Origin of the sequence: Enterococcus sp. AZ011, assembly GCF_050548355.1 — a bacterium.
GTDB classification, from domain to species: domain Bacteria; phylum Bacillota; class Bacilli; order Lactobacillales; family Enterococcaceae; genus Enterococcus; species Enterococcus faecalis.
In genome coordinates this window covers 2,450,343-2,565,685 of the sequence record NZ_CP172959.1, presented here as the reverse complement: position 1 = coordinate 2,565,685, position 115,343 = coordinate 2,450,343, and the positions used below count along the sequence as shown (strand labels likewise).

The 115,343-nt window shown below is 38.3% G+C and carries 103 protein-coding genes, 1 pseudogene and 1 other annotated feature (2 of these 105 cut by a window edge); of the genes and pseudogenes, 83 read left to right on the top strand and 21 right to left on the bottom strand.

The features are described from left to right. From opp2A to IGL36_RS12330, 7 genes are all read left to right on the top strand, one after another. Positions 1-1,132, top strand: the 3' portion of a protein-coding gene (opp2A, locus tag IGL36_RS12360) for an oligopeptide ABC transporter substrate-binding protein Opp2A (RefSeq protein ID WP_002354945.1). 647 nt of this gene lie to the left of the window's left edge; only the last 1,132 of its 1,779 coding nucleotides appear in the window; its start codon lies beyond the left edge, outside the window; its stop codon occupies positions 1,130-1,132. Positions 1,133-1,461: 329 nt separating this feature from the next. Continuing rightward, positions 1,462-2,154: a ribonuclease III gene (gene rnc / locus IGL36_RS12355; RefSeq protein ID WP_002354946.1), complete on the top strand. Its 693-nt coding sequence runs from the start codon at positions 1,462-1,464 to the stop codon at positions 2,152-2,154. Between the two features lie 20 nt (positions 2,155-2,174). After that, complete coding sequence (gene smc / locus IGL36_RS12350; RefSeq protein WP_002405286.1) at positions 2,175-5,753, top strand: chromosome segregation protein SMC; 3,579 nt, start codon at positions 2,175-2,177, stop codon at positions 5,751-5,753. A 24-nt stretch (positions 5,754-5,777) separates the two neighbouring features. After that, positions 5,778-6,605 carry a Cof-type HAD-IIB family hydrolase gene (locus tag IGL36_RS12345; RefSeq protein WP_002359053.1) on the top strand — a complete coding sequence of 276 codons (828 nt, stop codon included), beginning with the start codon at positions 5,778-5,780 and terminating at the stop codon, positions 6,603-6,605. Between the two features lie 2 nt (positions 6,606-6,607). Beyond that, positions 6,608-7,936 carry a signal recognition particle-docking protein FtsY gene (gene ftsY, locus IGL36_RS12340; protein WP_002398162.1) on the top strand — a complete coding sequence of 443 codons (1,329 nt, stop codon included), beginning with the start codon at positions 6,608-6,610 and terminating at the stop codon, positions 7,934-7,936. Between the two features lie 159 nt (positions 7,937-8,095). Then, entirely contained in the window at positions 8,096-8,581 is a 486-nt protein-coding gene (locus tag IGL36_RS12335; RefSeq protein WP_002381091.1) for a cupin domain-containing protein, read from the top strand. 119 nt (positions 8,582-8,700) lie between these two features. Then, positions 8,701-9,099, top strand: a complete 399-nt coding sequence (locus IGL36_RS12330) for a VOC family protein (protein ID WP_002354951.1) — start codon at positions 8,701-8,703, stop codon at positions 9,097-9,099. Between the two features lie 50 nt (positions 9,100-9,149). Here the strand turns inward: IGL36_RS12330 and IGL36_RS12325 are convergent, their stop codons facing one another. Beyond that, positions 9,150-10,046 carry a YitT family protein gene (locus IGL36_RS12325; RefSeq protein WP_002354953.1) on the bottom strand — a complete coding sequence of 299 codons (897 nt, stop codon included), beginning with the start codon at positions 10,044-10,046 and terminating at the stop codon, positions 9,150-9,152. A 302-nt stretch (positions 10,047-10,348) separates the two neighbouring features. Continuing rightward, a complete protein-coding gene (locus IGL36_RS12320; protein ID WP_002365352.1) occupies positions 10,349-10,849 on the bottom strand; it encodes a cysteine hydrolase family protein in 501 nt (166 codons plus the stop codon). Positions 10,850-11,019: 170 nt separating this feature from the next. Here IGL36_RS12320 and gshAB point away from each other — a divergent pair, with 170 nt between their 5' ends. The 3 genes from gshAB (at position 11,020) to IGL36_RS12305 (ending at position 14,014) form a co-directional block, all read left to right on the top strand. Then, positions 11,020-13,290, top strand: coding sequence for a bifunctional glutamate--cysteine ligase/glutathione synthetase (gshAB, locus tag IGL36_RS12315; RefSeq protein ID WP_002398160.1), 2,271 nt, complete (start codon positions 11,020-11,022; stop codon positions 13,288-13,290). A gap of 189 nt (positions 13,291-13,479) precedes the next feature. Then, on the top strand, positions 13,480-13,581 hold the full coding sequence (locus tag IGL36_RS12310) for a putative holin-like toxin (protein ID WP_075551663.1): 102 nt from the start codon (positions 13,480-13,482) through the stop codon (positions 13,579-13,581). Positions 13,582-13,912: 331 nt separating this feature from the next. Further along, the gene (locus IGL36_RS12305) at positions 13,913-14,014 is read left to right on the top strand and encodes a putative holin-like toxin (protein ID WP_075551663.1); all 102 of its coding nucleotides are present in this window, start codon (positions 13,913-13,915) and stop codon (positions 14,012-14,014) included. A 184-nt stretch (positions 14,015-14,198) separates the two neighbouring features. Here the strand turns inward: IGL36_RS12305 and IGL36_RS12300 are convergent, their stop codons facing one another. After that, positions 14,199-14,651, bottom strand: coding sequence for a YueI family protein (locus tag IGL36_RS12300; protein WP_002354958.1), 453 nt, complete (start codon positions 14,649-14,651; stop codon positions 14,199-14,201). A gap of 184 nt (positions 14,652-14,835) precedes the next feature. Between IGL36_RS12300 and IGL36_RS12295 the strand changes: the two genes are divergently transcribed. From IGL36_RS12295 to IGL36_RS12245, 11 genes are all read left to right on the top strand, one after another. After that, positions 14,836-15,783, top strand: coding sequence for an ABC transporter permease (locus IGL36_RS12295; protein WP_010716775.1), 948 nt, complete (start codon positions 14,836-14,838; stop codon positions 15,781-15,783). Beyond that, entirely contained in the window at positions 15,780-16,745 is a 966-nt protein-coding gene (locus IGL36_RS12290) for an iron chelate uptake ABC transporter family permease subunit (RefSeq protein ID WP_002371665.1), read from the top strand. Before IGL36_RS12295 ends, IGL36_RS12290 begins: the two co-directional genes overlap by 4 nt. Further along, positions 16,742-17,497: an ABC transporter ATP-binding protein gene (locus IGL36_RS12285; RefSeq protein WP_002354962.1), complete on the top strand. Its 756-nt coding sequence runs from the start codon at positions 16,742-16,744 to the stop codon at positions 17,495-17,497. The genes IGL36_RS12290 and IGL36_RS12285 overlap by 4 nt, the downstream gene beginning before the upstream one ends. Positions 17,498-17,535: 38 nt before the next feature. Continuing rightward, complete coding sequence (locus tag IGL36_RS12280) at positions 17,536-18,489, top strand: siderophore ABC transporter substrate-binding protein (RefSeq protein WP_002375576.1); 954 nt, start codon at positions 17,536-17,538, stop codon at positions 18,487-18,489. Positions 18,490-18,636: 147 nt separating this feature from the next. Next, positions 18,637-18,882: a binding site (T-box leader), on the top strand. Between the two features lie 49 nt (positions 18,883-18,931). Next, positions 18,932-20,575 (top strand): peptide ABC transporter substrate-binding protein, encoded by a 1,644-nt coding sequence (locus IGL36_RS12275; RefSeq protein ID WP_002359061.1) that lies wholly within the window; start codon positions 18,932-18,934, stop codon positions 20,573-20,575. A 21-nt stretch (positions 20,576-20,596) separates the two neighbouring features. After that, entirely contained in the window at positions 20,597-21,817 is a 1,221-nt protein-coding gene (gene pepT, locus IGL36_RS12270; RefSeq protein ID WP_002398159.1) for a peptidase T, read from the top strand. 85 nt (positions 21,818-21,902) lie between these two features. Next, positions 21,903-22,460, top strand: a complete 558-nt coding sequence (locus IGL36_RS12265; protein ID WP_002398158.1) for a GNAT family N-acetyltransferase — start codon at positions 21,903-21,905, stop codon at positions 22,458-22,460. A 34-nt stretch (positions 22,461-22,494) separates the two neighbouring features. Next, positions 22,495-23,106 (top strand): YktB family protein, encoded by a 612-nt coding sequence (locus IGL36_RS12260; RefSeq protein WP_002398156.1) that lies wholly within the window; start codon positions 22,495-22,497, stop codon positions 23,104-23,106. Positions 23,107-23,463: 357 nt separating this feature from the next. Beyond that, a complete protein-coding gene (locus IGL36_RS12255; RefSeq protein WP_010716776.1) occupies positions 23,464-23,826 on the top strand; it encodes an LPXTG cell wall anchor domain-containing protein in 363 nt (120 codons plus the stop codon). Next, entirely contained in the window at positions 23,813-24,589 is a 777-nt protein-coding gene (locus IGL36_RS12250; RefSeq protein WP_010818043.1) for a hypothetical protein, read from the top strand. The genes IGL36_RS12255 and IGL36_RS12250 overlap by 14 nt, the downstream gene beginning before the upstream one ends. After that, positions 24,586-28,113, top strand: coding sequence for a WxL domain-containing protein (locus tag IGL36_RS12245; protein ID WP_010716778.1), 3,528 nt, complete (start codon positions 24,586-24,588; stop codon positions 28,111-28,113). Before IGL36_RS12250 ends, IGL36_RS12245 begins: the two co-directional genes overlap by 4 nt. Positions 28,114-28,181: 68 nt before the next feature. Here the strand turns inward: IGL36_RS12245 and lepB are convergent, their stop codons facing one another. The 3 genes from lepB to rpsD form a co-directional block, all read right to left on the bottom strand. Beyond that, a complete protein-coding gene (gene lepB / locus IGL36_RS12240; RefSeq protein WP_002385230.1) occupies positions 28,182-28,718 on the bottom strand; it encodes a signal peptidase I in 537 nt (178 codons plus the stop codon). Between the two features lie 61 nt (positions 28,719-28,779). Beyond that, entirely contained in the window at positions 28,780-29,328 is a 549-nt protein-coding gene (locus IGL36_RS12235; protein WP_002354975.1) for a biotin transporter BioY, read from the bottom strand. Between the two features lie 159 nt (positions 29,329-29,487). Next, the gene (gene rpsD / locus IGL36_RS12230) at positions 29,488-30,099 is read right to left on the bottom strand and encodes a 30S ribosomal protein S4 (RefSeq protein ID WP_002365342.1); all 612 of its coding nucleotides are present in this window, start codon (positions 30,097-30,099) and stop codon (positions 29,488-29,490) included. A 323-nt stretch (positions 30,100-30,422) separates the two neighbouring features. On the opposite strand from rpsD, the gene IGL36_RS12225 reads away from it, so the two are divergent. From IGL36_RS12225 to IGL36_RS12215, 3 genes are all read left to right on the top strand, one after another. Next, on the top strand, positions 30,423-31,226 hold the full coding sequence (locus tag IGL36_RS12225) for a formate/nitrite transporter family protein (RefSeq protein WP_002365340.1): 804 nt from the start codon (positions 30,423-30,425) through the stop codon (positions 31,224-31,226). Between the two features lie 71 nt (positions 31,227-31,297). Continuing rightward, positions 31,298-31,951 carry a DNA alkylation repair protein gene (locus IGL36_RS12220; RefSeq protein WP_002354978.1) on the top strand — a complete coding sequence of 218 codons (654 nt, stop codon included), beginning with the start codon at positions 31,298-31,300 and terminating at the stop codon, positions 31,949-31,951. 9 nt (positions 31,952-31,960) lie between these two features. Further along, positions 31,961-32,737, top strand: a complete 777-nt coding sequence (locus IGL36_RS12215) for an HAD family hydrolase (protein WP_129238681.1) — start codon at positions 31,961-31,963, stop codon at positions 32,735-32,737. Positions 32,738-32,783: 46 nt separating this feature from the next. On the opposite strand, the gene def is transcribed toward IGL36_RS12215, so the two are convergent. Further along, positions 32,784-33,347 carry a peptide deformylase gene (gene def / locus IGL36_RS12210; protein ID WP_002354981.1) on the bottom strand — a complete coding sequence of 188 codons (564 nt, stop codon included), beginning with the start codon at positions 33,345-33,347 and terminating at the stop codon, positions 32,784-32,786. A gap of 279 nt (positions 33,348-33,626) precedes the next feature. On the opposite strand from def, the gene rpsO reads away from it, so the two are divergent. The 8 genes from rpsO to IGL36_RS12170 all read left to right on the top strand — a co-directional run bounded on the left by rpsO (position 33,627) and on the right by IGL36_RS12170 (position 41,075). Beyond that, entirely contained in the window at positions 33,627-33,896 is a 270-nt protein-coding gene (gene rpsO, locus IGL36_RS12205) for a 30S ribosomal protein S15 (protein ID WP_002354983.1), read from the top strand. Between the two features lie 186 nt (positions 33,897-34,082). Then, positions 34,083-36,197: a polyribonucleotide nucleotidyltransferase gene (gene pnp / locus IGL36_RS12200; RefSeq protein ID WP_002367402.1), complete on the top strand. Its 2,115-nt coding sequence runs from the start codon at positions 34,083-34,085 to the stop codon at positions 36,195-36,197. Positions 36,198-36,378: 181 nt separating this feature from the next. Further along, positions 36,379-37,239, top strand: coding sequence for a rod shape-determining protein MreC (gene mreC / locus IGL36_RS12195; protein WP_002383273.1), 861 nt, complete (start codon positions 36,379-36,381; stop codon positions 37,237-37,239). Next, the gene (gene mreD / locus IGL36_RS12190) at positions 37,236-37,745 is read left to right on the top strand and encodes a rod shape-determining protein MreD (RefSeq protein WP_002354987.1); all 510 of its coding nucleotides are present in this window, start codon (positions 37,236-37,238) and stop codon (positions 37,743-37,745) included. The genes mreC and mreD overlap by 4 nt, the downstream gene beginning before the upstream one ends. A 331-nt stretch (positions 37,746-38,076) precedes the next feature. Continuing rightward, entirely contained in the window at positions 38,077-39,498 is a 1,422-nt protein-coding gene (locus tag IGL36_RS12185; RefSeq protein ID WP_002394023.1) for a CHAP domain-containing protein, read from the top strand. A 177-nt stretch (positions 39,499-39,675) separates the two neighbouring features. Further along, positions 39,676-40,245 carry a TetR/AcrR family transcriptional regulator gene (locus IGL36_RS12180; protein WP_002398151.1) on the top strand — a complete coding sequence of 190 codons (570 nt, stop codon included), beginning with the start codon at positions 39,676-39,678 and terminating at the stop codon, positions 40,243-40,245. Positions 40,246-40,285: 40 nt separating this feature from the next. Then, positions 40,286-40,756, top strand: coding sequence for a low molecular weight protein-tyrosine-phosphatase (locus tag IGL36_RS12175; RefSeq protein ID WP_002387365.1), 471 nt, complete (start codon positions 40,286-40,288; stop codon positions 40,754-40,756). Between the two features lie 88 nt (positions 40,757-40,844). Beyond that, the gene (locus IGL36_RS12170; protein WP_002383277.1) at positions 40,845-41,075 is read left to right on the top strand and encodes a hypothetical protein; all 231 of its coding nucleotides are present in this window, start codon (positions 40,845-40,847) and stop codon (positions 41,073-41,075) included. 47 nt (positions 41,076-41,122) lie between these two features. On the opposite strand, the gene IGL36_RS12165 is transcribed toward IGL36_RS12170, so the two are convergent. Then, a complete protein-coding gene (locus tag IGL36_RS12165) occupies positions 41,123-41,857 on the bottom strand; it encodes a class A sortase (protein WP_430608817.1) in 735 nt (244 codons plus the stop codon). A 233-nt stretch (positions 41,858-42,090) separates the two neighbouring features. Here IGL36_RS12165 and IGL36_RS12160 point away from each other — a divergent pair, with 233 nt between their 5' ends. The 3 genes from IGL36_RS12160 to thiT all read left to right on the top strand — a co-directional run bounded on the left by IGL36_RS12160 (position 42,091) and on the right by thiT (position 44,345). Further along, positions 42,091-42,876, top strand: a complete 786-nt coding sequence (locus tag IGL36_RS12160; protein ID WP_002354996.1) for a hypothetical protein — start codon at positions 42,091-42,093, stop codon at positions 42,874-42,876. Positions 42,877-42,952: 76 nt separating this feature from the next. Next, positions 42,953-43,606: a PepSY domain-containing protein gene (locus IGL36_RS12155; RefSeq protein ID WP_002398150.1), complete on the top strand. Its 654-nt coding sequence runs from the start codon at positions 42,953-42,955 to the stop codon at positions 43,604-43,606. Between the two features lie 163 nt (positions 43,607-43,769). Continuing rightward, complete coding sequence (thiT, locus tag IGL36_RS12150) at positions 43,770-44,345, top strand: energy-coupled thiamine transporter ThiT (RefSeq protein ID WP_002354998.1); 576 nt, start codon at positions 43,770-43,772, stop codon at positions 44,343-44,345. Positions 44,346-44,464: 119 nt separating this feature from the next. Here thiT and IGL36_RS12145 read toward each other — a convergent pair whose 3' ends face one another. Further along, a complete protein-coding gene (locus IGL36_RS12145) occupies positions 44,465-44,827 on the bottom strand; it encodes a hypothetical protein (protein WP_002354999.1) in 363 nt (120 codons plus the stop codon). Positions 44,828-45,043: 216 nt separating this feature from the next. Here IGL36_RS12145 and IGL36_RS12140 point away from each other — a divergent pair, with 216 nt between their 5' ends. Both IGL36_RS12140 and IGL36_RS12135 read left to right on the top strand, forming a co-directional pair. Continuing rightward, the gene (locus tag IGL36_RS12140; protein WP_002398149.1) at positions 45,044-45,820 is read left to right on the top strand and encodes a peptidase C39 family protein; all 777 of its coding nucleotides are present in this window, start codon (positions 45,044-45,046) and stop codon (positions 45,818-45,820) included. 76 nt (positions 45,821-45,896) lie between these two features. After that, entirely contained in the window at positions 45,897-46,448 is a 552-nt protein-coding gene (locus IGL36_RS12135) for a DNA-3-methyladenine glycosylase I (protein ID WP_002398148.1), read from the top strand. Positions 46,449-46,485: 37 nt separating this feature from the next. On the opposite strand, the gene IGL36_RS12130 is transcribed toward IGL36_RS12135, so the two are convergent. Further along, positions 46,486-48,141, bottom strand: a complete 1,656-nt coding sequence (locus IGL36_RS12130) for a peptide ABC transporter substrate-binding protein (RefSeq protein WP_002368408.1) — start codon at positions 48,139-48,141, stop codon at positions 46,486-46,488. Between the two features lie 318 nt (positions 48,142-48,459). Then, entirely contained in the window at positions 48,460-48,801 is a 342-nt protein-coding gene (locus IGL36_RS12125) for a PepSY domain-containing protein (RefSeq protein ID WP_002355012.1), read from the bottom strand. A 306-nt stretch (positions 48,802-49,107) separates the two neighbouring features. On the opposite strand from IGL36_RS12125, the gene pepA reads away from it, so the two are divergent. The 4 genes from pepA to ytpR all read left to right on the top strand — a co-directional run bounded on the left by pepA (position 49,108) and on the right by ytpR (position 51,944). Continuing rightward, positions 49,108-50,184 carry a glutamyl aminopeptidase gene (gene pepA, locus IGL36_RS12120; protein WP_002355013.1) on the top strand — a complete coding sequence of 359 codons (1,077 nt, stop codon included), beginning with the start codon at positions 49,108-49,110 and terminating at the stop codon, positions 50,182-50,184. A gap of 11 nt (positions 50,185-50,195) precedes the next feature. Then, positions 50,196-50,510, top strand: a complete 315-nt coding sequence (locus tag IGL36_RS12115) for a thioredoxin family protein (RefSeq protein ID WP_002355015.1) — start codon at positions 50,196-50,198, stop codon at positions 50,508-50,510. Positions 50,511-50,657: 147 nt separating this feature from the next. Continuing rightward, a complete protein-coding gene (locus tag IGL36_RS12110) occupies positions 50,658-51,113 on the top strand; it encodes a universal stress protein (protein ID WP_002385249.1) in 456 nt (151 codons plus the stop codon). Between the two features lie 210 nt (positions 51,114-51,323). Further along, positions 51,324-51,944, top strand: a complete 621-nt coding sequence (gene ytpR, locus IGL36_RS12105) for a YtpR family tRNA-binding protein (RefSeq protein WP_002361057.1) — start codon at positions 51,324-51,326, stop codon at positions 51,942-51,944. Positions 51,945-51,990: 46 nt separating this feature from the next. Here the strand turns inward: ytpR and IGL36_RS12100 are convergent, their stop codons facing one another. Then, complete coding sequence (locus tag IGL36_RS12100) at positions 51,991-53,289, bottom strand: S1C family serine protease (protein WP_010716781.1); 1,299 nt, start codon at positions 53,287-53,289, stop codon at positions 51,991-51,993. Positions 53,290-53,418: 129 nt separating this feature from the next. Here IGL36_RS12100 and IGL36_RS12095 point away from each other — a divergent pair, with 129 nt between their 5' ends. The 3 genes from IGL36_RS12095 to IGL36_RS12085 all read left to right on the top strand — a co-directional run bounded on the left by IGL36_RS12095 (position 53,419) and on the right by IGL36_RS12085 (position 58,870). Then, positions 53,419-53,544 (top strand): hypothetical protein, encoded by a 126-nt coding sequence (locus IGL36_RS12095; protein ID WP_002392302.1) that lies wholly within the window; start codon positions 53,419-53,421, stop codon positions 53,542-53,544. Positions 53,545-53,689: 145 nt separating this feature from the next. Beyond that, positions 53,690-54,169, top strand: a complete 480-nt coding sequence (rlmH, locus tag IGL36_RS12090) for a 23S rRNA (pseudouridine(1915)-N(3))-methyltransferase RlmH (protein WP_002355021.1) — start codon at positions 53,690-53,692, stop codon at positions 54,167-54,169. Positions 54,170-54,751: 582 nt separating this feature from the next. Then, the gene (locus tag IGL36_RS12085) at positions 54,752-58,870 is read left to right on the top strand and encodes an EF3023 family LPXTG-anchored polysaccharide lyase (protein WP_202504657.1); all 4,119 of its coding nucleotides are present in this window, start codon (positions 54,752-54,754) and stop codon (positions 58,868-58,870) included. Positions 58,871-58,940: 70 nt separating this feature from the next. On the opposite strand, the gene IGL36_RS12080 is transcribed toward IGL36_RS12085, so the two are convergent. Further along, positions 58,941-60,344, bottom strand: a complete 1,404-nt coding sequence (locus tag IGL36_RS12080) for a dicarboxylate/amino acid:cation symporter (RefSeq protein WP_002397573.1) — start codon at positions 60,342-60,344, stop codon at positions 58,941-58,943. Between the two features lie 281 nt (positions 60,345-60,625). Between IGL36_RS12080 and IGL36_RS12075 the strand changes: the two genes are divergently transcribed. The 9 genes from IGL36_RS12075 to IGL36_RS12035 all read left to right on the top strand — a co-directional run bounded on the left by IGL36_RS12075 (position 60,626) and on the right by IGL36_RS12035 (position 70,879). After that, positions 60,626-61,432, top strand: coding sequence for a DUF5677 domain-containing protein (locus tag IGL36_RS12075; protein ID WP_002397575.1), 807 nt, complete (start codon positions 60,626-60,628; stop codon positions 61,430-61,432). Positions 61,433-61,474: 42 nt separating this feature from the next. Continuing rightward, positions 61,475-61,984, top strand: a complete 510-nt coding sequence (gene gst / locus IGL36_RS12070) for a DinB family glutathione transferase (protein ID WP_002397576.1) — start codon at positions 61,475-61,477, stop codon at positions 61,982-61,984. 137 nt (positions 61,985-62,121) lie between these two features. After that, positions 62,122-62,586, top strand: a complete 465-nt coding sequence (locus tag IGL36_RS12065; protein WP_002383292.1) for an RNA polymerase sigma factor — start codon at positions 62,122-62,124, stop codon at positions 62,584-62,586. 2 nt (positions 62,587-62,588) lie between these two features. Next, a complete protein-coding gene (locus tag IGL36_RS12060) occupies positions 62,589-63,515 on the top strand; it encodes an anti-sigma factor (protein WP_002397577.1) in 927 nt (308 codons plus the stop codon). A 151-nt stretch (positions 63,516-63,666) separates the two neighbouring features. Next, positions 63,667-65,448 (top strand): hypothetical protein, encoded by a 1,782-nt coding sequence (locus IGL36_RS12055; RefSeq protein ID WP_002386294.1) that lies wholly within the window; start codon positions 63,667-63,669, stop codon positions 65,446-65,448. 111 nt (positions 65,449-65,559) lie between these two features. Then, positions 65,560-66,300, top strand: a complete 741-nt coding sequence (gene truA / locus IGL36_RS12050; RefSeq protein WP_002355033.1) for a tRNA pseudouridine(38-40) synthase TruA — start codon at positions 65,560-65,562, stop codon at positions 66,298-66,300. A 102-nt stretch (positions 66,301-66,402) separates the two neighbouring features. Further along, positions 66,403-66,786, top strand: a complete 384-nt coding sequence (locus IGL36_RS12045) for a potassium channel family protein (RefSeq protein ID WP_002355036.1) — start codon at positions 66,403-66,405, stop codon at positions 66,784-66,786. Between the two features lie 128 nt (positions 66,787-66,914). After that, positions 66,915-68,177 carry a serine/threonine transporter SstT gene (sstT, locus tag IGL36_RS12040; RefSeq protein WP_002355037.1) on the top strand — a complete coding sequence of 421 codons (1,263 nt, stop codon included), beginning with the start codon at positions 66,915-66,917 and terminating at the stop codon, positions 68,175-68,177. A 149-nt stretch (positions 68,178-68,326) separates the two neighbouring features. Then, positions 68,327-70,879, top strand: a complete 2,553-nt coding sequence (locus tag IGL36_RS12035; RefSeq protein WP_002397578.1) for a cation-transporting P-type ATPase — start codon at positions 68,327-68,329, stop codon at positions 70,877-70,879. Between the two features lie 5 nt (positions 70,880-70,884). Here IGL36_RS12035 and IGL36_RS12030 read toward each other — a convergent pair whose 3' ends face one another. The 3 genes and pseudogenes from IGL36_RS12030 to IGL36_RS12020 all read right to left on the bottom strand — a co-directional run. Beyond that, on the bottom strand, positions 70,885-72,324 hold the full coding sequence (locus tag IGL36_RS12030; RefSeq protein ID WP_002397579.1) for a helix-turn-helix domain-containing protein: 1,440 nt from the start codon (positions 72,322-72,324) through the stop codon (positions 70,885-70,887). Positions 72,325-72,424: 100 nt separating this feature from the next. After that, positions 72,425-73,606: a hypothetical protein gene (locus tag IGL36_RS12025; protein WP_002355042.1), complete on the bottom strand. Its 1,182-nt coding sequence runs from the start codon at positions 73,604-73,606 to the stop codon at positions 72,425-72,427. A gap of 42 nt (positions 73,607-73,648) precedes the next feature. Further along, a pseudogene (locus IGL36_RS12020) lies at positions 73,649-74,809 on the bottom strand (DUF1116 domain-containing protein); the annotation flags it as partial. 36 nt (positions 74,810-74,845) lie between these two features. Here IGL36_RS12020 and IGL36_RS12015 point away from each other — a divergent pair. The 4 genes from IGL36_RS12015 to IGL36_RS12000 all read left to right on the top strand — a co-directional run bounded on the left by IGL36_RS12015 (position 74,846) and on the right by IGL36_RS12000 (position 81,405). Beyond that, positions 74,846-75,283, top strand: a complete 438-nt coding sequence (locus tag IGL36_RS12015) for a hypothetical protein (protein ID WP_010716786.1) — start codon at positions 74,846-74,848, stop codon at positions 75,281-75,283. 12 nt (positions 75,284-75,295) lie between these two features. After that, positions 75,296-77,833, top strand: coding sequence for a BREX-1 system phosphatase PglZ type A (gene pglZ / locus IGL36_RS12010; protein WP_002397591.1), 2,538 nt, complete (start codon positions 75,296-75,298; stop codon positions 77,831-77,833). Between the two features lie 11 nt (positions 77,834-77,844). Next, positions 77,845-79,878: a protease Lon-related BREX system protein BrxL gene (gene brxL / locus IGL36_RS12005; protein WP_129238683.1), complete on the top strand. Its 2,034-nt coding sequence runs from the start codon at positions 77,845-77,847 to the stop codon at positions 79,876-79,878. A 318-nt stretch (positions 79,879-80,196) separates the two neighbouring features. After that, positions 80,197-81,405 carry a chloride ion channel protein gene (locus IGL36_RS12000; RefSeq protein ID WP_002368371.1) on the top strand — a complete coding sequence of 403 codons (1,209 nt, stop codon included), beginning with the start codon at positions 80,197-80,199 and terminating at the stop codon, positions 81,403-81,405. A gap of 46 nt (positions 81,406-81,451) precedes the next feature. Here the strand turns inward: IGL36_RS12000 and IGL36_RS11995 are convergent, their stop codons facing one another. Further along, positions 81,452-82,204, bottom strand: a complete 753-nt coding sequence (locus IGL36_RS11995; protein ID WP_010713754.1) for a MerR family transcriptional regulator — start codon at positions 82,202-82,204, stop codon at positions 81,452-81,454. 111 nt (positions 82,205-82,315) lie between these two features. Here IGL36_RS11995 and IGL36_RS11990 point away from each other — a divergent pair, with 111 nt between their 5' ends. Together IGL36_RS11990 and IGL36_RS11985 are read left to right on the top strand one after the other, a co-directional pair. Further along, entirely contained in the window at positions 82,316-83,617 is a 1,302-nt protein-coding gene (locus tag IGL36_RS11990) for a PTS sugar transporter subunit IIC (protein WP_002397595.1), read from the top strand. Then, positions 83,610-85,022, top strand: a complete 1,413-nt coding sequence (locus IGL36_RS11985; protein WP_002397596.1) for a glycoside hydrolase family 1 protein — start codon at positions 83,610-83,612, stop codon at positions 85,020-85,022. The genes IGL36_RS11990 and IGL36_RS11985 overlap by 8 nt, the downstream gene beginning before the upstream one ends. Positions 85,023-85,125: 103 nt before the next feature. Here the strand turns inward: IGL36_RS11985 and IGL36_RS11980 are convergent, their stop codons facing one another. Further along, the gene (locus tag IGL36_RS11980; protein ID WP_002367364.1) at positions 85,126-86,193 is read right to left on the bottom strand and encodes a choloylglycine hydrolase family protein; all 1,068 of its coding nucleotides are present in this window, start codon (positions 86,191-86,193) and stop codon (positions 85,126-85,128) included. Positions 86,194-86,369: 176 nt separating this feature from the next. Between IGL36_RS11980 and IGL36_RS11975 the strand changes: the two genes are divergently transcribed. Beyond that, positions 86,370-88,031, top strand: a complete 1,662-nt coding sequence (locus IGL36_RS11975) for a SulP family inorganic anion transporter (RefSeq protein WP_002397597.1) — start codon at positions 86,370-86,372, stop codon at positions 88,029-88,031. A 164-nt stretch (positions 88,032-88,195) separates the two neighbouring features. On the opposite strand, the gene IGL36_RS11970 is transcribed toward IGL36_RS11975, so the two are convergent. Continuing rightward, positions 88,196-88,888 (bottom strand): hypothetical protein, encoded by a 693-nt coding sequence (locus IGL36_RS11970; protein WP_002370054.1) that lies wholly within the window; start codon positions 88,886-88,888, stop codon positions 88,196-88,198. Positions 88,889-89,080: 192 nt separating this feature from the next. Between IGL36_RS11970 and sylA the strand changes: the two genes are divergently transcribed. From sylA to allE, 6 genes are all read left to right on the top strand, one after another. Then, the gene (gene sylA, locus IGL36_RS11965) at positions 89,081-89,533 is read left to right on the top strand and encodes a transcriptional regulator SylA (RefSeq protein WP_002397599.1); all 453 of its coding nucleotides are present in this window, start codon (positions 89,081-89,083) and stop codon (positions 89,531-89,533) included. An 18-nt stretch (positions 89,534-89,551) separates the two neighbouring features. Next, complete coding sequence (locus IGL36_RS11960; RefSeq protein WP_002384774.1) at positions 89,552-90,064, top strand: GNAT family N-acetyltransferase; 513 nt, start codon at positions 89,552-89,554, stop codon at positions 90,062-90,064. Between the two features lie 594 nt (positions 90,065-90,658). Next, entirely contained in the window at positions 90,659-92,155 is a 1,497-nt protein-coding gene (gene allW / locus IGL36_RS11955) for an allantoin permease (protein WP_002397601.1), read from the top strand. Next, positions 92,156-93,520, top strand: a complete 1,365-nt coding sequence (gene allB, locus IGL36_RS11950; protein ID WP_430608815.1) for an allantoinase AllB — start codon at positions 92,156-92,158, stop codon at positions 93,518-93,520. 181 nt (positions 93,521-93,701) lie between these two features. Continuing rightward, the gene (allC, locus tag IGL36_RS11945; RefSeq protein ID WP_127341752.1) at positions 93,702-94,925 is read left to right on the top strand and encodes an allantoate deiminase; all 1,224 of its coding nucleotides are present in this window, start codon (positions 93,702-93,704) and stop codon (positions 94,923-94,925) included. Positions 94,926-94,946: 21 nt separating this feature from the next. Further along, a complete protein-coding gene (allE, locus tag IGL36_RS11940) occupies positions 94,947-95,732 on the top strand; it encodes a (S)-ureidoglycine aminohydrolase (protein WP_002391368.1) in 786 nt (261 codons plus the stop codon). 117 nt (positions 95,733-95,849) lie between these two features. On the opposite strand, the gene IGL36_RS11935 is transcribed toward allE, so the two are convergent. After that, positions 95,850-97,475, bottom strand: a complete 1,626-nt coding sequence (locus IGL36_RS11935; protein ID WP_002397604.1) for a PucR family transcriptional regulator — start codon at positions 97,473-97,475, stop codon at positions 95,850-95,852. A 171-nt stretch (positions 97,476-97,646) separates the two neighbouring features. Between IGL36_RS11935 and IGL36_RS11930 the strand changes: the two genes are divergently transcribed. Next, positions 97,647-98,855: a pyridoxal-phosphate-dependent aminotransferase family protein gene (locus tag IGL36_RS11930; protein ID WP_002355061.1), complete on the top strand. Its 1,209-nt coding sequence runs from the start codon at positions 97,647-97,649 to the stop codon at positions 98,853-98,855. A gap of 97 nt (positions 98,856-98,952) precedes the next feature. After that, on the top strand, positions 98,953-100,212 hold the full coding sequence (locus IGL36_RS11925; protein WP_002368361.1) for an MFS transporter: 1,260 nt from the start codon (positions 98,953-98,955) through the stop codon (positions 100,210-100,212). 45 nt (positions 100,213-100,257) lie between these two features. Here the strand turns inward: IGL36_RS11925 and IGL36_RS11920 are convergent, their stop codons facing one another. Next, complete coding sequence (locus tag IGL36_RS11920) at positions 100,258-100,518, bottom strand: metal-sensitive transcriptional regulator (protein ID WP_002355063.1); 261 nt, start codon at positions 100,516-100,518, stop codon at positions 100,258-100,260. Positions 100,519-100,686: 168 nt separating this feature from the next. Here IGL36_RS11920 and IGL36_RS11915 point away from each other — a divergent pair, with 168 nt between their 5' ends. The 15 genes from IGL36_RS11915 to IGL36_RS11845 all read left to right on the top strand — a co-directional run. Beyond that, the gene (locus IGL36_RS11915; RefSeq protein WP_002384782.1) at positions 100,687-101,001 is read left to right on the top strand and encodes a rhodanese-like domain-containing protein; all 315 of its coding nucleotides are present in this window, start codon (positions 100,687-100,689) and stop codon (positions 100,999-101,001) included. After that, on the top strand, positions 101,002-102,651 hold the full coding sequence (locus IGL36_RS11910) for an FAD-dependent oxidoreductase (RefSeq protein WP_002405082.1): 1,650 nt from the start codon (positions 101,002-101,004) through the stop codon (positions 102,649-102,651). Beyond that, positions 102,644-102,943, top strand: a complete 300-nt coding sequence (locus tag IGL36_RS11905) for a rhodanese-like domain-containing protein (RefSeq protein WP_002355066.1) — start codon at positions 102,644-102,646, stop codon at positions 102,941-102,943. Before IGL36_RS11910 ends, IGL36_RS11905 begins: the two co-directional genes overlap by 8 nt. Positions 102,944-103,114: 171 nt before the next feature. Further along, on the top strand, positions 103,115-104,281 hold the full coding sequence (locus IGL36_RS11900) for an efflux RND transporter periplasmic adaptor subunit (RefSeq protein ID WP_002359132.1): 1,167 nt from the start codon (positions 103,115-103,117) through the stop codon (positions 104,279-104,281). Beyond that, positions 104,274-104,948, top strand: coding sequence for an ABC transporter ATP-binding protein (locus IGL36_RS11895; RefSeq protein WP_002367351.1), 675 nt, complete (start codon positions 104,274-104,276; stop codon positions 104,946-104,948). The genes IGL36_RS11900 and IGL36_RS11895 overlap by 8 nt, the downstream gene beginning before the upstream one ends. Next, positions 104,945-106,153, top strand: coding sequence for an ABC transporter permease (locus IGL36_RS11890; protein ID WP_002359134.1), 1,209 nt, complete (start codon positions 104,945-104,947; stop codon positions 106,151-106,153). Before IGL36_RS11895 ends, IGL36_RS11890 begins: the two co-directional genes overlap by 4 nt. A 380-nt stretch (positions 106,154-106,533) precedes the next feature. Further along, complete coding sequence (locus IGL36_RS11885; protein ID WP_289861595.1) at positions 106,534-107,199, top strand: helix-turn-helix domain-containing protein; 666 nt, start codon at positions 106,534-106,536, stop codon at positions 107,197-107,199. Between the two features lie 96 nt (positions 107,200-107,295). Then, on the top strand, positions 107,296-108,744 hold the full coding sequence (locus tag IGL36_RS11880; protein ID WP_002397608.1) for an amidase: 1,449 nt from the start codon (positions 107,296-107,298) through the stop codon (positions 108,742-108,744). A gap of 65 nt (positions 108,745-108,809) precedes the next feature. Then, positions 108,810-109,337, top strand: coding sequence for a histidine phosphatase family protein (locus tag IGL36_RS11875; RefSeq protein ID WP_002359138.1), 528 nt, complete (start codon positions 108,810-108,812; stop codon positions 109,335-109,337). A gap of 121 nt (positions 109,338-109,458) precedes the next feature. Next, complete coding sequence (locus IGL36_RS11870; RefSeq protein WP_010818038.1) at positions 109,459-112,272, top strand: sigma 54-interacting transcriptional regulator; 2,814 nt, start codon at positions 109,459-109,461, stop codon at positions 112,270-112,272. A gap of 71 nt (positions 112,273-112,343) precedes the next feature. Beyond that, positions 112,344-112,745, top strand: a complete 402-nt coding sequence (locus IGL36_RS11865) for a PTS sugar transporter subunit IIA (RefSeq protein ID WP_002365282.1) — start codon at positions 112,344-112,346, stop codon at positions 112,743-112,745. A 19-nt stretch (positions 112,746-112,764) separates the two neighbouring features. Then, positions 112,765-113,259 carry a PTS system mannose/fructose/N-acetylgalactosamine-transporter subunit IIB gene (locus IGL36_RS11860; protein WP_002397610.1) on the top strand — a complete coding sequence of 165 codons (495 nt, stop codon included), beginning with the start codon at positions 112,765-112,767 and terminating at the stop codon, positions 113,257-113,259. Between the two features lie 23 nt (positions 113,260-113,282). After that, positions 113,283-114,032, top strand: a complete 750-nt coding sequence (locus IGL36_RS11855; protein WP_002355079.1) for a PTS mannose/fructose/sorbose/N-acetylgalactosamine transporter subunit IIC — start codon at positions 113,283-113,285, stop codon at positions 114,030-114,032. Then, complete coding sequence (locus IGL36_RS11850; protein ID WP_002359140.1) at positions 114,032-114,883, top strand: PTS system mannose/fructose/sorbose family transporter subunit IID; 852 nt, start codon at positions 114,032-114,034, stop codon at positions 114,881-114,883. The genes IGL36_RS11855 and IGL36_RS11850 overlap by 1 nt, the downstream gene beginning before the upstream one ends. Positions 114,884-114,894: 11 nt before the next feature. Further along, a protein-coding gene (locus IGL36_RS11845) for a DgaE family pyridoxal phosphate-dependent ammonia lyase (protein WP_010717190.1) crosses the window boundary here: on the top strand, positions 114,895-115,343 show its 5' end (the start). It continues 655 nt past the right edge of the window; 449 of the gene's 1,104 nt are visible here — the first part of the coding sequence; its start codon is at positions 114,895-114,897; its stop codon lies off the right edge, out of view.

The following is a 115,343-nucleotide window of genomic DNA, read 5'->3' as shown; positions in this document are numbered from 1 at the left end:
TGCCTTTGAAGGAATTGCTGTTAAAGACATGGAATCAAGCGATGCAGTTCGTAAAAACCCTGTAACTATTGGACCATACTACATGAGTAATATTGTGACAGGTGAATCTGTTGAATACCTACCAAATGAGCATTACTACGGTGGTAAACCTAAATTAGATAAATTAGTGTTCAAATCTGTTCCTTCTGCGAGCATTGTAGAAGCGATGAAAGCGAAACAATATGATATTGCATTATCAATGCCAACAGATACGTATCCAACATACAAAGATACTGAAGGGTATCAAATCTTAGGACGTCCCGAACAAGCCTACACGTATATTGGCTTTAAAATGGGTACGTTTGACAAAGAAACCAATACAGTGAAATACAATCCAAAAGCTAAAATGGCAGATAAAAGCTTACGTCAAGCCATGGGCTATGCAATTGACAATGATGCAGTCGGCCAAAAATTCTACAATGGCTTACGAACAGGGGCAACAACGTTAATCCCACCAGTCTTCAAGAGCTTGCATGATAGCGAAGCGAAAGGCTATACGCTTGATTTAGACAAAGCGAAAAAATTATTAGACGATGCTGGTTATAAAGACGTAGACGGCGATGGCATTCGCGAAGACAAAGAAGGCAAACCACTAGAAATCAAGTTTGCTTCAATGTCAGGCGGCGAAACTGCACAACCACTTGCTGATTACTATGTCCAACAATGGAAAGAAATTGGCTTAAACGTAACGTATACAACAGGACGCTTAATTGATTTCCAAGCATTCTATGATAAATTGAAAAATGATGACCCAGAAGTAGATATCTATCAAGGCGCGTGGGGCACAGGTTCAGATCCTTCACCAACCGGCTTATATGGTCCAAACTCAGCCTTTAACTATACACGTTTTGAGTCAGAAGAAAATACTAAATTACTTGATGCGATTGATTCAAAAGCATCATTTGATGAAGAAAAACGTAAAAAAGCCTTCTACGATTGGCAAGAGTATGCCATTGATGAAGCGTTTGTAATCCCAACGCTTTACAGAAATGAAGTCTTGCCTGTCAACGACCGTGTAGTTGACTTTACTTGGGCAGTTGATACGAAAGATAATCCATGGGCAACGGTGGGTGTCACTGCGGAAAAACGTTAAACAACGTTCCGCTGATTTAATAGAGATAGAACGAGGTCGGGACAGAAGTGTTTAACTCCGAGAAATAAGGAGGAGTTGCTTCTGTTCCCGCCGTTTATCAGTTTTTGAGCGTGGCGCAAAAATCCAAAGTGATTTTTGTCCCACGCTCTTTCTATCTCTTACGTAAACAAACGCTTTTATCTCAGTCGCAGCTCTATTTATTTATTTTTTTCTAAAAAATAATGAGAACACAGTGAATAACAGGCTTTTTCTGAATAGAACCATTTAAAAAAAGTGAAAAAAAAAGTATAATGAAACAAGGTGTAAATAAATGTAAAGGAATGTGGAGAATGGACAATCAGTTAACAACAGAGTTAAAAGAACGTTACGGCATTGTTTTCCATGATGTCAATCTATTAGAGCAAGCTTTTACTCATTCATCCTATGTGAATGAGCATCGCTATTTAAAATTATCCGATAATGAACGTCTTGAATTTTTAGGAGATGCAGTTTTAGAATTAATTGTTTCACAATATTTGTATTTAAAATTCCCAGAACTTCCAGAAGGAAAATTAACGAAGATGCGCGCAGCCATCGTTCGGGAAGATAGTTTAGCCAAATTTGCGAAAGAATGTCACTTCGACAACTACATTTTATTAGGTAAAGGAGAAGAAGCATCGGGCGGACGAACACGTGCATCATTATTATGTGACTTATTTGAAGCCTTTTTAGGTGCCCTCTACTTAGACCAAAAAGTTGGCGCAGCCAAGAAATTTATTGAAGACGTTATTTTTCCGAAAATTGATGCCGGTGCTTTTTCACATGAGATGGATCACAAAACACAATTACAAGAAGTTTTACAACGCAAAGGCGATGTTTCAATTGAATATCGCTTAATTAAAGAAGAAGGCCCTGCTCATGACCGCACCTTTTTCACTGAAGTTTACATGAATGGTGAACTCATTGGGTTAGGCCAAGGAAAATCGAAGAAGTTAGCTGAACAGGATGCCGCTGAGCGGGCACTGAAAAGTATTCCTCAGTAAGGCTGGAAGGAGCAATATTCGTGTATTTAAAACGAATTGAAATTACAGGATTTAAATCATTTGCAGATAAAACCATTATTGAATTTGAAGATGATGTGACAGCAGTGGTTGGTCCGAATGGAAGTGGGAAAAGTAATATCACGGAAGCCGTTCGCTGGGTATTAGGTGAACAATCTGCGAAAAACCTTCGCGGTGGCAAAATGAACGACATTATCTTTGCCGGTTCGGAAGGTCGTAAGCCGCTAAATATTGCGGAAGTTACCGTGACGTTAGACAACAGCGACCATTATTTAGCATTGGATTATAGTGAGATTAGTGTCACCCGTCGTTTAAAACGAACGGGCGAAAGTGACTTTTTTATTAATAAACAAGCGTGCCGTTTAAAAGACATTCAAGATTTATTTATGGATTCAGGGTTAGGCAAAGAATCTTTTTCAATTATTTCACAAGGGAAAGTTGAAGCGATTTTTAATAGTAAACCTGAAGACCGTCGTGGGATCTTTGAAGAAGCAGCGGGCGTTTTAAAATACAAACAACGGAAGAAAAAGGCTGAACAAAAGCTTTTCGAAACCGAGGACAACTTAAGCCGTGTCCAAGATATCATTTACGAGTTGGAAGACCAATTAGTTCCTCTAGCCGCCCAAGCAGATGCGGCCAAAAAGTATTTAGCTTTGAAAGAAGAACTTACCGAAATTGATGTCAATTTAACTGTGACCGAAATTCAAGAAGCAAAAGCTATTTGGGAAACGAAAACGCAAGAATTAACAGCCATTGAAGAAAAGTTAGCTAGCGCAAGTAAGCAAGTCCATGACCTAGAAGGCAAATTGGTACGTTTACGAAGCAAGCGCAATCGTTTAGATGAACAAATTGAAACGGAACAACAACAATTATTACAAGTGACAGAAGCGTTGAAACAAGCAGAAGGACAAAAAAATGTTTTAATTGAACGTTCCAAACACACCTCCCAAACGGCAAGCGAATACGAAGAGACGTTGGCAGAAACGGCCGAAAAAATTGTTCGTTATCGAGAAGAATTGCAGACGCTGGAAACAGCAATCGCAGAAAAAACGGCACAACGTCAGACGTTAAAAGAAGCATTGGCTTTGGCAACGAAAGATGTGGAAAAATATAGTAAGTCTTCTAAAGAATTAATGGAAGAATTGCGCAGTCAGTATGTGGAAGTCATGCAAGAACAAGCCAATACAGCCAATGACTTAAAATATTTAGAACGACAATATCAACAAGAAACAGCTAAAAATCAACAATCGCTAGCAAAACACGAAGCGCTAGAAGAACAGATGGTTGAAGCTTTTGCAATGAAAGAAACGCTAGAAAAAGAGCAAAAAGTCGCAAAACAAGGCTTACAAGAACAGCTGGAAGAATACACTGCGTTGAAAGCAACGCTTGAAGCCAAACGTGAACGATTAGCACAGCGTCAAAACGATATGTACCAAGCGATGAATCAAGTGCAACAAGCGAAGGCACGCCAAAAAAGTTTGCAAGAAATTCAAGAAAATTACGCTGGCTTCTATCAAGGCGTGAAAGCTGTATTGCGTCACAAAAACCAACTAACTGGGATTGTTGGCGCAGTGGCTGAGTTAATTGAAGTGCCTAAAGAATATACGTTGGCGATTGAAACGGCCTTAGGTGGTGCGGCGCAACATATTGTTGTGGAAAATGAGAAAGATGGTCGAGCAGGCATCACCTTCTTAAAACAACAACACAGTGGCCGAGCAACCTTTTTACCATTGACCACCATTAAGCCGCGCTCTGTATCGGCGATGGTTCAGAATCGTTTGGCTGGTGCACCGGGTTTCGTGGGGATTGCCAGTGAATTAGTTCGTTATCCAGAACAAGTACAAACCGTTATTCAAAATCTCTTAGGCGTCACGATTTTAGCGGCAGATTTAACGAGTGCCAACCAGTTAGCAAAATTAGTCAATTACCAATATCGCGTTGTCTCATTGGAAGGCGATGTGATGAATCCTGGCGGTTCGATGACTGGGGGAGCCAATAAACGTGGCAACCAAGGAAGCCTATTTTCACAAGCGCAAGAACTTCAAACAATTACTGAACAAATGACTCAATTAGAAACACAACTAAGAAGTGTGGAACAAGAAGTCCAAGCGCTCTCGCAAGAAGTGAAAACAGCCACGGAACGTGCAGAAATGTTGCGCTCTGCTGGTGAACAAAATCGCTTAAAACAACAAGAAATTGACAATAAATTAGCCAATCAAACAGAAACGATTACTCGTTTAACAAAAGAAAAACGTCTGTTTGAATATGAATCACGGGAATTGCATCAATTCTTAACCGAATATCAAACGAAAAAAGCCACATTGACAGAGCAACAAGCAAACTTAACGGCAACGAAAGAACGTTTAGATGCTGAAATGAAACAAGTGGAACAAGAAGCTAGCCAAATGGAAACCTTTAAAGCCCAAGCGCAAGAACGCTTGACGACAGTTCAAGCAGAACAAGCAGTAGCGGCGGAACAATGTGCCCATTTTGCTCGTCAAAAGCAAGATAAACAAGAACAATTGGACGAATTGTTGATTCGAGAAACGGCCATCCGTCAACAGCTACAACAATTAAGTAGCCATTCTAGCGATCACCAGTTAACCGAAGAAGGCTTAGCGGCACAAGTCGCTCAATTAGCGGAGAAACAAACAGCGTTGCAAACCTCTTTACAAACGGCACGTAGTCAACGACAAGCGTTGCAAGAAGAAGTAGACGAGTTAGATACAAAATTAGCGGAAGAAAACAAACGCCAACAACAGTATTTAGCAGATAAAACACAAATTGAAGTCCTAAAAAATCGTGCAGAAATGCAATTAGATAGCTCATTAAGTTACTTACAGGAAGAATACAGCTTAACCTTTGAAGCTGCCTATGAAGCGTATTTCCCAATCGATGATTTAGCGCAAGCACAGCAAACAGTGAAACGCCTAAAACAAGAAATTGAGCGGTTAGGACCTGTTAACTTAAGTGCCATCGAGCAATTTGAACAAGTCGATGAACGCCATCAATTTTTAGTCAGTCAACGTGATGATTTATTAAATGCGAAAGAACAATTATTTGAAACCATGGATGAAATGGACCAAGAAGTGAAAGAACGGTTTAAAGAAGTCTTTGAAGCAATTCGTGGCCAGTTCAAAGTGGTATTCCCTAATATGTTTGGTGGCGGACGGGCAGAACTGGTGCTAACTAACCCAGAGGATCTCTTGAATACAGGGATTGAGATTGAGGCGCAACCACCAGGGAAAAAATTACAACATTTAAGCTTGTTGTCTGGAGGCGAACGGGCATTAACGGCGATTGCGTTACTCTTTTCAATTATTCGTGTTCGACCCGTTCCGTTCTGTATTTTAGATGAAGTAGAAGCAGCTTTAGATGAAGCCAACGTTGCTCGTTTTGGCCATTATTTAAGCGAATTTGAAGATGGTACACAGTTTATTGTGGTGACGCATCGTAAAGGGACAATGGAAGCCGCAGATGTTTTATATGGCGTGACTATGCAAGAATCTGGGGTTTCAAAAATCGTTTCAGTTCGCTTGGAAGAGGTCAAAGAAGGTGGCGCAATTGAAAAAAGCAATTAGCCAGAAGCAAGGAGGAGCGAACGTTTGATAAAATTAGTTGCTATTGATTTAGATGGAACATTATTAAATAGCCAAAAAGAGATTTCTTTACGGAATAAACAAGCACTGATGGCTGCGAAACAAGCAGGCGTGAAAGTTGTTATCTGCACAGGTCGACCTTTGGCAGCTATTGGTCCTTACTTAGAAGAATTAGGTTTACAAGATGAAGGCGATTATAGCATTACTTTTAACGGCGGGTTGGTTCAAAAAAATGATACAGGGGCCATTATTGAGAAAACATTGATGCCCTTGGAAGCGATTCATGAGCTGTACCAATTAGCAACCACACTCAACATGCCGTTTGATGTCTTATCTGATGAGGTCGTGATGCAACTGCCTTCTGCACCTAATTATCCTTCAATTTATAGTTCTCTAAACAAATTATTAACCTTTGAGTCCTACAAATTAGAAGAGTTAACCCCGAATCGAATTTATAACAAAGTTGTTGTTGCGATTGATGAAGCGTATTTAAATGAACGAATCAAGGAAATTCCAGCCTCTTTTTATGAGCGTTTTGAAATTATTAAAACGCGAAATAACTTATTAGAATTTATGCCAAAAGGGATTACGAAAGCCTATGGTATTTCCTTGTTAGCCAAAGATTTAGGAATCCGTGCAGAAGAAATCATGACCCTAGGGGACGAAGAAAATGATTTACCGATGATTGAATACGCTGGCTTAGGTGTCGCCATGGCAAATGCGATTCCATTAGTTAAAGAAGCCGCAGATGTCGTCACAGACACGAATGACCAAGATGGCGTTGCCAAAGCGGTCGAAAAATATATTTTAACGCCGTTGGAAGGAGGCCAATAAGAATGGGATTTTTTGATAAAATTAAAAAAGCTTTTTCCGCTGAAAAAAAGGAAGAAGAAAAACAAGAGATAATTGAAAAAACAGTAGACGAAACACCTAGTGATGAATCAGCGCCTGCTGAATCAAAAGAAACCGCAGCAGAAGAGGCGCAAACAACGCCAGAAACGGCAGCGGAAGAAGTCGCAGAAACAGCCGATTTAACAGATAACGCTGAAATGGAAAAATTAGCTGGCGTAGAAGAAGCATTAGAAGAAGAGCCAGAAGAAATCCTGACAGAGGAAACACAAGAAGTTGTTGTGGAAGCGCCTGAGGAAGAAAGTAGTGTCGTAACTCCGTTGGCAGAACCAACAGACACGCAGGTTTCAGAAGAAATTGAAGAGTCGAAAGAAGAACAAGTCCAAGAAAAATATGAAAAAGGTTTGGAAAAAACACGTAAGACATTTGGTCAACGGTTGAACGAATTGTTTGCTAATTTCCGGAGCGTTGATGAAGATTTCTTTGAAGAATTAGAAGAAACGTTAATTGGTGCAGACGTAGGCTTTGATACATCCTTAAAAATTACAGAAGCCTTGCGACAAGAAGTGAAACTGCGAAATGTGAAAAAACCAGCTCAAGTTCAAAATACCATCATTGAAAAAATGGTTGATTTGTATGAAGAAGCAGGAATTAATGAAAATAATGCGATTAACTTACAGCCAAATGGCTTAACCGTGATTTTATTTGTTGGTGTTAATGGAGTTGGTAAAACAACCAGCATTGGTAAATTAGCCCATCAATACAAGTTGGAAGGAAAGAAAGTTTTAATGGCCGCTGCCGATACGTTCCGAGCGGGCGCCATCGATCAATTAGTTGTTTGGGGTGAACGGGCTAGCGTTGAAGTTGTGCGTGGGAATGCTGGCGGCGATCCAGCAGCGGTCGTTTTCGATGCAGTGGAACGTGCCAAAGCAGAACAGGCCGATGTTTTGCTAGTGGATACAGCAGGTCGTTTACAAAATAAAGTCAACTTAATGAAAGAATTAGAAAAAATCAAACGAGTCATCCAACGAGAAATTCCAGATGCGCCTCACGAAGTTCTCTTAGTCGTGGACGCAACTACTGGGCAAAATGCGATGACACAAGCCAAACAGTTCAAAGAAACAACCGATGTCACTGGCTTAGTTTTAACCAAACTAGACGGAACAGCCAAAGGTGGTATTGTCATTGCTATTCGGAATGAATTACACTTGCCAGTGAAATTAGTTGGTCTAGGTGAAGGCATTAACGATTTAGAACCATTTAATGCCAACGATTTCGCAATGGGCTTATTTAAAGGCTTATTAAAAGATGTTTAGTTGTAGAAAATAACAGGTTTGGGAAGAACGTGGGACAGGAGTATTTAGCTTCAAGAATGAAGAAGCTACTCCTGTCCCGCCGTTTATTTTAGGATTAGGACGGATGTTCTAAGTTCTTTCTAAATTGTTTCTGAAAAAAATGAAGGAGTGAGGGAGAAGATGACAGAACAAATGTGGATTGAGAAGTTAGGATTAGAAGCGCATCCTGAGGGCGGTTATTTTAAACAAACCAATAAAAGTGAACAATTGATTCCAACCAAACGAGGCGAACGGGCGTTGCATACAGCGATTTTGTTTCTATTAAATACAGAAAGTCCGTCACATTTTCATCGTTTAAAAGCGGATGAATTATGGTTTTTTCACGATGGTCAGCCATTAACTGTTCACTGTATTTTTCCTGATGGAACGTATCAAGCTGTTCAGTTAGGGAAAGACTTAGTTCAAGGACAACAGCTTTCGTTCTCAGTTCCTGCCGGCACAATCTTTGGCTCTACAGTAGCGACAGGATTTGCGTTAGTCAGTTGTGTGGTTACACCAGGCTTTGAGTTTGAAGACTTCGAGTTATTTACTCAAGCGGAATTGTTAAACGATTATCCACAACATAGTGAAATCATTCAGCACTTGGCTTATCGAGAATTACCTTAAGAAAACGTTTTAGTAACATTTCTTTTATGAATATGCTAGTATAAATCAAACAAGATTGTTGATTTTGTCGCAACGCACACTTAGCTGTCGTAGATGATTAAAAGAAAGGGATGAATCACATGGGCACAATGGTTTTTGTTAACTTCCCAGTAGCGGATGTCCAACGTTCTACAGCCTTTTATGAAAAACTTGGATTCAAAAAGAACGAGGAATTTTCAACAGAGGAAGCTAGTTCGATGATGTGGGATGATCAATTTTGGATTATGTTGTTGAACCATGACTTTTATGGAAAATTTATCCAAGAAAAGCAAATTATTGATGCGCAAACAACCAGTGGGGCATTAATTTCCTTTAGTTTAGAGAGTGCCGAAGCCGTAAAACAGTTTGGCGAAACCGCCAAAGCTAACGGAGGCAACTGCTACCGAGTTGATATGGGAATACCAGAAGAGCAAATGTATGGCTTAGAAGTGCAAGATTTGGATGGCAATAGCTTAGAACCTGTCTGGATGAAGATGTAAAAAGAGCCGCAAAATCTCTACAGATTTTGCGGCTCTTTTCCTACAAAAAACTATTGTAAATTATTGGCATTAGTAGCTTCAACACCATAAGAATCAGCTACTTTTTTCAAGCTAAATCCTTTCCCGTAGACTTCACTTGCACTCATTGAAATCAAAAAGGCTTCTTCATCAATCTCAAGAATGGCTTCTTTTAAGCGGGGAAAATCTTTTTCACGAATGACAGTCATTAAGAGCATGCCTTTCGCGTTTCGATAACCGCCTTCGATTGGCACCAAGGTCACACCTTTATCTAGTTCACGTAATAAGCGTTCTTGAATAGCGACATATTTTGGTGAAATAATCATCACATTCTTCGAGCGAACCAGACCAACTTGAATCATGTCAACGACACGACCAATTGTAAATAAACAAATTAAAGAGAATAACACAATATCTGCATTAAAAGCATACATTGCTGATAAAATGACTAAACCATCGACGAATAAAATAGCAATACCTAAGGAAACTTTGAAGTATTTATTGACAATTTGTGAAATGATTGCTGTCCCACCAGTTGAAGCATTGCCACGGAAAACCAAGCCTAGGCCAGCACCTGTAATAATACCGCCAAATAATGCTGCTAGAAAAATATTATGTGTTAAAACAGGCATCCCCGAAGTAATTCCTACAAAAAATGGATAAATAAGACTGCCATAAATGGTTTTGACACCGACCTCTTTCCCAAGAAGTAAGAAACAAAGCACTAAAAGAGGAATATTGATGGCGTAAAGAACAATGGCGGGACTAATCCCGAAAACATAATTAATAACAATACTAATGCCATTGGCTCCGCCTGCGACAAGTTTATTTGGCAATAAGACTGCATTGATTGAAATGGCCAAAATGAATGCACCGACTGTTACATAGGCGGTGTCTTTTAAACGTTGGGCTGTAAAAAATTTGTTCATAAAATACCTCCAATTATTTATTAGTTTAGTGAATGATGACATAAAAAAAGACAGAACATGAGAGACAAGCCTAATCGACTTATGTCCCACACTCTAAATCTTCAACTAATCAACTGAACACTTTTTCCTTATACTAACATGAAATACGACAAGAAAACATAGTGAACAAACAATTTTTTGGAAAAGAGGTCGGGACAGAACCGTTTAGCTCCGAGAATTTCGGCTTATTTCCGAAGGAGTTGGTTCTGTTCCCGCCGTTTATCAGATTTTGAGCCCGGAACAAAAATCCAAAGTGATTTTTGTCACAGGCTCAAAAAAGTCAAAAAGCGGCCAGCCCAAATAGCTTCATGATGTTGGATAATTTGTGCCGCGGTTAAATGTCCATTATCCAAGGTGGAAGTGGTTTTCGGTGTCATCAAACACGTATAGCCTAAACCATGAGCCATCCGAATTGTAGTGTCCACACAAAACTCGGTTTGGACACCAGCGATTTCTAACGTTTGAACGGCTTGTTCCGTCAGTAAATCATTTAAATTTGTTTGGTAAAAGGCATTCGCGTGCGTTTTGCGGATGAAAAAATCTGTGGGCTGTGCATCCAGCTTTTCAAAAAGTTGCCAAGAGTCTGAGTCAAAAGGTAATTCGGTTTCTTCATGTTGAACAAAAATAATGGGCGCATGGTGTTGGCGGTAGACAGCAATACGCTGATTGACCTTTTCCAACACTGCTGGCAGACGGTATAATTGCTGCGACGGACTTTCGATGCCTTTTTGAAAGTCAATTAAAAGTAATGCACGATTTTTCATGAGCAATCCCCATTTTCTATAAACTAGTTGTTTTCAGTCTAACGGAAAAAGGCGCTCTCTAAAAGTGTCTCGAAAATTCCCAAGTGAACGTTCAAAAAAACAGCATATTTACTCATTTTCCTATATAATAGTAAGAGAAACAGATAGTTTGTAGAAAGAAAGGCGACAAGATGAATTATAGAGAATTAATGCAAAAGAAAAATGTTCGTCCTTACGTATTGATGGCTCGTTTTGGTTTAGAAAAAGAAAACCAACGTAGTACACGAGAAGGGCTTTTAGCGACAACTGATCATCCCACGGTTTTTGGTAACCGTTCTTATCATCCATATATTCAAACAGATTTTAGTGAAACACAATTAGAACTAATCACGCCTGTAGCAAATAGCGGCACAGAAATGCTTCGTTTTTTAGATGCCATTCACGATGTGGCTCGTCGTTCGATTCCAGAAGATGAAATGCTGTGGCCATTAAGTATGCCGCCACAATTACCAACAAAAGATGAAGAGATTAAAATCGCTAAATTAGATCAATATGATGCGGTGTTATATCGTCGTTATTTGGCAAAAGAGTATGGCAAACGAAAACAAATGGTCAGCGGAATTCATTTTAATTTTGAATATGACCAAGCCCTGATTCAGCAATTATATGATGAACAATCCGAAGTGACAGATTGCAAACAATTTAAAACGAAAGTATACATGAAAGTTGCCCGTAACTTTTTACGTTATCGTTGGTTAATTACGTATCTTTTTGGGGCTTCGCCAGTTAGTGAAGACGGCTACTTTAGGGTCTATGACGACCAACCGCAAGAACCTATTCGCAGTATTCGGAATAGTACGTATGGCTACAGAAATCATGACAATGTGAAAGTATCGTATGCCTCATTGGAACGCTATTTAGAAGATATTCATCGCATGGTGGAAAATGGTTTACTTTCTGAAGAAAAAGAATTTTATGCGCCTGTGCGCTTACGTGGCGGGAAAAAAATGTCTGATCTGCCTAAAACAGGTATTCGCTATATCGAGTTGCGTAATTTAGACTTAAATCCTTTTTCACGTTTAGGCATTGTGGAAGATACCGTGGATTTCTTACATTATTTCATGTTGTATTTATTGTGGACAGATGAAAAAGAAGAAGCGGATGAATGGGTAAAAACTGGCGATATTTTTAATGAACAAGTGGCTCTTGGTCATCCTCATGAAACGATTAAGTTAATTGCAGAAGGCGATCGGATTTTTTCAGAAATGATTGATATGTTAGATGCTCTAGGCATTCGTAAAGGTAAAGAAGTTGTCGGTAAGTATTATCAACAACTGCGGAATCCACAAGACACCGTTTCTGGCAAAATGTGGACGATTATTCAAGAAAATTCCAACAGTGAACTGGGAAATATTTTTGGAAACCAATATCAAAGTATGGCCTTTGAACGCCCTTATCAATTAGCTGGTTTCCGTGAGATGGAATTATCCACACAAATTTTCTTGTTTGATGCGATTCAAAAAGGTTTGGAAATCGAAATTTTAGATGAACAAGAGCAATTTTTGAAACTGCAACATGGTGAGCACATTGAATACGTCAAAAATGCCAACATGACTAGCAAAGATAACTACGTGGTACCATTGATTATGGAAAACAAAACCGTGACAAAGAAAATTTTGTCTGCAGCAGGGTTCCATGTGCCTGGCGGTGAAGAATTTTCATCTTTTATTGAGGCACAAGAAGCACATTTACGCTACGCCAATAAAGCGTTTGTCGTGAAACCAAAATCAACGAATTACGGTTTAGGAATTACCATTTTTAAAGAAGGCGCTTCGTTGGAAGACTTTACGGAAGCGTTACGGATTGCTTTTAAAGAGGACACAGCGGTTTTAATTGAAGAATTTTTACCTGGAACAGAATATCGGTTCTTTGTGTTAGATAATGATGTAAAAGCCATCATGTTGCGCGTGCCAGCCAATGTTACCGGAGATGGCAAACACACTGTAGAAGAATTGGTGGCCGCTAAAAATAGTGATCCATTGCGGGGGACCAATCACCGTGCACCACTAGAATTAATCCAGTTAAATGATTTAGAAAAACTAATGTTGAAAGAACAAGGTTTAACTATCTATTCTGTGCCAGAAAAAGAGCAAATCGTGTACTTGCGAGAAAATTCTAATGTTAGCACGGGCGGGGATTCGATTGATATGACCGATGTCATTGATGATAGTTATAAACAAATCGCCATTGAGGCCGTAGCTGCTTTAGGAGCCAAAATTTGTGGTATTGATTTAATCATTCCTGACAAAGACGTAAAAGGCACACGTGATAGCTTAACGTACGGGATTATCGAAGCAAACTTTAATCCAGCCATGCACATGCATGTGTATCCTTACGCTGGAAAAGGACGCCGTTTAACAATGGACGTTTTAAAACTTTTATACCCAGAAGTGGTTCAATAAAAAAAGAATACCGCCAAAAAATTCATAATAGATTTTTTGGCGGTATTCTTTATAAAAACGTTTTCTTGGTGAACCCAATAGGTTATACTAAAACTATTACCAATGAAAGTTGTATGACGGTGGCTCTGAGTTAGAGAGGCAGGTGATGCCTATGTGTATCCGATGCACTTTAACGAAAGGAGCATTTTTTTGTCAATCGAAGCGGCATTGGAATTGATGATTAGTTTTGCAGCGTTTGTTGCACTACTGATTTTCGGTATCCTTGAAGCAACGAAAAACGATAAAAAATAACCGTTCATAAGCTTAGACGGCTGAACGGTTAAAGAACAACAAAAACTTAACTCAGTAAGCCACCAGTTCTTATAACTGGTGTTGGTATAAAGGAGAGGTATGTAGTAGCATATCTCTCTTTTCATTTTCATAATAGCATAATTCTATTTAAAATGGAAGCGCTCATAACTTATATCATTTTATAGAAAATTCCTATAAAAACGTTTTCTTGGTGAACCCAATAGGTTATACTAAAACTATTACCAATGAAAGTTGTATGACGGTGGCTCTGAGTTAGAGAGGCAGGTGATGCCTATGTGTATCCGATGCACTTTAACGAAAGGAGCATTTTTTGTCAATCGAAGCGGCATTGGAATTGATGATTAGTTTTGCAGCGTTTGTTGCACTACTGATTTTCGGTATCCTTGAAGCAACGAAAAACGATAAAAAATAACCGTTCATAAGCTTGACAGGCCGAACGGTTAAACAGTAATAAAAACTTAACTCAGTAAGCCACCAGTTCTTATAACTGGCGCTGGTATAAAAGAGAGGTATGTACCCGCATACCTCTCTTTTTCATTTTCATAATAGCATAATTCTATTATAAATGGAAGCGCTCATAACTTTCCTTGAGCTTTTTATGAGTGAAATAGTTTTTGCCAAAAGCCTTTTTTAGCTGTTGGCTCTTCTTTTGGCGTTTCTGTTGCTTGAGGATATTTTTCTGTAACGTCAATCACAGGTTCATCGACTGCATGTTTTTCAGCTAACAGTAAGCCGAGAGAGTCAGGGTTGTTCTCCACAAAATTGTTAACAATCTTAAAGTTTGCGCCATGCTGATTTAATAATTTAATATAGGTACTTTGCAGGTCAGAAGAGATTTCGCCATTTAAAAGTACTGTAACTTCAGGATGCTTCGCTAATTCTTCTAATAAATGTTTTTGGTTCTGTGCATCTTTCATTTCAGCGACGGTCATGGAGAGACGGCAGCGTTCACGAAATGTGCCCATGTATTTGTGTTGTTCTTCAGGATTAACGAGGGGCGTACCGTACATTCCTTTATCCAGACGTTGTTGTAAGTCATCATTCGCCATTCAGTAACACTCCTTTCCTAACGTTTCCCTCCATTATAGCATATCTTAGATAAGTCGTTGGTCAGTCGGCTTGAGAAGAAGTTTTTAATAAAGGAAAAAAAGTGGTTGCATTTGTGATGGTTTTCTCATACACTGTAATTAAGAATGAGAATCATTCTCAATTAAATAAAAATGGAGTTTTCTCATGAAAAAGATTGGTTTGTTTGTTCTACTATTACTTTTCAGTTTATTGTCATTAGTGATAGGGGTGAAGGACATTGCACTTTCTCAGTTGTTTCAATTAGATGCGCAGCAACAATTTGTTTTATTTACCACCCGTGTTCCCCGCACGTTGAGTTTAATCATTGCTGGTAGTACGATGAGTATTTCTGGATTGATTATGCAGCAACTCACACAAAATAAATTTGTCGCTCCTAGTGTCGCTGGAACAACCGATAGTGCAAGGTTGGGTATTTTAGTCGCAATGTTATTTTTCCCAACAGCTCCGTTTCTCTATCGAACGGCAATTGCTTTTATTTTTGCGCTAAGCGGGACCTTATTATTCTTAGCGCTCATTCGATTATTACCAAGTAAGAATCAAGTGATGGTCCCTTTGGTGGGCGTGATGTTTGGTAACATTCTAGGCTCAATTGCCACATTTTTTGCCTATCAATACCAATTGGTTCAAAATATGTCTGCTTGGTTACAAGGAAATTTTTCCACAGTTATGAAAGGGAATTATGAATGGTTATTCTTAATGATTCCTTTGTGGTTTGTTATTTATTTATTTGCTTATCATTTCACTGTCGTTGGTATGGGTGAAGCATTTGCAAATAGTCTTGGCGTCCATTACCAGCGAATTCAGTTTTTAGGTTTGACGCTGGTTGCTTTAGCAAGTGCCATCGTTTTATTGATGATGGGGAATATTCCGTTTTTAGGGGTTGTGATTCCTAATCTCGTGTCTTTACGTTATGGCGATCATATGAAAAATACCTTGTGGTTAACTGGGATTTGCGGGAGTTTGTTCTTGTTAATCTGTGATATTTTAGCACGAGTATTGATTGCCCCCTATGAAATTCCTGTCAGCGTGGTTGTCGGAACATTAGGGAGCATTTTGTTCATTTTATTATTACTAAGGGGGCGCAAACAATGAAACGGCCTTTAAAAAAATGGCTTTCATTACTTTTGCTTTTAGCTGCCGTAGTAATTGTGAGTCTTTGTTATTTAACTTATAACACGTATGGCAATTGGTCCTTTGCTTTGGCGTTACGAGGCAAAAAGTTATTGGCTTTTATTTTTGTTGGAATCGCTGCGGCTTTTTCAACTATTAGTTTTCAAACGGTCACGCAAAATCATTTCCTAACGCCAAACATTTTAGGGATGGATTCCTTGTATGTCTTTGTGCAGACGGTGTTATTTTTTCTTTTAGGAGGCGCACAAGCGTTAGGTCAAGTAAGTCTTGGCTCGTTTTTGATGAACGTCTTTTTAATGGTGTTTTTAAGTACTAGTTTATCGTATTTTCTATTACGCAAAAATCAATCCGATTTATTTTTATTATTGATGATTGGCATGATTTTAGGTACTTTTTTCAGTAGTATTAGTACGTTTTTACAAGTGATTATGGATCCTAACGAATACGACTTACTCCAAGGAAAGTTGTTTGCCAGTTTTGGTAACGTCAATAGTCAGTATCTCGTTTTCGTTGGTGTGGCGGTACTCATGATTTGTGGGATACTTTGGCGGGAAAGTTACCGTTTAGACGTTTTACATTTAGGGAACCATCAAGCCCAGAATTTGGGGATTGCTGTGAATCAGTTTCAATTAGTGTTGTTGTGTTTGATCAGTAGTCTGGTCGGCTTATCAACAGCATTAGTGGGACCGATTACATTTTTAGGTTTTATCGTGGCCAATATGAGTTATCAATTCATGAAAACCTATCGCCACCGAGAACTGTTTGTGGCAGGGAGTTTAATAGCAGTCTTTTTACTGGTGTTCGGCCAATTGATGGTTGAACAGGTCTTTCATTTGAATACCCCGCTCAGTGTGGTGATTCAATTTGTTGGGGGCGTTTATTTTATATGGAAAATTATTGCAGAAAGGAAGCAACGCACATGATCCAGATGAGTGATGTATCAAAAAAATATGGCGATAAATTTGTCGTTTCAGACATTGATTTACCTATTTCTGAAGGCAAATTAACGGCCTTTATTGGGCCAAATGGCGCTGGGAAAAGCACGCTGCTAGCCATGATGAGTCGCTTAATTCCCAAAGATACCGGGGAAATTTATCTGGACAAGCAAGAAGTAAAAACCTGGAAGCAATCAGCTTTTTCACAAAAAATTGCCCTTTTAAAACAAGCCAACGGTGTACAACTTAAATTAACTGTGCGAGAACTAGTCAATTTTGGCCGCTTTCCTTATTCCAAAGGTCGCTTAAAAAGCGCTGACCATGAAAAAGTAACAGAAGCACTGGAACAATTGGGCTTAACTGAAATGGCGGAAGAATACATTGATACCCTTTCTGGAGGGCAATTACAACGGGCGTATATTGCCATGATTTTAGCCCAAGATACCGATTATATTTTATTGGATGAGCCCTTAAATAACCTCGACATGAATTATGCGGTTCAAATGATGCAGATTCTTAAACGCTTAGTAGATGAACTAGGAAAAACGATTCTGATTGTTCTACATGATATTAATTTTGCCGCAAGCTATGCAGATGAAATTGTCGCCATGAAAGGCGGCAAGCTCTATGCGCATGGCGCAACAGAAGAAGTTATTCAAACAAGTATTTTAAATGATCTTTATGAAATGAATATCCGGATTTGTGAAATTGAAGGAAAACGCTTTTGTCTTTATCACTAAATCGGGCAATTTAAAAATAACATTTTTGGAGGAAAAGAATGAAAAAGAAATTTTTAGCAATGATGGCAGTTTCAATGATGGGACTGTTAATGTTAAGTGCTTGTCAAACAAATAAAAAAACAGCAGATTCTGCAACAACAGAAACAACAGCTAAAACGGAAGTCACAGTCAAAGACACCAATGGTCAATTAACCGTTCCCAAAAATCCTAAGAAAGTCGTTGTTTTTGACAATGGTTCCTTGGATACAATGGACGCACTAGGTGTCGGTGACCGCGTGGTAGGTGCGCCAACTAAAAATATCCCTGCATATTTAGAAAAATACCAAAAAGTTGAATCAGCAGGCGGCATTAAAGAACCAGATTTAGAAAAAATCAATCAACTAAAACCAGACTTAATTATTATTTCTGGTCGGCAACAAGATTATCAAGAACAATTAAAAGCCATTGCGCCAACCATTTACTTAGCTGTAGATGCCAAAAATCCTTGGGCATCAACGAAACAAAATATCGAAACGTTAGGCACTATTTTTGATAAAGAAGAGGTAGCCAAAGAAAAAATAACTGGCTTAGAAAAAGAAATTGCTGACGTGAAAAAACAAGCAGAAGCTAGCGCGAATAATGCGCTTGTCGTGTTAGTTAACGAAGGACAACTTTCCGCTTACGGAAAAGGCTCTCGTTTCGGTTTAATTCATGATACATTTGGCTTCAAAGCAGCAGACGATAAGATTGAAGCTTCCACTCATGGGCAAAGTGTTTCTTACGAATATGTTTTAGAAAAAAATCCTGGGATTCTCTTTGTGGTAGATCGCACCAAAGCAATTGGTGGCGACGATTCAAAAGATAACGTTGCTGCAAACGAATTGATTCAAAAAACCGATGCTGGTAAAAATGATAAAGTCATTATGCTTCAACCAGATGTTTGGTATCTAAGCGGTGGTGGATTAGAATCAATGCATTTGATGATAGAAGACGTTAAAAAAGGATTAGAGTAAAATTGTTTTAGAAAAGAGGAATTGAAACCTCTTTTCTTTTTTTAATGAGAAACAAAAAAGTTTTAAATTAAAAATGTGGTTGACGACCTCGAAAATGTTTGCTAAACTATCCGTAAATCAGTATGATTGATGAAACAAATAAAAGAACAAAATGTGATGAGAAGGAAAGTACTTTTTAAAATAGCTTGCAGAGAGCCTCGTTTGGTGAGAAGAGGTAGTGACGTTAAAGGGGAAAATGGCCTTTGAACAGGTTGGTTGAAGCCGTTTGCTTAAACCAATTCAGGTGCGCCTGTTATAGCGCTACAGTATGATTGTACTGGAAACGAGCGGATCTTTTTTAGCGAAGAGATCAACAAAGGTGGTACCGCGATTGCATAAGCATTCGTCCTTTTTAGGACGAATGCTTTTTTTATTTGTTTAAAAAATATGAGGGGGCAACAACATGAAATTGGGGAAAAAAGTAGTAGGTTTGATTGCAACAGGGTTTCTTTTAGCCGCATGTGGCGGAACCAAAGAAGCGGCAGAGAAAGTAGATTCGGGAAATTTAGCAGCTGAACAAAAAATCAGTATTAGTTCACCTGCACCAATCTCAACATTGGATACAACACAAACAACAGATAAAAATACCTTTACAATGGCACAACATTTATTTGAAGGCCTTTATCGGTTTGATGATGATAGTGCCACGGTGCCAGCTCTAGCTAAAGATGTCAAGATTAGTGACGATGGGCGCAAGTACCACTTTACCTTGCGGGAGGGGATTAAGTGGAGCAACGGCGAGCCAATCACGGCCCAAGATTTTGTTTATTCTTGGAAAAAACTGGTGACACCAGCGACGATTGGACCGAATGCCTATTTACTAGACAGTGTTAAAAATAGTTTTGAAATACGTAACGGTGAAAAGTCAGTCGATGAATTAGGGATTTCAGCCCCTAATGACAAAGAATTCATTGTTGAATTAAAACAGGCCCAACCTTCCTTCTTAGCAGTCGTTTCGATTGCTTGGTTAGCGCCACAAAATCAAAAATTTGTCGAAGCGCAAGGCAAAGATTACGCCTTGGATAGTGAACATTTACTTTATAGCGGGCCATTTACGCTAGCCAATTGGGATGCGACTTCAGATACTTGGACATTGAAAAAAAATCCAGAATACTATGATGCGGATCAAGTGAAACTGGAAGAAGTTGCGGTTAGCACAATCAAAGAAGATAATACTGGGATTAACTTATATCAAGCGAATGAACTAGACTTAGTTCGCATTAACGGACAATATGTTCAACAATATCAAGATGATCCAGGCTATGTCAGTCATCCAGATGTGGCCAACTACTTCTTAGATTTCAACAAAAAAGAAGGAACGCCATTAGCGAATGTTCATTTACGAAAAGCGATTGGGCAAGCAATTGATAAAGAAGCCTTAACACAAAGTGTCTTAAACGATGGGTCAAAACCCCTCAACGGATTGATTCCAAGTAAACTTTATGCGAATCCAGAAACAGATGAAGATTTCCGAGCTTACAGTGGCGAATATTTGAAAAATGATGTCAAAAAAGCCCAAGCAGAATGGACGAAAGCCCAAGCGGATGTCGGTAAAAAAGTGAAACTTTCATTGCTGGCGGCAGATACAGATCAAGGAAAACGAATTGCTGAATATGTTCAAAGTCAGTTACAAGAAAATCTGCCAGGTTTAGAAATTACCATCTCATCGCAACCAAGTAATAATGTGAATCAATCGCGACGTGAAAAAAATTATGAGTTGTCTCTTTCAGGATGGATTGCCGGCAGTAGTGAATTAGACTCTTACTTTAACTTATATGCGGGAGAATCAAGTTACAATTATGGCAATTATCATAATGCCAAATACGACCAATTGGTAGAAGATGCACGAACGATTAATGCCAATAATCCAGAGAAACAGTTTGCAGAATACAAAGAAGCGGAAGACATCTTGTTGAACCAAGATGCTGCCCAAGTACCGCTGTATCAAAGTGCCTCAAATTATCTAATCAATCCTAAATTGAAAGGCATTAGTTATCACTTGTATGGGGATTATTTCCACTTGCGCAATGCTTATTTAACAGAATGATTCAGGAAGAAGGAGTAAAAAATGGAAAAATTAGTCGAACGATTTTTAACTTACGTGAAAGTTAACACCCGTTCAGATGCCAACAGTCAAACCACACCGACGACGGTCGGGCAAGTGGTTTTAGCCAAAATGATTGAAACAGAACTTCATGAACTAGGTTTGGCCGATGTGCATTATAACGAACAAAACGTTTTTTTAACGGCAAGGTTGCCTGGTAACCAACCTGCAGCAAAGAGCATCGGCTTGATTGCACATCTGGATACGGCGGATTTTTCAGCAGAAAATATCCGTCCCCAAGTCATCACTAATTATGATGGCCAAGATGTCCTCTTGAATCAAGAACAAGGCATCGTATTATCGGTTGCTGAATTTCCCAATTTAAAAGAGTATCAAGGGGAAACGTTGATTACTACAGACGGAACCACACTTTTAGGAGCAGATGACAAAGCGGGAATTGTCGAGATTTTAGCTGCTGTTGAGTATTTTTTGGCACATCCAGAAGTAGCGCGGGGGGATGTTTGGCTCGCCTTCGGTCCAGATGAAGAGATTGGACGCGGGGCCGATCAATTTGATGCGCCGAACTTCCCAGTCGCTTTTGCGTATACGATCGACAGTGGCCGCGTGGGGCATTTCGAGTATGAAACGTTTAACGCTGCTCAGGCTGTGATAACAATTGAGGGAACCAGTGTCCATCCGGGAACGGCCTATGGTTCGTTAGTAAATGCCATTAAATTAGGCGAACAACTTGATCAATCACTGCCGCAAAAGGAAGTACCAGAACAAACACGTGGAAATGAAGGATTTTATTTACTCAATAAATTTACAGGAAGTATTGAAAAAGCAGAACTTGTCTATATCATTCGGGATCATGATCGAGAAAACTTTCAAGCGAGAAAGCAATTTTTGGAAAAACAAGTCCAACGTTTAAATGCGCTGGCGGATAAACCCAGACTAACAATTACTTTCCAAGACCAATACTATAATATGAAGGAAATCATCGAAAAAGATTGGACCCCTGTGGAATTAGCCGTCCAAGCAATGGAAAGTTGTGACATTGAACCAATTATCACACCTTTTCGTGGCGGGACAGATGGTTCTAAGATTTCTTTCATGGGCATTCCCACGCCTAATCTATTTACAGGAGGCGAAAATTTTCACGGGCAATATGAATTCATTACCGTTGAATCAATGGCCAAAGCTGTTCAAACGATTATTGCCATCATTCGCTTAAACGCTAATTAAAGAAACACGCGAGGAAAATGCCGATTTTCCTTGCGTGTTTCGCTATTTTTCGGTAAAGTATGTAGAAAAGTAGGGAGTTTTGCTCATGAATTATCCATTGATTTTTGCAGAAAACCAACGAATTGAAACCGAACGCTTGATTTTAAGACCTGTCACATTAGCCGATGCAGAAGATATGTACGAATATGCTTCAGATGAGGAAACGGTCCGCTATGTGTTTTTGAAAAACCAAACAATCGCTGAAACACGACAAAACATTGCTAAATATTTTATGGGAGAACCTTTAGGAAAATATGGGATTGAAGTGAAAGAAACGGGCAAAATGATTGGCACGATTGATTTGCGGGTCAATGAAACCAATAATATTGGAGAATTAGGCTATGTCTTGAACCGTGCCTTTTGGGGCAAAGGCTACATGCCTGAAGCCGCGACGGCGTTAGTTGAACTGGGTTTTGCAAAAATGAAACTCATGAGAATCTTTGCTTTACATGATCAAGACAATCCAGCTTCTGGTCGTGTCATGGAGAAAATTGGTTTTACCTACGAAGGAACACTGCCCAATGCCCGAATTAGTAAAGGGAAAATTGTCACAGATGTTTATCGTGGGATGACACTGGAAACATGGCAAAATCGACAAAAATAGAAGCGTAAGACAAGTTGAGAGAGGAATTAGAGAAATGTTGATGTTTACAGAAAAAGAATTCGCAGCCTTTGAAGTTGCTGGATTAGATGAACGAATGGCGGTTATCCGTGCGCAAATTCAACCTATTTTTCAAGAATTAGACACATATTTTGCCGAACAACTAGCGCCTGAACTAGGAACGGAGTTGTTTGTCCATATTGCGCAACATCGCCGTCGCACCGTGTATCCACCAGAAAATACTTGGTCAGCACTTAGTCCGAATAAGCGCGGGTATAAAATGCAGCCGCATTTTCAATTAGGCATTTGGGGCGACTATGTGTTTATGTGGTTGTCATTCATTGATAATCCTAAAAATGAAAAGCAGATTGCGCAAGCCTTTTTAGAGAATCAGCGATTATTCCAAGCATTACCAGAAGATACGTATGTTTCTTTGGATCACACGGTTCCTCAAATTACTCCGTTGACGGAGACGGATTTAGAAAAAGCCTTAACTCGTTTTAGAGATGTAAAAAAAGGTGAGTTTGAAATTGGGCGCATCATTCCCAAAGATAGTGCCTTGTGGCAAAACCCTGAAAAAGCACGCGCTTATATGTTGTCAACCTATCAACAACTCCTGCCATTGTATCAATTAGCTGTTGCCCAATAAGAGAAACAGACAGTTATTTTGTGTTTTAGCGTTATTTTATCGAATTATCTAATCGTCAAAAATGAGAAAAGCTCACAATGTTAGTTTTAAACACTAACATTGTGAGCTTTTCTTTAGTTTAGGTGATGGAAATTTAAGAAATTAAAGATGATTTTTTTTGAAAAAGGGGATAGTCTTTACTGTTTTCCCTTGTTTCCTTTAAATAACGTAGCTTAAAAGACACGATATATAAGGAACTTGTTGAAATAAGGGTTATCAACTGGAAAAAACTGTTGTTTTGAAGAGTCTTTTTTTTGCTATTATAGAGCTATGAAAATAGGTTGTGAGAGATATTTAAATGCAAAAGGAGGTTTTTAAATGAAAAAAAAGCGTTATTTAATGATTGCGTGTCTACTATTTTCCCCTAGTTTTTTTATAAATGTTGAAGCATCTGATGGTGGTTCTAGTTCGGTGGGGATTGAATTTTACCAAAATCCGAGAACACCCGCTCCTAAAGATCCCCCACCGAAAACAGATGCGCCAGCTGCTGATCCCAAGGAACCAGCTGGTCCTCCGCAAGGAGATCAACGAAGTGGTGGTTCGACACAGACCACCACAACTGGCTCAACGCTCCCTCGTACAGGGAGCAAGAGTCAGGCAAATTTGAGCATTCTCGGCTTCGCCTTAATCGGTTTGGCGGGAATCGTACATAGAAAGAAGGGACGACATGAAGCAAACTAAGTGGCAACGATTAGCAACCATTGGCTTGTGTAGTTCTTTAGTAATTAACGCCTTTTCTGGTGTGACGGCAGTTGCGGAAACCGTGACGATTGAAAGTAGTCCGACCGCCGAAAGTAGTGCCAAGGAAGAGACGCCAGCAAGTAGCGTGAAGGAAGAAACAACGAAAGCCAGCACGGAAAATAGTCAAGTAACGACTGACACAAGTCAGGAAGAAGAAACGAAAGAAGCGGAACAAAAAGAAAAAACGGAAATCGTTCAAGAAGAAAATATACTTGAACCATCCAGTGTTCAAGCGAAAATTATGCCTAGGGCATTTGTCTGGGCAGCTACAGGGGCAACGAATAAAACTACGGTTCGTCTTAATGATGTAGTTGATTATCGGTTGAAATTTGAAAATATTACAACAGATGACACAAATTCAGATATTGTTGGTCCGATTCGAATTGAATCAAAATTGGCAGCAGGAATGACTAGACCCACTTCAGTTATTATTAAAGTTGGCCCCGAGGAACAAAATGTAGTTCTAGGGGAAGGCTCTCATAATGCCAATAGTGGTGGCGAATATTTTGTTTGGACAGAGTCCACTAGGACGGTCACTGCATTTATTAATCGTCTACACGGGAGAACTTCTGGAAATACTGGGTATATCAAAACGTTGTATTTTCAGACAAGAATTACTTCTGGTATACACAATGAAAAAAATATATCGATTCTACGATTCGATTTAATGGTTTTGGTGCAGTCAATAGACGAAATGAAATGACATATGTGGATAAATTTGCTGGTAACTTAGGTTTAAAAGGGAGTTTAAAATTTTACGATGAGGATGGACAGTCTAGTAAGGAACAAATGAGCCTTTCCATGAATCCAGTACTATTTAAATCAACCAACTCTAAAGTTGAAGGAACACTGTTAAGATATCCTTTAACTATGACAAACGCTGGCAATGGACTTTATAGTTTTAATACAGGACTAAAAACTGTAGGCACTAGTAATGGGGGTTCGTGGCTTTTCTTTAGTAACGACATTGCGATTAATTTTGCTACAGCTACCACCAATAGAATTGATAAAATTGTGTTAACGCCGCCTAAAACAACATTTCCAGATAGCCGAACAGGTGTGATGACTTCCAGAGCATATACATCAACAACTTATACGAGAAGCAACTATGATATTTCAGCATATAACTTTACTAAAGCGACTGGTAAGACGTGGCGCATAACTAATCTTAATCCTCATAGCGGAGTAAGTACTAATATTATGTTTAGTGACAATCTTGTGGGAACAACAGGACAATTTAATGCAGGAAATAATAGTGCAACGATTACCTACTATATTTATTACAAAAAACTTTATGAGAATTTTGTTAATAGTAGTGGACAAAAAATCGCACCACCCCCGGGATTCACTCAGGGTAAGAAAACAGTTATAAATAGTGAAGCGTACACTTTCAAACAAGCAGGCACCTTACCAGACACCTACACAACAGGTGGTAAAACCTACAAGTTCAAAGGTTGGTACAAAGGTAAAACAAAGCCAAGTACCTTGACAACTACCAAAGCACCAAGCTATGCGGTGACGTATGATGGGAATGATGACTTGAATGTGGTGTATGAGGAAGTAGTCACCAAAACCTATACATTACCTAGCAAAGAAATTACTTTTGGCTATGTAGACGAAAAAGGTAATTTAATCAATCCTGCTAATTTCACATTGAAAGCAACGATGTCTGAAACAACGAAAAGTGGTACAACAACACCTTTTTCAACGATTACAGGAACCAATGTAACGACAACGAATCTTAAAAAATTAACGATTCCACAAAAAGTCTATACCTTACCAGAGTCTGTGGAAGGTACCACATATGGTACACGAAGTGTTACACATGAAATTCCGAAATACTATCGCACCATTTCAATCTCACCAACGGCAACTTATACAGGGGATAAAACGAAATATCCACTTGCGAATGAGGTCAGAAAAGATATTGTAAATCCAAGTACGGTTGTTAGTTCAAGTCCTGGTACAAATGCATATGAATTAGGTAAAACCAGTAATACATCATATAACACCAAACAATATTATTGGAACTGGGATACGACTGAGACACTTTATGCAATGGGTGTTTACTCTGGTAACGTAGGAGCGACTTACAATTTAGCTACCCCAGATAAAACTGTTTATTATTATTTAGAAAACCGCCGTGTTACCGAAAACTTCGTAGCCACAAGCGGTGCCAAAATCACACCGCCCACAGGTTTCACCCAAGGAAAACAAACCGTAATCACAAGTGATGACTATACGTTCAAACAAGCAGGTACCTTGCCAGATACCTACAAAGTCGGCACAAAAACCTACAAGTTCAAAGGCTGGTACAAAGGTAAAACCAAACCAGCGACTTTAAAAACAACGAAGACACCAAGTTATGCGGTGACGTATGATGATAATGATGATTTAAATGTGGTGTATGAGGAAATGATTCCACAAGATACGTGGATTTACCCAGGTTTCTATGCAGAATTTGTCGATGAGAATGGTCAAGCATTCAATGAATCATTAACGTTTTCTGGTAACTATACTCAATTTTTAAGAAAAACAGCGGATAACACGATAAATCAAACGGGAACGCGTACACCAATCGTTGGGACAAAAGATACTTCAAAAAACAACAAGTATAAAATAGGAACACAATCACGAGTCGCTATGCCTGCAAATTTTGATACGCAAGTCAGTGATATTTATAATCTTCGTGGCTATACAATTGATGATATCACCATCACGAATACGTTGAATTATGTCGATAAGATTGAAGCAACAACTACAGAAATTCCTGTAGCAAGGTATCCTATCGGTTATGTGGGAGTCAATCCTGTTTTCAATAATGGGGCCCCTACTTTTTTAAATGCCGTAGATAAAGGCTTTAAAAAAGGAACAGATAATAAATTTGCTATGAAAACAACTTTTGGTGCAGGTAGTTCCAATACAACCTACCCTCGACTATTAAGAGTGGCGGTCTCTGATAATCCTCCAGAAAAGCAAATGGTATTAATTGGCTTTGATGGGACTTCTACTTATAAACAAACCATGAACTATAAAGTCACACGGAAACAAGTCACTGAAAACTTCGTGGATGCCAACGGTGCCAAAATCACCGCACCAACAGGCTTCACCCAAGGTAACCAAGTACCAATGAACAGTAACACCTTCAAGTACACAGCGGCAGAAGCTTTACCAGCGACGTATACTGCAGGTGGCAAGACCTATACGTTCCAAGGGTGGTATAAAGGGAAAACCAAGCCAAGTACGTTGAACAAAACCACAACACCAACGTTCAATGCGACTTTTGATGGCAATGATGATATGACCGCCATGTATAAGGAAGAAATACCAACGGCTAGTGTCACATTAACTCGACCAAAAGAAGTGATCGATACGAATACCAATGTAATCTGGACAACAACGATCACGAATACTAGCAAAGCACCCTTACAGAATCTTAACTTGAAAAAAGGGCCCAATTGGTCAGCTGGTCTGACGATCCCGACCTTTATGGAAGTGACACCAGAAGGAGAAACGACAAAATCAATCCCAGTAAATAGTACACTTTGGACAGAGGGGGTTTCTTTACCAAATGCTCTTCCTATCGGCAAAAAAGTTTCAATTGCTTTCACAACTCGCGCAACAGGGAAACCAAACACTGTTTTGAAAGCAGAAGTTGTAGTATTTGGTGGTATTAAAGATAGTACAGTGGACAACTTCGTGAGAATTCGTCCAAATGATCAAGAAGTAGTCACACCAACGACCGAAGGCTTCATCAGTGTGCCAACCTTCGACTTCGGCCAAGTGGGCGTTGCAGGAAGTAAGCAACAACACAACTTGAAAAAAGCCGCGGATTACTACGGTAACGGCACACGGAATCCGTATGTCCGAATTAAGAAAACTCAACCAAATTGGAGCTTAACAGCGCAACTGTCACAACCAAAATCAGCGACAGACAGCTTGCCTACAGCGACCCGCTTATTATTAGGGGCGGCGCCTGTCTTTAGCTTCACCAATTACAATCAACCAACCGAGTTGAAAAATGCGGTCGGTACCACGAGTGCCATTAGCTTAACAGCCAACAACACGGCAACGAGTATTATTGCCAACAAGCAATTCACAGGTAGTAATGTTTACCAGTTGGACTTCACCTTCAATAATGTCAAACTTGAAGTGCCAGCCAATCAAGGTATTAAAGGGCAACAATACAAGGCCGCGGTTACGTGGAATCTTGTGACTGGACCTTAACAAGAATACGTGAATAAAAGCTAAACCGCCCTCAAAAAGTCTAACTTTTTGAGGGCGGTTTATTATTTTTATGGAAAGCCAATTTTATCTAATGGATAATAACGAAAAGTCAAAACACCTTCCACACTCGCTTGTTTAACAAAGCCAAAGTAACGACTGTCATCTGAGCGCGGGCGATTATCCCCCAAGACAAAATACATGCCTTCTGGAACGGTCAGGGATTGGGTGGCTTCTAAGGTCTCTAGCGTAAAATCTTGGGTATAATTTTCATTTTTAGAGACATTTCGTTTAGCACTTGCTAAGTAATCTTCACTGAGTGATACACCATTAATATAAAGGGTATCATCGCGATACTCGACTGTTTCGCCAGGTAAACCAATTAAACGTTTGGCTACTCGTTGGCCGTTGCGAGGACTAGGGAAAGCGATAATATCAAAGCGCTGAGGCTTTTTAATCGAGGTCACCCATAAACGGTCGTTGTTATGAAGTGTTGGTTCCATTGAAGAGCCGTTCACCGCAGCAGGGGAGAAAACATAGTGTCGAATTAGCAAGACAGCGACGACTAACAAAACCAACTGAACCAATCGTTTTAATAATGAGGACATGGACTTCACTCCTTTGTCCTTTTAGTGTACTACAGACAAGGAAAAGAAAAAAGTTTTCCCCTTAAGAAAGATGTGCTAAAAAACGTTTCATAAAGCGTTGGCGAATTAAAATACCAACATAAGCAGCTGCGACAGCCTTGATGATACCAGGAATAATAAACGGAGCAAACCCGCCAGCGAAAGCGTTTGGCCACGGCAGATTTGCGGAATATTTCAACCAAATCATGCCGAAAACTAAGGTAACTAAGGCACCGGCAATATTTGCGATAATGGCCCAAGTATAGTTAAAGGTTGTTTTTTCTAAAATATAACCAGTTAATAAGCCGTTAAAGATAAATCCGATTAAATAGCCGCCAGTTGGTCCAAAGAGTACACCGAACCCACTAGACATCCCAGCGTAAACGGGTAAACCAATTAATCCTAATAAGAAGTAAATTAAAATAGCGTAGGTCCCCGTTCGCTTGCCCAAAACGGTAGCGGTTAAGCCGATGGCAAATGTTTGTCCAGTTAAGGGGACAATCCCCAATGGAATTGTAAATTGTGAAAGTACAGCAATAATCACAGCGAATTCTGCTGCTAAAATTAAAGAGCGTAACGATGCTTTATTCATAAGAAGCCTCACTTTCTATTGTTAACCAATTATTTTTATTTGGTTAACAATAGTTTAGCGGAAGTAAACAATTTTGTAAAGAGGGCAAAGAAAAAAACCTTGCCAAGAAAGGCAAGGTTTTGAAAGAAGGTAAGAACCGTAGTTCGACCTTTTGAAATCTTAAAGTTTTTGGTTGTAGTATTCAACGACAAGTGCTTCGTCGATTTCTGGGTAAAGTTCATCACGTTCTGGTAAACGAGTGAAGCTACCTTCTAATTTTTCAGTGTCAAAGCTTACGAATGCTGGACGTCCAACAGTTGCTTCAACCGCTTCTTTAATTGTTGAGATGTTTTGAGATTTTTCACGAACACCGATCACTTGACCAACTTCAACGTGGTATGATGGAATATCAACACGTTTGCCGTCTACAGTGATGTGACCATGGTTAACTAATTGACGTGCTTGACGACGAGTAGTTGCAAGACCTAAACGGTAAACAACGTTATCTAAGCGTTGTTCTAGTAAAACCATGAAGTTAACACCGTGTTTACCTTCTTTGATTTTGCTTGCTTTAATGAACAACGTACGGAATTGACGTTCGTTCATGCCATACATATGACGTAATTTTTGTTTTTCAGTTAATTGCATTCCGTATTCAGAAACTTTACCACGGCTGTTAGGTCCGTGTTGTCCTGGTTTGTAAGGGCGACGAGCTAGTTCTTTACCAGTACCTGATAAAGAGATACCTAGACGACGAGATACTTTCCATGATGGTCCAGTATAACGAGACATTAAAAATTCCTCCAATAAATAAATGTTTTTTTGGAGTAAAATAATTAGATGAAAAATTCATATTCGTTCAGTTCATTCTTCAACCTTCGCCTTTGCAGCCGCGGTTACGCAGTTGAACCAAGTTTGGCAATGAACTGTTGACGAGTTATTATTCTTCTGCTGCAATTATTTTACACAAAATCTAGTATACTTAATAGGATAGGAAACGTCAAGGTTTTAAAGTGAAATATGAAAAAAAGGTAGACAAAAACACTTTTCCTCATTAGAATAAGGGGAGATGTTTTGAAAATATAAGTTGAAAACGGAATGAAAGGGAGTTTACAATGAAGTCTGGTTCACCATTGTTTGAACAAATTGATAAATCCATCGACAAGAAAGTGAATTTATTCTCAAACAGCTTTTCCCGCTACGCTGTTCGTGCAATGCTTGCTTGTCTATTTTTAACGTTGGGAACAGCCGTTGCTTTTGCAATCGCAATTAAAGGAGAAGGAATTTCTCATGGTTTAGGGAAAATGCTTTACGCCTTCATGTTCAGTTGGTCACTTGTAATGATTTTATATATGAATGCCGAACTTGGTACCTCGAATATGTTGTACATGACTGTTGGGGTCTATCGTAAAAAAGTCAACTTTTCCTTAGCTGCAAAAATTTTATTTACCTGTATCTTATTCAATTTAATTGGTGGCGTCTTGTTTGGTTTCTTGGTATCACTTACGGTGCCGTTCCAAGATTTGCCAAAAGATAGTTTCTTCTTTACATCGATTGCTGGAAAATTAGAAAAAACCACCCTACAGATTTTAGTTGAAGCTATGTTCGCCAATATTGTAGTTAATACAGCCGTATTAGTGAGTATGCGAATGAAAGATGACGCCGGCAAAGTCGCGGCCATTATTTTCATTATCTTTATCTTTGCGTTCCTTGGTTTTGAACACGTGATTGCCAACTTCCCAGCCTTCAGTTTAGCTTACTTTGCTTCGAACGGCGCAATTGAAGCTTTCACAGCTGGTAATGTTGTTCATAATCTGTTCTGGGCCTTTATCGGTAACTTTATCGGTGGTGGCTTAATTATGGGTCTCGGCTATGCCTGGTTAGATAAAGACAACAAAAACTTAACGTATTTTGATTAATTGACCAACCAACTATACTAAAACATGGTACACTGTTTTAGTATAGTTTTTTTATTATAAGGAGCGAAGGAATGGACACACTTCAATTTCAGAAGAACCCAGAAACAGCAGCAAAAATGTCTGCTTATATGAAACATCAATTTGTTTTTGCAGGCATCCCCGCCCCAGAACGTCAAGCGTTAAGTAAACAACTTTTAAAAGAAAGTCATACGTGGCCAAAGGAAAAATTATGCCAAGAGATTGAGGCTTATTATCAAAAAACAGAACGAGAATATCAGTATGTCGCTATTGATTTAGCCCTTCAAAATGTTCGGAGATTTTCATTAGAAGAGGTCGTAGCGTTTAAAGCCTATGTTCCACAAAAAGCGTGGTGGGACAGTGTGGATGCTTGGCGAAAATTTTTTGGGTCGTGGGTGGCGTTGCATCTGACTGAATTGCCAACGATTTTTGCCCTTTTTTATGGCGCTGAAAATTTCTGGAATCGGCGTGTTGCGCTGAATTTACAGTTGATGTTGAAAGAAAAGACCAATCAGGACCTGTTGAAAAAGGCGATTATTTATGATAGAACTACAGAGGAGTTCTTCATTCAAAAAGCGATTGGCTGGTCATTACGCCAATATAGTAAAACGAATCCGCAATGGGTCGAGGAATTGATGAAAGAATTAGTGTTGAGTCCTTTAGCACAACGAGAAGGCAGTAAATATTTAGCGAAAGCGAGCGAATAAGGAGAAATGATGGAAAGAAGACTTTTTGCATTTGATATTGATGGGACGTTGTTAAATTCGGAGAAGAAAGCATTGGATAGCACGAGAGAAGCGCTAGCAAAATTGCGGGAGCAAGGACACTTAGTTACGCTGGCAACTGGCAGAAGTCGTTATATGGCGCAAGAGGTGATTTGGGATTTAGATTTTACCAATTACGTATTATGTAATGGCGCCGCGGCTTTTGTGGATCATGAGCAATATTATCAAAATTTGTTGCACGCTGAAGCGTTGGAACGTTTGGCACAAGACAGTGATCAACGCGGCTTAGGATTTGCTTGTGTGGGCTTAGATGATATTAAGAAGAGCAACCAGCACCGTGCTGAAAAAATGGAAATTGCGATGAACTCTTTTCATTTTCATTCACCTGCTTATGATGAACACTTTTATCGTCAAAATGATATTTACCAAGCGCTGGCTTTTTATGACGCAGAAGATCAGTGTACGTTTGAAGAAGAATACCCAGAATTTCGCTTTATTCGCTGGCATCAACATAGCGTAGATGTTGTGCCTAAAGATGGCTCAAAATCAGCTACGTTAACGTATTTAGCTAAACGTGTGGGTATTGATGCAAAAAATATCATTGCCTTTGGGGATGGCGAAAATGACCGAGAAATGTTAAGTCATGCAGGAATTGGCGTTGCAATGGGCAATGCGAGTCCTTCCATTCAAAAAGCGGCTACGATGGTCACAGATACAAATGATAATGATGGGATTTGGAAAGCCTTAAAAGAAATGAAGGCCATTTAAAAAAACTGGGCCGTTTGTCTGAAAACAAACGGCCCAGTTTTTTTCTTTATTCGATGACTAAAACGCCCTCTTTTAAAGCAAATGGATTTTCTTTGTTAATATGATCGTAGAACATGATGCCATTAATATGATCAATTTCATGTTGAACCACAATCGCTTCGTAGTTTTTTAAACGAACTTTGTGTTTTTCGCCAGCCATGTCAAAATAACTGACGGTAATTTTGTTATGGCGAACGACATACCCAGGCACATCCCGATCGACAGATAAACAGCCTTCCCCTTCACCTAAACATACATCTTGCACAGAATGGCTCAAAATTTTAGGGTTGTACATCACCGTACTTAATGAAGGCGTTTCGTTTTCTGGGTCGTTACTAGGAACATGGACAGCAATAATTCGTTTAGAAATATCTAATTGTGGTGCAGCTAAACCAACGCCACCACGTAATTGTAATTCTTCGGCTTTGACTGGATCTTGACTATTTTTTAAGAAAGTCAACATGTCTTCGCCTAATTGTCGGTCTTCCTCAGTGATAGGGACAGGCACTTCTTCTGCCACAGCACGAAGTGTGGGATTCCCTTCACGAATAATATCTTTCATTGTAATCATTCAATGGTTCCTCCTTTGAAACATAAAAAAATTCTTCTTTTATTTATTCATGCGCTGAAATAATCAGTTGTTTACCACCATTTAGTGTATCACAAAATCACCAAAAAAGGGGCTAGATTGTTTAAAAAAACTATCGAATAATAGAGATTAAGCTTGCATTTTAGCGGTGTTTCCTGTAAAGTAAGCTTGTGTGGAAACACACCATCTATCACTTGGTTTAGCGAGTCACCAACGCTTCACTCAGTGATCAGACGAATAATAGAGAAAGAGGTGGAACAAATGGCAATTTCACAAGAAAGAAAAAACGAAATCATTAAAGAATACGCACGTCATGAAGGAGATACTGGTTCTCCAGAAGTACAAATTGCTGTCTTAACTGAAGACATTAACCAATTGAACGAACATGCGCGTACACACAAAAAAGATCACCATTCTTACCGTGGTTTAATGAAAAAAATCGGTCACCGTCGTAACTTGTTAGCTTACTTACGTAAAACTGACATCCAACGTTACCGCGAATTGATCCAACGTTTAGGATTACGTCGTTAATCATTACGTATAAAGCGAGGTTCAATCAGAATCTCGCTTTTTATCTTATTGTCACTATTGAAGGTCCTCTTTGGAAAGTTTTTAGGAACTACTAACCAAATGAAAGAGCAGCAACGACTTGTTACTTTTTCATTTGTTTAGTAGCCGTCTGACTTTTCCAAAGAGCAAGAGTAAAGGAGAAGAATTATGACAGAAAAACAAGTCTTTAAAACAACTTGGGGCGGCCGCCCACTAGAAGTAGAAATCGGCCAATTAGCCAAACAAGCCAATGGAGCTGTCTTAGTACGTTACGGCGATACGGTCGTTTTAAGTGCTGCTGTTGCCTCTAAAGAAGCAAAAGATGTAGACTTTTTCCCATTAACTGTAAACTATGAAGAAAAAATGTATGCGGTAGGAAAAATTCCTGGCGGCTTCATTAAACGTGAAGGTCGTCCAAGTGAACGTGCGACATTAACCGCTCGTTTAATCGATCGTCCCATTCGTCCAATGTTCTCAGAAGGCTTCCGTAACGAAGTCCAAATCACAAACATCGTTATGAGTGTGGATCAAGATTGTACACCAGAAATGGCTGCAATGTTTGGGTCTTCCTTAGCGTTAGCAATTTCAGATATTCCGTTTGATGGACCAATTGCTGGTGTTGACGTTGGCCGTATTAATGGCGAATATGTCTTAAACCCAACGGTAGAACAAGCAGAACAAACAGATATTGAATTAACTGTTGCTGGAACAAAAGAAGCCATCAACATGGTTGAAAGTGGTGCTAAAGAAGTATCAGAAGAAGATATGTTAGGTGCCTTACTTTTCGGTTTTGATGCCATTAAAGAACTAGTGGCGTTCCAAGAAGAAATCGTTGCCGCTGTAGGTAAACCAAAAATGGACGTGGACTTATTACAAGTGGACGCTGATCTTAAAAAAGAAATTTTTGATGCGTACTACAATACAATGAAAACAGCCGTAATGACGGAAGAAAAATTAGCACGTGAAGTTGAAATTGACAAAGTAAAAGATACAGTCAAAGAAGTTTACGCTGAAAAATTTGCGGAACACGAAGAAGAAGCGCAATTACTAAAAGAAGTGAAACAAATTGCGGAAGATCTTGAAAAAGATGTCGTACGTGAGTTAATTACGATCGATAAGATTCGCCCGGATGGCCGTAAATTAGACGAAATTCGTCATTTATCATCAGAAGTAAGTATTTTACCACGTGTGCATGGTTCTGGCTTATTTACTCGGGGTCAAACACAAGCTTTATCCGTTTGTACATTAGCGCCTTTAGGGGAACATCAAATTATCGATGGGTTGGGTGTCCAAGATAGCAAACGTTTCATCCATCATTATAACTTCCCGCAATTCTCTGTTGGTTCAACAGGACGCGCGGGCTCACCAGGTCGTCGTGAAATCGGTCACGGTGCGTTAGGTGAACGTGCCTTAGCACAAATTATTCCATCAGAAGAAGACTTCCCTTACACAATCCGCTTAGTAGCAGAAGTGTTAGAATCAAATGGTTCTTCTTCACAAGCAAGTATTTGCGCGGGAACATTAGCATTAATGGATGCGGGTGTGCCAATTAAAGCGCCAGTTGCAGGTATTGCAATGGGTCTTGTTAGTGATGGTGAAAACTATACAATCTTAACAGATATTCAAGGTTTAGAAGACCACCTTGGCGATATGGACTTTAAAGTAGCGGGAACGAAAGACGGAATCACTGCTTTACAAATGGACATCAAAATCCAAGGAATTACAGAACAAATTTTAACGGAAGCATTAGACCAAGCGAAGAAAGCACGGATGGAAATTCTAGAAGAATTAACAACAACGATTGCTGCTCCTCGTGAAGAATTAAGTCAATATGCACCGAAAATTGAAATGATTCAAATTAAACCAGCGAAAATTAAAGATGTCATTGGTAAAGGTGGCGAAACAATCAACAGCATCATTGATGAAACTGGTGTTAAGATTGATATCGATCAAGACGGTAACGTAAGTATTGCTTCATCAGATGCCGAAATGATTAAAAAAGCCATCAAGATTATTGAAGAATTAACCAAAGAAGTCGAAGTCGGTCAAGTTTACTTAGCAAAAGTTGTCCGCATTGAAAAATTTGGTGCGTTTGTTAACCTAATTAAAGGCAAAGATGGCTTGATCCATATTTCTCAATTAGCAAACGAACGTGTGAACAACGTTGAAGATGTCGTGAAATTAGGCGACGAAGTCCTTGTCAAAGTAACTGAAATTGACAAACAAGGCCGTGTCAACGTGTCAAGAAAAGCATTATTAAACGAAGAAAACAAAGAAAAATAATTTCTTTTTAAACCAACGAAAACCAAGGAAGCTTCCTTTCTTTTCGTTGGTTTTTTCGTTGAAAACAAGCCCTAAAAAAGAAATGATAAAAAAAGCTAAAGACGATCGCCAACTCTTTTGTTTATAGTCAATTAGTGGTAAAATTAATACTATCAGTCTGAAGAATATCTGGGGTGTCTTTGTGAAAAAATTTAATCCAAATAAAAATATAATCATTACCTTAATTTTAGTCATTATTTTAGTAACCATTATTAGTTTAACTGCTGCGCAACGTTCTGAAAAAGGCAAAACCAATGTCGTTCAAGGTGGCGTCAATAATAGCGTTAGTATGGTGGACCGTGTGATTTCTTTTCCAGCTCGTGTGGTGGAAAATGGCTTGTCTTCAATGGGCAATTTAATTAACACGTTTAAAGAAAACGAACGTCTAAAAGAAAAAATTGATAGCTATAATGAATTAGCTGTCCAAAACAATAACTATAAACGTGAAATTGATAGTTTAAAACAAGAATTGAATCTGAACGAAACGTTGGCCAACTATGAAAAAGTAACTGCGAATGTCATTACGCGTTCGCCGGATACTTGGCAAGACTTATTAATTATCGATAAAGGAACCAATGACGGCATTGAAGCGGGCATGGCGGTCATGGCGCAAAAAGGGTTAGTGGGGCGTGTTATTGAAGTCAATGCAACGACTGCAAAAGTGGAACTACTAACGTCTAAAAATGTTAACTCGAACCATTTCCCTGTGCGAGTAACTTCCGCAAATGGCGAATCATTTGGTTTACTTAAAAATTACGACAATAAGACGAATGCATTAATTGTGTCACAATTAACTGGCGATGCCACTCTGAAAGAAGGCGATGTCGTTCAGACTTCTGGCTTAGGTGGTAATTCCCCAGCCGATTTAGCGGTAGGGACAGTTATTAAAGTGAAACCAGATAGTTTTGGTTTAGATCGTGAAGTCTATGTGAAACCTTATGCGGATGTCTATGGTATCTCCGTTGTGACGGTCGTGAAAAGATCGGCAGGGGAAAGCGAATGATTCGGAAAGAGTATTTAAAATACGTCACACCTATTCTCTTGTTTTTCTTAATGTTAATTGATGCTCATTTAACAAAGTCTTTTGAAACGTGGACAAGTAATGTTTACTTCGCCAGTTCTCATCTGCTATTACTTGCGTTTATGTTTGCCGTTCCTAATTTTTCTAAACGTTATTTATTAATTACTTCGTTAATTTTAGGCTTTATTTGCGATAGCTACTACATTGGCATTATCGGGATTTATACAGTTGCACTGACGCTTTCGGTTATGTTGATGTATACATTTAAAGAAGTAATTCAAACAAATTTACTAACTGGTTTTTTTGGGATCGTCATTTTTACCACGTTGTATGAACTGATTGCGGTACTGATTCAAGTGGCCTTTCATTTAGCAGATGTCAGCCCAATTTTATTTATTACACGTGTGTTAGGCCCTACATTGCTATTGAACATGGTGTGGTATGTTATTTTATCTTATCCACTGAAAAAACTGTTTTCCGTAAAATAAAAATTGAAAATTTTGTTCGTTTGCGAAAAATGCTCATTTGTTAGCATTTTTCGCTTTTTTTATTCTCTTTAAATAACAAAACAATGAGAAGCTTACCCTGGATCCATGAAGAAAGTTGTGAAAAAAGTGAAGCTTTTTTTTGTCATTTACAAGAAGAAAATTGAAATATTACTGTAACATCCATATTATCTCAGTGACATACAGCTATGCTACAATTGCTCTATCGTTGAAAAAGAGAAATTTATTCAAATTTTAATAAATAATAAAAAAGCTTAACAAAAAAGGATTTTCGGAGGACAACAGATTGAAGAAAAGTGTATTATCGGCTCTAATGGTATGTTCCATTACATTAACAAGCGTAGCGTTGCCATCCGCAGCATTTGCAGATGAATACGATACAAAGATTCAACAACAAGATCAAAAAATTAATGCGTTAACTAGCCAAATGTCAGATGCAGAAGCAAAAGTTGCCGCGATTGAAAATGATATGGTTGAAACGGCCAAACAAATCGATACATTAACAGCTAAAAAGAACAAGCTATCATCAGAAGTATCTAAATTATATAGTGAAATTTCTGATTTGAATGTCCGTATTCAAAAACGTGAAGTACAAATGACAAAACAAGCACGCGATGTCCAAGTGAATGGTCAAAGTGATTCAATTATTGATGCTGTCTTAGATGCAGATTCAGTAGCAGATGCAATTGGTCGCGTTCAAGCGGTCTCAACAATGATGAGCGCCAACAATGAATTACTAGAACAACAAAAAGAAGACAAAGCGACTGTTGAAAAGAAAACAAAGAATGTTGAAAAACAAATTGCTGAATTAGAAGCAGCAACAAAAGAACTAAATGACAAAACAGAATCATTAAAAACATTGAAGATTCAACAAGAAGTGGCTAAAAATGATTTAGAAGCGCAACGTTCTGAAGAACAAGGGAAAAAAGACGGCTTCATTAAACAGAAAAAAGAAGCGGAAAAACGTTTAGCAGAAGAACAAGCACGCCAACGTGCAGCTGCTAAAAAAGCAGAAGAACAAGCGGCAGCGCAAGCACAAGCCGCAGCACAAAAAGCGGCAGCAGAGCAAGCGCAAGCAACAAAAGCAGCCAATGAGGCAGCAGCATCAGCCGCTGAAGAAAAAGCCGCAACACCAGCAGTAGAATCATCAACAACTACTGAAAGTACCACAACGCAAGAAACAACAACTTCAAGTACTGAAACAGAAAGTGTTGTAACAACACCTGTGGCAGCAGCACCTGAAAAAGAAAAAGAAGTTCCTGTAACTAACCCAACGACTCCTGAAAAAGGTAATGAAGCAAAACCAGGGAATGGTGGCGTGACTTCAGGAAAACAAGCCGCAATTAATGCAGCTTTAGCAGATGTTGGTAATTCTTATGCAACAGGTTGGAATCAACCAGGTGAATGTTTAGTATCTGTTCGTCGCTGGTTAGCGGCAGGCGGTATTAACTTCGGTTATGGTGGTCCAAACAGTGGCTATGTTGCTTCTGGCGCAACACAAGTTAGCTGGAGTAACGTGCAACCAGGCGATGTTGTTCAATATGAAAGTGCCTATAGTCCAGATAGCTGGATTGGTGGCGTGCATACTGTCTTAGTTACAGGTGTAAGTGGTGGAAGTGTCCAAATCGTTGAAGCGAACAACCCAGGAGGTTCTGGTTATGTTTCTTCTAACTCTAACTGGTCACCAGCACCACCAGCAGGATTCCGCGCTGTTGTATGGCGTTTTCCAGGCTAAATAGTCATCTATTAATAATTGATAACAAGGAGTGGTAACTAACAAAAATCGTTAGTTGCCGCTTTTTTTATTCATTTAATTTTAAATATATGCATAAAATGTATCTGAAAATATTGTAATCTGGCCGTTTTTTTGCAATTATAGAGGTATATACATATTAGGAGCGGAGGAATCAGCATGAGCGGAACGCACGATACAAAACAAGCAATCGCTTCAGCTTTAATAGAATTATGTGAACAAAAGGATTTTCGTAAAATAAGTGTCCAAGATATTACCAAAAAAGTGGGCTTGAATCGCCAAACATTTTATTATCACTTTACAGATAAATATGATTTATTACGTTGGATTTATCGTCACGATGCATTGATTTACTTAGAAACAGATATTTGTTTGGAAAACTGGGAGGAACAAGCCCTGAAGTTATTAAAAGCGATTAAAGAGAAGAGTCATTTTTACTATACAACGGTGACCTCAGATTCAGAAGTTCTTCTTAATGTTTTTTCCGCTTCGACCAATCGCTTATTTATTTCATTATTTGAACAAGTCGATGTTGAGAACCATTTAACAGATAAAGACAAACAATTTTATGCGAATTTCTTTTCTTATGGATGTAGCGGTGTCTTAACGAAATGGATTCTTGAGGAATATCCTCAGACTCCTTTGGAAATGGCGACGCAATTATTCCGTTTAGCGAAAGATACAGAATTTATGGCTTATCATTTGTATGAACAAGAAGTCAATGAGTAATGTGTGAAGGATAAAAAGTTTTATGAAGGAGTGAAACGTTGTGGTAACTGTGTTATTTGTTTGTTTAGGCAATATTTGTCGTTCGCCAATGGCAGAAGCGATTTTTCGTCAGAAAGTCCAACAAGCCGGTTTAGAATCGACTATTCAAGTGTTTTCAGCAGCTACTAGCCACTGGGAAGTTGGCAGTCAGCCACATAAGGGAACCAGAAAAATTTTGGAGCAACAAGGAATTTCCTATCAAGGAATGCGGGCGACACAAATCCAGCCAAGTGATTTTAAAAAATATGACTATATCATTGGGATGGATACGAATAATGTGGCCGATTTAAAAGCATTAGCTCCTCAAGAAGAGCAACCGCGGATTCATTTATTTATGGAAGTTGTGGCTGGTAAAGAAACCATGGACGTACCTGATCCTTATTATACTGGAGATTTTGAGGAAACTTACCGCTTAGTGGAAGCAGGTACCTCAGAATGGTTGAAAAAAATAAAAGCACAGCTGAAAGATTAGGACTATAGTCCGATAGTACTTTCTGTTTCCCCTTGGTACAATAGTGTTAACAAATTGTTCAGGGAAAAAGAGACAGGAGGGAAGTAAGATGAACAGTAGTTATTTATCCTATGTTTTTGAATTGAGTTTGTATTATTTATTGTTGATAATGAGTCTGCCGCTAGTGTATGCTGTCACGTATCATTTATCTTTTAGTAGTATGTATACAAGTGAATGGTTAATGATCTCTGTTTTCTTATCTCCGTTAGTTTTATTATTTGCAGGTATTCGTTATGGTTTTGCTCGTCTGAAACAGCAAGAACGTCAAGCGATGAAATAAAGCAAAAAATCCTTGAAAAGTGTCAAAACTTTTCAAGGATTTTTTTATTAAGCCACCCAATCGGCTAAGGTTTTTTGCTCCAATTGGAAAGCCTTTAACATATCGTCGTTGGCGTCTTTAATAGGCGTCGTTGCTGCTAATGTTCCTTGAACAGCAATTCGCGTCGTTGCTTGTAAATCGCCACAGGTAATTAAGGTAATCATATTTTGACCAGGAACGTCATCAATTAACTCAACACGAGTTGGTTCGATTTTTTCTACAGAAGTTATTTTGTATGTATAAACAGTAGATAAATCAGTGATATAAATGAGTTCGTCTTTTTTGGTTCTTTCTAAAGGTGAAAATAAGGAAACACCATCTTCCGTTCGATGACTAGCCAAGGTATAATTGTTTTTCCCCATGACTTGATCTTCTTTCATGGTCCCCGCACCAGTTAATAAAGCGACATTTGACAATCCTTTAAAAATGGGCAAATTAATTTCGACACTTGGTATCGCAATGGCACCAATCACAGGTAAGTTTTTGTTTTCAAATTGGGCTTTCATCACCGCTTCTGTGCTCAAGGACTCAACTGAATCAAAGTCAAACGTTGTTTCACGGGCCATGTTTTTCTTCACATCAGCTGGTTTCAACTTGCTAACGGCGTACGAGCGGCTATTTTGTTGAACCACCCAACTGCGTATCTGATTGTTAAAAATTAAGGCCAAGCCAATGATAAATAGTAAAACTAATAAGCTGTTGATTAACCAATTTTTTCCTCTTTTTTTCTCTTTTGGGCGCATATTCTCCCTCCTTTTAATGTATCAAGTTTACCACAATTTATTTGAAAAACCTATTTATTTTCTTTGGTGAATAGGTAAGCTAGCTGGACCTTGATTTAATAAAAAACAACTGAATCGATTGATTTTTCAAAAAAATCCTCATTTTGTAATGGAATTTTAAAGTAAAAGAAACAAGCTTTTCTTTTGAAAATATTGTAAAATGGTAAGGAGGCTAGTAGAGGGGAGATGGGAATTTGCTTGATTTAATTTATGTACATATAGATGTAACCAGCAACGCGGTTTTATCTAAAGGAATTACCCATTCCGATTTTGTTCGTTCAATTGTGCATCATCCACAGAACTTACTATTATTAGATCCTTCTGCCGAAGCTGGCGAATACGATATGCATTCAGGCTTGAAAATTATTCGCGGAGAAGAAAGCGTCAATCGCTATTTTCAATCGCTACAACGTCGTTGGATGACTGAAGAAATTAAATGGATTGACTTTTCCGATGTGACGATGCTAAAAGAGCTAACGCCATTAGAAATTTCGGAACTTCTTTATTTTGGACACATGAAGAATAGTTTGCATTCGCCTTTCTTTTATAAGCTACAAAATGATTTTGTCTTTTTTGAATTTGCAGATCAGATGACGCGTGTCTATTATCGTTATATTGATGAATTTTATCGAATCTTTGCTGATAAAATTACACGTGTTGTTTTAGAGAAAGTCAACCAGAAAAAGGCCTTCTTTAAACGAAATACGCCTGTCGAAAAATTAAGTCCTGAATTACTTAAAAATATGAAAGGTATCTTGCAAGAAGGTGTTATTTTTTGCTTCCAACAAACGGAAGTGGATAAAGAAGAATATCGGATTCCTATTTACTTGGTGGAAGATTCACTTAGCAAGATGAAAAATACCTCTTACCAAAAAGAAGAAATTTTGGCAACGCTTGTCTATAATAGTGAAAAACGCATTTGGCACATTGAACAAGAGAATGATTTCGGTGAAATTTTTATGTTGGCCCATGAAGGCTGAGAGAGCTCTAACTTTATCAACTAAAGTAGGGCTTTTTTTGTAGCTATGATTTGGATGAGAAATCAAGTATAATAAAATGATAAAAAGGAAAGAAGGTTGTTTAATGAAAAAAAAACTCTATGGCTCTATGACTGGCTTGGCACTCTTTTTGGTAGCTGGCTGTACATCCAAAACACCCATAGCTGTTTCATCAACAAATGAACAAAAAGAAACAGTAATATCAACTACTGAAACAAGTTCATCCGTACAACAAGAAGCAACGACGACATCAGAGAAGACAACTGCGGTAGCTGTCTCTTTAGAAAAAGTAACGACAGCATTTGAGAAAAAATATCCAGAAGCTAAAATAACAAGTCTGCAGTTAGATACAGATTTTGGCCGTTATTTTTATGAAATAGAAGGCGTGGATAAGCAAAAAGAATATCAAGTTGAAGTGAACGCAGAAACAGGCGAATTCACAAAAGAAAAAGTCGAAACCTTGGATGCCGATGAACAAAATGGCGTTAAAATGCAAGAAGAGGCACTTGATTTAACAAATATCATTTCCAGAGAACAAGCCACAACCTTGGCTGAAAAAGAAGCGAAAGTCGGCCAGGCAACAGATTGGAAGTTAGAGAAAGAATTAGGAATCACCTATTGGGAAGTGAAAGTGAAAGAGGGCCAACAAAAAATAGAGGTAAAAATCGATGCTCATTCTGGTAAAATTTTGACAACTGAGTGGGACGATTAATGGATAAAAAGTAGCTGGCATGCGTTTGAGTAGGAGCTGATTCCCTTAAACGTTGGTCCAGCTATTTTTTTGCTTGTTCGACAAACGTGTTTTTCTAAAGTCCCTATGGTAAAATAACGATGTATTAGTGGTTGAGAGCGTCAGAACATAGGAGGAAATTTGTTTGGCTAGAAAAATGGATTTACGTATTTGGGTAGAAGGAACAGTCGTCGCAGCAATGGCAATGGCCCTCTCTTTTTTACCGATTGAATTTGCCAATAGTGGCTTGGACCTATCGTTGGGAATGGTCCCATTAGTTCTTTATTCGTTTCGTCGTGGGTTGCTTCCTGGAGTTGCAGCAGGCTTTGTTTGGGGCATGTTAAATATTATTCTCGGTACAGCCATGAAAAATTTCTTGTCCGTTCCACAGATTATTTTTGAATATCCCTTTGCTTTTGCGTTTGGAGGAATGGGTGGCGTATTCGCTAGAAAAATTCAACTGTATTTTCAAGCGAATCGTTTAAAATCAGCCATTCGTACGATTATTTTAGGAAGTGTTGTCGCAGTCTTCGCCCGCTGGTTTTGGCATTTTTGGGCGGGTGTATTGGTTTGGGGCATGTATGCACCAGAAGGAATGAGCCCATACCTCTATTCTTTTGTACTAAACGGTACGAGTACCGTCGTCAATTGTTTGTATGTAAGTCTAGTTCTAGGCTTATTGGCAAAAGTAGCACCGCAATTATTTGTTCCTAAGAAATAAGTTGAGTCCTAAGTCAGAAGTTTCATGGGATTTTGACTAAAGTCATAAATAAAAGAAACCACCAACCTGCAATCGCCAGAGTTGGTGGTTTCCATTTATTTTATAAAGACTTCAATATTCTAGTGAATTTGACGTTGGTGACGATTGGCTAACGTGCTGACTTTCATGACAGAAGCAACAGGAATCATGCGCAACTGTTGTTCATCCGTTTGTAAACGAACAACGATATTGTCCGAAATATTTTTTGAGACAATCCAGCCGATCACCGTTTCGAATTTATGCGCTGTAGGGACTTCTTTCAATTGTAAGACCACTAAGGATTTTTGGGCGGCAGCGACTTGGAGCTCTTGTAAAAGCGCACTGCGTTCCTTTTCTTTATTCTTTTGATCTTGAGAATCTTCTAAAAATGCCGAAAAGAAATGTTGGGAAGAGAGCGTAATCAGTTTAGAAATGCTCTTGATGGTAGCTTTATGTTGATCCATTCTTCTGCCTCCTTTACGAATAAAATAGAATAAAACTCAAATGACTAATTACCTGTATTTTACCTAATTTTGTGATAAAATTCAAGAAAATATGTTCGCCTTCAATAATTATGAGAATTTACCAACGTTTCTGTTTTTTGAAAAAGAAAGTAGTATAATGTGTGAGCATATAAGAAATACATAAGATTATCGGATGTAGTCAATAGATAGAAAAGGATGAATAGTATGTCAAAAAAACCATCAGGTTACCAAAGAAAAGTTCTCGCGGTGTTGTTGGTATCGTTTGGCTTTGGCGGGTTGTTAGCGCAGTTTTCGCCGATGAAATCGGGTGGGTTTTCAAGTTGGTTTGATGATTCATATGTCAAAGCTAGTGCTGAATCAAGTAAAACAAAAGAACCAGCACCAGTTAAAATTGAGAAAAAAGTCAAACCTTTAAGCTATGGACAACAGGTCAATCAAGAAATTGAAAAGAAGCAATATGATGGACATCTGGATTTGCCGTTAGAATTGCAGACAGATGCTAAATGGAAAGACACCGCATACGGATTTGGCAATGTGGATAAGCCGAATACAATCGAAATTAATGGCTGTGCGATTGTGTCGCTTGCAATGGTTGGTTCATACATGGATCACCAAGAAGTTACCCCTCTGGATGTGTTAGCTTGGGCAAAAAATGACTTCTTTATGGAAGGACAAGGGACGGCGTGGTCTATTTTTAGTGCATATGCTGAAATGAAAGGCTATAACTGTCAAGAAATTGGGGATATTGAAACAGTGGCAGCTTTCTTGAAGGAAGGTCATCCAGTCATTATTTCTGTAAAACCGGGCTATTTCACTACAACTGGTCACATTATGGTGATGAGTGGTGTGGATGAAAAAGGCGATTTCTGGATTAATGATCCAAACGATTCAGAAGAAAAGGGCCATTCAAAACGGACATTTACAGCCGAAGAAGTGATGAATGAAGCGTTAAACTTCTGGGCATTTTATTAGGAATAAGAAAAGGTGTGGAACAACAGGCAGTACCCTTTGTTCGCATCTTTTTTAGCAAATAAAAGGAGGCAGTACAATGGAGCGATGTACTTGGGCAACGGATACAACTGAAGAGATGCAAGCCTATCATGATGATGAATGGGGACGTCCAGTTCATGAAGAGCAACAGTTATTTGAGTTATTGACCTTGGAAAGTATGCAAGCAGGCTTAAGCTGGGCGATTATTTTGAATAAACGAGAAACGCTTAGAGCAGCTTATGATGCGTTTGATTATCGGAAAATTGCGCGATATGATGAGGAAAAAATTTTAGCTTTACTAGCAAATCCTGGTGTGATTCGTCATCGTTTAAAAATTCAAGCGACCATCACGAATGCGCAAGTTTTTCAAGAAGTTCAGGCAGAATTTGGGTCCTTTGATCGCTACCTCTGGAACTTTGTCGATCAGCAACCAATCGTTAATCACTGGCAGCACCCAGAAGAGGTTCCTGCCTCCACGGAATTATCGCAAGAGATTAGTCGAGTGTTAAAAAAACGAGGATTTAAATTTTTAGGTGCCACGACAGTCTATTCCTTTTTACAGGCGGCGGGATTGGTGAATGATCATTTAGAAACGTGTCATTATAAATAATAAAGGTCTCCTTCCAAAATTGAAGGAGACCTTTATTTTATTCTTTATACGCCCACTTGAAGTCGTATTTAGCACCTGTTGGATGATAAATAATTTCTTTCACGTTTGGTGCACGTAAGTGTGATTCTGCTTTTTGGTAAATTGGCACAACACCCATATCAGCAATTACTGTTTTTTCAGCGTTGATTAGATCTTCCCAGCGTTTTTCAGGATCGTTAACATCTGTGGTTTTGGACGCAGCAATGAATTTATCGTATTCAGGATTGCTGTAACGTCCACGGTTATTAGAAGTTGAGCTTTCTAATAAATCTAAGAAGTTAATTGGGTCTGAATAGTCGGCACTCCAACCACGAATAGCGATTTGGAAATCCCCTTTTAAGGTACGATCTAAACGAACGGCCATAGGGACAGGTGTCACAGTTACTTTTAAGCCTTCCAAAGTATCAGATAGTGATCCTTGAAGATATTCGCCCATTTTTTTAGCGCCTTCAGAGTCGTCTACCATTAAATCAACCGTTAAGTTGGAAACACCAAGTTCTTGTTTCGCTTTGTTCCAGTATTCCACAGCTTTTTTCTTGTCGTATTTGACTAATTTGTCGCTGCCGGCTTCTTTAACAAAGTCTTCACCCGTTTTTGGTGATTTCGCGACATCAACAGGGACGAAGCCTTGTGAAGGAAGAGAGCCATTAGCTAAAATATTTTTAGCTAATGAATCGCGATCGATGGCATAAGACATAGCACGACGTAAGTTTGCATTAGTCAATGGTGATTTTTCATCTGCTTGATTCATTTCTAAATAGAAAGAAGAAGCGGCTTTTAATTGGACCAAGTCAGGAGAGTTTTGCATTTGTTGAGCCAGTTCGCCAGATAAATACGTATCATCCACTTCACCAGTTTCATAAAGATTTAAGGCAGTTGGAGCTTCTTTCACCACGTTGATAGCGACTTTATCTAACTTGACAGTCTCTTTGTCCCAATATTCTTCATTTTTAGTTAGAGACCATTTAGTATCTGTTCCGGGACCATCAAACTCAGTTAGCGTAAAGGGACCATTGTAGACTGCTTTATCGCTACTCTTTGTATAATCTTTACCAAAACGTTCAACGATATCTTGACGTTGCGGCAAGAAAGAAGGGAAAGCCAATAAATCATCAAAATATGGTGTTGCTGTTTCTAAAGTGATTTCCAATTCATGATCATTGATTGCTTTAATGCCCAATTCTTCTTTAGGTAGTTCCCCTTTAGAAATTTTTTCAGCATTTTTTACTGGTTCAAACATGTAGGCATATTCTGAAGCAGTGACAGGATCCACTGTTCGTTGCCAACCGTAAACGTAATCTGCAGCAGTAACTGGTTTGCCATCAGACCATTTTGATTCTTCACGTAATTTAACTTTGTAAACTAAACCGTCTTCTGAAACAGTTGCTTTTTCGGCTGCACCAGCAGGCGCGGGTTTATTGTCTTTATCTAAACGATAGATTCCTTCGTAGACATTATTTAAAGTGGTAAAACTCACTTCATCTGTTGCAAGGGACGGATCGGCACTAGGCATTTCTTGGGATTCAACCATTGTGTATACTTGGTTGTCGCTGCCGCCGTTGCTTGCTCCTTTATCGTCACTGCCACCGCCGCAGGCCGCTAAAGCTAAGCTTGATAATACAAGTAATGAAGTAAATAAAACAGATTTCTTCATTTGACACGCTCCTTTTCATTTTTAGCAATACTCTCAGTATAATGTAAAAATGAAAAGGAGAAATTAAAAAATCGTTAGAAATGATTATTCTTTTATCAATTTTTAAAAAATGTCTAATCTTTTTTATGAAAAAAGTGGACAAACGTTGATAAGTAAAGATTTAAGCTGATTTCCATGCAGAAAGCATTCGATTTTAGAGTATTTATTCATCATTGATTTGATTTTTTTGACATAAAATAAACATCCCTTTTACAAAAAACAAATGAGAAGAAAAAAAGATTGTTACAAAAGCAAATAAGTGCTTTTGTAACAATCTTTTTAATCTTTTAATCGTTGGATGTCAATGACAGTTCCTGTGTAGGCATCTGCAGTGAATTCGTATTGAACAATGCCGTCGTCTTCAATGCGGCAAATTCCTCCAGTATATGTTTTGGAGTGGATGGCGAATTTCCGCAAGGGCTTTTTCTCAAACTCAATCCACGAACCTTCAATCGGTCCTTCTTTTAAAAAAGCAGCTTTTACATTTTCTAAGACGAGATCAGCGGAGATTGTTTTTTTCTTATGGTAGAACAAGGTTGAGGCAATGCCGCCTACTAAACCAAGACCAACGCCTAGCGCTAAGCCGCCTTTAAAGTATGTCAACTCATTTTCTTCGTTCATTTGTATGACCTCCCTTGGTCGGTTTCTGCTTACTATTACTTTTGTCAGTATCACTCTTATTTTACCATAGAGAAGGGGCCGCTGAGAAATAAAAAAAGTTTTTCAATCATTCTTTTAGGGCATTCTCATTGTCACGTTTAAAAAGAGAAAGCGATGTGCATTTTCTAGTATTTGCGTTATAATAAGAGTGAAATCATATGAAAGGAGTACCTATTTTTATCGACAGGATAAAGTGACTTTTTAGAGGAAAAGTGACGCTTGGTTGGCGTAATTTCCAACAAATTAAAAGCAATAGGACATACATCTATGGAAGAAAAAACATTTCAACGAATCAAGGAATTAACTGAATTACAAGGAACCAGCGGATTTGAAGACGACATTCGCGCGTACATGAAAGAACATATCACCCCGTTAGTGGACGATGTTCAATATGATGGTTTAGGTGGTATTTTTGGGATTAAACGTTCAAAAGTGGAAGCAGCGCCACGCGTAATGGTAGCAGCCCACATGGACGAAGTTGGCTTCATGTTAACTCAAATTAACGATAATGGTTTATTCCAAGTGGTTCCTTTAGGTGGCTGGAATCCCTATGTTGTTTCAGCACAACGTTTTACGTTAAAAACAAGTAAAGGGAACTATCCATGTATTTCTTCATCTATTCCGCCACACTTGTTGCGTGGTACGAGTGGTCAAAAACAATTAGAAGTCTCTGATGTGTTATTTGATGCAGGATTCTCTTCAAAAGAAGAAGCTGAAAGCTTTGGCGTTCGTCCAGGGGATTCCATTGTTCCACAAACAGAAACGATTAAAACAGCTAATGGCAAAAATATTATCAGTAAATCATGGGATAACCGCTATGGTTGTACGTTGGTATTAGATGCATTGGAAACGTTACAAAATGAAGAATTAGGCCACACATTAATTGCTGGAGCAAACGTACAAGAAGAAGTCGGTTTACGTGGTTCTAAACCATCTGTTCATAAATTTAATCCAGATATCTTCTTTGCGGTGGATTGTTCAGCGGCAGATGATATTCACACGAAAAAAGGGACATATGGTCATTTAGGTGAAGGAACGTTATTACGGATTTTCGACCCAGGTTTAATCACATTGCCTCGCTTGCGTGAATATTTATTGGATACAGCAGCGACACACAATATTCCGTATCAATATTTTGTTTCTAAAGGCGGAACGGATGCTGGGGCAGCGCACACAACTAATAATGGTGTACCAAGTACAGTCATCGGCGTTTGTGGTCGTTACATCCATACGCATCAAACAATGTTTAGTATTGCGGATTATGAAGCAGCGCGGGAAATGTTGTTACAAGCATTACGTGGCTTGGATAAATCAACAGTTAATACAATTGTTTACGGAAAGTAGAGGATGTTTAAATGATTTATCCCAATTCATTAGAAGAACTAGCAACTTATGTTGAAAAAGGTAAAAATGTTTTCTTCTTTACTGCTGATTGGTGCGGAGACTGTCGTTTCATTAAACCAGTCATGCCTGAAATTGAAGAAGCATTTCCAGCTTTTCAATTTATCGAAGTCGACCGCGATCAGTTTATTGACGTGGCTGCCGAGTGGAATATTTTTGGTATTCCGAGTTTTGTCGTAATTGAAAACGGTCAAGAGTTAGGACGCTTAGTAAACAAAGACCGAAAAACAAAAGAAGAAATCAGTGCATTTTTAACTAGCTTAGGCTAATTTTCATGAACCAGAGGAACCATTAAATTAAGAGAGAATCAGCTGGACAAAAGGGCGTTCTGCGCAAGGGTCCTAAATTCATTTTTGACTCTAGTTTCTTAGTCAAAGAAGCCTTTTAGATCAGCCTCCATCGGGAAGGTGACGAAAATGGAAGAACAAATGTATAAAAATATTCTTGTCGGCGTAGACGGTAGTGATCAAGCCAATTTAGCTTATGAACGTGCAATTGAGGTTGCTCGTCGAAACGGAAGCCGAGTCATTGTTGCAAATATTTTAGAAAATCAAGTGTATACAATGATGGGGTATTCGACGTTAAATGATCAATTAATTGATCAAGAAACAGCCGCTGCGGAAGAATTAATGGCCGATTGTAAAAAGTATGCTGAAAGCGTTGATTTTCATAATGTTGAAACAGTTACCATGTTTGGTTCACCCAAAGAAGTCATGAGTCATGAATTACCTGAAAAATACAATGTTGATTTAATTATGGTGGGACAATCAGGATTAAACGCAGTCGAACGTGTGGTCATGGGAAGCGTCAGTAGCTACATTATTCGTCAAGCTCCTTGCGATGTCTTAATTGTTCACTCTGAAGAAAAATAAGCAAAAAAAGTTATTGATTGAATAGAGAGTTGACCTAACGTTTCTTTTGTTTTTTCAAAGGATCAGCGGCTTGTCACTCAAAATTGAGGACTTGGAGAATAAGTCATAGCGACATATTTTCCAAGTCTTTTAGTTTTTCGACAAAAAAGTATGCACAATGGGTTAATTTTTGATAAGATAAGACAGGAAAACGACAGAGGAGGAACAGAAATGATTTTTGCATATAATAAAGAACACGTTGGCGATGTCTTACTTGTCATCGTTGCGGACGATCAAGGTGCGGAAAACCAAGTAAAACGTGTCGGCGATGTGGCACGTGTAAGTTTAGTTGAGGCGCCAGAAACAGTGGTAGCTTGGAATATTTTCAATGCTTCAGCGCTTCTAGGTGACATTAATGGCACCGGCCAAGTAACTTTAACAGACGAACAAATTGAAAAAGTCAATACAGCGATTAAAGATGCGGGATTTTCAGAAACCCTTGAAAAAGACGACACCCCTAAAATTGTGGTTGGCTTTGTCAAATCATGTAAGAAACACCCAGATTCAGATCATTTATCTATCACACAAACAGAAGTAGACAACGGCGAAATCTTACAAATTGTTTGTGGCGCACCGAACATCAAAGCAGGACAAAAAGTAGTTGTGGCCAAACCAGGCGCAATGATGCCTGATGGTTTAATGATTTGGCCAGGGGTTTTACGTGGTGAAGAAAGTTTTGGAATGATTTGTTCAGCAAAAGAATTACGTTTACCAAATGCACCTGCTAAAAAAGGAATCTTAGAATTGCCTTTTGATGCAGAAGTTGGTTCTGCATTTGCGGTAGGAGAATAAAAGAAAAAAACGACCTGTTGTTCAGACAACAGGTCGTTTCTTTCTTTTATTGATTGTTGCGATTATTTTGTTGTGTTAAAGCTGACTTATCAATGGTTAAATCGATGGTTGCTTTCATTTCTTTAGAACCACGATAATAAGTCACTTCCATTTTGTCGCCAACTTTTTTCTTGTAAAGCGCGCTTTGTAAATCTGTAGTAGAGCTTACGTCTTGGCCGTCAACTTTCGTGATAACATCGTATTTTTCCAATCCAGCCTTTTCAGCAGGGGTCGCTGCTTCAACACCACGAACCACTACGCCAGTTTTTACAGAAGCTGGAATTTTTAAAATTTGTTCTTGTTGTTGTGAAGAGATACCTGTTAAATCAGACATCGTAATCCCGAGAGCTGGCCGCGTCACTTTACCATCTTTTTCTAATTGGTTGATAATGTTGACTACGTCATTACTTGGAATGGCAAAGCCCATCCCTTCAACGCTCACTTGACTAGTTGATTGCACAATTTTTACTGAGTTAATTCCAATGACTTGCCCTTCAATATTGATTAGTGGACCACCGGAGTTTCCTGGATTGATGGCAGCATCGGTTTGAATGGCATTAATATTGATGGTTTCACCGGATTCGTTTTTATTGGTAATATTTCTATTCACAGAAGAGATGATTCCTTGTGTGACAGAGTTAGCATAATCAGAACCTAGCGGGGAACCAATCGCAATAGCAGGCTCACCGACTGTGATTTTACTAGAATTCCCAAACTCAGCGACTTGATCAACTTTGTCGGAAGAAATTTTAATCACGGCTAAATCCGTGTAAGCATCGGTTCCGACTAATTCGCCTTTCACTTTGGTACCATCAGATAAAACAACTTCCAATCCTTGCGCTTTATCTACGACGTGGTTATTTGTCACGACATAAGCCGTTTTACCATCTTTCTTATAAATAACCCCACTACCTTCACTGGCTGCTTCTAAATCGTTACCATTGTTGCCGGAAGAGTCTTGAGTACCTTCATTCCCACCGAACAATCCCCCAAAAGGATCATCTGCCGAAGAATTGTTGCTAGCACTTTGCATATTAATGACAGAAACCACAGAATTTTGAACTTTTTTCACGGCTTTTGTGACATCGCTAGAAACATTGTAACTCACATTGCTGACTTTTGTGTCGCCGTGATTAGTGGACGTCGTCGTCGCCGCATTATTTCCGCCGTTGGGTGTGGGAATAATCCCAGAATAAGCGCCTCCTAGAATAAGGGCGCCACCAAGTAAGCCGCCAGCTAAACCAATCCCAAATTTTTGCAATAAACTTTTTTTATCTGAATTAGGTGTAACATCTTTTCGTTGCATAAAATAACCTCCCAATAAGTGCATCTGAATTTTCTATATTAAGTATATCTGTTTCCTACTCCTTTAGTCTATCGAATAGCTTTGAATTTTTTATGAACAACTTAGGGAAAAATTACAGAAAAAATACGAATGAAAAAGTTATACACAGAAAAATGTGAACAAATCGGGAATAACTCTGTGTACAGTTTTCAGAAAAGTTATCCACAGAATGTGGATAATGTGGACAAATCAGTAGCGAATATGTGTTTGTATTGAAAAAGCTGTTAAATAAAGTAATTTTTTAGTTTGTTCTGTGGATAACTCTGTGTATATGTGTATAAGTATGTGGAAACGTTGTGGAAAGTAGCCAAACTTCGTGCTAAAATAAGAACGAAGAGAAAACGAGAAAGTAGTGGAATAGGTGAAAATTAAACTAGTAACAGTCGGAAAACTGAAAGAAAAATACCTGATTCAAGGCATTAATGAATATCTGAAACGTTTAAATAGCTATGCCAAGATGGAAATCATTGAAGTACCAGATGAAAAAGCCCCAGAAAAACTCAGTGACGCTGAAATGCTTCAGGTCAAAGAAAAAGAAGGCCAACGTATTTTGGGGAAAATTAATGACAACGAATACGTCTTTGTTTTAGCCATTAATGGCAAACAATTATCTAGTGAAGAATTTTCAAAAGAAATTGAACAATTAGGGATTAGTGGCAAAAGTAATCTAACCTTTGTCATTGGTGGCTCCTTAGGTCTCAGTGATTCAGTCCTTCAGCGAAGTAACCAACAAATTTCTTTTGGCCGCTTAACTTATCCACATCAGTTAATGCGTTTGGTATTAGTGGAACAAATTTATCGCGGTTTTCGGATTATGAAAGGGGAACCGTATCATAAATAGGAAGTAGGCTGGTTGCTCAGTAATTTCTATGAATCAAGTCATTGCTTGAAAAATATATGAAGTAAAATATCTTTAGTCTGTTTGTCTGATAGAAAATAAAAAAATTCAATCAAACTGGTTTGAGAGCAACGTTACCGTTCAAACAATAAATAAAAATGAGAGGAATGGCAAAAAACAATGCTCATTCCTCTCGTTTTTTCAAAAAAATTGTCCAATTGTTGTGCCTCAGAAACAGGTTCAGCACCCATAATTATTATTTTAAAATGAGAAAAAATTAAGGGATTATCATAAAAATCAATATTTTTAACGAGAAAAGTTGAATAAGCTCTTCAATGAAGAAAACGCTATTGACAGTAATTAAAAATTACCTTAAAGTGAAAGCGTAAACATGTATAATATTTCATGTGACTAGGGAAAACTAGGCATGAAAAGTCTGTCTGAAGTAATTACTTTAGGTTGTCTTTTCATGCCTAATTTTTATATAGAATACTTAGTAGAGGAGGAAGTTGATTAAATTATCAGAAAAAAGTGTTTGGAAAAGTCGGATTGGTTGCTTAAAAATAGAAAGATATGGGGAAAAATATGATTAAAAAAATAATAGTCGTTGTTGCTTTCATGCTTACAGGCTTCTCGCTAACTGCGATGAGTGCATCTGCAGAAGAAATAACTGATTTATTTTTACAAAAAGAAGTGACATATTCTGGTGTAGAAGGAGGAAAAATTGGAGAGAATTGGAAATACCCTCAATTTGTTGGCGAAAAAGCTGTTGATGGCGATGAAACAACACGCTGGTCCGCTGATAAGCAAGATGAACAATGGTTAATTGTTGATTTGGGTGAAGTAAAAAACATTGGCGAACTCGTTTTACAGTTGCATGCAGAAAGTCCTGTGTATGAAATCTTAGTTTCAACAGATGGTGAAAGCTATCAATCTATCTTTAAAGAAGAGAATGGGGAAGGTGGCCAACCTACTAAAAAATATATTGATGGCAATAATGTACAAGCACGTTTTGTAAAATATCAGCAGATGAAAATGTGGCAACACACAAATAAGCAATTTTACAGTTCAAGTATTATTTCGTTTGAAGCATATGAAAAAAAACGACTGCCAGAAGCGATTAAACTTTTAACAGAGAACCTGACTATTAGTGAAAAAAGAAAGCAACAGCTAGCCTTTGAAGTGTCACCAGCTGGAGTAGATATCACAGAGGATCAGATTGAGTGGTCGAGTAGTGATCCTACCATTGTGACGGTTGACCAAACGGGTAATTTAACAGCAGTTAAGAGTGGTGAAGCGAAGGTAACAGTCAAAATTAAAGGAACAGAAATTAGTGATACAATTCCTGTGACTGTTGTAGCAGAAAATAAACAATATGCGGAAATGCGAGCAAAATGGAAAATGCGATTGTTAGGTACAACGCAGTATGATAACGATGCAGATGTGCAACAGTATCGTGCCCAGATTGCTACGGAGAGTTTAGCATTATGGCAAACGCTTAATCAAGCAGCAGATCGTGGGTATCTGTGGGAACGAAAACCATCGGATACAGTGTCTGCTGATTACACGACTCAATTTACCAATATTAAAAAACTAGCGTTAGGCTACTATGAACCATCAAGTGAGCTTTTTGAAAAACCGGAAGTTTATGATGCGATTGTTAAAGGCATTGAATTTATGATTGATACAAAAAAATACAATGGAACGTATTACACAGGTAACTGGTGGGATTGGCAAATTGGTTCCGCGCAGCCGCTAACAGATACATTGATTTTATTACATGATGACCTATTGAATACAGATGCAGAAAAATTAAATAAATTTACTGCTCCGCTGATGCTATATGCAAAAGATCCAAACATACAATGGCCAATTTATCGTGCAACAGGGGCTAACTTAACAGATATTTCAATCACCGTTTTAGGTACTGGACTTTTGTTAGAAGATAATCAACGCCTAGTACAAGTACAAGAAGCTGTTCCGTCCGTTTTAAAAAGTGTTTCCTCTGGTGATGGCTTATATCCTGATGGTTCCTTGATTCAACATGGTTATTTTCCGTACAACGGCAGTTACGGGAATGAGTTGCTAAAGGGGTTTGGACGAATTCAGACTATTTTACAAGGTTCCGACTGGGAGATGAATGACCCTAACATTAGTAATTTATTTAATGTTGTTGATAAAGGTTACTTACAATTGATGGTGAATGGAAAAATGCCATCGATGGTTTCTGGTAGAAGTATTTCCAGAGCGCCAGAAACGAATCCTTTTACTACAGAGTTTGAATCGGGTAAAGAAACAATAGCTAATTTAACCTTAATTGCAAAATTTGCCCCAGAAAATTTAAGAAATGACATTTATACATCTATCCAAACGTGGCTTCAACAAAGTGGGTCATACTATCATTTCTTTAAAAAACCAAGAGATTTTGAAGCGTTAATTGACTTGAAAAATGTGGTGAATAGTGCGTCACCTGCCCAAGCGACACCAATGCAATCTTTAAATGTATATGGTTCGATGGATCGAGTCCTACAGAAAAATAACGAATATGCGGTGGGTATTAGTATGTATTCACAACGTGTCGGAAACTATGAATTTGGGAATACGGAAAATAAAAAAGGCTGGCATACAGCAGACGGCATGCTTTATTTATACAATCAAGACTTTGCTCAGTTTGATGAAGGATACTGGGCAACGATCGATCCATATCGATTACCAGGAACGACAGTTGACACAAGAGAATTGGCAAATGGTGCTTATACAGGGAAACGCAGTCCCCAGTCATGGGTAGGTGGCTCAAATAATGGACAGGTTGCCTCTATAGGAATGTTTTTAGATAAAAGTAATGAAGGAATGAACTTAGTTGCTAAAAAATCTTGGTTCTTATTAGATGGTCAAATCATTAATTTGGGAAGTGGCATTACTGGTACGACAGATGCTTCGATTGAAACAATCCTCGATAATCGGATGATTCATCCACAGGAAGTGAAGCTTGACCAAGGTTCAGACAAAGATAATTCTTGGATTAGTTTAAGCGCAGCGAATCCATTGAATAACATTGGCTATGTTTTTCCTAATTCAATGAATACGCTTGATGTTCAAATAGAAGAACGCTCTGGTCGCTACGGAGATATTAACGAATACTTTGTTAATGATAAAACCTATACAAATACATTTGCTAAAATTAGTAAAAATTATGGCAAGACTGTTGAAAATGGTACTTACGAATATTTAACAGTGGTTGGGAAAACGAATGAAGAAATCGCAGCTCTTTCTAAAAACAAAGGCTATACTGTTCTAGAAAATACAGCAAGCTTACAAGCCATTGAAGCAGGTAATTATGTCATGATGAATACATGGAATAATGACCAAGAAATTGCAGGACTGTATGCGTATGATCCAATGTCGATTATTTCAGAAAAAATTGATAACGGTGTTTATCGCTTAACTCTTGCGAATCCTTTACAAAATAATGCATCCGTTTCTATTGAATTTGATAAGGGCATTCTTGAAGTAGTCGCAGCGGACCCAGAAATTTCTGTTGACCAAAATATTATCACTTTAAATAGTGCGGGGTTAAATGGCAGCTCGCGTTCAATCACAGTTAAAACAACTCCTGAAGTAACGAAAGAAGCGTTAGAAAAATTAATTCAGGAACAAAAAGAACACCAAGAAAAAGACTACACCGCAAGTAGCTGGAAAGCCTACAGCGAAGCATTGAAACAAGCACAAACTGTGGTAGATCAAGCAACAGCAACGCAAGCAGAAGTAGACCAAGCAGAAGCAAAACTACGCTCGGCAGTGAAGCAATTGGTAAAAGTGCCAACTAAAGAAGTAGATAAAACCAACTTGTTGAAAATCATCAAAGAAAACGAGAAACACCAAGAAAAAGACTACACCGCAAGCAGCTGGAAAGTCTACAGCGAAGCATTGAAACAAGCACAAACTGTGGCAGATCAAACAACAGCAACGCAAGCAGAAGTAGACCAAGCAGAAGCAAAACTACGCTCGGCAGTGAAGCAATTGGTAAAAGTACCAACCAAAGAAGTAGATAAAACCAACTTGTTGAAAATCATCAAAGAAAACGAGAAACACCAAGAAAAAGACTACACCGCAAGTAGCTGGAAAGTCTACAGTGAAGCATTGAAACAAGCACAAACTGTGGTAGATCAAGCAACAGCAACGCAAGCAGAAGTAGACCAAGCAGAAGCAAAACTACGCTCGGCAGTGAAGCAATTGGTAAAAGTACCAACCAAAGAAGTAGATAAAACCAACTTGTTGAAAATCATCAAAGAAAACGAGAAACACCAAGAAAAAGACTACACCGCAAGTAGCTGGAAAGTCTACAGCGAAGCATTGAAACAAGCACAAACTGTGGTAGATCAAGCAACAGCAACGCAAGCAGAAGTAGACCAAGCAGAAGCAAAACTACGTTCGGCAGTGAAGCGATTAACATTGAAAAATAGTGGGGAAAATAAAAAGGAACAAAAAAATGGGGGGAATAATGGACACTTAAATACTAGTGCGGGAGTTGATCAAACTGGTACGAAACAAGTTAAGCCATCAAGCCAAGGTGGTTTCAGAAAAGCTAGCCAATTTTTACCGAGCACAGGAGAAAAGAAATCGATCGCGCTTGTGATTATTGGCCTTCTAGTTATCGCCAGTGGGTGTCTTTTAGTTTTTCGTAAAAGTAAATCGAAGAAGTAAAAAATTACGGATTCACTAAAAACATAATAAAAAAGCAGACTTCCATACAAGAAGTCTGCTTTTTCATTAATTACTCCGCTTCCGCATTTTGCAAGTCAGCGACATCAGTCAGATAAGTGGCTTCATCCAACAAATCTTCCGAATGTGCGACATAAATCGCAGTGGCGCTATCACCAACCACGTTTAGGCTAGTAACGAGCATTTCGATTGGACGATTAATGGCTAAAATCAATGAATACGTCGCAATCGCAATCTCAGTGTTATAGTTTAAACCAGTTAAAATAGTGAAAAGGATAATTCCGCCAGCGCCAGGTGCCGCCGGTGTACCAATAGATGACATTAAAGCTAAAATGGCAATCAAGGCAATATTAGCTGGTGTCACTTCATAACCAGCTACGCCCGCCACAAAAATAGCCGCAATTACTTGCATAATCGCTGTGCCGTTCATATTAATAGTCATTCCTAACGGCAAGACAAAGGCGGCAACATCGCTGTCGACACCTAACTCTTCAACCGTTGTTTTTGTATTTAACGGTAAAGTGGCTGCCGAAGAAGAAGTAGAAAATCCAAAGACCACAACTTTCATAATCTTTTTAATAAAAGGAACAGGATTTAATTTTGTCGCAAATAAGATAAATAATGGGTAACCGATCATCAAAAAGGCTAAGAGCGTCGCTGTCGTGGTTACGACGTAGACTAACGCTGGTTTTAAATAATCAATCCCGTAAGAAGCAAACGTCCGAACTAACAACATAAAGACGGCGATAGGAGCAAATTTAGTAATTACAAAGGTTAAAAATAACGTGACCATCGCATTGACTTCTTCAATTAATTTTTTGAAAACACGAATTTTATCCCCTAATGCATTAATACATAAACCAGTAATCACTGCCAACACAACAACGGCTAAAATCGCACCGTTGTCGCTAAATGCAGAACCGATATTTTTTGTGACAGCATTGACAATCACCATTAATGGGTTGCCGCTCGTACTTACTTCGACAGGAGCTAGCGTTTCAGATAACGACACATTAAAAGCGCCAGTTAAATATACGCTATAGCCCACAATTCCAGCCGCTAATAGAGCAATCAGTGACATCGATAAAAAGCCAAAAATCGTTTTATAGGAAATTCGTCCTAATTTTTGCGTATCGGTAATATGACAAATGGCTAAAGTAATTGAAGTAAAGACCATCGGCACAATCACTAATTGTAGGCCGTTGATAAATAGTTGACCAATAATATAGAAAAGCCCAATTGCAGATTGTCCTTTTTCAGGATCTGAAATATCTTGGAAAAGAATCTGATTGATTGTCTGCCACACAGCGCCTTGATTGCTGCGAATAAGGTGCTCTCTTAAAAATAAAAAGCCGAGCCCAACGATTAATCCTCCCACCAATGAAATCACCATTTTTTTGGTAAATGAGATACCTTTCACTTCACGTTTTTTCTTTTCCACTTTGTTGCCTCCCAAATAAATTGATTAAGCACCGCGCAAAAAAAAGCCTTGCACACAAAAAAAGGGCAAGACATCTCGTATCATTCACTATACAAAAATACAGAATTTTACAGAACTTTGCCTTGTTAGCCTCTCGGACTATCTTAAAGGTACTTTTCCACATAATAAGGGAAAGTAGAAATAATGTCAATTGTTAATGTTAGTCATTGTGAAAAACTCATAAAAATAAGTGTTTAAAGGTTTGGAGGGTAAGTTTTAAGTATGATAAAATTAAATAGTGTGAAGGAGTGAATAGGGTGAAAAGTAATAAATATAGTGATAAGAAAATACAAGCTGAATTAGTTAATGAGGTTGAGAAATGTTACTATTTAATAATTGATAAGCTAAATAAAGAAGAAATTCTATTTGAAGATCATGTTTTAATGAATTTAACAAAAAATTATATAGAAAAAATACAAACAATAATTGACCTTTCTTATTTAGGAAGAGGAGAATCCATATCTATTTTAACAAGAGCATCTATTGAGACTTACGTAAGCATTATTCATATACTGAATGGAGATACAGAAAAATTAGCGACATCATACTACTTAAATCAAAAAATTCAAGTAATTAGAACTATCATTAGATCATCGGACAGTGAAATTATATTAAAACCAGAAGAATTGAATCAACTTCAAAAAATATCTTCATCTATAAATTCATATAAAGATTATTTAAAATATTATGAAGATAAATGGTTTTCACTTTTTGAAGCTAATCCTAATAAAATCGCGGAATATAAAAGAAAATGGTATTCATTAGATTGGAAAATTAAATCTTTTACACAATTGATGCAGCATATAGGAATAAAAAAAAATATAGTAAATTTTTATTATGGTTTAACATCTATAGATGTACATGGCATGAGTGGTATTGGAATAATTGAGGAAAATATCATGACGTGGAAAGTCATACCAAAATACATGTGTTATATATTTATAGAACAAAACATAAGTAATTTAGTATATAGTTTGCTTGAAAGATATGACTTAATGGAAGATAAAGAAATATCGGATATTTGTACAAAAATAGTTAATTCAATGACATTCATTAATGATTAAAAGCATAAATCGCAATAAATAATCTACAAAGGAGGTATTTTTATGAAAGTCACTCAACTTTCTAGTGAAACCCTTGACCGAGCGCATGAACGTTTTGAAGAAACACTTGCGCAAATGACCGTTGCCGAAGCAAACACGATGCCCGCTCCATTAATCAAGTCTGTTACTTGGCTGATGTGGCACACAGCCAGAGAATTAGACCTACAAATTTCCGCACTTAATCATAGTGAACCGTTATGGCTTAGCCAACACTGGACAGAAAAATTTGCCTTGGATTTGCCAGATGAGACAGAAGACTGGCATCACACACCAGAAGAAGCGGCGAAAGTCGTGGTGGCAGAAAAGCAATTGCTTAGTGACTATTTGGCTGCCAGTGTGGCACTTACCAAAAGCTATTTAGACCAAATCAAAGAAGAACAATTGTCAGACGTGATTGATAAAAATTGGACCCCGCCGGTGACTAGACAAGTGCGTTTAGTTTCAGCGATTGATGATGCAGTGATGCATTCTGGGCAAGCCGTTTATACACGAAGATTAGTCATTAGAAAATGATAAATAAGCAAAAACAAAAATGCTTCTGCTTAAGCAGGAGCATTTTTTATTGAGAGAAAAATACATAAAAATAATGAACGAAGAACTGTCCACTTTTTCCCTAGTTGAAACGTTGTATAAGTGAAAGGAGAAATCAGATGAAAAAGGAGGCAAATTTTGACGAAGTACTATTTTCTTTGGGGCAAGAAGTCATCCAAGTCTTGATTCGCCGAGGAGCAAGTCTTGAAGATGCACAAGATGCAGTGTCGCAAACGTATACAACGATTTTTTCAATATTACCTGAAATTACATCAGAAAATCTACGCCCGTGGTTTTTCCGAGTAACATTTAATTACTACATTACGATGTATCGAAAAAAGAAACGAGAACGCACTTTTGTGGCAAACAGCCATCCTGTGCAATCAATAGAAAAAATGGAAGGCCAAGAGCTACTATTATTGATCGATTCCTTAAAAGATGAGGAACAAGAACTATTACTTTTGAAATATTATTATCAATTATCGTATGCCGAGATTGCGTTGATTTTAGAATTATCTGTTGAAAATGTTCGCAAAAAATTGTATCGCACACGTCAAAAATTAAAAAAAGAACTGGAGGAATAGAAGTGGATTTAAAAAAAAGTATTCGTAAAGCGAAAAGAAAACAATTTATCGTGATTGGTGCCATAACCGTTGTTAGTTTTGCCGTATTGTTTGTCGGTTTTTTTGTGGGAATGGATAAACTTTCGACGAAAAACTATCATACCCTACTAGAAGTAATTAATGATCAAGAAATGATTGCTTCACCAAACACTCAATTAGATTCCCAAGTAATTGCTAATAGTTCGCCTTTTGGGGGCGAAGTTGTGACCAATCGTTCAAAAAATATTGATGGTTACACGGTGGAGTGGAGTAATTTACGTAGCAGATATAGCTTTTTCAGAAATTCGATTGACTGGAATGAAGTCTATCCTGGTAGCTATTATTCTTCTAAGAATTTTTATGAATACAACCGACAAACCAAGCAGAAAGTAGCATCTTTTTATAACCCAGCGATTACCAATTACTATGGTGGTATCAAAAACGAATTAAGTGAATTAGATAAAATGGAAAACCAAGTAGCGGAAGTGGCGATTTCTTTTGATAAACCTTATTCATATGAAGAAGTCCGCAAAATGTTACCGAGCAATGTCAACTTAGTTTGGCTCTATGTTTACTCCGAAACGGTTAATGAAAAAGAGGGGCCTTCTGGTACGCTGCCTTATGGTTTTCAATTAAGCATGGACGATCAAAATGAAATATTTGATCCTGAAAATGACAAGCAACACTTTTTTGAAACCTTAGAAAAATCCCCCATGTTTGCTGACAACCAAGAAGGCCAAAAGTTTATCCAACAAAATAAAAATAAAAAAGTCGAAAAATTACCTGTTTGGGGAGTCATGCTCACCGGACAAACTAAAAATTTCAAAGCCTTACAAAATGAACCTTTTGTTCGTGGTGCTTCAATTGGCGTGACCGCACCTATCGTTCCTTATATTCAGCCAGAGAAATAAACGTTCTTCAAAACTCTAAGCCTTCCGACTGATTTTGCTTCAACGATATTGTCAGTAAAAATAGAAAACGTTATAATAGAATGGATCACAGGAAGTGCTTCTACAATGCGTGGGAGCACTTTTTTTACTTATCTATGAGGAGGGCAAGTGAATGTTTTTTAATTTTATTGGGTTAACGTTATTTTTTGGTATCGGGATCTTAGTTGCGAATGGCGCCAAAATTGTAGCGAATAAAGGGAAAAAGAGTAAGGGGACCATTCTATTAATGGCGATGGAATTGCTCTTGTTAGGTATCTTTTTATTTGTGACTTTGCCAAGTAAAAATCTTTCAACCGTGTTATGGATTAATCTGATTGGTGCAGTGATTGCTAGTGGGGTGTTATTAAGTACACGCTTAGCTAGTAAAGTCGAAGTTCCTGGTATCCAAAAGGGCCGCAAAGAAGTAGGAAAGAATACCAACAAAACGGCTAACAAAGACTGGTCTGGCAAAATTTTGGGTGTTGCCGTTTTGGCAATGATTTTGTTGACTATTGTCAGTAGTATTACCAGAATCTCTTCTATTGATGAAATTTATCAAACGATTCCTTTAAAAACGGAAGAAAAAGCTGAAGTTTTAACTTCGGCGAAAGAAACACCCATTGCGATTGCACCACAAACGGCGAAACGAAAAATGTTACAGAAATTTTCTGTCATTCCCAATTCCAATATGTTTACTTTGGATGGTATAACGGCACAAGTTGTCAATGGCGAGTATGTTTATGTAGCAACAGTCGAATTTAATGGCTTCTTTAAATGGCTAAAACTGGGGGAAGTACCTGGCTATTTCATCATTAGTGCGACAGATATCAACGCACAGCCAGAATTTGTAGAAAAACCAATTGTTTATACTCCTTCAGCTTACTTTGGCAAAGATGCCGCACGAAAAATTTATTCCGCTTATCCAGGTTATGCAGCAACTGGCACAATCAATTTAGAGTTGGACGACCAAGGGAATCCTTACTATATTCAAACGCTTTACAAAGAGTATGGGGTTTCTGGTCGCATGCACTATAATGAATTTAAAACGGCGGTATTAAATGCTACAACAGGAGAAGTTAACGTTTATGACAGTCAAAAAGCCCCAAGTTTCGTTGATGCGCCGATTACTAGTTCAGCGGCGAATAGCTTAAATGAATTCTTTGGTCGTTACAGTCAAGGTTGGTGGAACCAGACAATGTTTGGTGCCAAAAAAGATGTTAAAATTCCAACTGAAAATGGTATTTATGCATCAGGACAAATTACGCCGATGATGAACAAGGAAGGGAACCAGTTGCTTTATTTTACGGACTTTACAAGTAGTGAAAAAGACCAAGATTCCGCTTTAGGTTACTCCTTAATCAATGCCCGAACAGGTCAAGTTACGTATTATCGTGATACTAAAGTCGGCATTATGGATAGTGATGGCGCCATTTCTATCGCTTCAAAAATTTATCCAGAAAAGAAATGGAAAGCTAGTATGCCAGTCCTTTATAACATTGATGGCGTGCCAACGTGGATTGTTTCGTTAATGGACAGTAAAGGGATTTTCAAAAAATATGTCTATATAAACGCCGTAGATAATGATATTGTGATTGATGCAGACACGGCACAAGGCGCATTAGACGCTTATCGAATTGAGTTAGTAACCAAAGGAAGTAACAATGAAAATACAGACAAAGCCAACTTGAAAACGATGCAAGGGAAAGTAGCTCGTGTCTCAGTAGTAGCTGGGGAAGCGCAAACGGTAGTTTCATTTTTACTAGAAGATGAAAAAACCATTTTTAGCGTAACGACTAATAACAGTCCGCTGGCGCTATTCTTAAAAGAGGGCGACCAAGTGACATTTAAAGCCGTAGTGACTGAAAATGCTAAAGCAGCGAATGTTGAAGAATTGAAAATTGCAGGATTAAACTAAATAAAACACCTCTTTTCTATAGAAAAGAGGTGTTTTATTCTTGGAAAAGAAGAAAAATCCACTTATTTCTGCTATGATAAGAGAGAAAAAGAATACGAAGGAGCTTCGCCCATGCGCAACATAAAATTAACCATTGAATATGATGGTAAAAGATACTCAGGTTGGCAACGACTAGGCAATTCAGAGAAAACGATTCAAGGGAAAATTGAAAGTATTTTAACACAAATGACGGGTGAACCGATTGAAATTATTGGCTCAGGCAGAACGGATGCCGGCACACATGCACGTGGTCAAGTAGCGAATTTTAAAACGACTAGTTCACTAACAACAACCGAAATGTTATCCTTTTTAAATCGATATTTACCTGGCGATATTGTTGTTAAAGAAGTTACAGAAATGCCTGAACGTTTTCATGCACGGTATAACGCCACAGGCAAACAATACAGCTACTATGTTTGGAATAGCCCAATTCCTAATGCCTTTGAACGGTATCATAGTTTTCACTTTCCCAAAGCGTTGGATCAAGAAAAAATGGAACAAGCTTGCCAAAAATTAATAGGGACCCATGATTTTATTGGCTTTTCAGCATTGAAAAAAACCAAAAAATCGACTACTCGAACGATTGAAAAGATTACGATTGAAAGAAACGGCGAAATGTTACAGTTCACTTTTGTGGGCAATGGTTTCTTGCATAAAATGGTCCGCATCCTCGTTGGGACACTTTTAGAAATTGGTGCAGGCACCAAAGAATTAGCGATAATTGATGAATTGTTCGCAACAAAAGTCCGAGAAGGCGCAGGTGAAACGGCTCCTGCACAAGGATTGTTTTTAGATGAAGTGTATTATAAATAACAAAAAAATAAATTTTCTTTAACCACACCAATTAAAAAGTTGAACTTCATCTAAAAAGTACTAACGTTAAGAAGAGATTAACAATAGAAAGAGGTCATTTTTTTGCTATCTTTACTTATTTCTGTCAAAAAATTATTTTCATCTTTTTTAGGTATCTTAAAAAAAGAAGACACTCGTGCCTTGTTCTTTTTACTGGCAACCACGTTGTTGAGTGGGACCATTTTTTATTCAACAGTGGAAAAATTGTCGCCATTAGATTCTTTATATTTAAGTTTCATGACGTTAACCACGATTGGTTATGGAGATGTGCATCCAGTTACTGACTTGGGAAAAATTTTCACCATGGTTTATGCTACAGTAGGCTTGGGGATTATGGCTATGTTTATTTCGGTCGTAGCAAAATCCTACTTGTATTCTAAACAAAGTCATCACCACCATCACCATAAAAACAAAGAACATTCAGCGGAAAAGTCTTCAGAAAAATAGACGAAATTGATGAGTTGACCAAGTGTTTCTCGAAAAATGAAAGTTTTTTGAGAAACACTCTTTTTTTATCTTAATAATTATGGTAGTATGTCCCAAACTGTATTTTATTTTAAAGGAGCGTGAAGTGAATGGTCAAAGCGATTCGGAAATTATCGTTAATTCAAAAAATCATGATAGGGATTGTGATTGGAACCACCTTGGGTTTCTTGGTGCCAGAATGGACCTTCATCAGCGTTCTTGGTGAATTGTTTGTGGGCGCCTTAAAAGCAATTGCGCCGATTTTAGTTTTTGTCTTAATTATTGCGTCGCTAGCCCAACAAAAGGCTGGGGCGAAAACATATGTTGGATCAATTTTAGTTGTGTATCTGTTAGCGACATTTTTGGCAGCTGTTGTTGCCGTGACGGCAAGCTATCTGTTTCCCGTTAAGATTGTCTTGGAGGCGGCGCAAGAAGCGCAAGCAGCCCCAACGCAACTTAGTGATGTTTTAAGCAATGTGTTAACAAGCGTTGTCCAAAATCCGATTCAAGCGATGATTGAAGGCAATTATTTATCTGTTTTATTTTGGTCCTCATTAATCGGTATTGGGCTACGTCAAAGTTCGGTCGCTACCAAGGATGTGATTGCCAATCTTTCAACAGGGATTACCACGGTCGTTCAAATGATTATCGGCATTGCACCAATTGGAATTCTAGGTTTGGTGTTTCATTCGGTGGCAACAACAGGCATTGCAGGGTTAGCCAAGTATGGTCAGTTACTATTATTGTTAATTGGTACGATGGCCGTGGTTGCTTTAGTCGTTTATCCAGCGATTGTTTTTTGGAATATTCGGCAAAATCCGTATCCGTTAGTCTTTTTTGTATTAAAGGAAAGTGCGATTCCCGCATTCTTTACACGCAGTTCTGCGGCCAATATTCCCATTAATATGGAATTGGCGAAAGCAATGGATTTAAATGAAGAATCTTATGCGGTCTCTATTCCGCTAGGCGCAACGATTAATATGGGCGGCGCAGCCATTACGATTACCATTATGACATTAGCGGCAGTCCACACATTAGGCATGTCCGTGCCAATCTATTTAGCATTATTGTTGAGTATCATCGCCGCTGTTTCTGCTTGTGGGGCTTCAGGAATTGCTGGTGGTTCCTTGTTGTTAATTCCGCTTGCATGTAGTTTGTTTGGCATTTCCAATGACATTGCCATGCAAGTCGTCGGCGTTGGCTTTATCGTCGGCGTAGTCCAAGATTCCATTGAAACAGCGTTGAACTCTTCTAGTGACTTGTTGTTTACCACCTCAGTTGAGTTAGCAGACCGACGTAAAAATGGTGAAATTATTGATGTCAAAGCGTTAATTGGCAAAAGTCAATTGGTGGTCGAACAAGAAAATATTTAAAAGAAAGGAACAACCCGCTAAAATGCGGGTTGTTCCTTTCTTTAATAATCTCGGCCCCATTTTTTTCAGGGGCCACTGAAATTATCGACCATTTTGTGAAGAAAATCCTCTCTATAATAAAGGTATCAAGTAAATAGGAGGTACACGAAATGAAATGGTATCAACTTTCCTCAACAAAAGTAATCGAGCAGACTAAGACGAAGCAAACGGGTCTTTCTAGTGAAGAACGTCAGCAACGTTTACAAACGAATGGTCCAAATAAAATTGAAGAAAAACAACAACTGAAAACGTGGCAAAAGCTAGCCAAACATTTTACAGATTTACTAATGGTGGTCTTACTCGCTGCCGCAATTCTAAAATTTGCCACAGGCGAAGTGGTCGAAGGAAGTATCATTTTTCTAGTGGTACTTGTCAATGGCTTTGTCGGTTATTGGCAAGAGCGTAAAGCAGAAGAATCATTAGACGGCCTGAAACAGATGATGGGCCAAGAGGCAGTCGTTCTAATTGATGGACAAAAAACAACCGTTTCTTCTGAAACATTGGTTCTGGGAGATGTAGTCACGTTACAAGCTGGTGATGTAGTCCCAGCAGATTTGCGCTTATTTGATGTTCATAATCTGATGATTGAAGAATCAATTTTGACAGGTGAATCAGAAGCCGTGGAGAAAATTACCAGTTCCTTGAATGAAGAATTGCCAACAGGCGATCAAAAGAATTTGGCTTTTTCAGGAACACTTGTCCAAGCAGGTTCGGCCTTAGGTGTTGTAGTAGAAACAGGAGATTCCACTGAAGTTGGAAAAATTAATCACGCGTTGCAGTCAGTAGATCAAAAAACAACGCCGCTCGTACGGAAAATGCACCAATTAAACAAGCAAATTTTCCAAGGGATTATGGTCTTGATCGTGTTTCTGATTTTCTTTACCACTTTTCGTCATGGCATGGAATGGAGCCTCTTATTTTCTGCGATGATTGCATTAATTGTAGCAATGATCCCAGAAGGCTTACCTGCTGTGTTAACGATGATTTTATCGATGGGTGTTCATGAGATGGCTAGAGAAAATGCGATTATTAAAGGCATGCCTTCCGTTGAAACATTAGGTTCAATGACAGTTATCTGTTCAGACAAAACAGGAACACTAACTAAAAATGAAATGACGGTAATGGATGTAGTGACTGAAGAAATGACCATTGTCAAAGAGATTATGGCCAACTGTCAAGAATTGAAATTACAAGACCAACAAAAAATCGCCGACTTGCAAGGGAATCCTACCGAGTTAGCTTTACTACAATATGTTGATCAGGATCAACTGTCTTTACGCCCTGTAGAAAAGAAAATTCCGTTTAGTTCAAGTTACAAATACATGGCCACTCGCCATCCGCAAGCAGAAGGTTCAATTATTTATGTCAAAGGTGCGCCAGAAGTATTGTTACAACTTTCTACGTTATCTGATAATCAAAAAGGTGCTTGGCAAGCACAAGCTGCGCAATTAGCGCAAAAAGGACAACGGGTATTAGGTTTCGCTTATAAGGCAGTTACGTCACAACAGGAACTGACACATGAAACATTGTCAGGATTGACGTTTGCTGGACTGGCAGGCATCATCGATCCGCCAAAAGAAAGTGCCATTCAAGCCGTCAAAGAATCTCAAGAAGCAGGTATTTCCGTCAAAATGATTACTGGAGACCATAAAGATACCGCGCAAGCCATTGGCGAGCAAGTTGGTTTAAAGCATACGAAAAAAGTCCTTGAAGGATTAGAAATTGATGCTATGTCAGATGAAGAATTAGCTCAGCACGTTCAAAAAGTCGATGTATTTGCACGAACGACGCCAGAACATAAATTACGAATTGTCACGGCTTTACAAAACAATGGTGAAATTGTCGGGATGACCGGCGATGGCGTGAACGATGCGCCAGCACTAAAGAAAGCCGATGTCGGAATTGCCATGGGAATTAAAGGAAGTGAAGTAACCAAACAAGCCGCAGATATGGTTTTGGCAGATGATAATTTCCATACGATTGCTAAAGCCGTGAAAGAAGGACGCCGCATTTTTGATAACTTGAAAAAGACGATTACCTTCTTCTTGCCAACCTCTTTAGCACAAGGTTTAATTGTTGTCTGGGCGCTTTTAATGAATCATCCTCTACCGTTGACACCTGTCCAGATATTATGGGTAAACATGGTAACTACGATTACTTTGTCTTATGCATTAGGTTTTGAAAAAGCGAGTGCTGATACCATGAAACGACCACCAAGAGATGTCAACGAAGGCATTTTAACAAAGTACAGTATTTTTAGAATCATCTATGTGTCGGTACTCATTATGGTACCAGGTTACCTCATGGCGTTACAATTTGAGGGCCAAGCCTTACAGCAAACGTTCCTCTTACAAAGTATCGTCTTAGCGCAAGCAGCGTATATGATCAACTGTCGTAAGTTGGTTGATCCGTCGTTAAGCACAGGATTTTTCCAAAATAAAGTGTTGTTTGCTTCATTAGGAATCCTCTTTTTACTACAAGCGCTAGTAGTTTACTGGCCAGTAGCGCAGCAATTAATTGGCACAACTTCTTTAAATGGCCTTCAATTAGCAATGATTTTCGTCCATGTTGTGAGTCTGTTTTTCCTTGTTGAAGGGGAAAAATATATAACCAAACGATTCATGACGAAAGAAAGCCAAAAAACTAGCGAATGTCCTCGCTAGTTCCTTTAAAAATAAGAATGAAGAGTGAGCTCTGCTAGTCGGCGGAGTTCATTTTTTGTTGGAATTAAAGAGAGATAAAAGACAGGAAGATCAAGATGATCCAAGGGGAAATTGGAAATAATTATGTCGGCTTCATTTAACGTCAACTGGCTTAGTTCCACATATTCAATAGCTTGTAATTTCACACGAGTACCTAAATAAGCAGCTAATTCTTGTTGTAAAAAAGCTTTCCAAGCAGGTTCCCCTTGAAAGAGGAAATAGGCAGTCATCGTTTGCGCCTGAATGGAATAAATGGCTTGTTTTTCTAACAAAGAAGCCAAACTAAGAAAATAAGTTGGTTCTTCAATCGTGGTGTAGCGAGATAAAATCTCCAAAAGTTCTTGGTTGCTCTTTGATAACGCAAGGTCCTCTGCGGCTTGTTCGGTCATTAATTCTTGATATTCCAATTGAAATTGCTCAGAAAGTGTTGGGGACTCGGTATATTTAATGAATAACAATAACAGATTATCCAATAAATTTGTTTGGATTAAATCAGGCCGGGCTTCTTCAGTGGACAAATTAGTGACAAACTGCTGTAACGACTTTCGCAGCTGACTGTAATGAGTGTGGAGCGCAGAAGCCAACGTTTCGCCATAGACATTATCGTAATTCCAGCTTTCTAAGAAACAAAAGAAGGCAAAAAAACTTTCTTCTCCTTGCAAATAGATGCCTTCAGAAGCATAAAGTTTTGCCAAGGACGGTTGATAAAGTTGAAACAAGACATCTTTTGAGTCAAAAGAAAATTGACTCACTCGGCAATTGGCTTTGTTGCGAATCGTGTTAATAAAAAACCAACAAGCGCCAAAAATTTCTTCCGTTTCCACCGTCAACTCACTATTGTAAACTTGTTTCAAAAATTGAAAATAATGCTCCTCATGAATAGAATAATCGTCAAAAAAATAATTATTATGAGTAAAAGGCACCAACAAACGGTGATAAAAAATCCGAATATTGCTTTCTGCCCCGATTAGCTGAATGGTCGTCGTGGTTAGCTGAATCGTTAAATGAAAATCACGTAAGGCCAGATTCATTTTTTTGATATGTCGCTTCAAAGTTTCATAAGAAACACCACTAGTGCTCAAAAAAGAAGTTGTCACTAACTCTTTCGTAAATAGTAGCTCTTTTAATAGTTGAATACTAATGGATTGAGGTAAAAATAATGACCAAAGCTCATTGGTTTGCGCATTCCCCTGATTGCGTAACCGAATACCACTGCTATCGGTTTCAATGGACCAGTCGGCGGGTAATTGACTGCGAATATACTGTAAATCCGAAAAAACGGTTCGCTCTGTCGTTTGGATTTGCGTGGCTAAACGCTTGGCTGTCAGCTGAGGAACATTTAACAACTGTTCCAACAAACGAATTTGCCGAAGCAAATCTTTTTCCGTTATCACACGTTTTAACATGGAGTACATGGCAAAACCTCCTTTTGCTTAAGAATACGGATAAAAAGGGGATTGGTCAATTAAAAAAAGAAGCGAATCGTCATTCGCTTCTTTTTATTCACTATACAAAAATATCAAATGTATGCAAAACGGCTGACAATAAAATGGTTACAACAGCCATTCCTGATACAAAGCCGACAGCACCAGGAACAAACGGAGGTAATCGTTTAGCAATATAGCTACCGACAGGGGCCGCACTGATTCCTGCTAAAACGGCGATGGTCAGGGAAAGCCAAAAGCCACCACCCATCATTAAAATCACACCAGGAACAATACTGACCAGTGGCATAAACGTTGGATACCAACCTTCTTCAGCGAAATGTTTTTGATAAAGAAAAACACCAACAGCCGAAGCAATCATTTGTCCCATTAAAATGTCAGGAACCAAGCCAGAACCATTTGTAATATGATTAATATTGACAAACCAATCTGTTAAAACGCCTAGAATTACCAAACCTCCAACTAACTCATTTCCATAAAACCAAGCTTCGGAGAAGTCAGCAAAAGTGCGTCGTATTGACCATTGAAAGGTTTGCGTATTTTCAATTTTAGGTTGTTTTTGCCGCTTCTGAGCGATTGGTGCAACAGAAGGAACCATCCAAGGAAGTTGATGACAGATGGCTGAAACAATCCAGCCAACAAAAGCCATTGTGGTAACGTTGGAAACTGTCCCAGGTACATTTAAAAGGGGCATCAATTGCGCATTCAGCCAATTGGCAAACGGAAAGGTGAAAAGCGCACTCAACAGAGAAATCGTTCCTAATTTTTTCCAGCCAGGACCATAAACGAGCGTTAAAGCTGGCGGCGTGCCGACAACCACAATAAACGTTGGTAACCACAACACTTCTTTTGTAAAAAAGCGTGTAAAATCAAAAACATAAATAGTTAAAAAGAGGGAAAGTAGCTGAGAAGCAAGTACCCAAGGCCAAGCACCAGAACCACCAGCAATTGCAAATCCCTGCCATTTTGAATTTTTCCGATAAAGTTGCCAAGCAATCAGACCGCCGATTAGTAAGAAAAGCGTTGTAAAAAGTCCACCGTAAAATTCCCCTTCCGTGAAGTTCATAACAAAATAGATAAATTTGTAAAATCCCTGCTGATTCACTTTGGTAACTACGTCATTGTAAGGAAAAAAGTTAGACACATGTCGAAAGCCATTCATGATCCAATACAGGAACATTCCCAAAAAAATTTTTACAACAAGAGCTAAAACGGCTTCGTAATTGATCGATTTATTTTTCATATGATCGCTCCAAAAAAATGACATTTTACTAAGTTTTTGAAATTAGTTTATTTTAGCTACTAAAGCTTTTAGTGCCTCGTTAAAGACATTTGCTGGCGGATTAGTCAATCCAGCGCCAATCATACCAATCCCCGGTTCTTTATGAGCAATAGCAGTATTAATGACAGGCAGCATCCCTGTTTCTAAGACTTTTAAGACATCGATGCCTGAAGGAATCCCCATAAAATCTAAAACAGGAATCGTGACATTGGGATTTTCTTTCGTAGTAATTTCCAGCATTTCTTTTGAATAATTCAATGCTTCTGCCACTGTTCCGCCAACTAATGGGACAATTGCTGGTGCAGCTGCCATAGCAAATCCGCCAACACCATACGTTTCTGTAATAGCACTATCGCCCATATCCAAACCAGCATCTTCTTGTGTGTAACCAGCAAACATCGGACCAATCACCCGTTGGGCAGGCCCCGTAAACCAGTGATTTCCGCCAATTCCACTGACACGAATTCCAAATTCGACCCCATTGCGACACATGGTGGTGACAATTGTACTATTCTCCACATTATGACCAGCATCTAACGCACATTTAGCGGCACCCATCCAAGTTGGACCAGAAAAATAGTCAGAACTGCCAAGAAATTCAAATACTTCTTTTAATTGTTCACGAGAAAAATCAGTTTGAACCATGTAAGGTGTTAATGCTTGGACTAACAACGTACTTCCGGCTACATTGCGATTATGGCACTCATCGCCCATATGCAAGGCTTGCGAAAGCATTAAGCGTAAATCAATGCCTTCTGGACAAAAAGTCATGGCATCATGAAGTAATGGACCTAAAACATCGCGCATCCAAATCAGGCGATCCACGACGGATTGATCATTTGCACCAAATCGTAAAACTTTCGCCAATTGTTCACTTAAATTAGTAAAAGCCGTGTTGCCGTACGTTTCATTTTTGATAATATGAACGTACATGTTCGGAGAAGTCACGCCAGCCATGGAACCAACGGCATCATGTTCATGACAAGGAGAAAACGTAATTGCGCCAGAACGAGCAACCCGATCGGCATCAGCTAGATCTTTTGCTAATCCTTCAAAAACAAGCGCTCCTTGAACGGCACCTTTCATCGGTCCGCACATATTTTCATAAGTAATGGGTGGCCCAGCATGTAAAATGGTCGTTTCAGTCATATCGGGCATGACATTAGTGGAAAAAGTCGAGATAAGATACGTAAATACTTTATGTCAAAATTTTTTACAGATCATATGGCAACTTATAAAAAGCGCCCGATTTATTGGCAATTTGATTCAGGAAAAGCGAATGGTTTTAAAGCGCTAATGTATTTACATCGGTTTGATGAAAATTTATTAGGACAGCTTCGCACAGAATATGTTACAAAATTAAGTCAAGCTTATAATTCTCGTATTGAACTACGTGAAAGTCAAAAGATGTCGACTACGAATGCTGGAGAAGTCACTCGTTATGAAAAAGAAATTCAAAAAATCAAGAAACAGTTAAAAGAACTTCAAGAGTTTGATGAAAAATTAGGGCATTTAGCGCTAAAGAAAGTTTCTCTTGATCTAGATGATGGAGTGATTGTAAATTATGATAAGTTACAACGTGATCCAGATACAGGTGAAAAATTCTTGATTTTAACCAAAGGTGTTAAAGAACCTTAAGGAGATGTGATTATGTCAGATTTGAATTTAAATCAGATTCAGAACAGACTAAATGAACTTTTTGTAACATATGGAGAGCGTAAGCTTATTTTTTGGTTCGATCCAAAAAAAGAATTTGAAGAGGATATTATTAATGGGAAAATTGAATTAAAAGATGCGAAAGTTTTTATCCTTGAACCAAATACTCAATTTATGACAAAACGTTTCTTTGAAATTGAAGATACTGATAATAACTATTTAATCTATGCACCATTTGAAAAGATAAGTGATGACGACCAGGATAATCATTTACTAAGTATTTTGAAATATTCTAGCGAGTTTAGTGCAGATCGTATTTCATTGGTGATGACACAATTAAATATTCCAAATGAGTTACATGATGCTATGGTACATTATGCTAAATTCTTTGGTGCAAGATCACGAATTACTGCTTTTAACAAACTAATAACTACTGAAATTAAATCAAAGCAAGAACTTGAAATAGCAATGATGGCCGTCCTAACCAAAGCTAACACTGCCCAATTTTATAGTATCATTCAATCTTTACTGGTCGAATATGCGTATGAATCAAGTAGCCTGTATGAACAATTAGTGACTTTTGATTTACAGAATGCTTTTTGGAAATATGTATCTCTTTATTATGGCTTTATTTCAGAGACACCAACTATCCAAAAGTTGACAGTTTCTTTTTTTGTTAATGCTTTTTATGGGCAATTAGGACATCAAGAATTACCTATACAGTTAAAAGAGTACGAAGTTTTAGAACAAACTACAGCAATTATTTCCTTTATGGATGGGGTAATGAATGACTCTCGCTATACGCAAGCTTTCGATAAATTGAGTGGAAATACATATCGGTTAATTAGCGGAGAGAAGTTGATTTCACTGGTGCCCATTGAGGAACTTATTGCAGCTGATATTTTTGAATCTGTTCATAATAACATAATCAAGTATTATATTGGCCAGCTATTGAGTGGGGATTTAACACCGATAATTAATGGGATGACACTTTCTGAAGTTATTACATTGAAGCAGCGAGCGCACTTTGGTGCAAAGTATATTCATGAATATGAAGTAATATTGAATGCACAAAAATTGTTGAATAATACTTTTTCTTCTAATATTAACCAATTTTCAGAAGTTGTTAAAAATTATGAAAATATCTCGTTTAATATTGATCAATCTTATCGTAAATTTATTTGGCATTTTGATAAAGTTTTATCTCCAGATTTATTTACAGAACTTAAATTACGCATAGAAAAACAATACAAAATATTTTTAAATGAGAGTGCCCGTTTGTGGAATGATCTATTGTCTTTAGAAGAACGTTCGTCACTCCTTGATTTTTATGACGACTTTGCAAATAATAAAACAAAAACAGTTGTGATTATTTCTGATGCACTTCGTTATGAAATTGGGAAAGAAATTCAAGAAGTACTGCAGTATGAAAAGAAATTTACAACAAAGATGAATACACTTTTTTCTGTTCTTCCATCAGTAACGGAATTTGGAAAAGCGGCTTTGTTAAGAAGTGGACACGAAACGTATGAATATGTTGAAGGAACCGATATTCGGGTAAATGGAATGAAAACACAGGGGACTCCTGCACGAGATAAAATATTAAAAGCAAAAAATTCCAACTCTTTGGCTATTACGTATGAAGAAGTGATGACTAAAACGAATGCAAAAGAACTTCGTGAGATATTTAATGGCAAAGAAGTGATTTATCTTTATCATGATCAAATTGATAGGACAGGGGATCATGGTCAGGAATCACAAGTTTTTGATGCTGCACAAAAAACAGTTGATGAAATCAAAGCTTTAATACCATTTATTTCAAACGGAGCGAATGTTTATCGATTTTTGATCACCAGTGACCATGGCTTTATCTATACAAGATCCAAAGTTGAAGAACATGAAAAGATTGAAAATCCATCTGAATTTTCTGAAGATAGAGTAGAACGTCGGTTTATAATTAGTGAAAATCATTATGATGAAATTGGAATTACTTCAATGAAATTAGGAGAAATATTGCGCAATGATGACAAACGCTATGTACATTATCCTGAAACATCTGCTATTTTTAAAAAAGTAGGCGGGGGTCAAAGTTATGTACATGGTGGTTCTTCTCCACAAGAAATGCTTGTCCCTGTTTTAGAAGTAAACGTTTCTCGAGGATCGTCTCAAAAAGAACCAGTGAGCGTTCAGTTAATGACAGCAAAAAGAAAAGTTATAGGACTTTCTATATCTTTAGAGTTTTATCAAACGGAAGCGTTAAGTGACTCAATCACTAAAGCAAAATATACGTTATATTTTGAAGATAGTAAGGGAAACTTAATTACGAATCAACATACCTATTATGCCGATTCTACCTCAGAGCAAGCTAGTGAAAGATTTACAAATTTCACTTTTGACTTTATAAATCGTAATTATGATACAAATGAAAAAATTTATTTAGTAGTGAAAAATACAGAGACGAAAATTCAAGTGGAAAGAATTGACTTTGTAATTGATAATCCATTTGCTGGCGGTTTTGGTTTTGATATTTAGGAGGAAAGTTAGTGGATCAAGTTATATTAGATAAATTGGTGGCAAACTTTCCTGGAAAGATTGTCCGTAAAGATTTAACTAAAAAAATAAAAGAAGGAGCAAATGTTCCAGTATATGTGCTTGAATATTTGTTTGGTATGTATGCATCTTCTTTAGATGAAAATTTAGTTATAAAAGGTGTTGAAAATGTAAAAAATATTTTGGTTCGAAATTATGTTCGTCCAGATGAAGCCGAAAAAGTAAAAGCAAAAATTCGAGAGAATGGTGGCTATACAGTCATTGATAAAGTATCGGTATCATTAAATGAACGGCGAGATCAGTATGAAGCTGAATTTTCTAATTTAGGACTTTCTGGCGTACGTATTGGTGATGAATATCCCAAAAAATATGATCGACTTCTTGGTGGTGGGATTTGGTGCATCGTTCAGATGGAATATTGGTATGATGAAACGGATCAAAGAAATTCACCATTTATTGCAAAAAAAGTTGATCCTATTCAAATGCCTGGTTTGGATATTGAAGAAGTTAGGCGTGGTCGTGCTGCATTTACAGAGAAGGAATGGATTGATGTTGTTCTTCGATCGGTTGGAATGGAGCCTACACGATTTACTGAACGTGTAAAATGGTTACATTTGGCTCGCCTTGTCCCGTTGATAGAAAATAATTTTAACTTATGTGAATTAGGGCCACGCGGTACAGGAAAATCGCATGTTTATAAAGAAATCTCGCCTAACTCTATTTTAGTTTCTGGTGGACAAACTACTGTTGCGAATTTATTTTATAATATGGCTCAAAGATCTATGGGATTAGTTGGTATGTGGGATACGGTGGCTTTTGACGAGGTAGCAGGTATTAACGTGAAAGATGGAGATTTAGTTCAAATAATGAAGGATTACATGGCTTCAGGCTCATTTGCTCGTGGTAAAGAAGAAAAAAATGCATCTGCATCGATGGTATTTGTAGGAAATATCAATCAAAGTGTAGATGTTATCTTAAAAACTTCAAATTTATTTGAACCTTTCCCAGAAAAAATGCGATCTGATTCAGCATTTTTAGATCGTATGCATTGTTACTTACCAGGATGGGAAATTCCTAAATACCGGCCAGATTTTTTTACGAATGATTATGGTTTTATAACAGATTACTATTCAGAAGTAATGCGAGAATTACGTAAGACAACTTATAGTGATGCAATTGATAACTATTTTAAGCTAGGTTCACAACTAAATCAACGTGATACTATTGCTGTTAAAAAGATGTTTTCTGGACTTATCAAACTAGTATATCCTCATGGGGAATTTGGAAAAGAAGAAGTAGAAAAAGTACTTAAATTTTCTATTGAAATGAGACGAAGAGTGAAAGAACAGCTTAAAAAAATTGGTGGAATGGAATTCTTTGATGTTAACTTATCTTATATTGATTTAGAAGAAAATAGAGAAGAATATGTTTCTGTCCCAGAACAAGGAAGTGGCACACTAATTCCTGAAGGTATTGGGAAACCAGGACATGTACATGCTGTTTCAGGTGGGGCTAGTGGACGAGTGGGCGTATTTAAATTTGAAACTCAAATGATTTCTGGAAATGGTAAATTTAAAGCGACTGGATTAGGTAGTGATTCTGCAGCCAAAGAAAAAACTTATTCAGCTTATAAATATCTTAGTGCTAATGCTGCTTCAATTAGTGCATCCATATCCATTGCTAGTCATGACTTTGTATTCAATACCCAAGATCTGAATGGTGTCGGAAATCCAGAGTCTCTGACTTTACCAACAATGATTGCACTTTGTTCAGTGGCGTTGAACAAGCCAGTAATCTCCAGTATAGCCGTATTTGGTGATATAACGATTGGTGGCACTTTAGTTAGAGTTACCAACTTAGCAGATATGATGCAAGTGGCTCGTGATGCGGGTGCTAAGAAAGCGCTGGTTCCGATGGCTAATGCAGCTGACTTAGCTACAGTCCCTCCAGAGTTAATGTCGACTTTTAATATTGTTTTCTATAATTCACCAGAAGATGCTGTCTTTAAAGCACTTGGAGTTGAATAATTTACTTAATAGTAGTTAAAGAAATTTTTTATTGAGGTGCTTTCTACAATTAATATGTAAAATAATAATCAAAAATCAAAGGAAATAAGAAATATTAGAGAAGTTTAAGTTTTAGCGGAGAGAAGTTCTTCTCTCCGTTTTGATATATATAATATTGGATAGGATTCCAATTAAATCATAAATATGTTTGAAAGTAGTATATGCGACCTGTTGATTATTTAGAAAATTAATATCTCAAATAATCCTTCCCAAAATCTTCAAACACAAACCACTAACTATCTGCTACTATAAAAGAAACAACTATCATTTGGAGGAAGTATGCGTAACAGAAAAATGTGGACAATTATCGTCAGTGGGTTATTTTTAAGTAGTATCATCGCGGGAATTTCAGGAGCATTTTTAATCATTGAAGGAGAGCTAACGACTCTGCTCTGGGAGGTGTTGCCAGCGCAAATGAAGTGGCCAATCCTCTATTATTTTGTCTTGTGTGTGCTAGGAGCGTTGGTATTGAGTTATCTGAAGAAACGCTTCGGGCAAGTACCACAAACGGCGCATGAGGCGCTGACAGAATTGAAGGCGAAACAATCGGTCGATTATTCAGGTGTGTTTAGAAATTTATTGGCCACCTTGGTAATTTTAATTTTCGGGGCTGGTGTCGGTCCTGAAGCTGCATTGTTGGGAGCAATTATTTCGTTGTCAGTCTGGCAATCTGATAAGTTACGGTACCTTTATTTTCATTATGACGAGCAAGAACAGCAAGCATTTTGGACAAAAATTCAGCGCTTGCTGCATCCGCAACAGTTTGTTCAGCGCTACGATACGAGGCTCGCTCCTGCGGATAAAAAGAAACTGAAACAAGTGATGAACGGGTTATTTATTGTGAACGGGTTGGTGGTGTTTACCTTTTTAATGAAATTGGTGGGACACCCATCGTTTATTACGAAGTTAGGAACTGGAAAAATTGAAATGGCTTCGTTATGGCTGATTTTACCCGCTTTATTAACTGCTTTTGTGATTGGTAACGCCTATCAATGGTTGCAAGCTGCTCTGGCTAAACTATGCCAACCTTTTGAAGAAAAGCAAAGCATACTGGTAAGCTTTGGTGCAACCTGTATTTTTCTTTTTGTTATTTTAATGCCAAGATTACTATTTTCAGGACAATCTTTTATGCATTTAGTTCCTAGTTTTGGTAGTCAACAAGCCTGGTATATCTTGGTGGTCGCTGCGATAATGAAACTAGTATTTTTACAAGTTTGTTTACAGACAGGTTGGATAGGTGGCGATATTTTTCCCGTCGTTTTTTCAGCTATTTTAATCGGGTTTGCGGTCGCACAATTTTTCCCAACAATTGACTCGCTTTTTGTTGTCGCAATTTTTGCTACGAGTTTAACAACCCAAATCTTAGGAACGATTCTTGTACCAGGCATTTTTGTGGGGCTCTTTTTCCCAATCACGCTTTGGCCAGTTGTAGTCCTTGTGTTATTTTTACAATGGCTATTGAAAAATAAAATTATTAAGAGTAACTAGAAAAACGTCAAATCGACTTAGGGGATTAAGCCGATTTGACGTTTTTCTAATTAGAACACTCAAACCATAGTTGATAGTAATCTTGATGTTTTTTTGAAAGCAGATAGCGGCCCAATAGTTGATGGACTTGATAGCCTTGTTCTTGTAAGTAAATCAGATTTTTCTGAATTTGTTGTGGCTGCAACTGATTGCTACTTTCTTCTATACGAATCAGTTGACTATAGTAGCTTTTAGAAGCATCGAATTCCCAGTGTAAGACTAAAGGAAAAGCGGCGCTGTCTTTATTAGTCGTTGAAAAATGTTCAATAGTTTGTTCATCTGGTGATAAAACAAAGCCTAAAATACTTGGATCATTTAAGTAAAGCAAAAGATTTTCTGCTTTAGCAGGGTGGAAATAGTAAAGAGTTTTAAACGGTGGTATTTCTTCTTTCAAGACTTCCTCTTGTAGTTGGCTGACTTCTTCATATTTTTGTTGATAAGTGATTAAGTTTCTGTGAATTTGCTTTAACTGTGTAATGCGTTCTTCTAAATCTTGACGTGCATTTTCTAGTAATTTCTGGGTATCTGATAATGGGTTGGTATATAAGTTTTTAATTTCTTTAATGGAAAAATTTAAGTCGCGATAAAACTTGATTTCACAGATAGCAATCAGCTGTTCTGTTGTGTATTGTCGATAATCATTTGTATCGCCTCGAACAGAATGAATCAACCGTTCTTTTTCCCAATAGCGCAATGTGGACTTAGGAATTTTCAACAAGGAAGCAATCGTTTCTAGCGAGTAAAGATGGTCTTGGTTCATCAGCATTCACCTCAATTTTAGTATAACACAAAATTAGTTTATAAAACCGCTTTACCTTGAAGTAACTTTAAGGTGTATACTCAACGTAAATTAGAAAGAGGAGAGAATTGTATGTTTGATAAGTTTCAACGTTTTTTAGAAAAGTTTATTGGTCCAATCGCTGAAAGAATGCAAAAAAGTAAGGTCATTCAAGCACTAACTAATGGGATGATGGCTGTTTTACCCGTTTCTTTAGGGGTTGCTTTTATCGCAATTGTAGGGAATTTTCCTATTCCAATTTGGCAAGAATTTTTAACATCCATTGGGTTAGCTCCAATCATTCAAGAAGTCATTGCTATGACCAGTGGCTTGTACGCTGTTTACATTGTTTGTACCATTGCGTATGAAACTGCGAAGATGGAAAAACAAAATCCCATCACTAGTGTTATTTTATCTTTGGCATTTTTCTTGATCTTGGTACCACAGTTTGCCGTTAAATTAGGTGGAGAAGAAACAATTGTCATTAAAACAGCATCAATTGGGACTGACGGGATTTTTGTAGCTATTCTAGTCGGTTTAGGTGTAACTATGTTATATAGTTATTTAATGAAAAAAGAATTTTTACGAATTAAATTACCTGATTCCGTTCCTACGATGGTGACAGATTCGTTAAGTCCAACCTTTGTAGCCATGATAATTTTTGTGGTAGCTTTATTAGTCAAAGCTATTTTCACATATACTGGTTCGGGGGATGCGATGAGCTTTTTAACCGAGTTAGTGAGTAAACCAATTGCATCATTAGGCCAATCACCAATGACGGTTATTGTAGTCTTTACACTAGCAAATCTATTATGGTTTTTTGGTATTCATCCAAGTCCAATTATTAATATTTTCTTTGCTGTGATGGCGCCAGTCTTTCTAGCTAATATTAATGCATTTATTGCTGGTCAAGCGTTGCCTTATCCAGAAATTATGTTTTTCTCTAGTATTATTATGGTTGGCGGAACTGGGAATACGATTGGTTTAGCCTTTTGTATGTTAAGAGCAAAATCAGAACGATATAAATCCCTTGGTAAATTAGGTGTTGTACCAAGTATTTTCAATATTAATGAGCCATTGATTTTCGGTGTTCCGATTATGCTGAACCCTATTTTCTTTATTCCGTTGGTAAGTTCAACAGCTGTCGGTGGTTTGGTGTTACATTTATTCTATAAAGTTGGTTTCTTAAATTACTATAATCCAACGGTTGAATTACCTTGGGTGACACCACCAGTTGTTGCAGAAACTTTCTATGGCGGCATTCGCTTTGGGTTGGCAATGATTGCTGTGGTAATTGCTCTGACGTTGTTATATTATCCGTTTTTCCGTATGGCTGATGAACGAGCAGTGAAAGAAGAGCAGACCTTAGCGACAGGAGAACAAGAAAATGAGTAGCAGCGAAAAAAAACAATTGAGCAGTATGCCAAATGATTTTTTGTGGGGTGGTGCAATTTCTGCTACTCAAGTAGAAGGTGCCTATAACCGTGACGGAAAAGGCTTGAGTAATTTAGATTTAGCTTTGCGTTGTAAAAAAGGGGAGAAACGTCAAATAACTCAACAAGTGGATGTAAATCAATACTATCCTTCTCATCGAGCGATTGGCTTTTATGAAAGTTATCAAAAAGATATCCAACTGTTCGCTGATATGGGGTTTAAAAGTCTTCGATTTTCAATCCAATGGTCACGCATTTTTCCAACTGGAGAAGAGGAACGGCCTAATGAAGCAGGTTTATTATTTTATGAAAAAATTTTGGACGAGCTAGAGCGTCATCAAATCGAACCAATTATAACGATTTCACATTTTGATTTACCAGAAAATTTAGTGACAAAATATGGTTCGTGGAAAAATCGCCAAGTCATTACGTTCTATTTACGCTTTTGTGAAGCGCTATTTCAACGATTCAGTGATCGTGTCCGCTATTGGATTCCGTTTAATGAGATTAATGTTATTACGTATATGCCTTATTTTTCTACTGGGATTCATACAGAAAATTATCAAGAAATTTTCCAAATGGCGCATCATCAGTTAGTAGCAAGTGCAAAAGCGGTTCAATTAGGTCGGAAATATTCAAGTAACTATCGTTTTGCAACAATGCTTATGTATGGCCCGACTTATCCGCACAATTGTCACCCTGAATCTGTTTTTCAAGCAATGATGGATGATGAGGAAACCTATTATTTTGGTGATATTCAGATTCGAGGATATTATTCTCCGTGGGCTAAAAAAATGTTGGAGCAACTGGGTGTCCAACTAGCTATTACAGAAGAAGATGAACAAGACTTACGAGAAGGTGTAGTGGACTTTGTTAGTATAAGTTATTATATGAGTTGGACTACTGCACCAGAAACAGCAGCAGGAAATATGGCAACAGGAGGGAAAAATCCCTTTTTAGAGCAATCTGAATGGGGCTGGCAAGTGGATCCACTAGGACTGCGGATTAGTTTAAATCGTTTGTATCAACGATATGAGAAAGAAGTTATGATTGTTGAAAATGGCTTAGGAGCAGTTGATCATTGTTCAGAAAATGGTGAAATTTATGACGATTATCGCATTGATTATTTACAACAACATTTGCTGGCAGTGAAACAAGCGATTGTCTTAGATGGTGTGCCAGTAATTGGTTTTACCGTCTGGAGTGCCATCGACTCAATTAGTGCTTCAACTGGAGAAATTGGTAAAAGGTATGGTTTGATTTATGTAGATTTAGATGATGAAGGTCAGGGGACGCTGGCTCGAAAAAAGAAAGCCTCTTTTTATTGGTATCAAAAGATCATTGAGTCCAATGGTGCAGAGTTGTAAGCTCTATTTTCCGGAGTGGTATGATAAAATAACTGAACAACTAAACGCATGAACGAAACAACGTCTCTGACCAATTACCTGGTCAGAGACGTTGTTTGTGTTTTTATTGATTTAAATCTGTTAGTAGTAGCTCGTTAGAAACAGCAAAAGTAGTAACTTCTGTTAAAGCTGGATCCAAAGTGTATTTTGTAAATGAGGTAGTACTTTCTGGTTGGACATACATGGTTAGATTAGTCACATCATATCCTGACCAATAATGTGTGAAATCAGACAGAGAATTACTTTGACCTAAATGGCCAATTCCCCGAGGAATCATCACTGTTTGGAAGGCGCGATAGAGTTGCATAATCCCTTCAGAGCTATCAAATTCTTGGAGATTGTCAGAATAGTATAACGCACGAATGAAGCGTGACGGCGAAGTGAAGTCTCCTGGGATTCCTAATAGTCCGTAAGAAGTCCCACCTTCAATTGGGTCAAGTGTTGCGCCTGATTTTAAAGTGTAAGGTTCTTTAATAGCGTAGTTGCGCATTCCGATATAGTTTCGTGCATTGGTTAAATGATAATTGTATTCTGGGCTGTTTGTGACTACGCCAATCGAATCATAAATGACGAACGCTCCGTTATCTGTTGGTTGCAAAACGATACTATTATTATTTTTATCATTAATGGTCCAGTGTAAGGTGAAATGAACTTCCCCCAATGAATCAAGTTGGAATTTTTGATCTAACAGGCCGATTTTTTCAAAAGCTACTTTTACTTCGTCAACGCTTTCAAAATTACTCAAAATATAAGCAAGTACTTCTTCTGCAATATGAGGTGTTAAACCACGATCTGCTAAACTTTCAGCAGGTGCTGTTGAAGATTCCATTAAATATTGAATATCACCAGATAAGCCGGCTTCGTTGATACCATCTGTGATAGCAAGGCTGACGGTTTTACCATCGTTCGCTGGTTGATCTGTGCCTGACATTGCTAGTCCCATAAAGGCATATTTTGCCGTCCAAGGATTTAGTTGGCTGTTTAGAACTGTACCTTTTGGAAATTGAGCAATTAGAGTAGGGATTTTTGGTGCAATTGGATCTTCGTTGCCAAAAAAATCAAACGTAAAATCCATCGTACGTCCATAAAAAATATCATTTGTTTTGGAAATAATCTTGATGCCTGTACACATAATAGTTTCCCCCAATTAATGTAAGTTTGTGAAGCCTGTTTACTAGTTAAGCATATCATACTCTAGGAAACAGCGGTGGCTAAATTCTTAAAATATTAGACAATTTTGTCTAAATGAGGTGAAAAAAATTTTTTAGCGATTTCCTTCACAAAACACCTTATTATCTTTCCGAAAATATGATATCTTTAGAATGGAAATTTCATGAAAAGAGGATGCGAATGTTTAAAAAGTACACACAAATGATAAGGGATGAATTTAAAGGGTATGATCAAAAAAAATTGAAAAAAGATTTCTTGGCAGGTTTGACTGTCGCAGCCGTCGCGTTGCCGTTAGCGTTAGCGTTTGGGGTCTCTAGCGGCGCGACTGCAGCAGCTGGCATGATCACGGCGATTATCGCTGGAATTGTGATTGGGAGCCTTTCGGGTGGGTTTTATCAAATTTCAGGACCAACAGGTGCGATGGCAGCTATTTTAATGTCAATTGCGGCAGTGCATGGCATGCAAGGGATTTTGTTGGCCACCTTTTTGGCGGGAATTTTCTTGCTTTTGGCAGGGATTTTGCGTTTAGGGAGCTTGACTTCTTTTATTCCGTCACCGGTCATTACCGGGTTTACTTCAGGAATTGCTATTATTATTGCGTTGGGGCAGCTTGATAATTTCTTTGGGGTTCGTTCAGAAGGCCACAATTTAATTGAGAAAATCAGCAGTTATCGTTCATTGGGCTTTGATTTAAGTATACCAACGACGGTTATGTCGATTTTAGTGGTGCTTGGATTAGTGTTCTTTCCGAAAAAGTGGAATGCGATGATACCAGCTTCATTGGTGATGATTATTTTAGCTACGTTAGCAACAGTGGTTTTTCAACTGCCAGTGGCCACTGTAGGGAAAATTCCGACAAGTATTTTTAGTGATACACGTTTGGAACTTGGTTCGCTTCAATTAAGTGCGTTTCAGGATATTTTGGTGCCTTCGATTAGCATTGCTATGTTAGGTATGATTGAAAGTTTGCTTTGTGGCGCTTCGGCTGGTCGCATGACAGGGAAACCATTAGACAGTAATCAGGAACTAGTGGCACAAGGAATTGGCAACTTAATTTTGCCATTTTTCGGTGGCGTACCTGCGACGGCAGCGATTGCCCGCACGAGCGTAGTGATTAAATCTGGTGCGCAAACACGTTTAGCGGGTATTTTTCATGCAGTCTTTTTATTGTTATCGATGTTGCTTTTATCGCCAGTCATGTCTAAAATTCCCATGCCTGCGTTAGCTGGTGTTTTAGTGGTGACAGCGTGGCGAATGAATGAATGGTCGGTGATTAAAGAATTCTTCCAGAAACGATTCCACACAGCCTTATGTTTATTCTTCTTAACGATGGTAGCGACCGTTATTTTTGACTTGAGTTTAGCGATTGTTTTAGGGGTCTTAGCGGGTTGCCTGTTTTTCATTGCGAAAAGTGCCGTGATTACGATTAATGTCGAGGAAGTTGATTGGTCAAGAATGGGGCTAGTACCGACCGATTGTACGGAAAATTGGGTGGTGGTTTATTTGAGTGGCCCGTTATTTTTCATGTCTTCTGAACGATTGAAACAAACGTTACTGCAATTGGAAACAAAAAGTGGTGTAGTATTTTCAATGCGAGGAGTTCCTAGCATTGATAGTACGGCGTTAGATATTTTAGAAGAATTTTGTCTTGCAGCAGAAGGTCGTGGACAACAAGTTCAATTTGCCGCTCTGCAACCAGAAGTTGAAAAAATGATTCGAACCATTCAAGGAAATCAAGAGAAAGAATACCATTTCTCAGTCGCAGAATTTTTACAAACGGTGCATATTGCAGAACAATAATTCATTTTCAAATAAAATGTTCTATTTTCTATCGCGGGCTTAATGGGTGAAGAAATAAGAAAAATAAGTGGGGACTAAAACGAGTTTCTAGAGGAGTTCCTAAAAAAATAATAAAGAGAAAACTTCTAAGTATGAAGTTTTCTCTTTATTATTTTTTTTGTTATTTATTGAATTACTTCTAGCATAACGTCTTTTTGATCATCCGTAACATTGCCTGCGTAGTTAGGAGTGATTAAAGATATCGAACCATTTTTATTGTTGAATAAGTATAAAGTGCCCGATCTATTTTGTTCATCGTTTGAAGAAATATTAGTTCCTAAAATTAATTCTGTATTTACTTTAACGGTGCGAATACTGTTATCGGCCGCTGAAAATATTCTAATCTCTTTTGTAGGAATTGTATTTATAGATAGCTCATATTTATTAATGGCTTCTTTCACTTGACCATTTTCAGCCCCAAACAATTTAGTTCGGAAGGTAGCAGTTGGTGTTGAATTTAAGTTCTCTAACGTAATTGAAGTTGGCACATTCATTCCTTTAAAATTAAATACGAGTGGATTGTTTAAACTACTAAGATCGACAGCATAAGGTGTTGCTTCTAAAGAATTTGCTTCTTCGACATTTGTGGATACTTCATTTTTAGACTTTGCCGAAGCTTGAGTGGTACTGGCACTTTCTGAAGTTTCTTTTAGTTTATTATTAGAGCTTGTTTCTGTGCTAGAACTGTAATGATTAGCACTGCTTTTCATTGATGTTGTATGATTGGTAGAATTTTCTTGTTTTTTAGGTTCATTCGCTTTTTGAGAACTACAACCTGTTAAAAAAATAACTAAAATAACACAAAATAATTTTTTCATACTATTCCTCCTATAGACGCTATAACTAATTTTATCTTACTTGTTAATATAACAAAAGAAATAATTATTTTATTTTCACGAATGCTCAAATTGTTTAAATCTGTAGTTTTTATACTTATTTTTGTTGCATTTGCAACAAAAATAAGTTAAAGTAATGACAATCATAAAATATTAGCGAAAGGAAGTGTCCTAGTGATAGATATTTTAAGAGAAATTGGCATGATTGCGCGCGCCTTAGATTCAATCAGTAATATCGAATTTAAGGAATTATCTTTAACACGAGGACAATATCTTTATTTGGTCAGGATCTGTGAAAATCCTGGGATTATCCAAGAAAAGATCGCCGAACTGATTAAAGTTGATCGAACCACAGCGGCGCGGGCGATTAAGCGTTTGGAAGAACAAGGCTTCATTTATCGTCAAGAAGATGCAAGCAACAAAAAAATTAAGCGGATTTATGCCACAGAAAAAGGGAAAAACGTTTATCCAATCATTGTGCGCGAAAATCAACACTCGAATCAAGTTGCTTTGCAAGGCTTGTCAGAAGTGGAAATTTCACAATTGGCAGATTACTTAGTCCGGATGCGTAAAAATGTCAGCGAAGATTGGGAATTTGTCAAAAAAGGGAACACTCGAAATTATTAAGGAAAGGACGACTGATTGATGGGAGAAATAAAACAATTAACAATAGAAGATGCACCAGCGTTACAAGAAATCAGCATTGAAACTTATACAGATACTTTCGGACCATATAATACCCCAGAAAATATGCAAGCCTATTTAGTAGAAGCCTACAATTTAGAAAAATTACAAAAGGAATTGGCTAATCCCCACTCTGACTTTTATTTTATCTTTGTCGATAATCAATTAGCTGGCTACATGAAATTAAATCGTGAGACGGCACAAACGGAACCGATGGGGCCAGAAAAGCTCGAGGTTGAGCGATTGTATATTTTGCCTGCGTTTAAAGGAAAGAAGCTGGGGACACAATTGTTAGAACTGGCGGAAGAGAAAGCTCGTGAATTTGGTAAAAAAGCACTGTGGCTAGGTGTCTGGGAACACAATGATGCGGCGCGGGCATTTTATAAAACGATTGGCTACCGTTATTATAGTCAACATTCGTTTTTTATGGGAGACGATGAACAGACGGATTTTATTTTGTTAAAGGAATTGTAGCAAGAAAATTTAGAAACAAAGATTTCTGATAAAATCAGAAATCTTTGTTTATTTTTTTGACTAAAATTAAGCATTTTTTTATTTTCAAAATGTTATTTTTAAAAACGTAAAAATTGAAAAAGAAGATTTTGAATCTGTGAAAAGTTGTCGATCTTGTGAGAAAACTCTTTTGTCAGTGTCTTTTTTCAGGATGGGTCTCTTCCTGAAAATCCACTTCAGTTTATCTGTTTTGTGTGTGTTTGGTTAAAAAATGTTGTGTTGCATTTCATTTAACTGTATAATTTATTTATGTCATTTTTAATAATAAGCGTATTTTAGCATTTGAAAAGAGAATTTGTACATAATATGTGAATAAAAAGATTTGTTTCTTACTTTCTAGAGTGAGAGGACGATATAAAAAAGGTTGCTATTTTTTCGTTCAAAGTGAACAAAGAATCGTTTGTTATTTAGTTGGGGTAACTAATGATTGTTGTTATAAAAAGCGCTTACAATTTGTGTGATGAGAGTAGTACGCATGTTTGTGCAAAAGTGACAAAAAAGAGAAGGCAGGGTGTTTTAATAGAAAAAAATTTTTAATAAAAAGGAGAGTTTGTCGTGGAGAAAAATGTGTCTCAAGTAACAGCTCAAGAAGAAACAGCGATGAAAGCACGTGGCTACAATGAGGATTTGTTGCCAAGTAGCCCGAAACAACGGACAATGGGCGCGCGCAATTTTTTTACATTATGGATGGGTTCGATTCATAATATCCCGAATTATGCAGCAGTGGGCGGCTTTATTTTCTTAGGTTTATCGCCGCTGCAAGTTATGTTGGCAGTTGTGTTAAGCTCATTCATTGTAGCAACTTTCATGAATTTGAATGGCGTGGCTGGCTCTAAATATGGCATTCCTTTTGCGATGCACTTACAGTCTACTTACGGTAGTCTCGGGGCAAAACTGCCAGGGTTCTTAAGAGGTTGTGTGGCCGCGATTGCTTGGTTTGGTCTGCAAACATTTACAGGATCGCTGGCTTTATTAATTATTCTCGGGAAATTTTGGCCGAACTTTTTAGAAATTGGTGGATCATTCCAGTTTTTTGGTCTCAGGCTACCTGAATTAATGGCGTTTACTCTTTTCTGGCTCTTAAATGTGGCAATAGGTTTCGGTGGTAGCAAAATTTTGAACCGGTTTACCGCCATTTTAAGTCCGTTGATTTATGTCGTTATTATTGGATTAACGATTTGGGCCATTCGAGCTGGGGGCGGTTTAACACCAATTTTGTCCTATCAAGTTTCTGGTGCGATTCGTTCAGTCAATCCACTTGTGGCGTATCTGATTATTTTTAACTCGGTTGTGGCCGTTTGGTCAGCGCCTGGTGCGAGTGTGGCGGATTTTACTAAGAATGCGCGCTCGACACGTGCTCAGATTGTGGGGCAAACAGCAGGTTTAGTTGTTGGTTATGGGATTTTCGCTTTTTCCAGTGTGGTGATTCTGTTAGGTGGTTCGCTGTATTTTGGAATTCAAGAATGGAATATTTTAAACATTATTGATCGTTTAGATAATGTGGCAGTGGTGGTCTTAGCCATGTCGGTTTTCTTATTAACGACTATTTCAACGAATGCAACGGGGAACATCATTCCGGCAGGTTATCAATTGGCGGCGCTGTTTCCTAAAAAAATGACGTATAAAAAAGGCGTCATGATTGCCAGTGTTATTAGCTTTCTTATTATGCCTTGGAAACTGATGGAAAACGCCGATAGTATTTTTATTTTTCTGAACGCAATTGGGGCTGTTTTAGGACCAGTCGCTGGTGTGATGATTGCGAATTATTATTTTGTTCAAAAGCAACAAATTGATTTAAATGCTTTATACGTAGATAAACACAAAAAAGAGGAAGCCAATCCTTTTTACGGATTAAACAAGCCGGCGTATGTCGCTACTATTCTGGCGTTGGTTCTTTCCTTAAGTGGTCAATTTATTCCACAGGTTAAAATCATTGCTGATATTTCGTGGTTTGTGGGCTTTGCCACAGGTTTTGTGCTGTACTTAGTGTTAAAAAAATGGACTTGGGATTCAAAAAAAGTGAAAGAAACAGCTTATCAGGAGGGAAAATAAATGCAAGCAGAGTTAGTGATTAAAAACGGGTTAGTTATTTTAGAAACTGGAGAAGTCATTACGGATGTCGCCGTTCAAGGAGGAAAAATCGTAGCGATTGGGGAAGACTTGTCAGGAGAACGTGTGATTGATGCGACGGGTTTAGTCGTTAGTCCTGGGATGGTGGATGCTCATGTTCATATTACCGATCCTGGTGGTGGTTACCGCGATGAATGGGAAGGGTATGTCACAGGAACGGCCGCTTGTGCCAAAGGGGGCGTGACGACCTTTATGGAAATGCCTTTAAATCAGATTCCAGCAACCGTGGATAAGACCTCTCTTGAGATCAAATACAAGGCAGGAGAAAATAAACTAAAAGTAGATGTAGGGTCATTTGGCGGCGTGGTCCCGACCAACTTGGCTGGTGGGATTCAGGAACTTGATGAAGGAGGCGTTTCCGGCTATAAATGCTTTTTAGGAACGTGCGGCGATCGTTCAATTGAAGGAGATTTTCAAAATGTCGACGATTATTCACTATATGAAGGAATGAAACAAGTCGCCAAGACTGGCAAAGTGCTAGCAATCCATGCAGAAAATGCGCCAATTACGGATAAATTAGGCGCGTTAGCTTATCAAAATGGTGAAACGACTTTAGCGGCATATGTAGCTACACGTCCTGTGTTTACCGAAGTTGAAGCGATTCAAAAAGCCATTTTATTTGCCAAAGAAACAGGTTGTCGGATTCATATTTGTCATGTGGCTTGTCAAGAAGGCGTGGAAGAAGTTTTAAAAGCCCAAGCAGAAGGGGTAGATGTGACTTGTGAAACATGTACGCATTATTTATATTTTACCACGGATGAACTTGATGCCATTGGTCCAGTTGTCAAATGTTCGCCGCCAATTCGTGACGCGGACCAACAAGCCGCATTATGGAACCACGTGCAAACAGGCGGCATCGCGTTTGTAACCTCTGACCATTCTCCTTGTACGCCAGACTTAAAAGATATAACCAATGCTTTTGAAGCTTGGGGCGGCATTTCTGGTGTTCAAAATAACGTCGATGTGTTATTCGATGAAGCCGTCCAAAAACGTGGTTTATCCTTGAAACAATTCGCGGATATGATTGCAGCAAACCCAGCTGACCGTTATCACTTAGCACAAAAGGGCCGCATCAGCATTGGTAAGGATGCCGATTTTGTACTAATTAAACCTAACGCGTCGTATATCTTAAAAGCAGAAGATTTAGAATATCGAAATAAAATTAGTCCTTACATTGGTCGTGAAATTGGGGCCCAAGTGATTCAAACAGTTTTAAGAGGCGAAACAATTTACGCACAAGAAACTGGGGTAACCGAGGCGTTTAACGGCGTATTTATCAAAAATTAAACACCTATTTTAGAAATGAAAAGGGACGGAAGTGTGATTGAATTAGCGCCTCTGTCCATGAGTTAGAGGATGTTCGTTGGTTGTTTTGCACAAAAAAAGGCTTAATTTTGTTTGATAAGTACAATGAAGATGACTAGGGAAACGTTTACAATCAGAGTGTAATCAGTCAGGAGGTTTTGTGATGGACTTGGAAAAAGTTTTAAAACAAAGAATCGAAGAGTTGTCAGCAATTGGGAGTGATCCTGCAGGAGGGATGACACGCTTACTTTATACAGATTCGTGGTTGGCAGCACAAAAGTATGTGCAAAGCCAAACTGAGGCGTTTGGACTGGAAACGCAATTTGACGAAGTCGGGAATCTGTTTTGTCGAGTGGCAGGAACGGAATCTCCTCAGGAAACGATTTTAACTGGGTCACATATCGACACAGTAGTTAATGGTGGGACATTAGATGGTCAATATGGTGTCATTGCTTCCATGACGGCTGTTCAATATTTATTAGACAAATATGGGAAACCACGGCGTTCTCTAGAAGTGCTTTCCATGGCTGAAGAAGAAGGGAGCCGTTTTCCAACAGTTTTCTGGGGAAGCAAAAATGTCGTTGGTGAAGCCAAACGTGAAGAAGTAGTCGATATCTCTGACAACGAAGGTAAAAAGTTTGTTGATGAGATGCATCGCCAAGGCTTTGATTTTCGGCAGGAGCAAACTAGACGTGAGGACATTGAAGCATTTGTCGAAATTCATATTGAACAAGGCAATATTTTAGAGAACGAAAAGCTCCAAGTCGGTGTTGTTCATAGTATTGTAGGGCAACGTCGCTACACGGTTAACTTAAAAGGGCAAGCCAATCATGCAGGCACTACGCCAATGAGTTACCGTCATGATGCGGTATATGGCTTTGCTAAAATTTGTGCAGAAGCCATTGATCGTGCGAACGAGATTGGGGATCCGTTAGTTTTAACATTCGGTAAAGTCATTCCGAAACCCAATACAGTCAACGTGGTGCCTGGAGAAGTGGAATTTACAATTGACTGCCGTCATACCGACGCTGCTTTTTTACGACATTTTACCGGTGAATTAGAAGAATGGATGAAGACAATTGCTCAAGAATTAGGCTTAACGATTGCAATTGACCGCTGGATGGATGAAGCCCCTGTACCGATGAATCAAGCAATTGTAGAAGTTATTGAACAAAAAGCCAAAGAAGGCAAGTATCAGTATCGTATGATGCATAGTGGCGCTGGGCATGATTCGCAAATTATTGCGCCCCATTACCCGACAGCGATGATATTTGTGCCAAGTATTGGTGGGATTAGTCATAATCCAGCTGAAGCAACGGCATTTCCAGATTTGGTTGAAGGCGTCAAGCTTTTAGCAGATACCTTATATGAATTAGCGTATAAATAAGATAGAAAAGGAAGAATTGTGATGGGTTATAAAAATAATCGAGTTGGTTACCAAAAAGAATTGTTAACATCAAGAGCTGTGATAAAAAAAGACAATTACGCCATTATTCCCCATGATGGTTTGGTGCAAAATGCAGTACCTGGTTTTGAAAATGTCGATATTTCCATTTTGGGATCGCCTAAATTAGGTGCGACATTTGTGGATTACATTGCTACGTTTCATAAAAATGGTCAACAAACAACTGGTTTTGGTGGCGACGGGATTCAAACGTTGGTTTATGTCATTGACGGTCGTTTGCGCGTTTCAGATGGTCAAGAAACTCATGAACTTGAAGCCGGGGGCTACGCCTACTTTACGCCTGAAATGAAAATGTATTTAGCGAACGCACAGGAAGCGGACACAGAAGTTTTCTTATATAAAAAACGCTATCAGCCGTTGGCAGGCCATCAACCTTATAAAGTGGTTGGGTCAATTCATGACCAACAACCCGAAGAATATGAAGGAATGACAGACGTTTTACTTTGGAGTTTATTGCCGAAAGAGTTTGACTTTGATATGAATATGCATATCTTATCTTTTGAACAAGGTGCTAGTCATGCCTACATTGAAACGCATGTCCAAGAGCATGGCGCGTATTTAATTAGTGGCCAAGGGATGTACAATTTGGACAACGAATGGTATCCAGTGGAAAAAGGGGACTATATTTTCATGGGTGCCTATGTGCCACAAGCAGCCTATGCGGTTGGTCGTGAAGAACCGCTAATGTACGTTTATTCCAAAGATGCCAATCGTGAACCAGAATTATAAAGAAAAGCCGAATGTAAAGTAATGACCTCGGAACAATAGGATTTGAACACGCAGTGGTGAACGGTAGAGTCCTTCTTCTTGGTAGACGTTACTTTTATTCGGCTATTTTCCTGTTAATTATTTTTCTGAAAGTTCCAGCGCTACCCGTAAGAGTAAACTCGTCTCAGGCTCTTGAATAGAGGTGTCTAATAATTTTTCACATTGATTCATGCGATATTTAATGGTGTTTCTGTGAAGGTAAAGAGCGTTGGCCGTTTTAGTAATTTCACAATTGAAATCTAAAAAAACTTTCAAGGTTTTTCGTAATTCTTGTAACGTCGGTTCCGTCGGATAGGCCAACTCTTTCAATTGTTGCTGGCAAAAGTATTCAACATCTTCAGTGCCAATCTTTTCAAAAAGTCCAGCTAGGCCTTTGGGATGGAACAATTGCACAGTCGCTGGTTTTTGAGCGTGTAAAGAAGCCTCTAATGTCGAGGAAGCTTCAATATAAGAATTAGGCAAATCTTCTAGGTTTTCATAAGCATTGCCTAAAGCAAAGCGAATGGTAATAGGCAAAGCTTGTTGCAAACGTTCAGCGAGGTTTTGCAAAATCATCAAATGGTCATTTTTTTTAGATTGAAAAATCAAGATACTTTTATTTTGATTTTTTAATTTAAACAAGGCGACATCTGGCAGGATTTCCGGCAATTGTTCTTTGAGCCATTGGAAAATTAGTTGCCCTTCCGCTTGCTGATAACGAATATGGGTTTCATTTTCTGGTTTAGTCACGCCGTAGACAATCGCTAATTGATAATAATCACTGTTGATTAAACGATAATTTTTCCAAAGTTCCAACCAATTTTGATGTTTACTCAGCGCTTCTTGATGTGTATCAAGCAAGCGGTCCAAAAAGTCTGTTTTGAGATGTTCAAAAGATTCAGCAATTTTCTGGTTTTTAAATAACATAAAAGTCAAAACTAAAATGGCCTGATCAATGGCAAATTCAGAAATAGGATAAGGAATCTGTTCAGGAGATAAGACCAATAAATAATAGGGAAAATAATCGTTCACACGAATTGGAAAGCCAGCTACTTGAATGTTTTCTTGTCGCTCATCCTGTAAACGAAAGATTTTCTTTTCTTGTGCCAATTGTTGAAAGTGGTCTTTTGATAATTGTTTGATAAAAAACTCCGCTGATTTTTGATTGCCATAAAAATAATTCGAGTGGGCAATCACCTGTTGCCAAGGACTTAATAAAATAATTGGCGCATTTAAAATTTTCGCAAATTCAGCGATGAAACGCGTAGCATCAACATCTTGCATTAATAATGTTGAAAAACGCTTTTGGATGTCAAATGCTACAGACATCTGTTCGGTTTTGCTATCACGAAGATAGCCTACAATTTCATGCAACAACCCGCCTAGTGGCTGTGTGCTAGGAATTTTAATCAGGGGCAAATCAACGGCACTGGCATAGGCGGCAATTTCTGGTGAAATTTCGTCAAGGAACCGCCCAACTTTGATTCCTAAAGCCGTACACTCTGCTTGTTTTAGCGAGTCAATAAAAGGTTTCAATTTTTCTTGATCATCTTTATAAATCATTGCCGTTGTTAAAATCATGACATTTTTAGGGATAAAATCAGCCACATCAGGTGTTTCCGTGATTTCTACACTTTCCAAGGGCTGTGTTAAGTTTGAGTGAGACGATAATAATTGTAAGTCAGAAAATCTTGGTAAAGCCAAGACCTCAGCTAATATTTTCATCACAACAACCTCCTTTTTTTATAGTATAGCGAAGAATAAAAAGGAGTACAAAAGATAGTTATTGAATATGTCTAAAAAACAAAGTCAAAATAGTGCAAATTGAACAATGAATTTCTGGGTTTTTCCAAAGATAATAAAAGAGAAGAATTAAAAATGAAGTGAGGGATTACTATGTATCAACAACCAAATTTTGTACGGCGAACAATCATGACGCCGGGACCAGTCGAAGCCCATCCATCGGTACTTCGTCAAATGGGTCAACCAATTTTAGGGCAATTTGATCCAGAATTTCTACAGATTATGGACGAAGTTCGGGAAATGATTAAAGTACCTTTTGCCACAAAGAATCAACAAGCCTTTGCCATTGATGGCACGTCACGTTCAGGCTTGGAAGCGGGGTTATTTGCGTTGATTGAGCCAGGCGACAAAGTGCTTGTGCCTGCGTATGGCCGGTTTGCTTATTTATTAGGTGAAATTTGCGAACGCGCCCGGGCCGAAGTCATTTATTTAGAAAAGGACTGGCTCGCACCGTTTGAACAAACAACGGTGATTGAAGCGATTAAAGAACATCAACCAAAAATTGTTGCGATGGTCCATGGCGAAACGGCGAATGCACAAATGCAACCACTGGATCAAATTGGCGCCTTTTGTCGGGAAAATGAAATTTTCTTTGTAGTAGATATGGTGGCGACTTACGGCGGTGTTGAAACAAAGGTCGATGATTGGAAGATTGATATTGCGGTAGCAGGCACTCAAAAATGTGTCAGCGTACCTTCAGGCCTTTCTTTAATTACCTACAACCAACGTGTAGCCGATTATCTGGCGGGCCGTTACCAAAAAGAGTTAGGGCTTGGCGCGGATGCGCGGAATGAACGGTTCATTCAAAGTAACTACTTGGATTTATCGCAATTAGAAAAATATTGGGGACCAGAGCGCTTAAATCACCATACAGAAGCGACTACAATGATTTATGGGCTACATGAAGGGCTGCGCTTGTTACTTCAAGAAGGCATGGAAAATGTCTACGCACGCCATCGGAAAAACGATCGTATTTTAGTTGAAAGTCTGCAAAAAATGGGCTTAGAAATTTTCGGGAAGTTAGACACAAAAACACCAACAGTCATTCCTGTGGTCATTCCAGAAGGAATTGATGGTGAAAAGGTGCGAAGCTTATTACTGGATCATTTTAAAGTTGAAATTGCCTCTTCCTTCGGTGATTTAAAAGGAAAAATTTGGCGGGTCGGTAATATGGGTTACAGCAGTCGCGAAGACAATGTGTTGCATTTTTTAAGTGCCTTTGAGACTGTATTGAAACACCAAGGCTATCAATTTGAAGGCGGTAGCGGTAGTACTCATGCATTGGCTGAGTATTTAAACTAAAAAAGAAGGTAGGACAAAGGTCACTACGTAAAAAAGCGTAGTGCTTTTGTTCCTTGTGAAACGTTAACCAAAAAAATGATTGGTGGAGGAAAAGAAAATGACAGACAAGACAAAAAGTTCGTTGGCTTATTGGAAAAAAATCGTTATTTTACTATGTATGGGCTGGGTAACAATCTGGATTTATCGTTCCGCGCTTTCTCCTGTTTATCCACAAATTCGCGCGTCTCTAAATGGTAACGCTTCCGATACGGCCCTAGGGTCCATTTCTAGCTTTTATTTTCTCGGTTACGTAGTCATGCAGATTCCTGCAGGCTTCTTGGTAGACAAAATTGGGAAAAAACGTGTATTAATTCCAGGCTTTATCTTGTTTGCGCTGGCAGCATTACTGATTGCCCAAGCCCAAACGATTGGAACAATTTACTTAGGTAGCTTATTGGCAGGCTTAGGATGTGGTTCTTTCTATGGCTCGGCTTACTCGTTGACGTCGCAAAACATTCCTCAAGCCAAAAAAAGTTTTGCAACAGCTATTGTCAACAGTGGTTCAGCCGTTGGTTCAGGTTTAGGGATGATTTTATCTAGTTATTTAGTTGCCCAAAAAGGATTACCTTGGCAAGTGATGATGTACATTTCCGCCTTTATGATTATTTGTATGTTAGTGGCTTTTCAAGTGATTATTCGCAATCATAAAGAAGACATGGCCTTGATTCAGCCAACCGTTGTTGATGAAAAAGATAACGGAGCGGTAAAAGAAAAAGTGCCCTTTAAAAAACTGTTTGCGCCACATATGCTATTTGCGTATATTTTATATTTTGGCACTTGTTATGCATATTATATGATTGTGACTTGGTTACCTAATTTTTTAAGTACCGAACGTGGTTTCCAAGGAGCGGCAATTGGATTGTCCTCTTCGCTGGTCGCATTTGCCTCTATTCCAGGAGCGTTATTTTTTAGTCGGTTGGCGGATAAGTACATGCATAAAAAAGTTCAATTCATCGTTGTTTTAGAATTTTTAGCAACAGCTATGCTCTTGTTAACTGTACAAGTAAGTAATGCGACGTTGTTATTAATTGCTTTAATTATGTATGGGTTCTTAGGAAAATTAGCTGTAGAACCGATTATTATTTCTTGGCTAGGTGAAAATGCACCAAAAATTGGAATTGGCACTACTTTGGGCGTGTTTAACTTTTTCGGCATGATGTCATCTGTGATCGCCCCAGCTTTGACTGGGAAAATTTCTGACACAACGGGTTCGAAAGTCATGGGCTTTTATATCGCCGTCGTGATTTTACTAATTGGCACGATTCTTTTTATGCTTGTCAATTTAAAAAAACGCGGGGCAGATTCGTCTAATAAATAAAAAAACAACGCAAACTTATCTTTCGCTGAATAAGTTTGCGTTGTTTTACTTTTTGACAATCATATTAATCGCTTGTGCTAATCGCTCTTCTTGTTCTTTAGGATCTTTTTCAGGATTTTCAAAGCAATGCTTTAAATTTTCCGCAACAATCATCCCCATTACGCGATCAATACTAGAACGGACCGCACTCAACTGAGTGATAACATCGATACACTCTTTTTCTTCATCAATCATTTTTTGAATCCCGCGAATTTGACCTTCTGTGCGGCGTAAACGATTCAGCACTTTCTTTTTTTCTTCAGTCATTTTGCCCCTCCTTAAGAGTAGTGATTGGTTTAAAATATACCTACACGAGGTATTTTTGTCAACTATCTTTTCTTTGAATCTAAAAATGGCAGAAATCTCTTCAGTTGACAAGTCTAACTTTTTCATGTTAAATATACCCCGTAAGGTATATAAGAGAAGGAGAAAAAAATGTTATTTCAATTGTTTAAAAAAAAGCCAAGTATTTCAACAAAAGAACTTCAGTCACGTTTATCTAAAGAGATAACGTTATTAGATGTCCGGACACCTAGCGAATACCGCGCAGGGCATATTCCACAAGCGATTAATGTCCCACTTAACAAAATTCCCGCCTACAACAAATCCGCTAACGAAGTCTATGTGATTTGCCAGTCCGGCATGCGCAGCAAAAATGCGGCCAAAATTTTAGCGAGAAAAAACTATCACGTGATTAACGTTCGTGGCGGGATGTCCCAATGGTCTGGTCAAATTAAAGGAGGAAAATAAATGAAAATTGTAATTATCGGAGGCGTGGCTGGTGGTATGTCAGCAGCGACACGTTTACGTCGCTTAATGGAAGATGCTGAAATTGTTGTCATGGAAAAAGGCCCTTTTGTTTCATTTGCAAACTGTGGTTTGCCTTACTACGTTTCTGGCGAAATCGCAGAAAGAGAGCAACTGCTTGTTCAAACACCCGAAGCGTTAAAGGCACGGTTTAATTTAGATGTTCGTCCTCACCATGAAGTCGTGGCGATTGATCCAATAGAAAAAGTGATCACAGTGAAACATGAAACAGAAATTTTAACAGAACACTATGACAAATTAATTTTATCACCAGGGGCGAAACCTTTTGTGCCACCAATTACAGGATTGGCAGAAGCCAAAAATGTTTTTTCATTAAGAAATGTTCCTGATTTAGATCAAATTATGACAGCCTTGACACCAGAAACAAAACGAGCCGTCGTGATTGGCGCAGGCTTCATTGGCTTGGAAATGGCAGAAAACTTGCAAAAACGCGGATTAGAAGTCACTCTCGTGGAAAAAGCACCCCATGTTTTACCGCCATTAGACGAAGAAATGGCCGCTTTTGTCAAAGCTGAATTAAGCAAAAACAATGTTCAAGTAATTACGGGACAATCTGCGGTTGCTTTTGAAGAAGAAGGGCAAGTGATTCGCTTAGAAGACGGTCAAACATTAGCTTCTGATTTAACCATTTTGTCGGTGGGGGTCCAACCAGAAAATACCTTAGCAGTTGAAGCAGGTGTAGCAACTGGTTTACGTGGCGGTATTGTTGTTGATGAACGCTATCAAACGAATCAACCCGATATTTATGCGGTTGGGGATGCTATTGTAGTGAAACAACAAATCACTCAAGAAGATGCGCTGATTTCTTTAGCTTCTCCTGCCAATCGCCAAGGACGTCAAGTAGCGGATGTGATTGCTGGGTTAGAGAGAAAAAATCAAGGGAGCATTGGGACCGCTATTGTGCGAGTCTTTGATTTAACCGCCGCTTCAACTGGTTTAAGCGAACGAGCTGCTAAAGCTGCTGGACTAACAACAGCTGTTGTGCATATCAGTGGAAAAGACCATGCGGGGTATTATCCTGGCGCAACAGATCTTCAGTTAAAATTAGTTTTCCATCCTACGACAGGGAAAATTTATGGCGCACAAGGAATTGGGGCAAAGGGCGTAGATAAGCGGATTGATATTCTTGCGACCGCTATTAAAGGACAGTTAACTATTTTTGATTTGCCTGAATTAGAGTTTACCTATGCGCCGCCGTTTGGTTCAGCGAAAGATCCTGTGAACATGTTAGGCTATGCAGCGATGAACCTTGCAGAAGGATTGAGTGAAAACGTTCAATGGTATGAGTTATCCAACGAATTAGCTAAGGGGGCTGTTTTATTAGATGTCCGTAATCCCGCCGAACGAGCCAATGGTCAATTTAAAAATGCTGTGTCTATTCCTTTAAATGAGTTAAGAGAACGTTTGGAGGAATTAGACAAGTCAACGGAGTACATTGTTAGTTGTCACAGCGGTTTGCGTAGTTATATTGCAGAACGGATGCTAAAACAAGCAGGCATCTCAGCCAAAAATTTAGATGGTGCTTTTGCGCTATATCGAATGGTAAAACCGGAGGAACTAGAAAATGTATAACACGATTGGCATGCCTGAATTTTATCAGGAAGCAAAACGAAAAAAATTACCGATTATTGATGTACGAGAAGAAATGGAATACCAACTGGGGCATGTCCCTCAGGCCATCAACTTACCTTTAAGTACTTTAACCGAAAATTATCAGCAATTAGATAAAAACCAACCCTATTATCTGATTTGTCAAATGGGATCGCGCTCCGCACAAGCGTGTGCGTTTCTCAGTCAACAAGGGTATCAAGTAACCAATGTTCTAGGTGGTACATCTGGCTGGTTGGGTCAATTAGAACAATAAAATAACAAAAAACGTTTATCCTTTTACACAGGATAAACGTTTTTTTGTTAGATAAAGATGTGTCAAAACTGTAAGAGGAATGATAGGAAGATGAAGGGACCAGTTTTTTTATTCATTATATACTAAATAAAATGACAAACTCGTCAACAGAAATCAAGGAGGAACAAATAAATGAAAAAGTCAGGCCAGAAGAAGCGAAATAAAAAAGTGTGGTTCGGTATTGGTGCCGCAGTGGTCGTCGTCGGATTTATCGGAGCAAAAACAGTTTTTTCTTCAAAAGAAGTTGAACCTGAATACACAACGTATACCATTACAGAAATGGCCTCATTAAAATTAGATGGTCAAGTGAGTTTTCTAGATACTCGGGATATTTTCTTTGATCCTTCTTTAGGAAAAATTGCCGAAATAAATGTTGAAAATGGTAAAGAAGTCAAGAAAGATAGTCCATTGTTAACGTACAATAACTCAGACATCCAAGCCACAGAAACAGAACAAGCGAATGCCGTTAATCGGAACAATCTTCAAGTTCAACAAGCACAAGAGAACGTTAACTTAGCCACTCAAAAATACAATGAAGCCTTAAACAAAGTTGCTGCAGCCAAGCAAAAATTAAACACCGCAAAAGAGGCTGAAGAGAAAGAAACACTAAATGCGGAAATTCAGCAATTGAATGAAGCCGTTAGTGCTGCGAATAGTGAAGTCGCCCAAGCTAACCAAGCCCTTCAATTAGCCAACAGTGATGCCGTCGGAGCAGCAAACACGCTTGAACAAACACGTGGCAAAGTCAACACAGTTGTTACAGCACCAATTGATGGCCAAGTCACTGTTGATGCTAGTGCCATGAGTAGTACCGACAAACCAGTCATTAAAATTGCAACACAAAAGAAAAATATTCAAGGAAAAGTAACCGAATATGATTACGATAAATTACAGACAGGGGAAGAAGTAACAGTGACGACCGTTGGTTCAGGCAAATCAGCACCAGGCAAAATTGTTTCCATTGCGCAAACCCCAATAGCTAAAAATGAAGGCAATCCAGTAGTGAGTTATCAATTTACAGTAGAAGGTGATTTTCCTTGGGCAGAAGGCTTGTCTACTAGTATCGCTGTGCCACAAAAGCAAATGATTATACCGACAGCAGCAATCCAAAAAGAAGGCCAAAAAGAATTTGTCTATGTTTACAAAGCGGGCAAAGCGAAAAAAACACCGATTGAAACAGAAACAAATTTAGGTCGTAAAGTTGTCAAAAGTGGCTTGAACTGGAAAGACCAAGTGATTGCCAATCCCAATAAAGAATTAAAAGATAATCAAGATGTTCAGGTAGCTGCCAATGATTAAGCTATCCCATATTCATAAATATTATTATTCCGAAGAAGAAACACTGCATGTGTTAGATGATATTAACCTCCAAGTAGACGCTGGAGAATTTTTAGCGATTATGGGTCCTTCTGGTTCTGGGAAATCGACTTTGATTAATTTGCTAGGCTTTATTGATAAAAAGTTTGAAGGAACGTATTTATTTGAAGACCGTGAAATTGGCGACTTTTCTGATAAGGAACTATCCCGAATTAGAAATGAAGCAGTCGGCTTTGTCTTTCAGAATTTTAGTTTAATTGAAACACTAACAGTTGAAGAAAACATTGAATTGCCTCTTTTATATAGTGGGTTAACCCCAAAAGAAGCCAAAGATCGTGTCCACGAAGTTCTGACAAAAGTCGGCTTGCCAGATAAAGGCAAGAAGCATCCAAAACAACTTTCGGGCGGACAACAACAACGTGTTGCCATTGCGCGTGCGATTGTCAATCGGCCAAGTTTTATTATTGCAGATGAACCAACTGGGGCTTTAGATAGTAAAACATCGGAAGAAATTTTAACGCTCTTTCAGCAATTAAACAATGAAGGTGTCACCATTATTTTAGTGACACATGATGAAGAAACAATTGAATACTGCAATCGTTTGATTAAAGTTCGTGATGGAAAGATTTTAGAGGAGGTGCTGACATGAAACGTTCAATTATTTGGAAAACCGCCTTCCGTTCCATTTTGAAAAATAAGCGACGCAGCTTGTTAACGATGCTAGGGATTGTCATCGGGATCGCTTCGGTGATTACCATCGTGGCTATCGGTAACGGCTTTAAAGAAGACATGGTCGATAAATTATCCGCTGAAAAACAAAAAGAAAATGTGAAAAAGATTTCTTTTTCGGCCTACAACACTTCGGATATGTTTAGTGACCAAGCGATGTTTACCGACAATGATTTAGGGGTCGTGCGCATGGTTCCTGGCGTAGAAAAAATTGATTTTGATCAAAGAGAAGTTGATGGCGCTCAAAAAGGTACACTGAATTTTCAAGCAGGACCGAAAAATCTTTCTGTAACCTATGAACTTGCCGACAAAACCACCAAAGAATTGTTGGCGGGACGCCAACTGAATGATGGAGACAATGCAAAACTGGATAAAACAGTGGTGGTGGATGAACTGGTTGCCAAAGAACTCTACCAAGACCCAACTGCAGCAGTTAATCGAACTTTTCCATATAAAGAGCAACTTTTTACCATTGTTGGCGTGACAACCAATACCAGCGGTGCCATTGGTCCAGGTAATGATGACTCATTGCTTTATTTTCCCAAAAAGACCTATGAACATTATTTCGGCAAGCTAAAAGATACATCTACGTTGAAGCTAACAGTAGCACCTGGCTATCAACCAGATCAAGTATTGAAAGAAACAATAAAAACTCTCTCTCAACAAGGAACCATGAAAAACAGCGGGACATATCAAGAATATAATGTTAAAGATACCATCAAGGAAATGGGCTCTTTATTAAATAATTTAACCTTGTTTATTTCCGCAATTGCGGCTATTTCACTGGTAATTGCTGGGGTCGGCGTTATGAATATGATGTACATTTCGGTCTCAGAACGGATTAAGGAAATTGGTATCCGACGTGCATTGGGCGGGACAGCCAGTGATATTAAAAAGCAATTCTTAACAGAAGGGATTGCCTTGACCTTAATCGGCGGAATTACTGGTTATCTTTTAGGAATGATTATTGCCTACTTAGCATCAATGGCACTACCGTTTTCTGTTCGACCAGATTTAATGACCGTTTCATTAGCCATTGGGATTTCTGTCTTTATCGGGGTTGTATTTAGCTATTTCCCTGCCTCGGCAGCTTCGAAAAAAGACTTAATCGATATTATGAAATAAATATAAATAGCAAAGAAACAGCCATTTTTGGCTGTTTTTTTTAGTGAAAGTAGAAAAAAATCCAAAGATTTCAAGAGAAAGTAGCTAACAAACGTCAAAAGGTTGATATTAGCTACCAACCTTTTGACGTTTGTCAGCTAAATAAAAAAGAAAAAAATTGAAAAAATAGCACGTTGAGGATTAAATAACAAATATTTTTTAAATAAGACTATTAGAAAGCCTTTATAAATCAGGGATTATAGGAATGACTGTTAATGACTGATTTGCTTGTAAATTTCTAAATTTTAATTCGAAAAATTTCCAGTATACTAAATATATCAAAACAAAACACGAAAATTGAGAAAATTTTGAACCAAAAAAGAATTAAGGAGGAATCAAGAATGAAAATAATGGTCATCACAAAAAATATTTTATCAGAAACTGCTTTTCAAAACCGCTTACAGCATTTAGATCACCAAGTTTTTTGTACGACGTGTCTGATTGGTGAAATTAAGGAAAGTCATTTGTTTTATCGAAAATTTGATGCCATCATTCTCAGCGAAACGATTCCTCGCAAAGAACAATATTTATATCTAAAGGAATTAGCCAGAGTTAAAACGCCGTTGTTTCTTCGCTCGGAAGATATTCCTACCTCGGAAGAATTGAGCATTAGCTATCAATATGGCATTCTCAATTGGTTACGATTGGATGCGACTTTGGATACGTTAAGAGAAAATCTCCTTTTGGCAGAATTAAATAAACCCATCCAACGAGAAGATGAAAAGTTAGATGTAGAGGGGATAAAGCTAACAGCCGCAGAACGTGCACTACTGGTTGTCTTGTATAGTACGCCAAAAGAACACTTACCAATGGAGCGCCTGTGTAAATTAATATATGACACAGAAGAAACAGCCAATAATCGAAAAAAAATGACCAAACAGCTGACAAAATTAAATAAAAAAATTCAAGTAGGGGGCTTTAAAAAACAAGGTATCCAAAATACACGTTATAAAGGCTACAAACTGCATCCGCAGTTGCTTCCTTACATTGGCGAATTATTTACTTAAATTAGAGAAGCACTTGACGAATGAAAATCACCATTACAGGATGACCCCTAAAAACCATGCTATACTAATAAGGAATAGTATAGGAGGTGGGTCTGTATGAAAGACGGACTATATTGGGTACAACAATTAAAAGAACAGAAAGTAAGTCGCATAGAACTCTTAAAGGATATTGAGAAAAAAGTCCAAAAGTTAAATCCAAAGATCAATGGCTTTGTAACCTTTGATAGCCAAGAAGCAGAAGCAACTTATCAAAAAAATAAACAGCAGGACACACTATTTGCTGGTTTGCCATTTCCATTGAAAATGTTAGGCCAAGAAAAAGCGGGGTGGTCAGCAACGGCCGGCTCGCAACTTTTTAAAAATAGTACTGCAACAACGACCTCTAACTTTGTCAAACAAGCAGAAACGATTGGCTTGATGCCTTTAGGACAAACCAACGCTCCAGAGTTTGGCTTTAAAAATATTACGGACCCTGCGCTTTACGGGCCAGCCCGCAATCCTTGGAACCTGGAACATTCGCCAGGCGGTTCCAGTGGCGGCGCTGCCGCAGTTGTCGCTAGCGGGATTGTTCCTATCGCCGGCGCTAGCGATGGCGGTGGCTCCATCCGAATTCCCGCCTCTTTTAGTGGCTTAATTGGCTTAAAACCTAGCCGTGGCTCCATGCCTGTCGGCCCAGAAGGCTGGCGAGGCTGGCAAGGTGCCTCGATTGACTTTGCGTTGACTATTTCTATGAGAGACACCAAAGCGTTATTTTATGGCCTACGTGGTAGCCACAGTGGCGCCCCATACCAAGCGCCCTTGGCAGAATGGCAAACACACCCTAAAAAACAACGGCTAAAAATTGCTCTGTGTACCGCTTCGCCTATCGGCTCACTGATTTTGCCAGAAGCAACACAAGCGGCGAAACAAGCGGCTGATTTTCTGGCAGCCGCTGGCCATGAAATCATTGAGACTCCTTATCCAGTCGATGGTGCAGCGCTGATTCGCTCCTATTATCAAATGAACGGCGCAGAAACTACAGCGATGATGAACAGCATTCAACAGGGGCTCGGGCGCCCAATTCGTAAAGAAGAAATCGAACCTTTTTCATGGACCATGCATCAATTTGGCCAAAAGATTCCAGCAGCCACCTATGTTCATTCATTACAGTTGTGGGATCAAGCAGCAGTAACGATGGAAGAACTTTTTCAAAAATTTGATCTGTTTTTATCACCAACAACGGCTTTTTCAGCACCAAAAATTAACGAAGATTTGCAAAGTGAGCACATTCGTCAACGAATGGCGCAAGCAGCAGAATTAACAGAAGCAGAATTAGCTGAATTAATCTATGATTATTTTGATAAAAGTTTACAGCTAACACCGTATACTCAACTAGCGAACTTGACAGGACAACCAGCCATCAGCTTGCCCACACATGTTACGGCAACGGGGTTACCCTTAGGCATTCAATTGTTGGCTGCACGTGGACGTGAAGATCTCTTATTCCAAGTAGGCGAACAGTTTGAGCAAGAAGGCAAATTTAAATTACCAGAAAGTTACCGCTAAATAGGGTGTTATTGTGACCAAATTTCAGATAAAATAGACACAAGACAAAAAACTGAGGTGGAAAAATGCTTTATGTAGTGAGACATGGTGAAACAGATTATAATGTGGCCCGTAGAATTTGTGGTCATGCGGAAGCGCAATTGACCGAAAAAGGCTATCAACAAGCGGAATTGGTAGCTGAAAAAATTGCCAAACAAGGAATTCAAATCGACCGTTTACTGGCGTCGCCTTTAAAACGGGCGCAAGAAACAGCACGTAAAATTGCGGAACGAAATCAATTGACGATTGAAACAGAACCTCGTTTAATTGAGATGAATTTTGGTATTTATGATGGTGAACCGATTGAAACAACGGCTTTCCAAGAAAATCGTTCTGAGATTTCCTTGCCGTTTCCAGAAGGGGAATCAGTCCTAGATGTCGCGGGTCGAATTTATCCCCTGATTGAGGAAGCCTTGGCTTCAGAGGAAACTTACCTATTTGTTTGCCACAATGCGGTCATGCGAGTCATTGATAACTACTTCAATGGTAAAAAAATCCAAGATTTCTTGGACTTTCATTGTGAAAATACACAACTTGTACAATACGGAGAATAAAAATCAAGTCTTTAATCTTTTGGTTAAAGACTTGATTTTTTTCATGGTAAATAAGAAACCGCTTCCGTTTTAATGTATAATAAATTAACTTTTGGATCAAAAAAGAAATGGGGAAAAGACTATGAGAATTGATAATATTCATCAAGCGTTAAAACAGTTTCACGTACAAAATCCAAGTAGCAAAGCAACCTTGTTGCCCGCAACGGCGTCGCAATTAAGTCAGGCCTCTGGCTATACCCGAACCGCTGTTAGTGAAGAGCTTTCAGAATTAGTGAGAAAAGACCAAGTCGTTAAAGTTAAATCTAGACCAGTGTTATTTTTTGATAAAGACTACTTAGAGGAACAGTTTCCTTTTTTTAAAAGTAGCACGTGCTACGATTCCCTCGCTTCGCTGCAAGAGGACATTTATCAACAGACAGAACAGATACATAAGAAAAAGCAGCTACTGAAAATGAATCCATTTGCGAACGTAATTGGTTTTGATGGGAGCTTAGCAGACGCCATCAAGAAGTTGAAAGCCGCTATTTTATATCCGCCTAATGGCTTGAATATTTTACTTACTGGAGAATCTGGGGTTGGGAAAACCTTAATTGCAGAACAATTACACCAATTTTATCAAGTTAAAATGAACCAAGAAGTTCCGTTTATTTATTTTAATTGTGCAGAATATTTCAACAATCCAGAATTATTAACTTCGCATCTGTTTGGCTATAAAAAAGGCAGTTTTACTGGTGCCGTCAATGACCAAAAAGGCTTAGTGGAGTTGGCAGATGGCGGTTTTTTATTTTTAGATGAAGTCCATCGATTAACGAGCGAAGGCCAAGAAAAATTGTTTACAGTTTTGGATAAAGGGTATTTTACACGGATGGGCGAAGCCGAAAAACAAAGAAATGTATCGATAAAATTTATTTTTGCAACAACCGAAGCCGTCAATCAACATTTTTTGAAAACGTTTTTAAGAAGGATCCCTGTGACATTAGCCATTCCAGCTTTAGCCGAGCGCTCTTTGAAAGAAAAAATTCAATTGATTTTGTCCTTTTTCTTAGAAGAAAGTCAACGGATTCAAAAGAATATCCATATTCGTTATGAGGCGTTGAAACAATTAACGTTTACTCATTTTGAAGCCAACGTTGGTGAATTGAAAGCGGCGATTCAATTTATGAGCGCACAAGCCTATTTAGAAGTGTTCGACCAATTAACGGAAACTATTTGCATTGAAGCAAACGAGGGGACAGTCAAAGAGCAACCTGATGTAGAAAGTCTGCTGGCTTTTAATGAGTGGATACCTAACGATGGCCTCACGATTCAATACAACCATTTTTATTTAAGCAGTCAAGAGTTACTTAAATCAGAAAGTCTGAAAAATGATCGTTTTTATAATTTTCTATTGAAAGAATATGCGGATTTGAAAAAATTAACTCTTTCGACAGAGGATGCGCTAGCAATCATGCAAAACAAAGTCGAGCAACTTTATGATATGGATATTTTTGCTCAAGAACCGCTAGCCATAGAGGCCATTGACGAAACATTGCAGCCAAAAATTCAAGAAGCCATTGTCTTTTTTGAACAATTAATCCAAGAAAAATTGACAGAGGATTTCCAGAATATTTTAATTGTCCACCTTTATTCTGCTGTTTTTTATTCTGCACAAATGAATGAAACATTTTATTCAGATACCAAAAATATCTATTCTGGCAAAGTAACCCAGTATCAAGCTGCTAAGACCATGGTGGACTTTCTACAAGCATTGTTTGGGATTTCTTTTGCTGATACGGAAATCCTCTTTTTTGATCTATTTATTCGTAAAGTCACAGCTAAAAAAAGAGCGCACTCAGTTGAAGAAAACTGTGGCGTTATCGTCGTTGCTCATGGTACCGCGACGGCCAGCAGCATGGTTGAGTACACCAACCTTCTGTTCTCAACAACTGTCATGCGTGCAGTTGATATGCCGATTAATCAATCAGTGGAAGAAACATTAGAAAAAGTCCGTGCAATTGTAAAGCAAAATCAGTATAAAAAAATTATTTTAATGGTGGACATCGGTTCCCTGGTTTACTTTGGTAATGCTATCAGTCAAACGTTTCAAATGGAAGTGCTGCTAATTAGCAATATCAATCTCTTAACATTGCTAGAAGTGGCCCGAGAAGTCATTTATGAATCGACGGCATTTGAGTATCTATTACCAGTCTTAAAAGAAAAAAATCATCGCGCCTTGATCTGCAGTAAAGGTCGCTTCAACGAGGCAAAAGTTCTCATTATTTCCTGTCTAACTGGCATGGGGACTGCTATTAAAATTGAACAGTTGTTACTAAAAACTTTTCCTAATGAATTACTAACGAATGTACGCATCATTACTTTAGAGAAAAGAGAAGTGGAAGACATTGATCGTTTGCATTCTTTTGTTCGGAAAGAAGAGAAAATCGTTGGTATCATTGGCACCGTAAAGACAGAAGTGCCAGATATTCCGTTTATTTCTTTACAAGATTTACTATCGAAGCGGGGCATTCAGCTAGTTTTCGAATTATTAGGCCATCATTTAGAAGAAAAACAAAACCAAGAGTTACTAAAAAAAGTTTCAGCTAAATATATTCAAGGATTATCAATCGAAGCTATTACAGACTTACTAACGGTTTTGAATCCTACAACCATTTCGATCGAATTAGCTAAGATTTATTCAGATATTTGCTTACAAACTAAAATAAAAAGTGACGAAAAGATTTTACTTCGTTTTATCATTCATTGTGCTTGTATGTTAGAACGGCAATTGCTAAATCCAGAATATGACCCGACAGCTTATGAAGTGTCATACCGAGAGTTGCCAGAAGCAGTATCTGTCATAAAAATGGCGTTTCGACCGCTTGAAGTGTCCTATAATTTGTTGATTCCACCTTTGGAAGTGCGCTATATTTATGAATTGCTCTTTGAAAAGGCTTAATTCAAACGAAAATGAAAGTTGGCACACTTATTGCTTTTAATAAAATGATTAATTAGCAAAGGAGTTTGTTTATGGAAAATGAACCAATTTTACTTTTAACACACAATGGTTGGGGCTTGGAATTAGTCAAAAGCGTCCAGATGATTGTTGGAGAAGTCACAAATGTACATGAAGTTGCATTACAAGCAGAGGATTCACTGGGGGATTATTTAGAACGAGTCACAGAAAAAATTGACCAATTAACGTGGCACAACCAGTTGCTAATTTTAACAGATGTTAAAGGCGGCACACCTAGTAACGTTGCATTACGTTTATCAAAAGATTATGACCTCCTGATTGTGTCAGGATTATGCACATCGTTATTATTAGAATCCGTCATGAAACAAAGTGGTCCTGGATTTCGTTTACAAGATGCAGAGATGATTCAACAAGCAGCAGTAGACAGTTGTCAAATTTTAGAAATTCCAAAATAAGAAAGTACAGGTGAACAGAATGTCAAAAATCGTATTAACAAGAGTCGATAGTCGTTTAATCCATGGACAAGTAGTGACTAAATGGTTACAACAATCAGGTGCAAATGAAATTTTGGTAGTGAGTGATGAACTAGAGCAAGATGAATTTTTACAAAGTATTTATTTAATGGCGGCGCCTCCAGGGGTTTCTGTAGTAATTAAAGGGATTGAAAGTGCCAAAGAATATTGGGAATTGCAAGAAAAGGAAGAGAAAAAGGTGTTATTTTTAGTGCCAGATTTAACGACCTTAAAAGCGATGGTGGACCAAGAAATTATTAAAGAGGAGATTCAAGTTGGTGGCTTAGGTGGCGGACCAAATCGGAAAAATGTTTTAAAAAATATCAATTTATCTGAAGAAGATGTTGCAATTTTGACTGAACTTTTAACGAAGGGCATCCATGTTTTCTTCCAAGCGATTCCCGAAGAAAATCCCCTACCAATTCAAAAATTAATTGAAAAATATCAATCACTATAATCAGAGAAAAAGGAGAGAATCATATGGGCGTTTTAGGTGTTTCAATTATTATGGGACTTTATTATTGGTTTGCACGTTTGCGTTTTGGGTACACATTTTCAGGCATGCTGTCTCAGCCATTAGGTGCAGCGTTGGTGGCTGGTTTAGCAACAGGAAAACTTAGTGAAGCAATGGTTGTGGGTGCGGGGATTCAACTTGTTTATCTCGGAGTTACCTCCACACCGGGCGGCAATGTGCCTAGTGATCCGGCTTTAGCTTCAGCAATTGCGATTCCGATTGCTTTAGGTGTGGGAATGAATGCCGAAGCTGCCGTTGCACTAGCTGTTCCTTTTGGTGTGTTAGGCGTCTTTATGGATCAATTACGGCGCACCATCAATGCGACGTGGGTGCATATGGCTGATAAATATGCGGAAGAGTTAAATTATGGGGGGATTTACCGAGCTGCGTTTGTTTATCCAGCTTTAGCGGGATTTTTAATTCGCTTTCCGTTGGTTTTTGCGGCGAACTTTTTTGGTCAATCTGTGGTGAATAAAGTCTTAGAAGTTATCCCAGCATGGTTGATGCACGGCTTTGAAGTAATGGGTGGTATTTTACCAGCGTTAGGCTTCGCCTTAACAATTATGGTAATTGGCAAGAAAAATTTGATTCCTTATTTTTTAATTGGTTTTGTTGCAGTAGTATATTTTGGCGCAGAAGTTATGGCCGTCGCTATTTTAGGAATCTGTATTGCCTTTTTAGTTAGAAACAAGGCATTGAGTGAGGAGGCAGCATAATGGAACAAATGACACAAGCAAATGAACAACAATTGGAACAGAAAAAAATTACTAAAAAAGAATTATCCAAAGCCTTTTGGATTTATCAACTAGGCTGTGAATTATCCAATTCTTATGAACGTCTTCAAAGTTTAGTTTTTTGTGCATCGATGATTCCTGCAATTAAAAAACTTTACGCAGACGATGAAGAACAACAAAGAGAAGCTCTGAAACGTCATTTGAATTTTTTTAATACTGAAGGAACAGTAGGGGCTTCCATTCAAGGGATTGCAATTGCTATGGAGGAAGAAAAATCCAATGGCGCAGCGATCTCTGATACGGCGATCACATCGATTAAAACTGGGCTGATGGGTCCGCTGGCTGGGATTGGCGATTCAATTATTTGGGCAGCATTAATGCCGTTAATCATTTCCATTTTTATTCCAATGGCTAAAGGAGGTAACGTGATTGGAAGTATCGGTCCGTTGGTTCTGTACACAGCCATTACGTTATACATCAGTTGGACGTTAGTGAATAAGTCCTATACATTAGGGCGTAATTCAATCTTAAGTTTGTTAAAAGACGGCAAAATTAAGCAAGTCATTTATTCAGCAAATGTTTTAGGAATGATGATGATGGGCGCTTTAAGTGCGAGTTATGTTAAAATTGCTAGCCCGATGACGTTTAAAGTTACTGGCGGTGCCACGATTGTTTTACAAGATATCCTAGATCAAATTATGAAAGGGTTACTTCCTTTAGCAGCAGTCATGGCTATTTATTTCTTCATGGTAAAAAAAGGCCCACGTTACGGTATCATTATCGGTACGATTGTCTTAGTTAGTTTGGTCACTTCATTCTTTGGTTTGTTATAAAGGAGAAAATAATGAATAGTTACGAAAAATTCCACTTAAAAGAAGTCATTAATGCTTCTGGGAAAATGACCATTCTAGGTGTCTCCAAAGTTTCGGAGGCAGTCCTAGCAGCTCAACGATTCGGCGGCGAACATTTCTTTGAAATGAGTGAACTTAGTGTGCAAACAGGGGCCTTTTTAGCCGACCTGTTGAAGGTAGAAGATGCCCAAATCGTTTCCTCGGCTTCGGCGGGGATTGCCCAATCGGCGGCTGCCTTGATTGGAAAAGGCAGCTTGTACCACGCGTATCATCCCTATACAGAAAAAATCGAACAGCGAGAGATTGTTTTACCTAAAGGGCACAACGTGGACTATGGCACGCCTGTAGAAGTTATGGTAGCGCAAGGCGGCGGCCAAGTGGTGGAAGCTGGCTACGCCAACATGTGCAGTCCAGAACACGTGGAAATGATGATTTCTGAAAA

Coding starts and splice junctions, on each gene's coding strand:
- rnc (WP_002354946.1), top strand. CDS start 1,462: ATGGACAATCAGTTAACAACAGAGTTAAAAGAACGTTACGGCATTGTT.
- ftsY (WP_002398162.1), top strand. CDS start 6,608: ATGGGATTTTTTGATAAAATTAAAAAAGCTTTTTCCGCTGAAAAAAAG.
- IGL36_RS12335 (WP_002381091.1), top strand. CDS start 8,096: ATGACAGAACAAATGTGGATTGAGAAGTTAGGATTAGAAGCGCATCCT.
- IGL36_RS12330 (WP_002354951.1), top strand. CDS start 8,701: ATGGGCACAATGGTTTTTGTTAACTTCCCAGTAGCGGATGTCCAACGT.
- IGL36_RS12325 (WP_002354953.1), bottom strand. CDS start 10,046: ATGAACAAATTTTTTACAGCCCAACGTTTAAAAGACACCGCCTATGTA.
- IGL36_RS12320 (WP_002365352.1), bottom strand. CDS start 10,849: ATGAAAAATCGTGCATTACTTTTAATTGACTTTCAAAAAGGCATCGAA.
- gshAB (WP_002398160.1), top strand. CDS start 11,020: ATGAATTATAGAGAATTAATGCAAAAGAAAAATGTTCGTCCTTACGTA.
- IGL36_RS12300 (WP_002354958.1), bottom strand. CDS start 14,651: ATGGCGAATGATGACTTACAACAACGTCTGGATAAAGGAATGTACGGT.
- IGL36_RS12295 (WP_010716775.1), top strand. CDS start 14,836: ATGAAAAAGATTGGTTTGTTTGTTCTACTATTACTTTTCAGTTTATTG.
- IGL36_RS12290 (WP_002371665.1), top strand. CDS start 15,780: ATGAAACGGCCTTTAAAAAAATGGCTTTCATTACTTTTGCTTTTAGCT.
- IGL36_RS12285 (WP_002354962.1), top strand. CDS start 16,742: ATGATCCAGATGAGTGATGTATCAAAAAAATATGGCGATAAATTTGTC.
- IGL36_RS12280 (WP_002375576.1), top strand. CDS start 17,536: ATGAAAAAGAAATTTTTAGCAATGATGGCAGTTTCAATGATGGGACTG.
- IGL36_RS12275 (WP_002359061.1), top strand. CDS start 18,932: ATGAAATTGGGGAAAAAAGTAGTAGGTTTGATTGCAACAGGGTTTCTT.
- pepT (WP_002398159.1), top strand. CDS start 20,597: ATGGAAAAATTAGTCGAACGATTTTTAACTTACGTGAAAGTTAACACC.
- IGL36_RS12265 (WP_002398158.1), top strand. CDS start 21,903: ATGAATTATCCATTGATTTTTGCAGAAAACCAACGAATTGAAACCGAA.
- IGL36_RS12260 (WP_002398156.1), top strand. CDS start 22,495: ATGTTGATGTTTACAGAAAAAGAATTCGCAGCCTTTGAAGTTGCTGGA.
- IGL36_RS12255 (WP_010716776.1), top strand. CDS start 23,464: ATGAAAAAAAAGCGTTATTTAATGATTGCGTGTCTACTATTTTCCCCT.
- IGL36_RS12250 (WP_010818043.1), top strand. CDS start 23,813: ATGAAGCAAACTAAGTGGCAACGATTAGCAACCATTGGCTTGTGTAGT.
- IGL36_RS12245 (WP_010716778.1), top strand. CDS start 24,586: ATGACATATGTGGATAAATTTGCTGGTAACTTAGGTTTAAAAGGGAGT.
- lepB (WP_002385230.1), bottom strand. CDS start 28,718: ATGTCCTCATTATTAAAACGATTGGTTCAGTTGGTTTTGTTAGTCGTC.
- IGL36_RS12235 (WP_002354975.1), bottom strand. CDS start 29,328: ATGAATAAAGCATCGTTACGCTCTTTAATTTTAGCAGCAGAATTCGCT.
- rpsD (WP_002365342.1), bottom strand. CDS start 30,099: ATGTCTCGTTATACTGGACCATCATGGAAAGTATCTCGTCGTCTAGGT.
- IGL36_RS12225 (WP_002365340.1), top strand. CDS start 30,423: ATGAAGTCTGGTTCACCATTGTTTGAACAAATTGATAAATCCATCGAC.
- IGL36_RS12220 (WP_002354978.1), top strand. CDS start 31,298: ATGGACACACTTCAATTTCAGAAGAACCCAGAAACAGCAGCAAAAATG.
- IGL36_RS12215 (WP_129238681.1), top strand. CDS start 31,961: ATGGAAAGAAGACTTTTTGCATTTGATATTGATGGGACGTTGTTAAAT.
- def (WP_002354981.1), bottom strand. CDS start 33,347: ATGATTACAATGAAAGATATTATTCGTGAAGGGAATCCCACACTTCGT.
- rpsO (WP_002354983.1), top strand. CDS start 33,627: ATGGCAATTTCACAAGAAAGAAAAAACGAAATCATTAAAGAATACGCA.
- pnp (WP_002367402.1), top strand. CDS start 34,083: ATGACAGAAAAACAAGTCTTTAAAACAACTTGGGGCGGCCGCCCACTA.
- mreD (WP_002354987.1), top strand. CDS start 37,236: ATGATTCGGAAAGAGTATTTAAAATACGTCACACCTATTCTCTTGTTT.
- IGL36_RS12185 (WP_002394023.1), top strand. CDS start 38,077: ATGGTATGTTCCATTACATTAACAAGCGTAGCGTTGCCATCCGCAGCA.
- IGL36_RS12180 (WP_002398151.1), top strand. CDS start 39,676: ATGAGCGGAACGCACGATACAAAACAAGCAATCGCTTCAGCTTTAATA.
- IGL36_RS12170 (WP_002383277.1), top strand. CDS start 40,845: ATGAACAGTAGTTATTTATCCTATGTTTTTGAATTGAGTTTGTATTAT.
- IGL36_RS12165 (WP_430608817.1), bottom strand. CDS start 41,857: ATGCGCCCAAAAGAGAAAAAAAGAGGAAAAAATTGGTTAATCAACAGC.
- IGL36_RS12155 (WP_002398150.1), top strand. CDS start 42,953: ATGATAAAAAGGAAAGAAGGTTGTTTAATGAAAAAAAAACTCTATGGC.
- IGL36_RS12145 (WP_002354999.1), bottom strand. CDS start 44,827: ATGGATCAACATAAAGCTACCATCAAGAGCATTTCTAAACTGATTACG.
- IGL36_RS12140 (WP_002398149.1), top strand. CDS start 45,044: ATGAATAGTATGTCAAAAAAACCATCAGGTTACCAAAGAAAAGTTCTC.
- IGL36_RS12135 (WP_002398148.1), top strand. CDS start 45,897: ATGGAGCGATGTACTTGGGCAACGGATACAACTGAAGAGATGCAAGCC.
- IGL36_RS12130 (WP_002368408.1), bottom strand. CDS start 48,141: ATGAAGAAATCTGTTTTATTTACTTCATTACTTGTATTATCAAGCTTA.
- IGL36_RS12125 (WP_002355012.1), bottom strand. CDS start 48,801: ATGAACGAAGAAAATGAGTTGACATACTTTAAAGGCGGCTTAGCGCTA.
- pepA (WP_002355013.1), top strand. CDS start 49,108: ATGGAAGAAAAAACATTTCAACGAATCAAGGAATTAACTGAATTACAA.
- IGL36_RS12115 (WP_002355015.1), top strand. CDS start 50,196: ATGATTTATCCCAATTCATTAGAAGAACTAGCAACTTATGTTGAAAAA.
- IGL36_RS12110 (WP_002385249.1), top strand. CDS start 50,658: ATGGAAGAACAAATGTATAAAAATATTCTTGTCGGCGTAGACGGTAGT.
- ytpR (WP_002361057.1), top strand. CDS start 51,324: ATGATTTTTGCATATAATAAAGAACACGTTGGCGATGTCTTACTTGTC.
- IGL36_RS12100 (WP_010716781.1), bottom strand. CDS start 53,289: ATGCAACGAAAAGATGTTACACCTAATTCAGATAAAAAAAGTTTATTG.
- IGL36_RS12095 (WP_002392302.1), top strand. CDS start 53,419: ATGAAAAAGTTATACACAGAAAAATGTGAACAAATCGGGAATAACTCT.
- IGL36_RS12085 (WP_202504657.1), top strand. CDS start 54,752: ATGATTAAAAAAATAATAGTCGTTGTTGCTTTCATGCTTACAGGCTTC.
- gst (WP_002397576.1), top strand. CDS start 61,475: ATGAAAGTCACTCAACTTTCTAGTGAAACCCTTGACCGAGCGCATGAA.
- IGL36_RS12065 (WP_002383292.1), top strand. CDS start 62,122: ATGAAAAAGGAGGCAAATTTTGACGAAGTACTATTTTCTTTGGGGCAA.
- IGL36_RS12055 (WP_002386294.1), top strand. CDS start 63,667: ATGTTTTTTAATTTTATTGGGTTAACGTTATTTTTTGGTATCGGGATC.
- truA (WP_002355033.1), top strand. CDS start 65,560: ATGCGCAACATAAAATTAACCATTGAATATGATGGTAAAAGATACTCA.
- sstT (WP_002355037.1), top strand. CDS start 66,915: ATGGTCAAAGCGATTCGGAAATTATCGTTAATTCAAAAAATCATGATA.
- IGL36_RS12035 (WP_002397578.1), top strand. CDS start 68,327: ATGAAATGGTATCAACTTTCCTCAACAAAAGTAATCGAGCAGACTAAG.
- IGL36_RS12030 (WP_002397579.1), bottom strand. CDS start 72,324: ATGTTAAAACGTGTGATAACGGAAAAAGATTTGCTTCGGCAAATTCGT.
- IGL36_RS12025 (WP_002355042.1), bottom strand. CDS start 73,606: ATGAAAAATAAATCGATCAATTACGAAGCCGTTTTAGCTCTTGTTGTA.
- IGL36_RS12015 (WP_010716786.1), top strand. CDS start 74,846: ATGTCAAAATTTTTTACAGATCATATGGCAACTTATAAAAAGCGCCCG.
- pglZ (WP_002397591.1), top strand. CDS start 75,296: ATGTCAGATTTGAATTTAAATCAGATTCAGAACAGACTAAATGAACTT.
- IGL36_RS12000 (WP_002368371.1), top strand. CDS start 80,197: ATGCGTAACAGAAAAATGTGGACAATTATCGTCAGTGGGTTATTTTTA.
- IGL36_RS11995 (WP_010713754.1), bottom strand. CDS start 82,204: ATGAACCAAGACCATCTTTACTCGCTAGAAACGATTGCTTCCTTGTTG.
- IGL36_RS11990 (WP_002397595.1), top strand. CDS start 82,316: ATGTTTGATAAGTTTCAACGTTTTTTAGAAAAGTTTATTGGTCCAATC.
- IGL36_RS11985 (WP_002397596.1), top strand. CDS start 83,610: ATGAGTAGCAGCGAAAAAAAACAATTGAGCAGTATGCCAAATGATTTT.
- IGL36_RS11980 (WP_002367364.1), bottom strand. CDS start 86,193: ATGTGTACAGGCATCAAGATTATTTCCAAAACAAATGATATTTTTTAT.
- IGL36_RS11975 (WP_002397597.1), top strand. CDS start 86,370: ATGATATCTTTAGAATGGAAATTTCATGAAAAGAGGATGCGAATGTTT.
- IGL36_RS11970 (WP_002370054.1), bottom strand. CDS start 88,888: ATGAAAAAATTATTTTGTGTTATTTTAGTTATTTTTTTAACAGGTTGT.
- IGL36_RS11960 (WP_002384774.1), top strand. CDS start 89,552: ATGGGAGAAATAAAACAATTAACAATAGAAGATGCACCAGCGTTACAA.
- allB (WP_430608815.1), top strand. CDS start 92,156: ATGCAAGCAGAGTTAGTGATTAAAAACGGGTTAGTTATTTTAGAAACT.
- allC (WP_127341752.1), top strand. CDS start 93,702: ATGGACTTGGAAAAAGTTTTAAAACAAAGAATCGAAGAGTTGTCAGCA.
- allE (WP_002391368.1), top strand. CDS start 94,947: ATGGGTTATAAAAATAATCGAGTTGGTTACCAAAAAGAATTGTTAACA.
- IGL36_RS11935 (WP_002397604.1), bottom strand. CDS start 97,475: ATGAAAATATTAGCTGAGGTCTTGGCTTTACCAAGATTTTCTGACTTA.
- IGL36_RS11930 (WP_002355061.1), top strand. CDS start 97,647: ATGTATCAACAACCAAATTTTGTACGGCGAACAATCATGACGCCGGGA.
- IGL36_RS11925 (WP_002368361.1), top strand. CDS start 98,953: ATGACAGACAAGACAAAAAGTTCGTTGGCTTATTGGAAAAAAATCGTT.
- IGL36_RS11920 (WP_002355063.1), bottom strand. CDS start 100,518: ATGACTGAAGAAAAAAAGAAAGTGCTGAATCGTTTACGCCGCACAGAA.
- IGL36_RS11915 (WP_002384782.1), top strand. CDS start 100,687: ATGTTATTTCAATTGTTTAAAAAAAAGCCAAGTATTTCAACAAAAGAA.
- IGL36_RS11910 (WP_002405082.1), top strand. CDS start 101,002: ATGAAAATTGTAATTATCGGAGGCGTGGCTGGTGGTATGTCAGCAGCG.
- IGL36_RS11905 (WP_002355066.1), top strand. CDS start 102,644: ATGTATAACACGATTGGCATGCCTGAATTTTATCAGGAAGCAAAACGA.
- IGL36_RS11900 (WP_002359132.1), top strand. CDS start 103,115: ATGAAAAAGTCAGGCCAGAAGAAGCGAAATAAAAAAGTGTGGTTCGGT.
- IGL36_RS11895 (WP_002367351.1), top strand. CDS start 104,274: ATGATTAAGCTATCCCATATTCATAAATATTATTATTCCGAAGAAGAA.
- IGL36_RS11890 (WP_002359134.1), top strand. CDS start 104,945: ATGAAACGTTCAATTATTTGGAAAACCGCCTTCCGTTCCATTTTGAAA.
- IGL36_RS11885 (WP_289861595.1), top strand. CDS start 106,534: ATGAAAATAATGGTCATCACAAAAAATATTTTATCAGAAACTGCTTTT.
- IGL36_RS11880 (WP_002397608.1), top strand. CDS start 107,296: ATGAAAGACGGACTATATTGGGTACAACAATTAAAAGAACAGAAAGTA.
- IGL36_RS11875 (WP_002359138.1), top strand. CDS start 108,810: ATGCTTTATGTAGTGAGACATGGTGAAACAGATTATAATGTGGCCCGT.
- IGL36_RS11870 (WP_010818038.1), top strand. CDS start 109,459: ATGAGAATTGATAATATTCATCAAGCGTTAAAACAGTTTCACGTACAA.
- IGL36_RS11865 (WP_002365282.1), top strand. CDS start 112,344: ATGGAAAATGAACCAATTTTACTTTTAACACACAATGGTTGGGGCTTG.
- IGL36_RS11860 (WP_002397610.1), top strand. CDS start 112,765: ATGTCAAAAATCGTATTAACAAGAGTCGATAGTCGTTTAATCCATGGA.
- IGL36_RS11855 (WP_002355079.1), top strand. CDS start 113,283: ATGGGCGTTTTAGGTGTTTCAATTATTATGGGACTTTATTATTGGTTT.
- IGL36_RS11850 (WP_002359140.1), top strand. CDS start 114,032: ATGGAACAAATGACACAAGCAAATGAACAACAATTGGAACAGAAAAAA.